The 115,343-nt window shown below is 40.4% G+C and carries 103 protein-coding genes (1 of these 103 running past the window's edge); 56 read left to right on the top strand and 47 right to left on the bottom strand.

The genetic code is table 11. From position 1 onward, the window contains the following. Positions 1-228, top strand: partial view of an aspartate-semialdehyde dehydrogenase gene (gene asd / locus PR800_RS12270; protein WP_166267184.1) — the end only. The gene continues 879 nt to the left of window position 1, outside the view; only the last 228 of its 1,107 coding nucleotides appear in the window; its start codon lies off the left edge, out of view; it ends in the stop codon at positions 226-228. A 70-nt stretch (positions 229-298) separates the two neighbouring features. Here the strand turns inward: asd and PR800_RS12265 are convergent, their stop codons facing one another. The 7 genes from PR800_RS12265 to dnaA all read right to left on the bottom strand — a co-directional run bounded on the left by PR800_RS12265 (position 299) and on the right by dnaA (position 11,750). Further along, positions 299-646, bottom strand: a complete 348-nt coding sequence (locus PR800_RS12265; RefSeq protein WP_102140057.1) for a DUF1622 domain-containing protein — start codon at positions 644-646, stop codon at positions 299-301. 74 nt (positions 647-720) lie between these two features. Then, positions 721-2,304, bottom strand: coding sequence for a phosphoethanolamine transferase (locus tag PR800_RS12260; RefSeq protein ID WP_272530928.1), 1,584 nt, complete (start codon positions 2,302-2,304; stop codon positions 721-723). A 212-nt stretch (positions 2,305-2,516) separates the two neighbouring features. Then, a complete protein-coding gene (locus PR800_RS12255; protein WP_272530927.1) occupies positions 2,517-5,414 on the bottom strand; it encodes an autotransporter domain-containing protein in 2,898 nt (965 codons plus the stop codon). A gap of 301 nt (positions 5,415-5,715) precedes the next feature. Further along, on the bottom strand, positions 5,716-8,130 hold the full coding sequence (gene gyrB, locus PR800_RS12250) for a DNA topoisomerase (ATP-hydrolyzing) subunit B (protein ID WP_102140054.1): 2,415 nt from the start codon (positions 8,128-8,130) through the stop codon (positions 5,716-5,718). Between the two features lie 18 nt (positions 8,131-8,148). Then, on the bottom strand, positions 8,149-9,243 hold the full coding sequence (gene recF / locus PR800_RS12245) for a DNA replication/repair protein RecF (RefSeq protein WP_272530926.1): 1,095 nt from the start codon (positions 9,241-9,243) through the stop codon (positions 8,149-8,151). A gap of 9 nt (positions 9,244-9,252) precedes the next feature. After that, positions 9,253-10,353: a DNA polymerase III subunit beta gene (gene dnaN / locus PR800_RS12240; RefSeq protein WP_102140052.1), complete on the bottom strand. Its 1,101-nt coding sequence runs from the start codon at positions 10,351-10,353 to the stop codon at positions 9,253-9,255. A 5-nt stretch (positions 10,354-10,358) separates the two neighbouring features. After that, on the bottom strand, positions 10,359-11,750 hold the full coding sequence (dnaA, locus tag PR800_RS12235; RefSeq protein WP_102140051.1) for a chromosomal replication initiator protein DnaA: 1,392 nt from the start codon (positions 11,748-11,750) through the stop codon (positions 10,359-10,361). 762 nt (positions 11,751-12,512) lie between these two features. Here dnaA and rpmH point away from each other — a divergent pair. The 5 genes from rpmH to mnmE all read left to right on the top strand — a co-directional run bounded on the left by rpmH (position 12,513) and on the right by mnmE (position 16,378). Then, on the top strand, positions 12,513-12,656 hold the full coding sequence (rpmH, locus tag PR800_RS12230; RefSeq protein WP_042846776.1) for a 50S ribosomal protein L34: 144 nt from the start codon (positions 12,513-12,515) through the stop codon (positions 12,654-12,656). 21 nt (positions 12,657-12,677) lie between these two features. Then, a complete protein-coding gene (rnpA, locus tag PR800_RS12225; protein WP_102140050.1) occupies positions 12,678-13,037 on the top strand; it encodes a ribonuclease P protein component in 360 nt (119 codons plus the stop codon). Next, a complete protein-coding gene (yidD, locus tag PR800_RS12220) occupies positions 13,001-13,261 on the top strand; it encodes a membrane protein insertion efficiency factor YidD (protein WP_102140049.1) in 261 nt (86 codons plus the stop codon). The genes rnpA and yidD overlap by 37 nt, the downstream gene beginning before the upstream one ends. 2 nt (positions 13,262-13,263) lie before the next feature. Beyond that, a complete protein-coding gene (yidC, locus tag PR800_RS12215) occupies positions 13,264-14,913 on the top strand; it encodes a membrane protein insertase YidC (RefSeq protein ID WP_004906225.1) in 1,650 nt (549 codons plus the stop codon). Positions 14,914-15,013: 100 nt separating this feature from the next. Next, positions 15,014-16,378, top strand: coding sequence for a tRNA uridine-5-carboxymethylaminomethyl(34) synthesis GTPase MnmE (mnmE, locus tag PR800_RS12210; RefSeq protein WP_102140048.1), 1,365 nt, complete (start codon positions 15,014-15,016; stop codon positions 16,376-16,378). Between the two features lie 71 nt (positions 16,379-16,449). Here mnmE and PR800_RS12205 read toward each other — a convergent pair whose 3' ends face one another. The 3 genes from PR800_RS12205 to fdhD all read right to left on the bottom strand — a co-directional run bounded on the left by PR800_RS12205 (position 16,450) and on the right by fdhD (position 18,799). Then, positions 16,450-17,349 (bottom strand): nucleotidyl transferase AbiEii/AbiGii toxin family protein, encoded by a 900-nt coding sequence (locus PR800_RS12205; RefSeq protein ID WP_272530924.1) that lies wholly within the window; start codon positions 17,347-17,349, stop codon positions 16,450-16,452. Between the two features lie 53 nt (positions 17,350-17,402). Beyond that, positions 17,403-17,807 carry a DUF6088 family protein gene (locus PR800_RS12200; protein ID WP_102140046.1) on the bottom strand — a complete coding sequence of 135 codons (405 nt, stop codon included), beginning with the start codon at positions 17,805-17,807 and terminating at the stop codon, positions 17,403-17,405. 161 nt (positions 17,808-17,968) lie between these two features. Then, complete coding sequence (fdhD, locus tag PR800_RS12195; protein ID WP_102140045.1) at positions 17,969-18,799, bottom strand: formate dehydrogenase accessory sulfurtransferase FdhD; 831 nt, start codon at positions 18,797-18,799, stop codon at positions 17,969-17,971. Between the two features lie 174 nt (positions 18,800-18,973). Between fdhD and fdnG the strand changes: the two genes are divergently transcribed. The 10 genes from fdnG to PR800_RS12145 all read left to right on the top strand — a co-directional run bounded on the left by fdnG (position 18,974) and on the right by PR800_RS12145 (position 33,133). Further along, positions 18,974-22,021 (top strand): formate dehydrogenase-N subunit alpha, encoded by a 3,048-nt coding sequence (gene fdnG / locus PR800_RS12190; protein ID WP_272530922.1) that lies wholly within the window; start codon positions 18,974-18,976, stop codon positions 22,019-22,021. Positions 22,022-22,032: 11 nt separating this feature from the next. Continuing rightward, the gene (fdxH, locus tag PR800_RS12185) at positions 22,033-22,977 is read left to right on the top strand and encodes a formate dehydrogenase subunit beta (protein ID WP_102140043.1); all 945 of its coding nucleotides are present in this window, start codon (positions 22,033-22,035) and stop codon (positions 22,975-22,977) included. Next, positions 22,974-23,633, top strand: coding sequence for a formate dehydrogenase cytochrome b556 subunit (fdoI, locus tag PR800_RS12180; protein ID WP_102140042.1), 660 nt, complete (start codon positions 22,974-22,976; stop codon positions 23,631-23,633). Before fdxH ends, fdoI begins: the two co-directional genes overlap by 4 nt. Positions 23,634-24,253: 620 nt before the next feature. Next, positions 24,254-25,504, top strand: coding sequence for a formyl-CoA transferase (gene frc, locus PR800_RS12175; protein ID WP_102140041.1), 1,251 nt, complete (start codon positions 24,254-24,256; stop codon positions 25,502-25,504). 66 nt (positions 25,505-25,570) lie between these two features. After that, on the top strand, positions 25,571-27,274 hold the full coding sequence (gene oxc, locus PR800_RS12170) for an oxalyl-CoA decarboxylase (RefSeq protein ID WP_239979462.1): 1,704 nt from the start codon (positions 25,571-25,573) through the stop codon (positions 27,272-27,274). Positions 27,275-27,379: 105 nt separating this feature from the next. Continuing rightward, positions 27,380-28,324 (top strand): transporter YfdV, encoded by a 945-nt coding sequence (yfdV, locus tag PR800_RS12165; RefSeq protein WP_004906833.1) that lies wholly within the window; start codon positions 27,380-27,382, stop codon positions 28,322-28,324. Positions 28,325-28,399: 75 nt separating this feature from the next. Then, complete coding sequence (frc, locus tag PR800_RS12160; protein ID WP_210843238.1) at positions 28,400-29,656, top strand: formyl-CoA transferase; 1,257 nt, start codon at positions 28,400-28,402, stop codon at positions 29,654-29,656. A 225-nt stretch (positions 29,657-29,881) separates the two neighbouring features. Beyond that, complete coding sequence (locus PR800_RS12155) at positions 29,882-31,615, top strand: nitrilase-related carbon-nitrogen hydrolase (RefSeq protein ID WP_272530919.1); 1,734 nt, start codon at positions 29,882-29,884, stop codon at positions 31,613-31,615. Positions 31,616-31,709: 94 nt separating this feature from the next. Beyond that, positions 31,710-32,423, top strand: coding sequence for a potassium channel family protein (locus tag PR800_RS12150; protein ID WP_204354432.1), 714 nt, complete (start codon positions 31,710-31,712; stop codon positions 32,421-32,423). Then, positions 32,420-33,133: a YoaK family protein gene (locus PR800_RS12145; RefSeq protein WP_272530918.1), complete on the top strand. Its 714-nt coding sequence runs from the start codon at positions 32,420-32,422 to the stop codon at positions 33,131-33,133. Before PR800_RS12150 ends, PR800_RS12145 begins: the two co-directional genes overlap by 4 nt. Before the next feature lie 44 nt (positions 33,134-33,177). On the opposite strand, the gene PR800_RS12140 is transcribed toward PR800_RS12145, so the two are convergent. The 4 genes from PR800_RS12140 to manD form a co-directional block, all read right to left on the bottom strand. Continuing rightward, a complete protein-coding gene (locus PR800_RS12140) occupies positions 33,178-34,665 on the bottom strand; it encodes a mannitol dehydrogenase family protein (protein WP_272530916.1) in 1,488 nt (495 codons plus the stop codon). Then, the gene (locus tag PR800_RS12135) at positions 34,646-36,055 is read right to left on the bottom strand and encodes an MFS transporter (RefSeq protein WP_102140034.1); all 1,410 of its coding nucleotides are present in this window, start codon (positions 36,053-36,055) and stop codon (positions 34,646-34,648) included. Before PR800_RS12135 ends, PR800_RS12140 begins: the two co-directional genes overlap by 20 nt. 62 nt (positions 36,056-36,117) lie before the next feature. After that, positions 36,118-37,140: a Zn-dependent oxidoreductase gene (locus PR800_RS12130; RefSeq protein WP_102140033.1), complete on the bottom strand. Its 1,023-nt coding sequence runs from the start codon at positions 37,138-37,140 to the stop codon at positions 36,118-36,120. Between the two features lie 24 nt (positions 37,141-37,164). Next, complete coding sequence (gene manD, locus PR800_RS12125; protein ID WP_102140032.1) at positions 37,165-38,379, bottom strand: D-mannonate dehydratase ManD; 1,215 nt, start codon at positions 38,377-38,379, stop codon at positions 37,165-37,167. Between the two features lie 282 nt (positions 38,380-38,661). Here manD and PR800_RS12120 point away from each other — a divergent pair, with 282 nt between their 5' ends. From PR800_RS12120 to PR800_RS12080, 9 genes are all read left to right on the top strand, one after another. Continuing rightward, the gene (locus tag PR800_RS12120) at positions 38,662-39,408 is read left to right on the top strand and encodes an FCD domain-containing protein (protein ID WP_004906196.1); all 747 of its coding nucleotides are present in this window, start codon (positions 38,662-38,664) and stop codon (positions 39,406-39,408) included. 17 nt (positions 39,409-39,425) lie between these two features. Then, the gene (uxuA, locus tag PR800_RS12115) at positions 39,426-40,619 is read left to right on the top strand and encodes a mannonate dehydratase (RefSeq protein ID WP_102140031.1); all 1,194 of its coding nucleotides are present in this window, start codon (positions 39,426-39,428) and stop codon (positions 40,617-40,619) included. A 604-nt stretch (positions 40,620-41,223) separates the two neighbouring features. Further along, the gene (fdhE, locus tag PR800_RS12110) at positions 41,224-42,159 is read left to right on the top strand and encodes a formate dehydrogenase accessory protein FdhE (protein ID WP_166267166.1); all 936 of its coding nucleotides are present in this window, start codon (positions 41,224-41,226) and stop codon (positions 42,157-42,159) included. A 22-nt stretch (positions 42,160-42,181) separates the two neighbouring features. Beyond that, positions 42,182-43,573, top strand: coding sequence for an L-seryl-tRNA(Sec) selenium transferase (selA, locus tag PR800_RS12105; protein ID WP_206276224.1), 1,392 nt, complete (start codon positions 42,182-42,184; stop codon positions 43,571-43,573). Next, positions 43,570-45,438, top strand: coding sequence for a selenocysteine-specific translation elongation factor (selB, locus tag PR800_RS12100; protein WP_272530915.1), 1,869 nt, complete (start codon positions 43,570-43,572; stop codon positions 45,436-45,438). Before selA ends, selB begins: the two co-directional genes overlap by 4 nt. Before the next feature lie 69 nt (positions 45,439-45,507). Then, positions 45,508-47,172 carry an LTA synthase family protein gene (locus PR800_RS12095; protein ID WP_272530913.1) on the top strand — a complete coding sequence of 555 codons (1,665 nt, stop codon included), beginning with the start codon at positions 45,508-45,510 and terminating at the stop codon, positions 47,170-47,172. Positions 47,173-47,404: 232 nt separating this feature from the next. After that, positions 47,405-48,406, top strand: coding sequence for an NAD-dependent epimerase (locus PR800_RS12090; protein ID WP_102140576.1), 1,002 nt, complete (start codon positions 47,405-47,407; stop codon positions 48,404-48,406). A 44-nt stretch (positions 48,407-48,450) separates the two neighbouring features. Beyond that, complete coding sequence (locus tag PR800_RS12085; RefSeq protein ID WP_102140573.1) at positions 48,451-49,617, top strand: nucleotide sugar dehydrogenase; 1,167 nt, start codon at positions 48,451-48,453, stop codon at positions 49,615-49,617. Positions 49,618-49,806: 189 nt separating this feature from the next. Then, positions 49,807-50,511 (top strand): lipopolysaccharide core heptose(II) kinase RfaY, encoded by a 705-nt coding sequence (locus PR800_RS12080; protein WP_102140572.1) that lies wholly within the window; start codon positions 49,807-49,809, stop codon positions 50,509-50,511. Between the two features lie 67 nt (positions 50,512-50,578). Here PR800_RS12080 and thiM read toward each other — a convergent pair whose 3' ends face one another. Both thiM and PR800_RS12070 read right to left on the bottom strand, forming a co-directional pair. Then, positions 50,579-51,349, bottom strand: a complete 771-nt coding sequence (gene thiM / locus PR800_RS12075) for a hydroxyethylthiazole kinase (protein ID WP_102140571.1) — start codon at positions 51,347-51,349, stop codon at positions 50,579-50,581. Positions 51,350-51,426: 77 nt separating this feature from the next. Next, entirely contained in the window at positions 51,427-52,521 is a 1,095-nt protein-coding gene (locus PR800_RS12070) for an ROK family protein (protein ID WP_229597494.1), read from the bottom strand. A 297-nt stretch (positions 52,522-52,818) separates the two neighbouring features. On the opposite strand from PR800_RS12070, the gene PR800_RS12065 reads away from it, so the two are divergent. The 3 genes from PR800_RS12065 to PR800_RS12055 all read left to right on the top strand — a co-directional run bounded on the left by PR800_RS12065 (position 52,819) and on the right by PR800_RS12055 (position 55,876). After that, positions 52,819-53,637, top strand: coding sequence for a purine-nucleoside phosphorylase (locus PR800_RS12065; protein WP_181489991.1), 819 nt, complete (start codon positions 52,819-52,821; stop codon positions 53,635-53,637). A 68-nt stretch (positions 53,638-53,705) separates the two neighbouring features. Continuing rightward, a complete protein-coding gene (locus PR800_RS12060; protein ID WP_181489990.1) occupies positions 53,706-54,623 on the top strand; it encodes a DMT family transporter in 918 nt (305 codons plus the stop codon). Then, positions 54,620-55,876: a nucleoside permease gene (locus PR800_RS12055; protein ID WP_102140567.1), complete on the top strand. Its 1,257-nt coding sequence runs from the start codon at positions 54,620-54,622 to the stop codon at positions 55,874-55,876. Before PR800_RS12060 ends, PR800_RS12055 begins: the two co-directional genes overlap by 4 nt. A gap of 75 nt (positions 55,877-55,951) precedes the next feature. Here the strand turns inward: PR800_RS12055 and PR800_RS12050 are convergent, their stop codons facing one another. The 5 genes from PR800_RS12050 to PR800_RS12030 all read right to left on the bottom strand — a co-directional run bounded on the left by PR800_RS12050 (position 55,952) and on the right by PR800_RS12030 (position 60,903). Further along, on the bottom strand, positions 55,952-56,575 hold the full coding sequence (locus PR800_RS12050; protein ID WP_272530910.1) for a GntR family transcriptional regulator: 624 nt from the start codon (positions 56,573-56,575) through the stop codon (positions 55,952-55,954). 161 nt (positions 56,576-56,736) lie between these two features. Further along, positions 56,737-57,528 carry a carbon-nitrogen hydrolase family protein gene (locus PR800_RS12045; RefSeq protein WP_181489989.1) on the bottom strand — a complete coding sequence of 264 codons (792 nt, stop codon included), beginning with the start codon at positions 57,526-57,528 and terminating at the stop codon, positions 56,737-56,739. 9 nt (positions 57,529-57,537) lie between these two features. Continuing rightward, positions 57,538-58,185: an RraA family protein gene (locus PR800_RS12040; RefSeq protein ID WP_102140564.1), complete on the bottom strand. Its 648-nt coding sequence runs from the start codon at positions 58,183-58,185 to the stop codon at positions 57,538-57,540. 44 nt (positions 58,186-58,229) lie between these two features. Beyond that, a complete protein-coding gene (locus PR800_RS12035) occupies positions 58,230-59,540 on the bottom strand; it encodes an MFS transporter (protein WP_166267150.1) in 1,311 nt (436 codons plus the stop codon). A gap of 499 nt (positions 59,541-60,039) precedes the next feature. After that, complete coding sequence (locus PR800_RS12030; RefSeq protein WP_166267148.1) at positions 60,040-60,903, bottom strand: YicC/YloC family endoribonuclease; 864 nt, start codon at positions 60,901-60,903, stop codon at positions 60,040-60,042. 123 nt (positions 60,904-61,026) lie between these two features. Here PR800_RS12030 and rph point away from each other — a divergent pair, with 123 nt between their 5' ends. Next, the gene (gene rph / locus PR800_RS12025; protein WP_181489986.1) at positions 61,027-61,740 is read left to right on the top strand and encodes a ribonuclease PH; all 714 of its coding nucleotides are present in this window, start codon (positions 61,027-61,029) and stop codon (positions 61,738-61,740) included. A gap of 112 nt (positions 61,741-61,852) precedes the next feature. Then, on the top strand, positions 61,853-62,497 hold the full coding sequence (gene pyrE / locus PR800_RS12020) for an orotate phosphoribosyltransferase (protein ID WP_166267144.1): 645 nt from the start codon (positions 61,853-61,855) through the stop codon (positions 62,495-62,497). 50 nt (positions 62,498-62,547) lie between these two features. Here the strand turns inward: pyrE and slmA are convergent, their stop codons facing one another. The 3 genes from slmA to coaBC form a co-directional block, all read right to left on the bottom strand. Then, positions 62,548-63,147 (bottom strand): nucleoid occlusion factor SlmA, encoded by a 600-nt coding sequence (gene slmA / locus PR800_RS12015; protein ID WP_004265112.1) that lies wholly within the window; start codon positions 63,145-63,147, stop codon positions 62,548-62,550. Between the two features lie 217 nt (positions 63,148-63,364). After that, positions 63,365-63,820: a dUTP diphosphatase gene (gene dut, locus PR800_RS12010; protein ID WP_166267142.1), complete on the bottom strand. Its 456-nt coding sequence runs from the start codon at positions 63,818-63,820 to the stop codon at positions 63,365-63,367. Beyond that, positions 63,807-65,018 (bottom strand): bifunctional phosphopantothenoylcysteine decarboxylase/phosphopantothenate--cysteine ligase CoaBC, encoded by a 1,212-nt coding sequence (coaBC, locus tag PR800_RS12005; RefSeq protein ID WP_181489985.1) that lies wholly within the window; start codon positions 65,016-65,018, stop codon positions 63,807-63,809. The genes dut and coaBC overlap by 14 nt, the downstream gene beginning before the upstream one ends. Before the next feature lie 159 nt (positions 65,019-65,177). Between coaBC and radC the strand changes: the two genes are divergently transcribed. The 11 genes from radC to mutM all read left to right on the top strand — a co-directional run bounded on the left by radC (position 65,178) and on the right by mutM (position 75,014). Beyond that, complete coding sequence (radC, locus tag PR800_RS12000; RefSeq protein ID WP_375547321.1) at positions 65,178-65,867, top strand: RadC family protein; 690 nt, start codon at positions 65,178-65,180, stop codon at positions 65,865-65,867. Positions 65,868-66,141: 274 nt separating this feature from the next. Beyond that, entirely contained in the window at positions 66,142-66,378 is a 237-nt protein-coding gene (gene rpmB, locus PR800_RS11995) for a 50S ribosomal protein L28 (protein WP_004265123.1), read from the top strand. A gap of 11 nt (positions 66,379-66,389) precedes the next feature. Continuing rightward, the gene (gene rpmG, locus PR800_RS11990; RefSeq protein ID WP_004265124.1) at positions 66,390-66,557 is read left to right on the top strand and encodes a 50S ribosomal protein L33; all 168 of its coding nucleotides are present in this window, start codon (positions 66,390-66,392) and stop codon (positions 66,555-66,557) included. Positions 66,558-66,755: 198 nt separating this feature from the next. Continuing rightward, on the top strand, positions 66,756-67,820 hold the full coding sequence (gene rfaQ, locus PR800_RS11985) for a lipopolysaccharide core heptosyltransferase RfaQ (protein WP_210848672.1): 1,065 nt from the start codon (positions 66,756-66,758) through the stop codon (positions 67,818-67,820). 1 nt (position 67,821) lies between these two features. Beyond that, entirely contained in the window at positions 67,822-68,943 is a 1,122-nt protein-coding gene (locus PR800_RS11980) for a glycosyltransferase family 4 protein (RefSeq protein WP_195697943.1), read from the top strand. After that, positions 68,940-69,737, top strand: coding sequence for a lipopolysaccharide core heptose(I) kinase RfaP (gene rfaP, locus PR800_RS11975; protein ID WP_272530906.1), 798 nt, complete (start codon positions 68,940-68,942; stop codon positions 69,735-69,737). The genes PR800_RS11980 and rfaP overlap by 4 nt, the downstream gene beginning before the upstream one ends. Positions 69,738-69,760: 23 nt before the next feature. Further along, positions 69,761-70,774 (top strand): lipopolysaccharide 3-alpha-galactosyltransferase, encoded by a 1,014-nt coding sequence (gene waaO, locus PR800_RS11970; RefSeq protein WP_239979114.1) that lies wholly within the window; start codon positions 69,761-69,763, stop codon positions 70,772-70,774. 14 nt (positions 70,775-70,788) lie between these two features. After that, entirely contained in the window at positions 70,789-72,027 is a 1,239-nt protein-coding gene (gene rfaL / locus PR800_RS11965; RefSeq protein WP_210843220.1) for an O-antigen ligase RfaL, read from the top strand. Then, complete coding sequence (locus PR800_RS11960) at positions 72,020-73,036, top strand: glycosyltransferase family 8 protein (RefSeq protein WP_272530903.1); 1,017 nt, start codon at positions 72,020-72,022, stop codon at positions 73,034-73,036. The genes rfaL and PR800_RS11960 overlap by 8 nt, the downstream gene beginning before the upstream one ends. Next, the gene (locus tag PR800_RS11955; RefSeq protein WP_272530901.1) at positions 73,008-74,183 is read left to right on the top strand and encodes a glycosyltransferase; all 1,176 of its coding nucleotides are present in this window, start codon (positions 73,008-73,010) and stop codon (positions 74,181-74,183) included. The genes PR800_RS11960 and PR800_RS11955 overlap by 29 nt, the downstream gene beginning before the upstream one ends. A 21-nt stretch (positions 74,184-74,204) precedes the next feature. Beyond that, the gene (gene mutM / locus PR800_RS11950; RefSeq protein ID WP_181489979.1) at positions 74,205-75,014 is read left to right on the top strand and encodes a bifunctional DNA-formamidopyrimidine glycosylase/DNA-(apurinic or apyrimidinic site) lyase; all 810 of its coding nucleotides are present in this window, start codon (positions 74,205-74,207) and stop codon (positions 75,012-75,014) included. Between the two features lie 10 nt (positions 75,015-75,024). Here mutM and coaD read toward each other — a convergent pair whose 3' ends face one another. Beyond that, positions 75,025-75,510, bottom strand: coding sequence for a pantetheine-phosphate adenylyltransferase (coaD, locus tag PR800_RS11945; protein ID WP_166267218.1), 486 nt, complete (start codon positions 75,508-75,510; stop codon positions 75,025-75,027). A 191-nt stretch (positions 75,511-75,701) separates the two neighbouring features. Here coaD and waaA point away from each other — a divergent pair, with 191 nt between their 5' ends. Both waaA and PR800_RS11935 read left to right on the top strand, forming a co-directional pair. Further along, complete coding sequence (gene waaA / locus PR800_RS11940; protein ID WP_166267124.1) at positions 75,702-76,982, top strand: lipid IV(A) 3-deoxy-D-manno-octulosonic acid transferase; 1,281 nt, start codon at positions 75,702-75,704, stop codon at positions 76,980-76,982. A 199-nt stretch (positions 76,983-77,181) separates the two neighbouring features. Next, positions 77,182-78,642, top strand: a complete 1,461-nt coding sequence (locus PR800_RS11935; protein ID WP_272530899.1) for a glycosyltransferase family 39 protein — start codon at positions 77,182-77,184, stop codon at positions 78,640-78,642. A 55-nt stretch (positions 78,643-78,697) separates the two neighbouring features. On the opposite strand, the gene PR800_RS11930 is transcribed toward PR800_RS11935, so the two are convergent. The 4 genes from PR800_RS11930 to rfaD all read right to left on the bottom strand — a co-directional run bounded on the left by PR800_RS11930 (position 78,698) and on the right by rfaD (position 82,623). Then, entirely contained in the window at positions 78,698-79,558 is an 861-nt protein-coding gene (locus PR800_RS11930; RefSeq protein WP_210843217.1) for a WlaTC/HtrL family glycosyltransferase, read from the bottom strand. A 94-nt stretch (positions 79,559-79,652) separates the two neighbouring features. Then, positions 79,653-80,615, bottom strand: a complete 963-nt coding sequence (gene rfaC / locus PR800_RS11925; protein ID WP_272530945.1) for a lipopolysaccharide heptosyltransferase RfaC — start codon at positions 80,613-80,615, stop codon at positions 79,653-79,655. Continuing rightward, a complete protein-coding gene (gene rfaF / locus PR800_RS11920) occupies positions 80,615-81,661 on the bottom strand; it encodes an ADP-heptose--LPS heptosyltransferase RfaF (protein WP_239979017.1) in 1,047 nt (348 codons plus the stop codon). Before rfaF ends, rfaC begins: the two co-directional genes overlap by 1 nt. 23 nt (positions 81,662-81,684) lie before the next feature. After that, complete coding sequence (gene rfaD / locus PR800_RS11915; RefSeq protein ID WP_166267118.1) at positions 81,685-82,623, bottom strand: ADP-glyceromanno-heptose 6-epimerase; 939 nt, start codon at positions 82,621-82,623, stop codon at positions 81,685-81,687. Positions 82,624-82,852: 229 nt separating this feature from the next. Between rfaD and PR800_RS11910 the strand changes: the two genes are divergently transcribed. Both PR800_RS11910 and tdh read left to right on the top strand, forming a co-directional pair. Further along, complete coding sequence (locus tag PR800_RS11910) at positions 82,853-84,049, top strand: glycine C-acetyltransferase (protein ID WP_272530897.1); 1,197 nt, start codon at positions 82,853-82,855, stop codon at positions 84,047-84,049. Positions 84,050-84,059: 10 nt separating this feature from the next. Further along, positions 84,060-85,085, top strand: a complete 1,026-nt coding sequence (tdh, locus tag PR800_RS11905; RefSeq protein WP_206276328.1) for an L-threonine 3-dehydrogenase — start codon at positions 84,060-84,062, stop codon at positions 85,083-85,085. 67 nt (positions 85,086-85,152) lie between these two features. Here tdh and PR800_RS11900 read toward each other — a convergent pair whose 3' ends face one another. Then, positions 85,153-86,211 (bottom strand): divergent polysaccharide deacetylase family protein, encoded by a 1,059-nt coding sequence (locus PR800_RS11900; protein WP_395351186.1) that lies wholly within the window; start codon positions 86,209-86,211, stop codon positions 85,153-85,155. Between the two features lie 48 nt (positions 86,212-86,259). Next, positions 86,260-87,549 (bottom strand): murein hydrolase activator EnvC, encoded by a 1,290-nt coding sequence (gene envC / locus PR800_RS11895; RefSeq protein WP_272530894.1) that lies wholly within the window; start codon positions 87,547-87,549, stop codon positions 86,260-86,262. Between the two features lie 433 nt (positions 87,550-87,982). On the opposite strand from envC, the gene PR800_RS11890 reads away from it, so the two are divergent. The 4 genes from PR800_RS11890 to cysE all read left to right on the top strand — a co-directional run bounded on the left by PR800_RS11890 (position 87,983) and on the right by cysE (position 91,074). Beyond that, the gene (locus tag PR800_RS11890; RefSeq protein WP_210848683.1) at positions 87,983-88,420 is read left to right on the top strand and encodes a rhodanese-like domain-containing protein; all 438 of its coding nucleotides are present in this window, start codon (positions 87,983-87,985) and stop codon (positions 88,418-88,420) included. A gap of 304 nt (positions 88,421-88,724) precedes the next feature. Next, the gene (gene secB / locus PR800_RS11885; protein WP_004906947.1) at positions 88,725-89,201 is read left to right on the top strand and encodes a protein-export chaperone SecB; all 477 of its coding nucleotides are present in this window, start codon (positions 88,725-88,727) and stop codon (positions 89,199-89,201) included. After that, positions 89,201-90,229 carry an NAD(P)H-dependent glycerol-3-phosphate dehydrogenase gene (gene gpsA / locus PR800_RS11880; RefSeq protein WP_272530893.1) on the top strand — a complete coding sequence of 343 codons (1,029 nt, stop codon included), beginning with the start codon at positions 89,201-89,203 and terminating at the stop codon, positions 90,227-90,229. The genes secB and gpsA overlap by 1 nt, the downstream gene beginning before the upstream one ends. 23 nt (positions 90,230-90,252) lie before the next feature. Continuing rightward, positions 90,253-91,074: a serine O-acetyltransferase gene (cysE, locus tag PR800_RS11875; RefSeq protein WP_094962928.1), complete on the top strand. Its 822-nt coding sequence runs from the start codon at positions 90,253-90,255 to the stop codon at positions 91,072-91,074. 31 nt (positions 91,075-91,105) lie between these two features. On the opposite strand, the gene PR800_RS11870 is transcribed toward cysE, so the two are convergent. The 14 genes from PR800_RS11870 to cpxR form a co-directional block, all read right to left on the bottom strand. After that, positions 91,106-91,285: a hypothetical protein gene (locus PR800_RS11870; protein WP_004265164.1), complete on the bottom strand. Its 180-nt coding sequence runs from the start codon at positions 91,283-91,285 to the stop codon at positions 91,106-91,108. Positions 91,286-91,395: 110 nt separating this feature from the next. Continuing rightward, positions 91,396-91,899 (bottom strand): tRNA (uridine(34)/cytosine(34)/5-carboxymethylaminomethyluridine(34)-2'-O)-methyltransferase TrmL, encoded by a 504-nt coding sequence (gene trmL / locus PR800_RS11865; RefSeq protein WP_096863620.1) that lies wholly within the window; start codon positions 91,897-91,899, stop codon positions 91,396-91,398. A 159-nt stretch (positions 91,900-92,058) separates the two neighbouring features. Further along, positions 92,059-93,084 carry a UDP-glucose 4-epimerase GalE gene (gene galE, locus PR800_RS11860; RefSeq protein ID WP_272530891.1) on the bottom strand — a complete coding sequence of 342 codons (1,026 nt, stop codon included), beginning with the start codon at positions 93,082-93,084 and terminating at the stop codon, positions 92,059-92,061. A 17-nt stretch (positions 93,085-93,101) separates the two neighbouring features. Further along, complete coding sequence (locus PR800_RS11855; protein WP_239979020.1) at positions 93,102-95,180, bottom strand: polysaccharide biosynthesis tyrosine autokinase; 2,079 nt, start codon at positions 95,178-95,180, stop codon at positions 93,102-93,104. A 35-nt stretch (positions 95,181-95,215) separates the two neighbouring features. After that, on the bottom strand, positions 95,216-95,644 hold the full coding sequence (locus PR800_RS11850; protein WP_181489970.1) for an arsenate reductase/protein-tyrosine-phosphatase family protein: 429 nt from the start codon (positions 95,642-95,644) through the stop codon (positions 95,216-95,218). A gap of 5 nt (positions 95,645-95,649) precedes the next feature. Beyond that, the gene (locus PR800_RS11845; RefSeq protein WP_272530889.1) at positions 95,650-96,804 is read right to left on the bottom strand and encodes a polysaccharide export protein; all 1,155 of its coding nucleotides are present in this window, start codon (positions 96,802-96,804) and stop codon (positions 95,650-95,652) included. Between the two features lie 296 nt (positions 96,805-97,100). Beyond that, positions 97,101-98,159, bottom strand: coding sequence for a DUF1972 domain-containing protein (locus PR800_RS11840; RefSeq protein ID WP_272530887.1), 1,059 nt, complete (start codon positions 98,157-98,159; stop codon positions 97,101-97,103). 1 nt (position 98,160) lies between these two features. After that, positions 98,161-99,249 carry a glycosyltransferase gene (locus PR800_RS11835; RefSeq protein ID WP_272530886.1) on the bottom strand — a complete coding sequence of 363 codons (1,089 nt, stop codon included), beginning with the start codon at positions 99,247-99,249 and terminating at the stop codon, positions 98,161-98,163. 696 nt (positions 99,250-99,945) lie between these two features. Then, on the bottom strand, positions 99,946-101,022 hold the full coding sequence (locus tag PR800_RS11830; protein WP_115168191.1) for a glycosyltransferase family 4 protein: 1,077 nt from the start codon (positions 101,020-101,022) through the stop codon (positions 99,946-99,948). Next, complete coding sequence (locus tag PR800_RS11825; RefSeq protein WP_272530885.1) at positions 101,019-101,861, bottom strand: glycosyltransferase family 2 protein; 843 nt, start codon at positions 101,859-101,861, stop codon at positions 101,019-101,021. The genes PR800_RS11830 and PR800_RS11825 overlap by 4 nt, the downstream gene beginning before the upstream one ends. A 19-nt stretch (positions 101,862-101,880) precedes the next feature. Then, entirely contained in the window at positions 101,881-103,125 is a 1,245-nt protein-coding gene (locus PR800_RS11820; protein WP_272530884.1) for an EpsG family protein, read from the bottom strand. Then, on the bottom strand, positions 103,122-104,666 hold the full coding sequence (locus PR800_RS11815) for a capsule assembly Wzi family protein (RefSeq protein WP_442959875.1): 1,545 nt from the start codon (positions 104,664-104,666) through the stop codon (positions 103,122-103,124). Before PR800_RS11815 ends, PR800_RS11820 begins: the two co-directional genes overlap by 4 nt. Positions 104,667-105,150: 484 nt before the next feature. Then, positions 105,151-106,521 (bottom strand): envelope stress sensor histidine kinase CpxA, encoded by a 1,371-nt coding sequence (cpxA, locus tag PR800_RS11810; protein WP_004906999.1) that lies wholly within the window; start codon positions 106,519-106,521, stop codon positions 105,151-105,153. Next, positions 106,518-107,216: an envelope stress response regulator transcription factor CpxR gene (gene cpxR, locus PR800_RS11805; protein WP_004265224.1), complete on the bottom strand. Its 699-nt coding sequence runs from the start codon at positions 107,214-107,216 to the stop codon at positions 106,518-106,520. The genes cpxA and cpxR overlap by 4 nt, the downstream gene beginning before the upstream one ends. Positions 107,217-107,366: 150 nt before the next feature. Here cpxR and PR800_RS11800 point away from each other — a divergent pair, with 150 nt between their 5' ends. Then, positions 107,367-107,951, top strand: coding sequence for a Spy/CpxP family protein refolding chaperone (locus PR800_RS11800; RefSeq protein WP_272530881.1), 585 nt, complete (start codon positions 107,367-107,369; stop codon positions 107,949-107,951). Positions 107,952-108,245: 294 nt separating this feature from the next. On the opposite strand, the gene PR800_RS11795 is transcribed toward PR800_RS11800, so the two are convergent. Both PR800_RS11795 and PR800_RS11790 read right to left on the bottom strand, forming a co-directional pair. Continuing rightward, positions 108,246-108,527 carry a type II toxin-antitoxin system YafQ family toxin gene (locus PR800_RS11795; RefSeq protein ID WP_210843139.1) on the bottom strand — a complete coding sequence of 94 codons (282 nt, stop codon included), beginning with the start codon at positions 108,525-108,527 and terminating at the stop codon, positions 108,246-108,248. After that, positions 108,508-108,792, bottom strand: coding sequence for a type II toxin-antitoxin system RelB/DinJ family antitoxin (locus tag PR800_RS11790; RefSeq protein ID WP_166267060.1), 285 nt, complete (start codon positions 108,790-108,792; stop codon positions 108,508-108,510). Before PR800_RS11790 ends, PR800_RS11795 begins: the two co-directional genes overlap by 20 nt. Positions 108,793-108,953: 161 nt before the next feature. Here PR800_RS11790 and PR800_RS11785 point away from each other — a divergent pair, with 161 nt between their 5' ends. From PR800_RS11785 to PR800_RS11760, 6 genes are all read left to right on the top strand, one after another. Beyond that, the gene (locus PR800_RS11785) at positions 108,954-109,535 is read left to right on the top strand and encodes a HutD/Ves family protein (protein WP_195697906.1); all 582 of its coding nucleotides are present in this window, start codon (positions 108,954-108,956) and stop codon (positions 109,533-109,535) included. A 222-nt stretch (positions 109,536-109,757) separates the two neighbouring features. Beyond that, positions 109,758-110,510 (top strand): M48 family metallopeptidase, encoded by a 753-nt coding sequence (locus PR800_RS11780; protein ID WP_166267056.1) that lies wholly within the window; start codon positions 109,758-109,760, stop codon positions 110,508-110,510. Positions 110,511-110,747: 237 nt separating this feature from the next. Continuing rightward, the gene (locus PR800_RS11775) at positions 110,748-111,389 is read left to right on the top strand and encodes a lysophospholipid acyltransferase family protein (protein WP_166267054.1); all 642 of its coding nucleotides are present in this window, start codon (positions 110,748-110,750) and stop codon (positions 111,387-111,389) included. Beyond that, complete coding sequence (locus tag PR800_RS11770) at positions 111,386-112,330, top strand: phosphatidate cytidylyltransferase (RefSeq protein ID WP_166267052.1); 945 nt, start codon at positions 111,386-111,388, stop codon at positions 112,328-112,330. Before PR800_RS11775 ends, PR800_RS11770 begins: the two co-directional genes overlap by 4 nt. 405 nt (positions 112,331-112,735) lie before the next feature. Beyond that, a complete protein-coding gene (gene pfkA, locus PR800_RS11765; RefSeq protein WP_047756829.1) occupies positions 112,736-113,713 on the top strand; it encodes a 6-phosphofructokinase in 978 nt (325 codons plus the stop codon). 616 nt (positions 113,714-114,329) lie between these two features. Further along, on the top strand, positions 114,330-115,343 hold the full coding sequence (locus PR800_RS11760) for a sulfate ABC transporter substrate-binding protein (RefSeq protein WP_239979357.1): 1,014 nt from the start codon (positions 114,330-114,332) through the stop codon (positions 115,341-115,343).

Genomic DNA, 115,343 nt, shown 5'->3' with positions numbered 1-115,343 from the left:
CAATTGCTTGCCTCACATAATGATTGGGTGAAAGTGGTTCCTAATGACCGCGAAATCACTATGCGTGAGTTAACTCCAGCGGCAGTCACTGGCACGCTTAGCACCCCTGTTGGCCGCTTGCGTAAACTGAATATGGGCCCTGAATACTTATCTGCCTTTACGGTTGGTGACCAATTACTGTGGGGAGCTGCTGAGCCTCTTCGTCGTATGTTACGGATTTTATTATAAGCGCGGCGCAGCGATAAGTCGTATTCGATAAACCTGCATAATTTAATATGCAGGTTTTTTTGTACCTAAATTAGTGACGAGCCGGTTCATTCTGCGGCGGCTGGTGTTCTAACTCTTTTGCCAAGAAGTAGTTCAAGAATGTTCGGATCACGGCAATAATACCGAGTTTAATGAGGCTATCTAAATCTGGGTCAACGGTTGTTGCTAAGATATCAGCGGCTAATTGGAACTCTAACGCAGTGGCTAGCCAATCACCAAAACAATAGCGAGCGGTACGTGCTTTTTGGGTTTTCATCCACACGATCAGGGTTTTGATTAACCCAATCACTACGCAGATAACTGAAATTGCTTCTAAAAGTAATTGAAGTACGTGAACACTCGAGACCAGTAATTCACGTAAAAAAACTAAATCGAACATTAAAACCTCGACTCGATAAGTAAATTGGATTCATATTTGTTAACTATGAGCAAATATTGCCAAAATATCGAGTTTTATTGTGGATCTATCGTCTCAGAAGGTAATTGGCTAATGGATAAAATATTTCGATTGCCATCAATGACCTGAATATTCTTATTGGGTTGATAACATTCACGTAAAGGTGATAAGCAAGCTTGTTGCGAACCTTGTTGTATATTAAGCCAATCACTGATTAGCCAATAATTATTCGCTGTAGAATAAGGTGACTGCAAGTTTACTGGTTTGATGTTTGGTTTACTGGCACTTTCGCTGTACCAAATCAGCAAAGGAATTTCATAGGCTTCTTTTCTTGGGTTGTTAACGCCATGGTGGTAGTGAATATTGTTATCGCTGTCTAGGCGTTGCAACGCATGGTCTGAATAGTACATCAAAGTCGCAGGTTTCCCTTCGAGTTGTTGTATCAGGTTTTCGATAAATTTATCGGTATATGCTACCGAACTGTCGTAGCAATCGTCATCTTCTTGGCCACTGAATGTTTTTAGTTCAGTTTCAGGGAAGCGGTTACAGGCAGGTTCATGGCTGCCATAAGTATGTAACACAATGAGTTTTTTCTTATCAGTGGGGTCATTGATAGCATTATTGAAGTCATCTTGCAGCTCTTCATCGTAGCCGACAAATTCGTTCCAAGCTTTCTTTTGTGACATAGAAGCAATAGCAGAAATAATACTGGTACGTTTATTAGTTTTTCCCTGGTTGCTGACCCAATAGGTTTTAAAGCCTGCATGATTGGCTAATGAAATGATATTGTCCGAATAGTGTGATTTATCCTGCATTTGCTCAAAGCGAATATTAGACAGTGAAATAGGGACTGACAAGATAGTCACCGGTGCAGGGGAATAGGCTTGTTGAAACGCCAATATTTGTGATTTTCGCTGATTTAAATTGGGTGTTGTTTCATATTGATAGCCGTAAAAACCCATATGGTCACGGCGCAATGATTCACCAATGACAAGAACATAGATTTCAGTTTCAGACGCGTTTTTCTGGTAGTTAAAAGCCACTTCTTGTGATGATATTTTTTTTATCCCTCGGTTTTCATATAAATTTTTGACTAAAGCTGCAGCATTATAGAAAGGGGTGCTTAAGAAGTATTTTTCCGTGATCAATAAAGCGCTATTGGGTTTGCTAAGTAATGATGCGTAATAGGCTGGAATGGCTAATAGGTAACCACAAATTAGTGCCATAATTATCGCTGTAATACGACGCTTCATATATTTTGCGCATTGATGGATACAGGCTAAATAAGCCGAAAAAACAAGTAAATAAAAAATAACATAACCAATGTTATAGGAAAGCATTCCAACTGTTTCGCTGCTATTGGTATTGATAAAAGTTTCTGCAATCGAAGAAGAAAAGCGGATATCGTGTTTTTGATAAAAGAAGAATGAAACAGATAAATTGAGAGCCCACAGAAGTGACACAAAAACAGTAAAAATTTTGCCAAGTAAAAACCGATAAATACCGGCACATAACAGTATGATAAGCACCCCTGAAATTATGATGGCAATGTCTGCAATAATGCTGATATCTCCACTAAAAAATACAGGGATGATAGATACCAATAATGCATAAATTGAAATAATAAGTTGGCGAATCATAGTGTTATTTTACGTATTTTTGACCTTAATCAGAGGTTATAGAAGTCATTAAAAAATAATAAGTTAACATCTGGTTAACTTAGGGTGTTATTCGTTTATAACATAAAAAAAGGTAAGATAATCAAAATAGTGGCGTAAAAAACTGTAAAATATCGTGATGTTTAGTCATGACTAGCCCCTCACAACTCGTGAGGGGGAGGTAAAATATTGAGTTAGAAACTTACCGCAATTTTGGCATCAATATTGTTATCGCTATAATTTTTTGATAAAAATTTATTATAATTAATTGATAGCTTAGTATTTTCTTTTATATTGATATCAGTACCGATTTTTAATGCGACGCCATGGCCTGATGCAGGAACACTATGTGTTGTAAATGAGCTTGCGGTATCAGTAAAATTCAATTTTATCCCTCTATTTAAATTCCCATATTGGTATTGATAATTAAGCTCACCGTGTAAACCGATATTTGATGTTTTACTCAATTTCCATTGGTTATCAAGGCGTAGCCCAAGGGTAGATAACGTCGTACTGATGCGCTGTTTACGTGCCTGTAGTGATGTGTTGTTGATGTTTTCATTAATAGCATGATTCATTGCGCTGATATAAGTGAGATTGGTGAATGGCTCAATATTTATCCCATTTGAGTTAATTGGATAGGCCAGCTCCATAAAAGCTTGATGTGTGTTGGTATAATAGCTCGCTGAGTGACTTGTGCCATCACTGATTGAGCGTTCGGTATGAATAAGATGTGAAGTGTGACCGAGCCCAGCACGAACCGCGATAGGTTGCCATAAAGCGCTACCATAAATGGCGGCATGGTAGTTGTTACTGTTACCGTGGTCTAGGTCGCTAGATAAGGTGCTTTGACTAAACCCTGCCGCGATACCCAATGTCATTTTTTCATTGATAAAACGTCGATTTGCCCCAAGCAATAGACCATAATTTGATGACTTATACCCAGTGGCATTGTTATCACCAGTCGTTTTATCCCAATCATAGAGCATTTTGACCCATACATTGCCTTTGCTTTCGCTACTCCATGATCCAGACAAGCGAGCTTGTTCAAGTACTGTTTCTTTAATCTGACGGCTATTATTTATTTGATTGGATAATAGGTCAGCGTATATTTGCCCGGTGACATTGCGAAATATCGCTTGAGCTTGTTGTTTTGTTTGGCTTTTTAACGTTTGGTTATAGAGAGTATGGTGCGTAGGAAGCGTTTCAATGGCGTTAGCCACAGCGGTTTGGTTTTGCGTTGCAGCGGCACTGGAAAATGCAGTGTTATTGCGCCCTACCTTAAGTGTAACCTCTTTGGGGGTGTAATTTAGTGTCGTTCCAATAAACTGGTAATTAGGCACAACAGCATCAAATTGGCCATCAATCCCCTTTTGAGCGCTTAATATCGTATATTGTGTATCAAATAACTGGTGGATATCTTGCTTAGAAAGCGGGTTATTTTGATTTTCAAGCGTGACACTGACGGTACCACCTTTTAATAAAGCCGAGCCTTGGCTGATGACCTTATCGTTTTTACCTGCTGAATTGATTTCAACCAAATAATGGCTGTTCGGTGCAAAATTCACGGAATCAATGATGTTAATTGTGCCAATTGAGTGACCGGGTGCAACAACTGCACCTTGGTTAGCGGTTAATTGTCGAATGCTCCCATTGCCCGTCAGTAAACCGTGGTGGTTAATATTCACCGAAGCACCGATTTTTCCGTCATCTAAGACTAACGTTCCTTTCTGGACATCAACTGCGGAATCTAAGTGTTTTTTAAGGGTAACCGTTCCGCCATTTATATGGGATTTTTGCGAGTATTTATTCTCACCTGTTAAGACTAAATGGCCTTGGTTTACTGTAAAGCCTGCGAAGGTATTGTTGCCAGATAATACTAATGTCCCTTGGCCTTGTTTCGTTAACTTTCCCGTACCTTGAATATTATTTTTCCATTCATCTAGCTTACCGAAATTAGCAATATCAAAGTCATTAACGTCTTGATTGACGATAAAGTTTTCATATAAATAGGAGGGGCCATGATGAGCCGCAGGTAAGTTAATTAACCCCCAATAGCTATTTGGATCATTTTCTTTGATATTCCAACCCGCAATTGATTGGCTTGGATACGCAGTGCTAGCTAAAATATTGTTCCACTGTGTTTTATTCAAGTATGGGAAGCGTAATCGAAGTAAATAACCCGCCGTTTTAGGTATATTTTTAGGCTCGATCATAGATATCTTTTGCGTTTCTTTTTTTCCATAGTAACCAATATGGTCATTGGTTATAGGGTTAGATACGGTTAGACAATTTTGACTGTTATTTGAACATGACGATGAAATATCTGTACGAATATTTTTAGCCGACTCAACAATGAATTTGCTGTTTTTTTCATCGGATAGCAGCTGTGATAATAAATAATAATTACCTACACGAGAAGCGATGGTATCGGTAGCGAAGTGTGCGCCAACAATCACGCGGCTTTCACCGTATTCAATCGCTCGGTTGAACGTTTCACTGCCTTTTTCGGGGAAAATCATCGCCAATACTGCTGCTTGCTTAAAACCATTCCACGTATGGCCGCTAGGGTAAGATGAGCCCTGTATATGTGAATAACCTGCAATATAATGACCTTCGTCATCCAATACTTGGTAAGGACGACCACGCTTAAAATGGTCTTTTAGAATAAAATCAATCGACCTAGTACGTTGTTTTTTTTCATCATAAGCACGAGTGCTTGTATCATGTAACGAACGGATTTCTTTATATTGTTTATGGTCTTTTATATTAATATCCTGTTCGCCAAACAGTATCGTTTGATAACTGTTAAATAAATAATCTGAGCTTTGGGATTTATCTGCGTGTGCTAAATTTTTTCTTTCACCTGTGATATTGATGTATTCATTGCTAATAAGCCTATCTTGCTCAGCAACTTCGCTGCCTTCTTTAGGGGTATTATTAATAACATTGTGTTTTATATCCTCAAGCCATGTATTTCTTGTATCGATAATGTTTTTCTCTAATTCTAAAATATGATTTTTTGCTATTAGAGTATTTGTGAATATGAATGGTAATAAAGTTATTGATACTGATATAAAGGTTTTTCTCATTGTAATCCCGCCGATGCTATTGGTGAAAATTTCATTTGGCGGAGTTTATTTATAATATATTTATTTTTTATGACAGTTTTAAAAATAAAAAATCGTTATTAATTAAAGTGATAAACTTTATTTTAAATTGTTTTATTTTTTATAATGTAGTTTTCTATTGACGGGTTTTATTTTTTTATTTTTTTACTACTGGTTTGATTAAATGATGAAAGTAAAATAATAACTATAAAAAAATAATTATAAAAAAATAACCCCAAACTTTCGTATGGGGTTATTAAATATTATTCAGTTAGCTGAATAATTAAATATCAATATTCGCTGCTTTTAGGGCATTTTCTTCGATAAATGCACGACGTGGCTCAACAGCATCACCCATTAATGTGGTGAATAGTAAGTCGGTTGCGATCGCATCTTTCACTGTTACACGCATCATACGGCGCGTCTCAGGGTTCATGGTGGTTTCCCAAAGTTGTTCTGGGTTCATTTCACCAAGACCTTTATAACGCTGTACGTATAGGCCGCGACGTGACTCACGCGTTAACCAAGTCAAAGCTTCTTCAAAGTTATCGATATCTTGACGACGCTCACCACGCTTGATGTAAGCACCTTCTTCAATTAAGCCACTGATTAAGTCACCTAAATGAGTAATGCGACGGTACTCACTGCCATGAACAAAGTCAAAATCGAGATTGTAGTCGGTATCAACACCATGGGTGCGAATACGGATAGTTGGCTCGAATAATTGACGCTCACGGTTTTCGTTAACGGTATAGCTGTAAGTGCTACCGAATTGCTCGTTATCTTCTAAGCGTTTAACCAGTGTTTTTGCCCACTCTTCTACTTTCTCGCTGGCTTTTAAGTCATCTTCAGTTAAGGTTGACTGATAAACCAAGCTGTTAAGTAGAGCTTGAGGGTACAGGCGCTCGAGGCGACGAATAATACGGTGTGCAGCATTATATTCGACAACCAGTTTTTCGAGTTCTTCGCCTTTCATGGCTGGGGCTTCGGCACTTAAATGCAGTTCCGCGCCATCAAGAGCGATAGAAATCAGGTAATCGTCCATTGCATCGTCATCTTTAATATATTGCTCTTGTTTACCACGTTTCACTTTATACAGTGGTGGTTGAGCGATAAAGATATGACCACGTTCAACGATTTCAGGCATTTGGCGGTAGAAGAAGGTCAATAGTAGTGTACGAATGTGCGAACCATCGACGTCCGCATCCGTCATGATAATGATGCTATGATAACGCAGTTTGTCTGGGTTATATTCATCACGACCAATACCACAGCCTAATGCGGTGATCAGGGTTGCCACTTCTTGTGAAGATAGCATTTTATCAAAACGCGCTTTTTCTACGTTTAGAATTTTACCTTTCAGTGGCAAAATTGCTTGGTTCTTACGGTTACGGCCCTGTTTTGCAGAGCCACCCGCGGAGTCCCCTTCCACAAGGTACAGTTCAGATAGCGCAGGGTCGCGTTCTTGGCAGTCAGCCAATTTACCCGGTAAGCCAGCTAAGTCTAACGCGCCTTTACGACGTGTCATTTCACGGGCTTTACGTGCTGCTTCGCGTGCGCGTGCTGCATCAATGATTTTACCGACAACGATTTTTGCATCGTTCGGGTTTTCCAGTAAATATTCAACTAATTTCTCATTCATGATTGTTTCAACCGCTGTTTTCACTTCGGAAGAGACCAATTTTTCTTTGGTTTGTGATGAGAATTTAGGATCTGGAACTTTTACTGAAATAACCGCAATCAGGCCTTCACGTGCATCGTCACCGGTTGCGTTGACTTTGCTTTTCTTCTGATAGCCTTCTTTTTCCATGTAGTTATTCAATGTACGCGTCATTGCTGCACGGAAACCAGCGAGGTGAGTCCCCCCATCGCGCTGAGGAATGTTATTGGTGAAGCAGTATACGTTTTCTTGGAAACCATCATTCCACTGCATTGAAACTTCAACGCCAATACCGTCTTTTTCAGTTGAAAAATAAAAGACAGAAGGGTGGATAGGGGTTTTGTTACGGCTTAAATACTCAACAAAGGCTTTAATGCCACCTTCATAATGGAAATGGTCTTCTTTGCCATCACGTTTATCAATGAGCTTGATAGAAACACCGGAGTTTAAGAATGATAACTCACGTAAGCGTTTTGCTAAGACGTCATATTCAAATTCAGTGACACCTTTAAAAGTGTCCATACTTGGCCAAAAACGAACGCGGGTTCCTGTTTGGTCGGTTTCGCCGACAACAGTCAGAGGCCCTTGAGGCTCACCATGTTTGTAGATTTGCTCATGAACTTTGCCATCGCGACGGATAACTAATTCTAATTTTTCAGATAAGGCGTTAACAACGGAAACCCCAACACCGTGCAAACCACCGGAGACTTTATAGGAGTTGTCATCAAATTTACCCCCTGCGTGCAGAACGGTCATGATAACCTCTGCGGCAGAGACGCCTTCTTCTTCGTGGATACCAGTAGGGATACCACGTCCATCATCCTGTACGGAGATAGAGTTATCGGCATGGATAGTGATCACGATATCATCACAAAAGCCTGCGAGGGCTTCGTCGATAGCGTTGTCGACAACCTCGAAAACCATGTGATGAAGACCTGTTCCATCGTCTGTATCACCGATATACATGCCTGGGCGCTTACGCACCGCATCTAGTCCTTTTAATACCTTGATACTTGAGGAGTCATATGTATTCGACATCAACGTTTCCTGCTCTTTCTATTCCTGAGGTTGAACTTCTATTTTGCCATGTTCTACACTAAACATCTTGCTATTTGCATCTATCATATCATTAACTTGCTCAGGTGTAATGGCACTGACAAACACTTGTGCTTGTGTAGCTTTGAGACGGGTTGCCAGTAATTGGCGACGGCCGGCATCAAGTTCAGAAGCAAAATCATCCAGTAGATACAGGCATTGTTGCCCGCTCTGACGGGTGAAAAACTCACCCTGCGCTAACCGTAATGCACACATAAGCAGCTTCAATTGACCCCGCGAAAGCATATCTTCAACAGGGGTTCCATTTGCTCGAATACGCAAATCCGCTTTATGTGGCCCTGAAGCGGTATAGGTTAGTGCTCTATCACGCTCAAATTGGCGCTCTAATTGTTCTGAATAATCAATTTCTTTATCCCAACCACGTTGGAAGGATACCGAGAGTGAAAATTCGGGTAAAAATTGTTGGCAAGTTTGCTCAATATTTTCAGCAATACCTGCAATATAGTCATGGCGCCATTGGCTTATTTGCTCGGAAAGCGGTGCCAGTTGTGTGTCCCAATGACGAATTTGCTCATAACGAGTGACTTGCCGTAAAGCGGCATTGCGTTGCTTTAATAACCGTTTTAAATCTGACCAAACTGAAAAAAACAGCGGGTCATTGTGAAAACAACCCCAATCAATAAAAGCACGTCGATATTTAGGGCCGCCATTTAGCAAGGTAAACCCTTCTGGGGTAATCAGTTGAATTGGCAATAATTTTGCTAGTTCTGCAATTTTATGGCCATCAGTGCCGTCTATTCGGACTTTACTGTCACCATCGCGGTTTTTGCTTAAACCTAATGAAAGGTCGTTTCGCTGTTCATCTAAATGGCTCAGTTTACCATGAAGAATAAATTGTTCTTGCTCATGGCGAATAACTCGGTTCGCTTGAATGCTGCGAAAGGCACGGCCATGACCGAGTGTATATATGGCTTCCAGTATACTGGTTTTACCGCTCCCATTGGGGCCAATTAAAAAATTGAACCCATTAGCAAGGGAGAGATCCGCGTTTTCAATATTTCGAAAATCACGGATCAATAAACGCGAAAGGATCATAAATACCGATTACAAACGCATTGGCATGACAACATACACCGCTGCTTTACTATCAGCGTCTTCAATCTGCACACTGGAAACAGCGTCGGTTAACAGAAGTTGCACGTTTTCACTTTTTAGCGCATTTAAGACATCTAAGATGTAGCTGACGTTAAAGCCAATTTCCATCTCAGTACCTTGGTAGCTTACATCAACAATTTCTTCGGCTTCTTCTTGTTCTGGGTTATTGGCCGTAATGCGCAATTGGTTTTCACTGAAATACAAGCGCACACCGCGGAATTTCTCATTCGATAAAATAGCCGCGCGAGAAAAAGCTTGTTTGAGTAAATCACAGCGAGCTTCTAAGGTTTTGTCTGGGTTTTTGGGTAATACGCGACGGTAATCAGGGAAACGGCCATCAACCAATTTAGAGGTAAAGATAAAATCCCCAACGTGAGCACGAATATTATTACTACCAATTTGCAGTTGTAGAGGGGTATCACCGCCATCTAACAAACGCATTAGCTCAATAACCCCTTTACGAGGCACTATCACTGAGTGAGAGGGTAGCGATTGACCAATATCCATCGAACAGACTGCAAGCCTGTGTCCATCGGTTGAAACGGTTCTGAGCATTTGGTCTTCGGTTTCAAATAGCATGCCGTTGAGGTAATAACGGACATCTTGGTGCGCCATTGAAAACTGAGTAGCTTCAATTAAACGTTTCAGTATTGATTGCGGAAGAGAAAATTCCACTTCGCTTTGCCAATCATCCAGGTTTGGAAAATCAGCAGCGGGTAAAGTGGATAATGAGAAGCGGCTACGCCCAGAGCGGACGAGCAGTCTGTCATCATTCAGCTCTACATGAATTTCAGAACCTTCAGGTAACCCACGCCAGATATCAAAAAACTTGCGTGCGGGCACGGTGGTTGCGCCAATTTCATGCTCCCCTGTTAGGGCAACATTGGCCATCATCTCCATTTCAAGGTCGGTTCCAGTGAGTTGGAGGGTGCCTTCTTTTACCTGTAATAAAAGGTTACCTAAAATAGGCAGAGTTGGACGCCCACCTAAAGGACCACTAACCTGTTGTAACGGTTTTAATAACTGCTCGCGTTCTATTGTAAATTTCATAGCAATTAAGATGATAATGTTCTGATTAAATTAGAAAAATCTTCTTTGATGTCATGGCTTTCTTCCCGTAATTGTTCAATTTTACGACAAGCATGTAACACCGTGGTATGGTCACGGCCGCCAAAGGCATCCCCGATTTCAGGTAAACTATGGTTAGTCAGCTCTTTTGCTAGTGCCATTGCCATTTGACGCGGACGTGCGACAGAACGAGAACGGCGCTTAGACAGTAAATCTGCTACCTTAATTTTATAATATTCAGCAACTGTTTTTTGAATATTATCAATAGTTACCAGCTTTTCTTGTAGTGCTAATAAGTCACGCAGTGCTTCTCTGACAAAATCGATAGTAATCGCCCGGCCAGTAAAGTTAGCGTTGGCAATTACGCGGTTTAACGCCCCTTCTAGCTCACGAACGTTCGAGCGAAGGCGTTTGGCGATGAAAAAGGCCACTTCACCCGGAAGCTGAATCTCATTTTCATCTGCTTTTTTCATTAAAATCGCGACTCGAGTTTCTAGCTCTGGTGGTTCGATTGCGACGGTTAGGCCCCAGCCAAAACGCGATTTTAAGCGATCTTCCACACCGTTAATTTCTTTTGGATAACGGTCGGAGGTCAAAATAATTTGTTGATTACCTTCAAGTAGCGCATTAAAAGTATGGAAAAACTCTTCTTGTGAGCGCTCTTTGTTAGCAAAAAACTGGATATCGTCAATAAGCAGTGCATCAACAGAACGATAATAACGTTTAAATTCTTCAATGGCATTGTTCTGTAAAGCTTTGACCATATCTTGAACAAAACGTTCTGAGTGCATATAAACCACGCGAGCGTTGGCTTTATGCTGCATAATACTATTGCCGACAGCATGTAATAAGTGGGTTTTACCTAAACCTGTCCCACCATAAAGAAATAATGGGTTGTAGGCACCACCTGGGTTTTCTGCCACCTGCCTCGCTGCAGCGCGAGCCAATTGGTTCGATTTACCTTCAACAAAGTTATCAAAAGTGTGCTTAGGGTTTACATTAGAACGATAAGCAACATCAGGCTGTACTTTGGCTGAATTGTCCCAACTCGGTTTCATTGGGGCTGACGGAACGGCAAATGCAGGTACTTGTTGAGCTGTACGTGCTTGTGCTGCTGCCGGTGCGACTGTAATCGGTTTATTGCCTACCTCAAAGTGTAGTGCAGGCGCGTCAGTTCCACAAAAGTCATTCAATAATTCATTGATATTATTGATGTACTTGTCTCTAACCCAGTCGAGAACGAAACGATTTGGGGCATAAAGTGCCAGTGTATTGTCGTTTAATTCAGCTTGAAGAGGGCGTATCCACATACTGAATTCTGTGGCAGGTAGTTCATCCTGCAATCGGGCAAGACATTGCTGCCAAAGCGAAAGTGACACGTTGGACTCCCCTAAACAAGGTCAATGGAACAAGAAGTACGGATGTAAACAAAGAATTTTCTCGGGCTTACGTTTAATCGCAATGACCCAAAAATGTTTTAGGTTAACTCTTACTTACTGCATATCGCTGATCGATGGATCAGAAATAGACCTGCGATCATACCGCAAAATTAGTCAGAGATCTCCATTCTTTTACACAGTTTTTATGCTTTTTATCCACAGGTAAATGTGATAAGGAACCTCTTATAAAGAAGAAATAGACTGGGCTACCTTAATTTACTGCCATTTTTCCACATGCTGGGGATAACTTTAGACGATTTACTGGAAATATTCTGTATGATCAAAAAATATTTTTAGATCTCTTGAAGATCCTTGCGCTTTGGGGCGGAGTCCGTATAATCTTCCTCCCTGTGTACAGTACAGATGTGATTTTTACACGAAACTGAGGTAAACTTGTTGGGTCATATCGCTCTATTTTAACGTTAATGTTAGGCGGGGCGGGGCAAAAAGCAGGTTTTCAGTCAGTATACGAATGTAATCATTCGTCGGCTGTCACAACATATGTCGGCAAACCGGTCAGCCAGGCTATAAATAAAAGTGGTTTGATTGCGTCATTTCATTGACGTGACCCCCTATGTTTTATTACAATCCTGCCTCTTTCTATATTGTTGCGATAGAGGCACAGGTGTAAAATCAGTTTTCACTGGTTGCCAACGCGTTTACTGAATCAGTAATAAATTTTAAAGTTAGGTAGAAATCGTTATGAAACGCACTTTTCAACCGTCCGTACTGAAACGCAACCGTTCACACGGTTTCCGCGCTCGTATGGCTACTAAAAATGGTCGTCAAGTTCTGGCTCGCCGTCGTGCGAAAGGCCGCTCTAGTCTGACCGTTTCATCTAAGTAATAAAGCTAGCCCTCTATTCAAGTGGTTACGCTCGCTTTTACCCGGGAGTTACGTTTGTTAACTCCCAGGCATTTCGATAATGTCTTTAAGCAGCCGCAGAGGGCGAGTTCCCCAGAGATAACAATCCTTGGTCGCCTAAACGAGCTGGGGCATCCCCGCATCGGTCTTACCATCGCTAAAAAAAATGTTAAACGAGCTCATGAGCGAAATCGTATTAAACGATTAGCGCGTGAATACTTTCGTTTACATCAACACGACTTGCCTCCAATGGATTTTGTGTTATTGGTAAGGAGAGGGGTCGCCAATCTTGACAATCAACAGATCACGGAAGCATTGGATAAGTTATGGCGTCGTCATCGTCGCTTGGCTCAAAAATCCTGATCATGCTGATCAGAGGCTACCAACTGGCAATTAGCCCGTTGTTAGGGCCTCGTTGTCGCTTCAATCCTACTTGTTCAAATTACGGAATTGAGGCATTGCGCAGGTTTGGTATGCTAAAAGGGAGTTGGTTAACGGCGAAACGCGTATTAAAATGCCACCCTTTACACGCTGGTGGAGATGATCCTGTCCCACCTAGAAAAACTGATGATAATAGAGAATTATAACGATGGATTCGCAACGCAATCTTCTACTCATCGCTTTGTTGTTCGTGTCGTTCTTAGTTTGGCAGGCCTGGGAGAGCGATAAAGTTGCTCAGGACGTTAAAACTGTTCAAACTTCGCAACAAGCGGATATGCCAAGCAGTGATGCTCAAGCCGTAACTGGCAGTGGGCAAGGTAAGCTCATCACAGTCAAGACTGATGTACTGGATATACGCATCAATACTCGTGGTGGTGATATCGATGAGGCTGACCTGTTAGCCTATCCTGCGACCCTTCATTCGGAAAGCCCTTTCCGTTTACTGGAAACTAATCCAGGCTTTGTCTACCAGGCACAGAGTGGTTTAATTGGTCTTCATGGTCCAGACAACCCAGCAAATAATAATGGCGAACGTCCGCTGTATAGCGCAGATTCTACAACTTTCACATTAGAGAAAGGCCAAGATGTCTTGCGCGTACCAATGACATTTACTGATAACAACGGTGTTGTGTATCAGAAAACGTACATTGTTAAGCGTGGCCAATATACTGTTGAAGTTGAATACAGTATTCAAAACCCAACCGCTCAACCACTGAGTCTCGCTTTCTTCGGTCAGTTAAAACAAACTATCGAGTTACCGAAAGAGCGTGATACAGGCAGCAGCAATTTTGCTCTGCATACCTACCGTGGTGCGGCGTATTCTTCTGATGAAAACAACTATAAAAAATATAGCTTTGGCGACATCGAAGATAAAAACCTCGACTTAACCACCAAAGGTGGCTGGGTGGCAATGTTGCAACAATATTTTGCAACGGCGTGGATCCCGGCAAGTGCAGAAAAGAGCACTTTCTATACCATCGACCTTGATAAAAAATCTGCCATCATTGGTTATAAGAGTGAACCAATGACTATCGCAGCTAACGGTGCAGGTACTTATTCATCAACATTATGGGTTGGTCCTGAAATTCAGTCTGAAATGGCCGCAGTTGCACCACATTTAGACTTAACCGTTGATTATGGTTGGTTATGGTTTATCTCTCAGCCACTGTTCAAACTGTTGAAATTCATTCACGGTTTCGTGGGTAACTGGGGTATTGCCATCATCGTTATCACCTTTATCGTTCGTGGTATTATGTACCCGCTGACTAAAGCACAGTACACCTCGATGGCGAAAATGCGTTTACTGCAACCTAAACTGGCTGCAATGCGTGAGCGTATTGGTGATGACAAACAACGCATGAGCCAAGAAATGATGGCGATGTATAAAGCAGAGAAAGTAAACCCACTGGGTGGTTGTTTACCGTTGCTTATCCAAATGCCTATCTTCCTTGCACTTTACTACATGTTGATGGGTTCTGTTGAACTGCGTCACGCACCATTCTTCGGTTGGATCCAAGACTTGTCTGCACAAGACCCGTACTATATCCTACCGGTATTGATGGGTGTGACCATGTTCGTTATTCAGAAAATGTCACCAACTGCAGTCACTGACCCAATGCAGCAGAAGATTATGACTTACATGCCAGTCGTGTTCACTATCTTCTTCCTGTGGTTCCCATCAGGTCTGGTTCTGTATTATATCGTGAGTAACTTAGTAACCATTATCCAGCAGCAGGTGATTTACCGTGGTCTGGAAAAACGTGGTCTACACAGTCGCGATAAGAAAGAAAAGAAATAAATTGAATTTTAGGTGAGCCTTCTGCTCAGCTATCGATATAATATTAAGGCGGCCATTTAATGACCGCCTTAATTTTTTATAGGAATGACAGAGAAACATCATGCAAATCAACGATACTATCGTCGCACAGGCAACACCTCCCGGTCGTGGTGGTGTCGGTATTTTACGTGTATCTGGCCCGAAAGCGGCACAAGTTGCTGAAATCGTGCTGGGAAAACTCCCTAAACCGCGCTATGCGGACTACTTGCCATTTCGTGATGTGGACGGTGCTGTTCTTGACCAAGGTATTGCACTTTACTTCCCTGGACCAAATTCATTTACGGGTGAGGATGTGCTTGAATTACAAGGACATGGCGGCCCAGTTATTCTTGATTTATTGCTAAGAAGAATATTAACGATTACTGGTATTCGCATTGCGAATCCGGGAGAGTTCTCTGAGCGTGCATTTTTAAACGATAAGCTGGATTTAGCCCAAGCAGAGGCGATTGCTGACTTGATTGATGCAAGTTCAGAGCAAGCGGCTCGTTCTGCAATGAACTCCCTACAGGGCGCATTTTCTTCCCATATTCACCAATTGGTGGAAGCACTCACTCACTTGCGAATCTATGTAGAAGCAGCGATTGATTTCCCTGATGAAGAAATTGACTTCCTGTCTGACGGTAAAATTGAAGCAAAACTCAATGAAGTCGTGGCAGATTTAGAACAAGTTCGTTCCCAAGCTCGCCAAGGCAGTTTATTACGTGAAGGAATGAAAGTGGTGATTGCCGGGCGCCCAAATGCAGGTAAATCGAGCTTGTTAAATGCATTGGCGGGTCGCGAAGCTGCGATTGTCACGGATATTGCGGGTACGACGCGTGATGTGTTGCGTGAACATATTCACATTGATGGTATGCCTTTGCATATCATTGATACCGCAGGCCTGCGTGAAGCCAGTGATGAAGTTGAGCGAATTGGTATTGAACGTGCGTGGAAAGAGATTGAACAAGCGGACCACGTGCTGTTTATGGTAGATAGCACCACAACCGATGCAACTGAACCACAAGAGATTTGGCCTGAATTTATGGCGCGTTTACCCGATGAACTTCCGGTCACCGTAATTCGTAACAAAGCGGATATGACGGGTGAACCCGTTGAGTTTATTGATAATACGCGTTATCCGTTAATTCGTTTGTCTGCACGCGAAGAAAAAGGCATCGATTTGCTGCGCGATCACCTAAAAGAAGCCATTGGCTTTAACAGCAATACAGAAGGTGGTTTCTTAGCACGTAGCCGCCATTTACAAGCACTAAATGCAGCCGCCGTTCACCTAGAACAGGGTTATGACCAGTTAGTGAATGCTCGCTCCGGTGAGTTATTAGCAGAAGAATTGCGTTTAGCTCAGCAGGAACTTAGTGAAATTACCGGTGAATTTACCTCTGATGATTTATTAGGCCGTATCTTCTCAAGTTTTTGTATTGGGAAGTGATGACTATTAGCTAGTAAGATAAAAGGTACAGTGGTTAGCCAATGGGTAATAAAAATTGGCTAACTTTTAGTTTATTTATTAAGTTCTTGTTCTATATAATCCAATACTTGATGAGCTAAGCTAGTAAAAGCAATAATTGCTTCATCCCATTGAGTAGGAACTTCTGCATAAACCATAGGACTTACATAGTTATTATAACGCTCTATGAATTTTGGGGTTTCTACTAATAATTTTAGCCCATAGCGAAGTTCTGTAATAGGCGAGTCAACCAGTTGTGTATGTTGATTTCCATATCTTGTAATATCTCCATCAAGTGCTTTTTTCAGTAATTGACTTAAGAATTCAATATTAGATGGTTGGGATAGCTGTATATGAAAAGTATCATAAACATGTCGAATAAGTGTCTCATCATCTTCACGTTGGCCATTTCTTGCGACACTCGCTGTTCTTCGTAGCATCGATAGTAACTTTTCAGCTTGAGTGTCAATAATTGCCGAGCAAATCATGTTATAAATTTCGATATCAGATTCTGTAACATTTGAATAAATAGATTGAATATTCCTAGATATGGGTTCACTAAGAAGGTCTGTCTCTATAAATTCTAATTTTATAAAAGGACGTAAACATGGTGCTTGCCTGTGATCTTGAGGATAACGGATATCAAAGGAAAAATAGCGGTATTCATCTTTAACAGAAGGCGCATTATCTAAAGAAAAAATAGAATTTTGGTTAATTATTTCTTCAATAATGTTTTTTATTTCTCTTCGGGCTGTTTTTCTTGCATTTCGAGATGCTAATTCAGAATATCTTTGGTTTGGAATTAGTTTTATATCAATGTCTTCAGACATTCGATAAGTTTTGATATCCGATTTGGCGAGAGCTGTTCCTCCTGAAAAGATAGCTTGGTGATATGTAAACTGAAAGTTAGATAGGAGTTTAAGTAATTGAACAACATAATAATCTTTTTTCAACTATCGCTGGGTTGCCGAGCCCTATGGCATCGGCAACATCAATAAATAAAGAGCTATCGAGTTTCATTGATACTTTGTTTCCCTACCTTAATTTTACGAGTAAATTTAGGATTTTTAGGGATGATTTTAATATTAGAAGGAATTTGTGTACTCTCACCAGACAAATTCATCAGAGATAGCTTATCAAAAGTATAATCAACATTGAGTTTTTTCATTACTTCGATAATAACGCCATCAGCACCACTTGGGTTATCTGGCATTAATTTACCAGTGATGCGATTCACTCTGGCTCTTACATAGACACCATAACCAATTCTCATTAATAAACCATTGTCTGTAAGTTTTTTGAGTATACGGCCTACTTGATCATAATCAGCTATTTTTGAAAAGTCAGAGCGTAGGAAAACAGAACGTTTAGAACGCTTTACTTTTTTTTGTATTCTGTCTTGTATTGTCATTATACCTCCTATGCGCGTTGATTATATTATAATCAAAAATACGACATTTCTCAATGGAGAAAATACGACAAAAATAATAAGTTAAAATGACAAATATTTATTATTTTTCAATTTGATATAATTTATATGATATTGCAATTATTAGATTTAATTTTTAAAAATTAGTTCCTGATACGAAAGCTATGCGTAAACACTGTCGCTTTCCCCTGACGACAGAATCCAACTAACGTTAAGTTGGCTTTCTCTGCTACCTCAATAGCGAGGGCGGTAGCCGCAGAAACGGCAAATAAGATTTCAGCACCGCAACTGGCGGCTTTTTGCACCATCTCGTAACTCGCGCGGCTGGAAACTAGTACTGCGCCTTGTTGCCATTGGTTGCGATGTTTCATACCCAAAAGTTTATCAAGTGCTACATGACGGCCGACATCTTCACATCCACCGACTAATTGCCCTTCTGGAGATATCCATGCGGCAGCGTGGGTACAACCCGTCAGTGCGCCAATTTCTTGCACTTTTTTCAATTCATGTAATGCATTATCGAGGTGCGATAAAGAAAAAGTTTGAGTAAAAGGCAGAGGGGCGATCGGTTTGAAAATTTCGTCAAGTTGCTCTGTACCACAAATGCCACAGCCCGTACGCCCAGCTAGATTACGGCGACGTTCTTTGAGTTCCATAAATCGGCGGCTAGATAATTCAACCTGTACTTCAATTCCGCGGTTGCAGCCTTCAACGATATCAATTCCACGAATTTCATCACCTGACTGTATTATTCCTTCCGAAAGGGCAAACCCGACAGCAAAATCCGCCAAATCTTTTGGCGTTGCCATCATCACCACGTGAGATATGCCATTAAAGACTAAAGCGACAGGATATTCTTCCGCAACGTAATCATTAACGGGCAAATCAAGGTTGCCTTTTTGTTGCACAGTTGTGTGGTTTAAGCCAATCATTTTGGTTAATTTGGAGTCATTTGTAGTATTTGTTTCATACATTAGATGAATTCCTAGCATTAATGATACATAATATTAATTATGGGTAAAAAGAATTTACACCATTTGCCAGGCAATGAACCTGGATACGTAAGGATAACGTTGAATAAGAAGAGTTTACCTGATTATCGCGATTGACGTTAGGTAAACATGAGCAATGTAAATGAGGAGATCCCCATGCAAGTCAGCAGAAGGCAGTTCTTTAAGATCTGCGCTGGCGGTATGGCAGGTACGACGGCAGCGGCCTTGGGTTTTGCACCCGCCACCGCGTTAGCGTCAACGCGCCAGTATAAATTACTGCGTGCGAAGGAAACCAGAAATACCTGTACCTACTGTTCTGTCGGCTGTGGGCTGTTGATGTACAGCCTCGGTGATGGCGCGAAAAATGCTAAAGAGAGCATTTTCCATATTGAAGGGGACCCGGATCATCCGGTAAACCGTGGTGCACTTTGTCCGAAAGGTGCTGGACTTATCGATTTTATCCACAGTGAAAGCCGCTTGAAATACCCTGAAGTGCGTGAGCCGGGTACGAATGAGTGGAAACGTATCACTTGGAACGACGCATTTGATCGTATCGCTAAGCTAATGAAAGAAGACCGCGATGCGAACTTTATTGAGAAAAATAAAGATGGTGTGACGGTTAACCGTTGGCTAACCACCGGTATGCTGTGCGCATCGGCTGGTAGTAACGAAAGCGGATTTGTAACGCAAAAATTCACCCGCGCTCTCGGCATGCTTGCCGTTGATAACCAAGCGCGTGTCTGACACGGACCAACGGTAGCAAGTCTTGCTCCAACATTTGGTCGCGGTGCGATGACCAACCACTGGGTTGACATTAAAAATGCAAACCTAGTTGTCGTTATGGGTGGTAATGCGGCAGAAGCGCATCCAGTCGGTTTCCGCTGGGCGATGGAAGCTAAAATCCATAATAAAGCCAAATTAATTGTTATTGACCCACGCTTTACCCGTACAGCGGCTGTGGCGGATTTTTACACGCCTATCCGTTCAGGGACTGATATCGCGTTTTTATCAGGTGTTATCAAATATTTACTGGATAATGAAAAAATTCAGCGTGAATACGTGGAAGCGTATACCAACGCCAGTTTAGTTATTCGTGAAGATTATGGGTTTGATGATGGCCTGTTTACAGGTTATGACGAAGAAAAACGTCAATACGATAAAACCACGTGGAACTATGAGATGGATGAAAACGGCCTTGCGCTGCGTGATCCAACTCTGAAACACCCTCGTTGTGTATTGAACCTATTAAAAGATCACGTCAGCCGTTATACACCTGAAGTGGTGAATAACATCTGTGGGACGCCAATCAAAGACTTCTTGCAAGTCTGTGAGTACCTTGCAGAAACCAGCGCTAAAGATAAAACAGCCTCGTTCTTATACGCATTAGGTTGGACTCAACATACCGTGGGTGCGCAAAATATCCGTACCATGGCGATGATCCAATTACTGCTGGGTAATATGGGGATGTTAGGTGGTGGTGTAAATGCCCTGCGTGGACACTCCAATATCCAAGGTTTAACTGACTTAGGATTGTTATCTCAAAGCTTGCCGGGTTATTTAACCTTACCATCAGACAAACAAACCACATTAGAAAGTTACTTAGCTGCAAACACGCCAAAAGCGACGGTTGAAGGCCAGGTAAACTATTGGGGTAACTACCCGAAATTCTTTGTTAGTTTGATGAAGACGTTCTATGGCGATAAAGCGCAGAAAGAAAATAATTGGGGCTTTGATTTATTACCGAAATGGGATCAAGGCTACGATGTGCTGCGTTATTTCGAGATGATGGATAAGGGTGAAGTGAATGGCTATATTTGCCAAGGCTTTAACCCATTAGCCTCATTCCCGAATAAAAATAAAGTTGTTAAGTCGCTGTCAAAACTGAAATTCTTGATTACCGTTGACCCATTGAATACGGAAACGTCGAATTTCTGGCAAAACCACGGTGAAATGAATGATGTGAACCCGGCAGAAATCCAAACTACTGTATTCCGTCTGCCATCTTGCTGTTTTGCTGAAGAAAATGGTTCGATTGTTAACTCAGCGCGTTGGCTACAGTGGCACTGGAAAGGCGCAGATGCCCCTGGTGAAGCGATTAGTGATGGTGAAATCCTGTCCGGTATTTTCCACCGTTTACGCCAACTGTATGCCTCTGAAGGTGGTGCGGTGCCTGAACAAGTTCTGAGTATGACTTGGAATTACTTCGACCGTGATAACCCAACGCCAGAAGAAGTTGCCCAAGAAAACAATGGCTATGCCTTAGTTGACTTGAAAGATGCTGATGGCAACGTTATTGCGAAAAAAGGCGAATTGCTGAGCTCGTTTGCTCAATTGCGTGATGATGGTACGACCGCAAGTGGTTGCTGGATTTTCGCTGGTAGCTGGACACCAAAAGGTAACCAAATGGCCAACCGTGATAACTCTGACCCAACGGGTCTGGGTAACACATTAGGTTGGGCATGGGCATGGCCTCTGAACCGTCGTGTTATTTATAACCGCGCATCGGCAGACCCAATGGGTAAACCGTGGGATCCAAAACGCCAAATCCTCGAGTGGAATGGCAGCAAATGGATAGGCATGGATATTCCTGACTATAGCAATGCTGCACCGGGTAGTGGTGTTGGTCCGTTTATCATGCAGCCAGAAGGGATGGGGCGTCTATTTGCATTGGATAAAATGGCCGAAGGCCCATTCCCAGAGCACTACGAGCCGATTGAAACGCCATTGGATACGAATCCATTGCATCCAAATGTGGTCTCAAACCCTGCTGCACGCGTATTTAAAGACGACTGGGCGCAAATGGGTAAAGCGACAGAATTCCCTTACGTGGGAACGACTTATCGCTTAACCGAGCATTTCCACTATTGGACAAAACACGCCTTATTAAATGCCATCATTCAGCCACAGCAGTTCATTGAAATTGGTGAACGTTTAGCGAATGAGAAAGGTATCAAGCAAGGCGATACGGTGAAAGTTAGTTCCAAACGTGGTTACATCAAAGCGAAAGCGGTGGTGACCAAACGTATTCATACGCTGAAAGTGGCTGGAAAAGATATCGATACTATCGGTATTCCAATTCACTGGGGCTTTGAAGGCTTGGCTGTGAAAGGCTTTATTGCCAACACATTAACCCCGTATGTGGGTGATGCGAATACTCAGACACCGGAATTTAAATCATTCCTTGTCAATGTGGAAAAGGTGTAAGGAGATAAATTATGTCAATGCAATCTCAGGACATTATTCGTCGCTCTGCCACCAATTCCCTGACTCCCGCGCCTCAGGTGCGGGACTATAAGGAAGAAGTTGCAAAGCTTATCGATGTGACGACCTGTATCGGCTGTAAAGCTTGTCAGGTCGCGTGTTCCGAATGGAACGACATCCGTGACAAAATCGGTACTAACGTTGGGGTATATGATAACCCAACAGATTTAACCGCTAAGTCATGGACGGTAATGCGCTTCTCTGAAGTGGAAGAGAACGATAAATTTGAATGGCTGATCCGTAAAGATGGCTGTATGCACTGTGCTGACCCGGGCTGTCTGAAGGCGTGTCCTTCAGAAGGCGCAATAGTTCAGTACAAAAACGGTATCGTTGATTTCCAATCAGAGCACTGTATTGGTTGTGGTTATTGTATCGCGGGTTGCCCATTTGATGTACCGCGTATCAACCCAGAAGATAACCGCGCATACAAATGTACGCTGTGTGTTGACCGCGTTGAAGTTGGTCAAGAACCTGCATGTGTGAAAACATGTCCAACAGGCGCTATCCATTTTGGTAGCAAAGAGGACATGATTAACATGGCTGGCGAGCGTGTTGATGAGCTGAAAACACGTGGTTATGCAAACGCAGGTTTATATGACCCTGAAGGTGTTGGTGGTACGCACGTGATGTACGTTCTGCACCATGCAGATAAACCTCAGCTGTATCACGGATTGCCGGAGAACCCGACAATCAGCCCAACAGTGACTTTCTGGAAAGGTATCTGGAAGCCGTTAGCAGCGGTTGGTTTTGCTGCAACATTTGCGGCGGCCATCTTCCACTATGTGGGTATTGGTCCGAACCGCGTCTCCAAAAAAGATGAAGAAGAGGCTTTAGAAGATTTGCATAATGCAATGTCATCTGACACTTCGAAATCAAAAGAAGGGGAGGATCAGAAATGATGCCAGATGATAACGACAAAATTATCCGCCATAAACCGATTGAAAGGATCAATCACTGGGCGGTTGTGATTTGCTTTTTGTTCACCGCAATCAGTGGGCTAGGGTTCTTTTTCCCTTCACTAAACTGGTTTATGAACATTTTAGGCACGCCACAGCTGTCGCGAATTTTGCATCCATTCGTGGGGACGGCGATGTTCTTGCTGTTCGTATTTATGTTTTTCCGTTATTTCCACCATAACTTCATTAATAAAGAAGATATCAAGTGGGCAAAAAATATCGGTAAAGTACTGAAAAACGAAGAAGCGGGCGATGTTGGCCAATATAACCTCGGTCAAAAAGGGGTGTATTGGGTGGTGACTATCTGCTTATTGGCGCTGGTGGTCACAGGAGTGATCATGTGGCGTCCTTATTTCGCCGATTACTTCCCAATCCCTGTTTATCGTGCGGCGATCCTTATTCACTCGCTCTCTGCAATTGCGCTGATTATCATGATTGTGGTTCACGCTTATGCGGCGATCTGGGTGAAAGGCTCAGTTCGTGCGATGGTTGAAGGTTGGGTTACCCGTGGCTGGGCAAGAAAGCACCACCCGCTGTGGTACCGCCAACTTCTTGAAAAAGAAAAGCAACAAAAGCAAGAGCAAGAAAAGAATACATAAAGGTATTTAGCAAACGGAATATGTTTGTTAAAAATCTAAAACCCACAAAGTCGACTTTGTGGGTTTTTTTTACTATAATAGTGCTTATTTTAAGCTGCTACTATTTTTATATTTAATTTCAATATAAAAAACATTTTTTAGAACTAATCGTTTTCAACATTGAACTGATTTTTGCATTTTAATTATTAGAAATGATTCAATAAAATCGCGGTTATTATTGAATTATTTCTAATAATGATTTTTTTTACATTTTGTTTTTCTATCTATTTGTTATTTATTTGTTTTTTTGGTTTTATTGTTTGTCTTTATTCGATGGGTTAACTAAAGTCTAATTAAGAGCATCTAAATAATACATAGATTATTTGGTTTTATCATTATTCATTTATTGAACAGTAATAAAATTAATTGCTGTATTTTATTTTATTTTAGGGCTATTGAGTTAAAAGTAAATTTAATTAGTTAATTACTGGACATCGATAGTGATATTTAATACAAATAGTTGATAATTATTGAATATAATTTAATGGAGTGAATTGTTATTGTATTTAAAATAATTCAAATTTTCTATTAAATATAATTCATTCCATTCCATATACGATGGCTAAATAAAGAGGTAATACATGGATCTTCCTTTACAAGGTATAAAAGTGCTCGATTTTACTGGAGTACAATCAGGACCATCTTGTACTCAAATGTTAGCATGGTTCGGTGCGGATGTTATTAAGATTGAGCGTCCGGGAGTTGGAGATGTCACGCGTAATCAATTAAGGGATATCCCTGATGTGGATGCGCTGTATTTCACGATGCTTAATAGTAATAAGCGTTCAGTGGAATTAAATACAAAGACACCTGAAGGCAAAGAGGTTATGGAGCGGCTGATTAAGCAGGCCGACGTCCTCGTTGAGAACTTCCACCCAGGTGCGATTGACCATATGGGTTTTACTTGGGAGCACATTCAAGAACTAAACCCTCGCCTGATTTTTGGCTCTATCAAAGGCTTTGATGAAGACTCGCCTTACGCAGATGTTAAAGCTTATGAAAACGTTGCTCAGGCAGCAGGTGGCGCCGCCTCTACTACAGGTTTTTGGGATGGCCCTCCATTAGTGAGTGCCGCTGCGTTAGGTGATAGTAATACGGGTATGCATTTGTTGATTGGCTTACTTGCCGCGCTATTACATCGCGAGAAAACAGGAAAAGGCCAGCGAGTGACTATGTCGATGCAAGATGCTGTTCTTAACTTGTGCCGTGTCAAACTTCGCGACCAGCAACGTTTAGAGAAAATTGGTTACCTTGAAGAATACCCGCAATATCCAAATGGTACGTTTGGTGATGCTGTTCCTCGTGGTGGTAATGCAGGCGGTGGTGGGCAGCCAGGTTGGATCTTAAAATGTAAAGGCTGGGAAACTGACCCAAATGCTTATATTTATTTTACTATCCAAGAACAGGACTGGGAGCAAACCTGTGTCGCTATTGGTAAGCCTGAATGGGCAACTGACCCTGCTTACAATACACCAAAGGCTCGTCAGCCTCATATCTTTGATATTTTTGCTGAAATTGAAAAATTCTTAGCGGATAAAGATAAACATGAAGCGGTCGAATATTTGAGTAAATACGGTGTACCTTGCGCCCCTGTACTCAGTATGCGTGAAATTGCACGAGACCAATCTCTGCGTAAGAGTGGAAGTATTGTTGAAGTTGAGCAGCCAAAACGCGGAACTTACTTGACGGTGGGTTGCCCGATGAAATTCTCTTCCTTTACACCGGATATCAAAAGTGCGCCATTACTGGGTGAGCACACCGAGCAAGTTCTAACTGAACTAGGTTATAGCGCAGATGAAATTGCAGCTATGCGTACAAACAAAGCGATCTAACTTTAAAAATTTGGGAGTGATAAATCGCTCCCTTTAATCTTTCAATCAGTTAATTATGAGGTAGACATGTCTGCTGATCAAACCCAAAACCTGACTGATGGTATGCATATCATTGTCGATGCACTTAAAAAAAATGGCATTGATACAATCTACGGTGTTGTTGGAATTCCAGTAACGGACATGGCAAGGCATGCGCAAGCTGAAGGCATTCGCTATATTGGATTTCGCCATGAACAATCCGCGGGTAATGCAGCTGCAATTAGTGGTTTTATTACCCAGAAACCGGGTATCTGTTTAACAGTTTCAGCGCCGGGTTTTTTAAATGGCATGGTGGCACTCGCGAATGCAACCACCAACGGTTTTCCAATGATCCAAATCAGTGGTTCGAGCGACAGAGCGATAATTGATTTGCAGCAGGGTGATTACGAAGAATTAGACCAAATGAACACGGCAAAACCTTTTGTAAAAGCGTCTTATCGTGTGAATAAACCTGAAGATCTTGGTATCGCACTCGCTCGAGCTATTCGCGCTTCGGTATCAGGCCGCCCGGGTGGGGTTTATCTGGACTTAACAACGGAAGTTTTATCTGCTGTGATGGATAAAGACGCTGCGGATAAAACCATTTTTACCGTTGAAGACCCTGCACCAAGACAAATTCCATCACCTGATTCAGTAAATAAAGCCCTTAAGTTGCTGGCATCGGCTAAGCGGCCATTAATTATTTTGGGTAAAGGCGCAGCTTATGCCCAAGCGGATGACAATATTCGCCAATTTATTGAAACAACCGGTATCCCTTATTTACCGATGTCAATGGCAAAAGGGCTGTTACCAGATACACACCCACAGTCAGCGGCATCTGCTCGCTCATATGCCTTATCCAGTGCGGATGTTGTGGTGTTAATGGGCGCACGCCTTAATTGGTTGCTTGACCATGGTAAAGGCAAGCACTGGTCGCCAGAAACGCAATTCATTCAGTTAGATATTGAACCTTCCGAAATTGATAGTAACCGGCCAATAACCGCCCCCGTTGTTGGTGATATTTATTCAAGTATTGAGTCTTTATTGGCAGGGCTTAAATCAACCCCTGTTAAATCCCCAGCGGAATGGCTCGCTAGTATTGATGAGCACAAGAAAATTAATGTCGAGAAAATGGCAGTTAAGTTAAACACTGACACTTCTCCGATGAATTACTTCAATGCGTTACGTGCAATCCGAGATGTGCTGGTCGATCACCAAGACGTTTATGTCGTCAATGAAGGCGCTAACACGCTTGATAATGGACGAAATATTATTGATATGTACCAACCGCGCAAACGCTTAGATTGTGGAACATGGGGCGTGATGGGCGTTGGAATGGGTTATGCAGTCGGTGCCGCTGTAACCAGTGGTAAGCCGGTTGTGGCGATTGAAGGCGATAGCGCATTCGGTTTTAGTGGTATGGAAATTGAAACGATTTGTCGCTACAAATTGCCTGTCACTATTTTGATTTTCAATAATGGCGGAATTTACCGTGGTGATGGCGTAAATCTCCATGGTGACCAAGACCCTTCTCCTACCGTTTTAATGGGCGGCGCTCGTTATGACAAAATGATTGAGGCTTTTGGTGGCATTGGCTATCAAGCAACAACGCCAGCAGAAGTACAGGAGGCTTTGAAGGCCGGTTTAACATCGGGTCATCCAACCTTGATAAATGTTGTTATTGACCCTGCAGTTGGAACGGAAAGCGGCCATATTGGTAATTTAAATCCGAAGTCTGTCGTAAAAAATTAACGCAGTATAACGTTAACTAACAAAGATAACCCTACGCGGCTCATTTTTAATGAGTGGCGTACGGGGTCTTATTGCCAAAAATAGGTGGGTCTTATGGCTGATTTTATGTATAAGATTTTTATGAGCGACCTATTACCTATCATTATTATTATGGTATTAGGTTATGTGAGTGGTAAACGAAATGTGTTTACCAGTGACCAAGCAAAAGCATTTAATAAGTTGGTATTAAATTACGCATTACCTGCTGCATTATTTGTTTCTATCGCTCGCGCAAATCGAGAAATGATATTTGCAGACGCTAAATTGACTATTATTTCATTTGTAGTCTTACTTGTTTGTTTCTTTTTCTCATTTTTTAGCTGTAAATATATTTTTAAACATAGTCGTGGCGAAGCCGCAGTATGTGCATTAATTGCAGGTTCTCCGACAATTGGTTTCTTAGGGTTCGCGGTTTTAGACCCTATTTATGGTGAAACCGTTTCAACGGGGTTAGTTGTTGCCATTATATCCATCATCGTTAATGCCATTACAATTCCGATTGGCTTATTCTTACTGAACCCGTCTGATGCGGAAGGTAAAAAGGGCGGTGGCGGTATGGATGCATTAATATCAGCCTTTAAAGAACCTGTCGTATGGGCTCCAGTACTTGCGACTGCACTGGTACTGGTTGGTGTGAAAATTCCAACGGTTTGGGACCCGACATTTGATTTAATCGCGAAAGCAAACTCAGGTGTTGCGGTATTTGCTGCCGGTCTGACATTAGCCGCGAATAAGTTCGAATTCGATGGTGAGATTGTCTATAACACGTTATTAAAGCTAGTGTTAATGCCAGGATTAATGTTGCTGGCAGGCATGATGTTTAATATGGGAACAGAGCAACTGCAAATGATGGTATTAGCCGGAGCGTTACCACCTGCTTTCTCTGGGATCATTATTGCAAGTCGCTTTAATCTGTATACCCGCACAGGAACAGCATCGCTGGCGGTGAGTGTACTTGGTTTTATCATTGCTGCTCCAGCGTGGATCTACATCTCTCGACTCGTTTCATAGAAAGAGTCAATGGGGCAAAATGAGTTGCCATGGCGTGAGAGATTACGTCATGGCAGTTTTGTAAAAAGGTGAATTATGACTTCTTCAAAACCGCTTGATGGGATACGCGTTCTTGATTTTACAGGGGTTCAGTCAGGCCCATCTTGTACACAAATGCTTGCCTGGTTCGGTGCCGATGTGATCAAAATTGAACGGCCAGGGGTTGGGGATGTGACGCGTAATCAATTGCGAGATATCCCTGATGTGGATGCACTGTATTTTACGATGTTAAATAGTAACAAACGCTCTTTAGAGCTTAATACCAAAACGCCAGAGGGAAAAGCCGTAATGGAGAAGCTAATACGTCAATCTGATGTATTAGTTGAAAATTTTCATCCGGGGGCTATCGACCATATGGGGTTTACGTGGGAGTACATCCAAGAGCTCAACCCACGGTTAATTTTTGGTTCGATTAAAGGGTTTAATGAGAACTCGCCGTATGCGAATGTGAAAGCCTATGAAAATGTTGCTCAATCTGCTGGTGGTTCAGCATCGACAACGGGTTTTCCTGATGGCCCTCCAACGGTAAGTGCTGCAGCATTGGGCGATAGTAATACGGGCATGCATTTATTGATTGGCATACTGACGGCACTGTTGCACCGAGAAAAAACAGGTAAAGGCCAACGTGTGACGATGTCGATGCAAGATGCGGTACTTAACCTATGCCGTGTGAAACTGCGTGACCAACAACGGCTAGAAAAGCTGGGTTTTCTTGAAGAGTATCCACAGTATCCGAATGGTACATTTGGTGATGCGGTTCCCCGCGGCGGTAATGCGAGTGGGGGAGGACAACCAGGAACGATGCTTAAGTGTAAAGGCAGTGATACCGACCCAAATGCTTATATTTATTTTATTAATCAAGACCATAATTGGGAAAATACCTGTGATGCCATTGGGCGTCCCGAGTGGAAAACTGACCCTGCTTTTGCCACTACACAGGCACGCGCAAGCCATATCCAAGATGTATGGGATGCAATCGAAGAGATCGCCAAAGACAAAGATAAACATGCGCTAACCGATTATTTTGATCAGTTTGATGTGCCATGTTCTGCCGTATTAAGTATGAAAGAAATTATGGATGACCCTTCTTTGCGTCGTAGTGGCTCGATTGTTGAGGTTCAACAACCAAAACGAGGCTCATATTTAACGGTGGGTTGCCCAATGAAGTTTTCAGCCTTTATTCCTGAAATTAAAAGTGCTCCATTGCTAGGGGAACATAATAACGAAGTATTAAAAGAGCTTGGTTATAGCGATGAACAAATTATGGAAATGACAAAAAGTAATGTTATTTAATTAATAACATTAAATCCGCTCTTAATATGATTTTCTAAAAAAAGAAAATAAATATTGGTGGCTATATTTAGATGTTCGATACATTCAAATATAGCCGCTACACTCAGGCTATTATGACCTAAATGACATGGAATTATAGATATATATTTCCTATTTAATATTTATTTTTATCAATAGCAAAAAATTATTTATTTACTAATAAATTCTTTGAATAAGGATTATTGTATGAGTATTGCTGAAATAAAAAAAAGCAGTAAAGTAGCAGCCGTTGATTTTATTCCTGCATGGGGAGATTTAAATGGAAATATTCAACGTTTAGTCGAAGCGACAGAAAAAGTGGCCGCTCAAGGGGTTAATTACGCTGTATTTCCAGAAACGGCGGTGAGTGGTTATTTATTTTCTGACTCTACGGAATTAGCGCCTTATTTAGATACCATCCCTGGCAAAACGACAGCGGCAATACTGCCTATATTGGCTCGTACAGGGATGTATATGAGTGTCGGTATCGCGGAGCGGGATAGCGAAACAGGGCTAGCCTATAATTCCGCTGTTTTGATGGGGCCAGAAGGCATTATTGGTAAATATCGTAAAATAGGCCTGAATTCTCAAGATCAAAAAGTGTTTGCACCAGGTAATACCGGTGTTAAAACCTTTGAAACACCGATTGGCCGTATCGCCCTATTGATTTGTTATGATGATACTTACTGGCAATATGTTCGATTAGCTGCATTAGAAGGGGCGCAAATCATTGGTTGGCATTCCGTATCCGACCGTATGATGCCGAATGCGACTCCTGCCGAAATGCTTGGCGATCACTCAACCGTTGCACATGTGCAGCATATGAGTGCTTTTAACGGTGTCTGGGTAATTTGTGCAACACGTAGTGGAATTGAAACCAATCCAATTACTAAAGGGCAGCTTTATTATAATGGTGGTTCGAGCATATGGGCGCCATCAGGACATAAAGTGGCTCAATCTCCAGTGCTTAGCCCGCTAGAGCTAGAACCCGGGCTAAATGGTATATATAGTGCGACAATTGATTTAGATGAAGCAGATACACAACGCGATGCATTACTGGCGAAGCGTCGCTCTGAATTATATTTCCCAACACTCACTTTTCATCGCAGCCCAACAGATATCAATGCCACGTCAACAATAACACAAACGACGCTTATTGCAGCGCAGTGGGAAAAATCGGTTTCTAAACTAGACTCAATTCAAGTGGGGGAAAACGAGCTTCTGGTGCTTCCTGAGTTTTCCGCACTACCTTATACCAACGATCCCAACATTGTTTTGTCTTATGCTGAAAAACAAGGTGGCATTTTCGAGCAAACATTGTGTAAAGCCGCTCAAAAAGGGAAAGGGTATATTGTTGGAAGCTACCCTGAAATTGAAACGGATAGATTGTTCCATACGGTAGTACTTGCAGGGCCGTTAGGAGATATATTAGCGCGCTATCGTGTGACACATCTTAATGAGCGGGATAGTGGCTGGGCAACAGCGGGTAGTTCTGTGAGTGTGACAGCAACGCCAATTGGCCGTATTGCGCTGGCAGCCGCACATGAATTAGACGTACCTGAGTTAGGGGGGTTATATAGTACGTTACGCGCTGATATTCTTGCTGCGCCAGCGGGTATGCCGAGTGATTTAAAAGTGGAGATTGATAGCCATCTTTTTTCGGTTGAAGAGCCACCGACAGGGCGTGCCGATTTTATTCCTTATGCTATCGCTACATTAAACCAGTTATGGGTGGTTTGTGGCGGGCGAAACGAACGTGATTCTACGTCAGCGGCTATTTATGGACCAGAGCCTGTCGTGCTTACTCCAACCTTAACAGCACAACGAGGGGCTGAAGATGTGCGTTTGCAAGCTCAGGTACCTGCTCCTTTTACGTGGATTAACCAAGAACGGTTGGTGAGTGGTCAGCAAGCTATTTGGTTTCCCCCGTTAACACAGTAATGTTTATATTTTCCCGTTGTTGTTAGAGAAATAGCAACGGGATCTTATCATGAATAAAAGCCCTATTAATGGCTTCAATAATTAGATTATTAATATGCTGACTTTTCGACAGTTTGGTAGTCAAAAAACGTGGATTAAAACACTTCATTTTTTAGGGATTGTGGCCTCGTTGGTTTTAATAGCGAGTATTTCTATTGAAACCTTTAATCATGACCCCTTTCTCAAGCGGTCAATTTACTTTGATATTCAATTTTGGATCTGTATTTATTTTACATGTGATTTTTTTATTTTTTTATTTATTTCAAAAAATAAAAAAAAGTTTGTCAAAAAATACGCGATTATCGTTTTGTTATCTGTTCCGTATTTAACCATATTGGATTACACATCGATAAAATTTACTGAGGAGCAAATTTATCTTATTCGGTTTATCCCCTTATTTCGTGGTGGTGCAGCGTTTGTCATGCTTATGATGATGGTTGTAAAACGAAATACGACAGCACTATTTTTATCTTATATGATTTTGTTATTTTCAACGGTTTATTTTATTAGCTTAATTTTTTACATTTTCGAAAGGGGTCTTAATGTTGATGTTAAAACGTATGGGGATGCCATTTGGTGGGCGGCAATGACTGTCACCACATTGGGTTCAAATATTATCCCTGTGACGAGTGCTGGCAAAGTCATTACCACTATTCTAGCGGCTACCGGTATGACGGTTTTTCCTATTTTTACGGTATACATCACCTCGATTATTAGTCGACTAAGTCAGTCAGAAAAAGAATCATCAAGACAGGTAAGTAAACTATGATTTCCTCTCCAAAAGTTCCTTTTATGCAGCTACCCACTATCGCATTTTTATTAGCTATTGCGTCAGGAATGCTCGATGGATATGCCTTTTTTACGACTAAATCATTCGCTACTTTTCAGTCAGGCAATATTATTATGTTAGGCTATGAGTTTGCTAAGCACGGCCTAACCGCAGTGTTGCCTTATATTATTTCTATTATTTCCTTTGGTGCGGGGGCAATGCTGTTGGCATGGATCCGCTACCGCTATAATACCGATGAAAAAACATGGACATTTACATTATTATCACTGGAAATTGTCCTTTTATTATTACTCATTGTTTATATTTTTTTCTTTAATGTTCACTCTAATGGGTTTCATGCTGTTTGGGCTCTTTCTTTTATTGCCGGAATGCAAGGTAATGCGTTTCATAAGATTAATGGCATGCTATATGGCAATATTGCGGTTACTTTGAATGTACAACTAGGCTTTAGTTCATTGGCAGAGTCCATCGCATTTAAAGGCCAAGAAAGAAAAAGTGCGTTATATAAAAGTTATTGTTACTTTTTGACGCTATTGGGTTTTGCTGGCGGGGCTTTCATGATGGTGTTATTGGCTGATTATGTAAAGGAATATGCTTTATTTGCCACATTAATCCCACTATGTTTGATATTTTTCTTTGGCCACCAGTTTTCGAAAGAAAATAAAGGAATGCCAATAGATTCTAACTAGTTTGGGTGAAAGAGGCGGGGAGAGCCCCGCCTGCTAAGATGTTGTTACAAGGCGTGTTGGTGGTTGAGTGCTTCAACCGTTTTCTTGGCACCGTTATCACGTAGTGAAAGGTAGAATGCTGTCACCTTTTCAGTAAACAACGAATTATTAACCAGTTCTTCGGTGAACAAACTGTTGAGAGAAAGCAGTGCGCGAACACGGCTTTCATCATCAGTACTATTTGCAACGAGCTCAGCTAATTTTACTGCCTGTGGGTCGCTGATTTGAATTTCTGCACCATGATCATCTTTTCCGCTGACATAACGCATCCATCCTGCAACCGCTAAGGCTAAATAATCAAATGATCGGCCGTTTTTAAGATGAATTTGGATAGAGTCGAGTAAACGTTGGGATAATTTCAACGTTCCATCCATCGCGATTTGCCAAGTACGATGTTTCAACCCCGTATTTTTGAAACGCTCAATCAGGGCATTGGCATAGGCGGGTAAATCCACATTTTTGATGGATAACGTTGGTGCCTGCTCATTGACCATCAGGTGATAAGCGGCTTTTTCATACGCGCTATCCTGCATGCATTCATTTATGTATTGGTAACCAGCTAAATAACCTAAATAAGCAAGGAAAGAGTGGCTACCATTTAACATGCGCAGCTTCATTTCTTCAAATGGAATGACATCTGTAACTAACTGAGCGCCTGCTTTCTCCCACTCAGGACGACCCGCGACAAAATTGTCTTCAATCACCCATTGGCGAAATGGTTCACAGGCAATGGCGACTTTGTCGACGATAGGGCCCAGTTGAGATTGAATTTTCTCTGCAGTGTCTGGTGTCATGGCAGGCACAATTCTATCCACCATGGTAGAGGGAAAAGTGACATTGGTTTCAATCCAATTTGCCAGTGCGATATCCTGTTTTGCAGCCATCGCTAAAATGACATTTTTCGTGATATGGCCATTTTCAGGCATATTATCACAGGACATGACTGTAAATGGTGCAATACCCAGTGCTTTACGGCGTTTTAAGGCTTCAACAATCAGGCCCGGCAATGATTTCGGGGCATTTGGTGAGGCTAAATCATGTGCGATTGCGGGGTTAGCAAAATCAATCGAGCCTGTCGCAGGTACATAGCAATAGCCTTTTTCAGTAACCGTCATGGAAACGATGGCAATGTTAGGGTCTAACATACGATTGATAACGGCATCAATTCCATGAATAGTCGGGTGTAATGCTTCTTTTACCACCCCCACCGTACGGGTTTGCCAGTTATCACCTTGCATTTCAACTACGTTATAAAGGCAATCTTGAGCGAGTAAATCCTCAATTTGTTGCTCACCACCGACTAAATTGATCTCACAAAAACCCCAGTCACTCTGCTGTTCTGTGGCTAAGATATCCGCAAAGATGGCTTGGTGGGCGCGATGGAACGCGCCGAAACCTAAGTGAAGCATTTTTACCTTTACCTGTTCCCTATCATAGCTTGGTACTTTGATAGTGGCGGGTAATTGGTTTAGGTTATTGGTTGACAGTTGCATATTTCACTTTACCTTTTTGTTGTTCAGCCTCTTCAACTGCATCCAACGTGCTGGTTAAATCACGATCTTTCACTTCAGGCATGATGATGGCACTGATTAATGAAATGGCGGAGTAAATGATGATCATGATAGCAATCGGCCACCAGCTTCCGGTGATACTACAGAAAATACCTGCGAGAACTGGGCCTAAACCAGAGGCAATTAAGCCGCCAATTTCTTTGGCCACAGCCATACCGGTGAAGCGGTTACGTGAGTTGAACATTTCAGCCATCGTAATATTTTCTAAGGCAAATAATCCGAGTACTGAACAGTTATGAACGATAATAATACAGATGGTAATCAAGCTAACGCTGTTTGCGCCGTCCACAATGACAGATAACATCGGATAGGCGAGCAACATGGCAGATAAGCTAAGAATAATATAAGGAATACGACGACCAAATTTATCGGATATCAGACCAATAACAGGAATAGTCAGGAAACCGACAACCGAGCTGATCATGATTGCATCAGTTGGAATGCTTTTATCAAACAATAGGCTTTGAACTAAATACCCCGCTAAGAAAGTTTGAATTAACCCAGAGTTACCTGCTTGACCGAAACGAATACCAGTCGCTAACCAAAATGCTTTAGACTTGAACATGGCAAAGAAACTTTCTTTCGGTGGTGCTTGTACTGCAGTTTTGGCTTCTTGTTCTTCCGTATTTTGCACTTTCTCAAATACAGGGCTTTCTTTCAGGTTCAGTCGTAACCATACTGCAAACAGCATTACCACGAAGCTTGCCAAGAATGGTACACGCCAGCCCCACGCCAGTAAGTCTGATTTGTCTAACCAGAAGAACATAACCGCCCAAATCGCAGTGGCGCTTAATGTGCCGCAGTTTGTTCCCAGACCCACTAATGAAGCCACAATACCACGACGGCCTTTTGGCGCATATTCTGCCAGCATGGTTCCTGCACCTGAAATTTCAGCGCCTGCTCCTAAGCCTTGAATTATTCGCAGAAGAACTAATAATAGCGGGGCGAGGATACCTACCTGTGCGTAGGTCGGTAATACCCCGATTAGTGTAGTACATACCCCCATCATGGTGATGGTGATAAAGAGTACTTTTTTACGACCAATTCTGTCGCCCATTTGACCAAAGAAAACCGCACCAACAATACGTGCGACATATCCGGCACCGTAAGTTCCCATCGCAAGAATTAATGCCATTGAAGCGGATTGTTCAGGGAAAAATATTTCATGGAAAACAAGTGCTGCGCCTAACGAGTAAAGCTGGAAATCCATAAACTCTAGAGCGGTTCCTAGCCAGCCTGAAACGGCAGCTTTGGTCAGATCGCCAGAGTTGCGTTCCACTTTCCCTGATGGGTCAATTGACTGAGTATTCATATTATTATCCTATTAATCACGTAGGGTAGTATCCAAAATCGGATTTAGTTTTTTTAATTAAATTAAAAGGTTAAAAGAATTTTACAGCAGGTCTTCTGGTCTTTTTCAAAGGTTAAGATTGCCTCTTGCGCTTCAGTGAATGGGAACTGATGTGTCAAGATTTTCGTTGGGTCAATTTTTTTAGATTCTATCCAGCTAATCACCTCTGGGAATTTTTTGGCATTCAAGCGTGAAGAAAACAATGAAATCTCTTTGCTGGTGATACTTTGCTGTGTAACGGCACTTGCTTCACTTGAAAAGCCCATAATCGAAACTCTTGCTGCGGGGGACGCAATCAAGATGGCTTCTTGTAAGATAGCGGGGTGGCAAGCTGCATCAAGTACTAACGTTGGGCGAAGCCCCAGTGCTTTGAGTTGCTCTGGTAATGGGGTTTGTGAGTTATCAATGACAATATCAGCACCACAATCTTTTGCTCTTGCTAATCGCTCAGCCACGCGGTCAACCATAATTAAGGTTTTGACTTGGTAAACCCCTTTGAGAACCTGCGCACAGGTTAAGCCAATTGTACCTGCACCATAGACTAATGCGACATCATCTTGAGTTGGATGAACATGCGAAGTCACGTTGGCGGCAATAGAGTATGGCTCAACGGTAACAGCACATTCATCGCTGATTGAATCAGGAATGGTATAAGCATTGGCTGCAGGGACATTGACATATTCAGTGAACCCACCATCAGTATGAACACCTAATACTTCTAGTGTTTCACACACATTTGGTTTACCAATTGAGCATGGGTAACAATGACCACAGCTAAGGACCGGGTCGATAGAGACACGTTCACCAACGCGTTTGCTATCTACGTCTGAACCCACTTTTTCAATGACACCAAAAAATTCATGGCCAATCACACGTGGATACTTTGCAAATGGGTTATGGCCACGGTAGATATGGCTGTCAGAACCACAAATACCGGCTAAGCGAACTTTTACTCGTACTTGGTTTTCAGCCGGTTCAGGAACTGAACGTTCTTCAATCAATAACGTATTGGGTTCTTTAATTACTACCGATTTTACAGCTTTCATATTTGACTCCGAATAAAATAAAAATTACCAGTTCCACAACGTGCCGTCTTCGAGACGAGCGACTGGAAGATAAGCTGGGTTGTATGGGTATTTCGCTGCCAGTTTTTCATCAAAATCGATACCTAAACCGGGCTTATCACTTGGGTGCATATAACCATCGTTGAACGTCCAGTTAGTCGTAAATACGGACAACATTTCTTCGGAGTAGCCCATAAACTCTTGAACACCGAAATTGGGTACCCATAGATCAAAGTGTAAGGCGGCAGCATGGCAAATTGGGGATAGGTCAGATGGACCATGAGAACCGGTTCTGACTTGGTAAAGTGAAGCGAAATCAGCAATCCGGCGCATACCTGTGATCCCGCCAGCATGCGTGATTGTGGTGCGGATATAATCGATGAGTTGCTCTTCAATCAATTGTTTACAATCCCAAATGCTATTAAAAACTTCACCTACAGCGATTGGGGTGACGGTATGTTGACGAATTAATCTAAAACAAGCTTGGTTTTCCGCTGGTGTTGGGTCTTCCATCCAAAATAATCGATAATCTTCAATACTTTTACCGAAGCGAGCCGCTTCAATAGGGGTCAAGCGATGGTGCATATCATGTAAAAGGTGCTCATTGAAGCCATATTTGTCCCGTACGGCTTCAAACAGTTTTGGCATAAAATCGAGGTATTTTTCGGTTGACCAAAATTGCTCTTCAGGGTGATGGCCTTTTGTCGCTGGTTCGTAAGCAAGATTTTTCCCTTTGCTTTGCCCATATGTGGTTGCCATTCCTGGGATGCCGCACTGCACACGGATCGCTTTAAAACCTTTTTCTTTATATTTTGCGTAGTTATCTAGTGTTTCGGCAATATCGGTACCCGTGGTGTGGCAATAAACCATCACGCCTTCACGAGAAGCGCCACCGAGTAATTGATAAACCGGAAGGTTGGCAACTTTGCCTTTAATATCCCAAAGTGCCATATCAATCGCAGAAATAGCGGACATCGTAACTGGGCCTCTGCGCCAATAGGCTCCCTTATAGAAGAACTGATAAATATCTTCGATTTTATGTGGATCACGGCCTATCAACTGAGGACAGAGGTGATCTTGAAGATAGGATGCCACTGAGAGCTCTCTCCCGTTAAGGGTGGCATCACCTAGCCCATATACGCCTTCATCGGTGGTAATTTTTAATGTGACAAAATTACGACCGGGGCTACATACAAAGACTTCTGCTTTTATGATTTTCATTTTGGCCTAAATCCCTATTACTTGTTAACCAACTGATCAACCAAATTACCCATAATTACGCAAACTGGTTTATCCATTGGTTAACCAAATTTTCTTTTTTTCACTCTATCAATCGATAAATTAAAAAACAATGGCTAAAAAGACGACAATAAGTGAATCTGATCACAAATTGGTTAACTAATTTTGCGGAAATAGTGGATAAATTGGTTGACCATTGAGGTGAGGGACGATAATCTACAATGGAAGAACTAAATTTAATTCGACAACGCGTTGTACATATATATGAAAACTCAATACCGCTCGTACCAATACCTAGGTCAGCAGTTAAAAGAGCTCATTGCATCTGGTGAATATCCGATAGGAAGTCGTTTAATGCCGGAGCGTGAGATCGCTAAAAAATATGATGTTAGTCGCTCATTGGTACGTGAAGCACTCATCATGTTGGAAATTGAAAAATTGGTTTCTATCAAGAAAGGTTCTGGTGTTTATGTCATCAACCACCCAGATCTGTTAATTGATGAAGTTAAAAGTTTAGACCATGGCCCTTTTGAAATACTGCAAGCTCGCCAAGTGATTGAAAGTGCGATAGCTGCATGTGCTGCTTTGTCAGCAACAAAAGCCGATATCCAAGAGATCCGCGCATTATTAGAAGATGAGCGAATCAAAGTCGCGAATAATGAAAGTGACGATGCTAATGATCATAAGTTTCATGTGTTGATTGCTCGCGCAAGCAAGAACGACATGATGGCGAAGATTATTGATGATATCTGGGCTGTGCGGTTACAAAGCCCTATGTGGGATAAACTACATGAGCATATCGACAATACGACTTACCGGAAGAAGTGGTTGATTGATCATGAAAATATTTTAAATGCACTACAAAAACGTGATCCTGAATTGGCTAAAAAAGAGATGTGGCAGCATTTAGAGAATGTCAAAAATACGCTAATGCAGCTTTCTGATTTTGATGACCCCAATTTTGATGGTTACCTATTTGAAACAATTCCTTATCAGACTATTTTTGAATAATCGAAGGAGAAGTACTCATGGAGCATACGTGGCGTTGGTACGGCCCTAATGACCCTGTTTCTTTAAGTGATGCTAGGCAAGCAGAGGCGACGGGGATCGTCTCTGCGCTCCACCATATTCCTAATGGTGAAGTTTGGAGTGTCGAGGAGATTTTAAAGCGTAAGGCTATCATTGAAGATGCTGGGTTAGTTTGGTCTGTCGTGGAAAGTATTCCTGTTCATGAAGATATTAAAACTCAACAAGGTAATTTTGATCTCTATATTCAAAATTACCAACAAAGTATTCGTAATTTAGCATCCTGTGGTATTAAAACTATTTGCTATAATTTTATGCCAATTCTAGATTGGACGCGTACTGACCTTGCTTATACCCTACCGGATGGCTCCAAAGCGTTACGGTTTGATAATATTGCTTTTGCTGCGTTTGAAATTCATATTTTAAAACGTGAAAATGCGACGGCGAGTTATTCAGAACAAGAAGTTAAAGAAGCGGCAGAGTATTATGCCAATATGTCATCTGATGATATCGAAAACCTGATTAAAACCATCATTGCAGGGTTACCAGGTGCGGAAGAAGGTTATACATTAGACCAATTCCGTGAGCGCTTGGCGCTGTATAATGATATTGATGAAAATCAGTTACGTGAGAACTTAGGTTATTTCTTGCAGAAAATCGTCCCTGTCTGTGAAGAAGAAAATGTGGTTTTAGCTATTCACCCTGATGACCCTCCACGACCAATTTTAGGTTTGCCTCGTATTGTTTCTACCATTGAAGATATGCGGTTTATTAAGCAAAGCTGCGATAGTATTCATAATGGGTTTACTATGTGCACAGGTTCTTATGGCGTAAGAGCCGATAACGACCTAGTAAAAATGATTAATGAATTTGGTGATCGTATTCATTTCACACACTTACGTTCAACGGTGAGAGAAAACAACCCAAATACCTTCCATGAAGGCAATCATATTGCAGGTGATGTCGATATGTTTGAAGTGGTTAAAGCCATTTTAGCGGTTGAACAAAAACGCCATGCTGCGGGGCTTGCACCGATTCCAATGAGACCAGACCATGGTCACCAAATTTTAGATGATTTGAAAAAAGTGACCAATCCAGGCTATTCCGCCATAGGTCGCTTGAAAGGTTTAGCGGAAGTTAGAGGTTTAGAGCTCGCAATTAAACGTATGTATTACCCTGAATTACTGAAAGTCTAAAGACTATCTCGTTATTAACGATATCTGCTTTTCATTTGGTATTTTGATTGTACCAAAGGGACTGTTATACCCCTAAAGAAGCAAAACTGTTATTTCATTATTACGCGACTAAATAGTATTTGGTCGCGTATTTTATTGACTATAAATGCTTTTTATATTTATCTTTATCTAAAAGACACAGTAGATATGGCATTAAATATATTTATGTTTTTATTTCTTTCTTATTGAACAATGACAATAAAAAACACCTTGAGATAAGGGGGCAATACCTATTCCTGTTGTAAATAAAAGGCTGTTTGCATCATAAGCTTGCAGTCATAATCACTTCAAACGTCAACTTCACTATTTTTATCCTAGTGATAACAATTTATTTATATCAAATAAAACAATCATCATCCTGATTTACATTTACCTTGATCTACTACGGGTTAATGGAATGGATAATTCAGGGGCTAGAGTAGCCTCAAGGTGACTTTTGTTTTATCCTGAACGTTAGAGAACCGCTTTCGCGGATATAAATATGATGAGCAAAAACGCTTTCGAGAAAATAAATAGCCTTTTCTCGGGAATTGTCGTTATAAAAAAATAGAAAAGAGAGAACGCAATGGGTATTCGTATCGTTCCTAAAGAAGAGTTAGGACAAGAAAGATTGAAAGAAAAGGGAATTGGTTTTATTCCACCAGTTCTGTTTCCTAACTTAAAAAGCTTATATCAGCGCCGTGCTGAGCGGCTCAAAGAACTTGGTGCGGGAGAACATCCTTTTGCAGATTATCTGAATTTTGCTGCTGAAGTGGCAACTGCCCAAAATAATGCACAGCATGATAATCCATTAGAAATGGATATGGCATCTATCCTTGAGCGCTCAACAAATACCAATAATTCGCCATTAGATGCAAAAACATTTCCGCGTACAACGCATTGGCACAAACTATTGACGGCAATTATTGCCGAATTAATGCCAGTTGTGCCTGAGTCTGTACGTCCTGCATTAGAAAACCTGAATAAAGCCTCTGAAACCGAACTTGAAGCCATGGCAACTGCGTTGCTAAATGAAGAGTTTGAAAAAGTGCCTGCGGATAAATCGATGTTTATTTGGGCTGCATTATCGGTGTATTGGGCGCAAATGGCTGCAAATATCCCTGGTAAGGCACGTGCGGAACATGGCGATCATCGTCATTTCTGCCCTGTATGTAATAGCATGCCAGTGTCGAGTATTGTGCAAATTGGCACCTCACAAGGTTTACGTTATTTACACTGTAATTTATGTGAAACCGAATGGCATATGGTGCGCGTAAAATGCAGTAACTGTGAGCAAACAGGTAAATTAAATTATTGGTCATTAGATGATGAAAATGCAGCAGTTAAAGCTGAAAGCTGTGGTGATTGTGGTAGCTATCTGAAAATTCTTTATCAAGAAAAAGAAGCCAAAGTTGAAGCTGTTGCTGATGATTTAGCATCAATTATTTTAGATGCTCGCATGGAAGAAGAAGGCTTTGCGCGTAGTAGTATTAATCCGTTCTTGTTCCCTGGTGAAAAATAAGCGGTAAAAGAGAATTGTGACTATGGCTGAATCAGACTTGGCTTTATATCGTCAACTTCCTGCTATTGATAAATTATTGCAGCTCGATGAAGTGCAGATATTGGTTGAACAATCAGGGGCTCATTGGGTCACTGCATGTTTACGTGAGATGCAAGAGCAAGCTCGAACCTGTATTGCACAGGCAGGGAAATTACCTGCTTGGCAGGAAGATTGGGTCAAAGAGTTAGCTCAACGCCATCAAGCTTTAGGGCAAAGCGCGCTAAAAAACGTGTTTAACTTGACCGGTACGGTGCTACATACCAATTTAGGTCGTGCGGTAATGTCAACCACAGCGGTAAATGCAGTTAGCCAAGTGATGAGTTCGTCTGTCACATTAGAATATTCTCTAGATGGTGCGATGCGTGGGCACCGTGACCGTGCGATTGCTGATTTGCTGTGTGAGCTCACTGGCGCCGAAGATGCCTGTATTGTTAATAATAATGCGGCAGCCGTTTTATTATTGCTAGCAACGGTTGCAAATGGTCGACAAGTTATTGTTTCTCGTGGTGAATTAGTTGAGATTGGAGGTGCTTTCCGTGTGCCTGACGTGATGGCGCAGGCTGGCTGCCAATTAGTTGAAGTGGGGACAACGAATCGGACTCACTTACGTGACTATGAGAATGCGATTAATGATCAAACTGCACTATTAATGAAAGTGCATACCAGCAATTACAGCATTGAAGGATTTACGGCTGAAGTTGAAGGTGAAGAACTCGCAGAGTTAGGTCGAAAGTACCAATTACCTACAGCAATTGATTTAGGTAGTGGCTCGATGATTGATATGACGGCTTATGGACTACCCGCAGAACCGATGCCACAAAATTACCTTTCTCAAGGAATTGATTTAGTTTCAATTTCTGGAGATAAACTTCTTGGTGGCCCACAAGCAGGGATCATTTTAGGGAAGAAAAAATGGATTGATGCAATTCAAAAACATCCATTAAAACGTGCTTTACGGGTTGATAAAATGGTTTTAGCTGCGCTTGAAGCGACACTAAAGCTGTATCTAACTCCCGAGAAACTCACAACAGATTTACCCACATTGCGTTGGTTGACCCGAGACCCGGAGACGATCCGTGGTAGTGCAGAAAGCATTGTTGTTGCTCTACAAGCCTTTTACGGTGATAAATTTATTGTTGAAGTGGAGCCTTGCCTCTCACAAATAGGGAGCGGCTCACTTCCCATCGACCGGCTTCCTAGCTTTGCGGTAACATTTACACCGCTAAATGGAAAAGGTAGCACATTAGAGCAACTCGCTACGCAGTGGCGCCAGTTACCTCAACCTGTGATTGGGCGTATGAAAGAAGGTAAATTGTGGCTTGACCTGCGCTGTCTTGATGATGAACACGCATTATTACAGGCCTTACTTTCATGATTTTTGCGACAGCTGGCCATGTTGACCATGGTAAAACTTCTTTAATTCAAGCCATTACTGGCGTAAATACCGCGCACCTTCCTGAGGAAAAAAAGCGCGGTATGACCATTGACCTAGGGTATGCCTACTGGCCACAGCCAGATGGAAGCTCTATTGGTTTTATCGACGTTCCAGGACACGAAAAGTTTTTAGCCAATATGTTGGCTGGGATTGGTGGCATAAACCATGCACTTTTGGTTGTTGCCTGTGATGATGGAGTAATGGCGCAAACCCTTGAACACCTTTCTATTTTAAGGCTAGCGGGTTGTGAAAATGTCAGTGTCATATTGACGAAGGCGGACAGAGTCGATCATCTGCGAATTGAACAAGTGATTGAGCAAGTCACCTCAGAGCTGTCTCAGCAAGGTTGGCCTGACGCAAAATTATTTATTACTTCTATCGAAGATGGCCGTGGTATTGATGCGCTGCGGTTATACCTACAACAGCTTCATCAGCAAAGTGGTTCACATCCCAATATCCAACGTCGTTTTCGTTTAGCCATTGACCGCGTGTTTTTGGTAAAAGGCGCAGGGGTTGTGGTGACTGGCACCGCGTTAGCGGGAAAAATTCAGGTTGGCGAGTCACTTTGGGTGACTGGAGCGGATAAGCAAGTTCGTGTCAGAGGTATTCATCGGCAAAACCAAATATCTGAATTTGCTGTTGCAGGTGATCGCGTAGCCTTAAACTTGGCGGGCGACATTGATAAAGAAAATATTACCCGAGGCGATTGGTTACTTGCAGAGCAACCTGCGTTTATTGCAACACGGGTTATTGTCGAATTGGAATGCGATACATTAATTAAGCACTGGCAGCCTGTGCATCTCTATCATGGTGCAAGTCATATCACTGGGCGAGTGTCATTATTAGTGGAGCAAGGGGAAACCCCCGTGCTTGCTGAGTTAATTTTAGATACCCCATTATGGTTAGTAGAGAATGACCGGTTAATCATCCGTGATATTAGTGCTCGGCAAACGTTAGGTGGGGCTCGCGTGATACGTTTGGTTTCCCCACGCCGAGGTAAAAGGCTCCCAGAGTTTTTGGATTGGTTATCTAGGCTTTGCCGAGAACAAGACGAACTGGCTCACTTTAAGTTACAGCTTCCCCAAGGTGAACTTAATTTACGGGATTACAGTTGGGCTCGGCAACTCACCCATGATGCATTAGATAATTTATTGGCACAAATGGATGTGGCGCGTGTGGGCAACTATGTTTTATCCACATTTAAAGCGCAAATAGCGAAAGACCGTATCGTTCAAGCACTTGAACAATTTAATGAAATACACAGTGACCAAATCGGTGTGGGCAAAGCACGTTTGAAACGTATGGCTTTGCCTTCAATGAGTGAGGCGTTAACATTTAAATTCATTAATGACCTAATTGATGAAAACGTTATTAAGCAAACTCGAGGTTGGTTACATATGCCTCAACATGGGCTGGTATTTGATGCGCAACAGCAGCTAATTTGGCAGCAAATACACCCATTATTTTCACGTAATGAGGCGTGGTGGGTTCGTGATTTAGCATTAGAAAGTGGCCATGAAGAAGATACGATACGTCGAGTTCTAAAAAAGGCGGCGCAAATGGGATTAATTACAGCGATAGTTCGTGACCGCTATTATAGCCATGAGCAAATTAACTATTTTGCTTCACTGATTCATCGTTATTGCTTAGAAAATGAGGTCATTTTTGCCGCTGATTTTCGTAACGAACTAGGGATTGGCCGGAAACTCGCCATTCAAATTCTTGAGTTTTTTGATAAAAGCGGTTTTACTCGTCGTAAAGGCGATGGGCACCATTTACGAGACAAAGGTATTTTCGTTGAATAAATTGAGTGTTTGGATCCGTTATAGTAGTGCCTCATAGCAACCTCCAATATTAAACTTGTGGTAAAACTGATGAAGAAAACGTTATTTGCAGGCTTTTATCTGGCATTGATCTTTATTGGCTCCCTTTTCTTAGTTTTTGAAAAAGGCAGCGTAATGTATCCTGCACTCATATCGGTCAGTGTATATGCCGTTTTATTCGGTATTTTAATGGTGTTAACAGCTCGCTGGTTATTTTCTGCGGTGATCACCAGTACATTATTTATCACCATAAAATTCCTGAATCAGTTAAAAGTTCATTATTACAAAGAACAACTCTTCTTTAGTGATATCAACATCATGACGGACACTTCCAATATGGGGACTTTAGGCCACTATTGGTTAGCGGGTGTCGCCTTGGTTGGGTTGCTTATATTATTAGTCATTAATGGGGTTATTAGCTGGCGGTTGCTCAAACCGAGTCAATCAAAAATTACTCGCGTCATTGGTGTTGTTCTTATTGTTGCAGGTTACTTCGGTATTAACTTAACAAGCTCACATTATTATGACAGATGGTCTCAGACGTTGCCAAAAGGCCGTGGGACAGTGACCAATATTATTATGTCGGCACAGAATGCGAGTTACCAATCCCCTGAATTTGCAGGTTCAGCCGATTATTTTGTGGAAAAAGCAGCGGCAGTTTCCTTAGAAAATAATGCGGTATCAGAAAAACCAGACATTGTTTTATTATTGCAAGAATCTACCGTTGACCCACATATTTATGATTTACCTGAAGGAACCAAGCTTCCTGATTTATTCATGTTCCAGCAAGATAGTGGCGTGAGTGCGCATAGTCAGATGCGGGTGCAAACTTTTGGCGGTGGGACTTGGTTATCTGAATTCTCAGCGCTAACTGGCTTAAATAGCGATGATTTCGGTGCGCAAAAAAGCGGTGTATTTTATTTTATCGTTGACCACCTTAAAAATAGCCTATTCAAAGAAATGAAGGCTAATGGCTATTATACAGTGGTACTTACCCCCTTTAATAAAGGTGCTTACCACTCAGGCCATGCTTATGAAACGCTTGGGGTTGATAGAATTATTCAACCACAAGAACTCGGCTATCCAGGTAAACTACAAGATAACTTATGGACGATCAGCACCGATGACATGCTGAAATACGTGAAAGAAATCTTATCTAAAGAAACAGATAAACCCGTATTTATTTTCTCTCTTACAATGTATGAGCATGGCCCTTACAAAGAGAGTCACAGTGATGACTATGGCATAAAAGACAAAATTAAAAACCCCGATGCTGCAGGCGAATTTAGCCATTATATGGACAAAATCGTAACCTCAGATACATCAATACGTGATTTTGCTGAATTTATTGAAAAACGTGAGCGCCCGTTGATGTTTTTATACTTTGGTGACCATCAGCCAGGCATTAGTTTAAATCAGTATAATTCTTCATTTTCATCACCTGCTTATCTAACACAATTTACTTTGCGAGATAATTTGAAATCAGGGGCTGCGATAAAAACGGGCCAGTTAACGGATATTTCCTTCTTAGGCGGAATTTTATTAGAAAGGGCAAATCTAAAAATCTCCCCATTTTATGAGGCCAACATCAAAATGCGTCACTTATGTGACGGCAAGTTGAATGATTGTGAAGATCAAAAGCTACTTGATAGCTACCGCAACTATGTTTATGGAACTTTAGACGCAGCCAATGCGAATAAAGGTGATATTCAGTAAAATGTTATTATCAGCCGTAGATATTTATGATATTTACGGCTGATCCCCTCTTTTTTGCTATTCCCTACCTTAAATCTTAATATTTTCTTAAAAACTATTATTTTTTTACGCTTTCTAGTTTTAATAATAAAACCATTCGTTGTTTTTTTTGTCTTAATTTTAGTTAATTTTTCTGTGAAATTAGGTGCTCATTTAGAGCTTTAGAATAGTTTAACGCTAGAAGACAATGAATATGAAATATTTGGTCACGGGAAGTGCAGGTTTTATTGGTTTTAAGCTTTGCCAACGTTTATTAGAGAATGGGCATGAGGTTGTCGGAATCGATAACTTAAATGCGTATTATGATCAGGGGCTTAAGCAATCCCGCTTACATTTACTGGAACAGTTTCCTTTATTTCGCTTTATTCATCTTGACCTTACTGATCGTGAAACTGTTCGGGTATTATGTACCCAAGAGCAATTTGACCGAGTCATTCACCTAGCGGCACAAGCGGGAGTCCGTTACTCATTGGAAAACCCATTTGCTTATGCAGATAGTAATTTAACTGGGCACCTCGCTATTCTAGAAGGCTGTCGCCAAGCAAAAGTAAAACATTTGGTCTACGCCTCTTCAAGTTCGGTGTACGGCGTAACCGATAAGACGCCATTTACCACTGACATGGCAACCGATCACCCGATTTCCCTCTATGCGGCGACAAAGAAAGCCAATGAATTAATGGCGCACTCCTATTCACATTTATACCAGCTACCGACCACAGGACTGCGCTTTTTTACAGTGTATGGCCCTTGGGGCCGCCCAGATATGGCTCTATTTAAATTCACCAAAGCTATTTTGGCGGGCGAGCCTATTGATGTCTATAATAACGGCAATCTCAGTCGTGATTTCACTTTTGTTGATGATATTGTCGAAGGTGTGATCCGTATTTCAGATATAATTCCACAAGCAAACCCGAATAATCATTCGGCATCACCGGCAGAAAGCAGCGCGCCATATCGAATCTATAATATCGGTAATGGGCAGCCCGTTAAGTTGATTGAATTTATTTCTGCATTAGAAAAGGCACTGGGTAAAGAAGCGATTAAAAACTTTTTACCTATGCAAGCGGGTGATGTGTACACCACTTGGGCAGATACGGAAGACTTGTTTAATGTGACGGGTTATCGCCCACAAGTTTCTATTGAACAGGGTGTTCAGGCATTTGTTGATTGGTACCGTTCTTATTATCATCAATAATATCAATAAGCTGTAACATCTTTAGCAGGATTTGAGAGGCAAGTTTGAAAATAGCAATCGCAGGAACCGGCTACGTTGGCCTATCTAACGCCATGTTGCTGTCACAACACCACGAAGTGGTTGCGGTGGACATCATCCCTGAAAAAGTGGCGATGTTAAATAACCATCAATCACCCATTGTTGATGCAGAAATTGAGCAGTTTTTAACGGAAAAGACCCTCAATTTTCGCGCAACAGAAGATAAAACTGAGGCCTATACAGGGGCTCAATATGTGATTGTGGCGACACCAACCGACTATGACCCAAAAACCAATTACTTTAATACTCAATCGGTTGAGTCCGTTATTCATGATGTGAATACAATCAACCCTGAAGCGACGATTATCGTGAAATCCACTATCCCTGTGGGCTTTACCGCACGGTTACGTGAAGAATTTGGCTATACCAACGTGATTTTCTCTCCTGAGTTTTTACGTGAAGGCCGTGCCTTGTGGGATAACTTACATCCTTCCCGTATTGTGGTGGGAGAGCGTTCAGAGCGCGCGAAAATTTTTGCAGATTTGCTGCTGGAAGGTGCGATTAAAAAAGACGTTCCCGTGTTATTTACCGATGGCACCGAAGCCGAAGCGATAAAACTGTTTGCCAACACTTACTTAGCGATGCGTGTGGCGTACTTTAATGAGCTCGACACCTATGCAGAAAGCCGCGGTTTAAATGCACGCCAAATTATTGAAGGGGTCTCTTTAGACCCACGTATTGGCAGCCATTATAACAACCCCTCATTCGGTTACGGTGGTTATTGTTTACCGAAAGATACCAAACAGTTGCTGGCAAACTACGATGATGTGCCGAATAACTTGATTAACGCCATTGTGGAATCGAACCGTACCCGCAAAGACTTTATTTCCGATGCAATTATTGCTAAAGCACCGCGTAAAGTCGGTGTTTATCGCCTAGTGATGAAAGCAGGGTCAGACAACTTCCGCGCTTCAGCAGTGCAAGGCATCATGAAACGTATTAAAGCTAAGGGAATTGAAGTTGTCGTTTATGAACCCGTAATGAAAGAAACCGAATTTTTCCGTTCTAAAGTAGTCAATGACTTAGCGGAATTTAAAGCTCAATGCGATATCATCTTAGCAAATAGAATGGTACCTGAGATCGAAGATGTAGCCGATAAAGTCTATACTCGCGATTTATTTGGTAACGATTAAAACACGTTTATGGGGTAGGTTGGCATCGTGCTAACCTACCTCTGTATATTAAGACCTAATAACCTTATCTATTTTGTGCCATAGTGCACAAGTTACCTATTTTTAAACGCTACTCTGCAACAATCGCTAAGAAATGTTGTTTGCCATTTGCTAGCATCCGTCAATTGATTAAAAATTGGCTATTTTGTTATGCAGAAAATCATAAAAAAACAAAGAGACGGTTTTATCACCTTTCAAAAAGAAGGTGAGATAGATTTTTGGCAAATTGTTAATGATTATATTGATGGGAAGATCACGGGTAAGAATTTAAGTAGCGGAAATATCGATAGAAGCGTTGCTCGCATTCAAGTTAATGGGCAAAATTTTATTATTAAATGTGAGAAAGAACGTGATAAGCGTTTTGAAAAACGGTTGATGCGTATTATTTCAGGCCCTTTTTATTCACAGTTATTAATGCGGTTAGTCTCTGCTCAAAACAAAGGCTGTGTGGTAACCAATGACATCTATTTCGTTGCTGAAAAAATGGTCGGTCGTGAGTCAGTAGAAACATGGATTATTGCTGAGTATGTAGAAGGAACTGTTTTATCTGAAATTGATGATATCAAGCCTTACTATACAGAGATGAAAGCCATTATAAACCAATTACATAGATATGGTTTATCTTCTAATGATATCCATGCAGGGAATTTTGTTATAACCAATGAAGGGCTTAAGGTTATTGATTTATCAGACTATGGTAATTTTGCTATTTGCAAAGCGAATGATTTAATTGCATTACAGCGTTTTTACGATATCGAACCCGATAGTAAAAATTTTGCTTATCGATTTATTCGTTTCAGAGATAACTTCCGTCATTGGTCAAGAAAAGTAAGAGGGAAGAAAACTCGGCTCTAGTGTGTTATGCCAAGTTTTCATTACAATAAAGTTATCGAAACAGCAAAAGCTATCGATCACAACAAAACTATTGATAAAGCGCATCTAAAAATTCAGGGATAAAACTGCCCGTCCCATGGCAACGCTGGGTTGCGGCTTCTCCGGCTTGTTTCATGATAGCGCAAGCCGCGGCAACATTCTGCAGCCTATCACCCGGTAGAGTGCAACATGCAGCAACCACCGCGGAAAGAGCGCATCCCGTACCGACCACTCGAGTCATTAAAATATGGCCGCCAGTAACCGCGAAGGTGCGTGTTCCATCAGTGATGTAATCCACTTCCCCGCTTATCGCAACAATTGTCTTAGCTTGTCTCGCTAATAATTGTGCTGCGGGAAGGGCGTCATCAGTGGAGTTAAGGGAATCAACGCCTCTGCCGCCAGCACTGCTTCCTGCCAATGCCATAATTTCAGAGGCATTACCGCGAATAGCAGCAGGCTTGAGAGCCAGCAATTCATGGCAAAAATGGGTGCGAAAGCTGAGTGCACCTGCGGCAACAGGGTCAAGTACCCAAGGTTTTTTCGCCTGCTCCGCACTGTTAACCGCACATTTCATCGCATATCGGCGCTCAGTGGTTAATGTGCCGACATTAATTAGTAAGCCATGGGCGATAGCGGCAAACTGCTCCGCTTCTTCAGGTTCAATGACCATGGCTGGGGAGCAGCCGAGTGCTAACAGGACATTGGCAGTGAAGGTCTGAACAACGTCGTTTGTCATGCAATGAACCAGAGGGGATTGAGATGCAAGTTGCTGTAGTACCAGTGATTTCGTCGTGTTGCTGATGTGTTCAAATTCTAACATGATCCCCTCATTGATAGTGATAGAGTATAGATTCGTTGATTTATTCTACACTCTATCCGCTTTAATGAAAGAATGGCTTAATCTGCGAGGTATTTCTCCATGACCATTCCACCGGCTCCTTGAGCAACAATTTCGTATGAATCATTGGCGGGATAAATACGTGTCTTAATATGAGGAAAAATAGAGAGTTTTTCCTCAATAGACTTTTTGGTCATCTCAAAAAAGTGATTTTTAGGGGTTAGAGTTCCACCGCATACCACCACATCTGCTTGGGTAGTTAAGATAGCATTCGCGATAGCGATACCATAATAATAGGCCGCTTCGCCAAGTGCTTCGAGACACAAGGCATCGTTCAATGTAAGTGCTTGGAAAATAGTATGGTAACTAATTTCAGACTCATTATTAACTAATTCATTGATTATTGAGCTCTTACCCAATCTAAGTTGCTGGATCACGCGTGACTTAATCGCAGACAGTGAACTATATTGCTTTAAACAGCCAAATGACCCACATTCGCAGCGTTGGCCATTTATATCAATTGTCGTATGGCCAAAGGCTTGAGCAGTACTAATGGGAGCCGGAGCGTATTGGTTGTTGATGATGGTACAACTGCGAATATCAGTATCACAGGTTGTGAATAAAAACCGTTGGCTATCAGAAGTATAGCGTAAACGATACTCAGCAAAAGCGGCAAAACTAATCCCGCTCCCGAGTAATACAAAACAAGGGACTTTATTGGAAATATAGTCGTGAAGTTCTTTTATTCGTGAGTGATATTGATGATATGGCAGTTTATCACGTTCTAAAATATGGTCGATGGCGATTCCTATACCCAACAAACTTTTTACGTTAAGTCCATGTTCAGCTAATAAAACGTCTAATTTATTAAGCAGATGGTCCACCATGTTTTCTGCGGTTTCTAGGTGCTCATATTTCACTTTTACTATCCCTAAAATATCTAACTTTAGGTTTTGTAAAACAATCGTTGAGTATATATCACTCATTTCAATGCCAATCAGGTAACCATCCGCAGCATTAATGCTGTAGAGGATAGGTTTACGACCTCCTGTCGACTCCCCGAGTTCAGAGGTCGAAATTAAGTGGTTTTTTCCCAGTTCATCAAGTAACCGAGCGCAAGTTGCAGGTTTCATGCTGGCAAGTGATGTCAGCATTTCTGCCCTAATGGGGCCGTGGTTTAAAATTAACCGGTAAAGAGTTTTTAGTTTTTGTGTTTTTGAATTTTTTGAGGTGCGAAATTCATTTAATAGTGTATGTAACAAGCGCCTCACTCCTTTTCATTCCGATTCTTGCGCTAAAGATTAGCAAATATACGCATAAGATTCTGCTTCTTGTGACACATCATAGCTAAAATCTTTTTCTTAAAATGAGATTAAGATCGCTGTTCTGTTTTTAAATTGCTTTATGATCGATTTTAACAATTTTTAGCCGATGTCAATTTGGAGACAACCATGCATCATACAAAAGATATTCTAGAAAGCTTGAGCTTTATTCAGTCTCGCACAGGTATTAAACCAACAGTGGGTATTATTTTAGGCTCAGGACTAGGCCCGTTCGCGGATACATTAGAAAATGCCGTCCATATTCCTTATAGTGAAATTCCACATTTTGCCAAATCTGAAGCCGTAGGGCATGCCAATGAATTGGTGATCGGCACTATCGCAGGTAAAAATGTGGTTGCCATGAAAGGCCGTTTTCACTACTACGAAGGCTTTTCCCTTGACCAAGTCACTTTCCCTGTGCGTTTGATGAAAGCATTGGGTGTCGAAAAATTGATTATCACCAACGCCTGCGGTGCAGTAAATACTGACTTCAACCCGGGTGACCTGATGATTATTACCGATCATATTAATTTAACGGCAAATAATCCATTGATGGGGCCAAACAACCCTGAATTAGGTGTTCGTTTCTTAGATGTTAGTGAGGTGTATAATAAAGAATTACGCCAAACAATCAAAGATGTAGCGGCTGAACAAGGTGTCTCTGTTCGTGAAGGTGTTTATGCATGGTGGACTGGCCCAACGTATGAAACCCCTGCTGAAATTCGTATGATCAGAACCTTAGGCGCAGACGCTGTCGGTATGTCTACTGTGCCAGAAGCGCTAGTTGCCCACCATTCACAAATTAAAACTGTCGGTATTTCCTGTTTAACCAATATGGCTTGCGGTATTTTAGAGCAGCCACTTAGCCATGACGAAGTTATTGAAACAGCAGAAAAAGTTAAAGCGACTTTCTTGAAACTAGTGACTGGCGTGATTGCTCGTTTCTAGTTTTATAAGTTCTTTTTCTCAAAATAATATAAAGATGTCCATAACGCTAAAGTAAGGTGAATATTGAGATGAAATTTAAAGGTCTGATTTTAGTTTCTTTAGGCGCTTGTAGTTATGGCATTCTTTCAACGCTTGTGGTGTTGGCTTATCGTGCAGGGTATTCCTTGAATGATGTCATCGGTAGCCAGACAGTATTAGGTGCGATTTTACTGTGGTTTTTTGTTGTTACGGGTGCATTGGTAAAAAAAGCGCGCCTAGTATGGCCAACACGCAGGCAAGGCCTATTAATGTTACTCACTGGGACGACAACAGGGTTAACCGGGCTTTTGTATTATGCATCATTGCAGTATTTGTCTCCGGCACTTGGTGTTGTCTTATTTTTGCAATTTACATGGATGGGGGTTGCAATTAACGCATTTATTAGTCGCCAAATACCTCCCGTGATGACCATGGTATCTGTTGTGGTGATATTAATCGGAACAGTATTAGCGACAGGTTTGTTAAATAGTTCTGGGATCGTATTTCACTGGCTTGGTGTGTTATTAGGATTATGTGCAGCGTTATCAAATGCTATTCGTGTTTATGTCAGTGGTGCATTAGCGGTTAAAACAGATCCTATGATGCGTTCTGCAATCATGGTAACAGGAGGCGCAATTTTGACATCAATTGTCGTTCCGCCAACATTCTTACTGAGTGCATCAACGTTTCAATCTCTATTTTTCTCATATGGATTACCTCTGGCTTTCTTTGGTTCTTTCTTTGGCATGTGGATGTTTGCTAAAGGAACCCCGCTGATCGGTACCAGCTTAGCGACCATTGTTAGCTCAATGCAGCTGCCCGTCACGATTTTATTATCCGTGACAGTATTGCAGTTACCCCTTGAATTAATTCAGTTTGTTGGTGTTGCTGTCATCCTCATGGGTGTTGCCATTGCTGAGTTGAAAATAAAAACAAATAAATATAACTCCAAACGGAGCTTTGTATGAACATTAAATCCCGCTTGAAAATCATGCTTTTCCTGCAATATTTTGTTTGGGGAAGTTGGTTAGTCACACTCGGTTCCTACATGATGAAAACATTGAGTTTTTCAGGTGCAGAAGTCGGTATGGTGTATAGCTCAAAGGGTATTGCTGCCATTCTAATGCCCGGGCTTATCGGAATCATTGCAGATAAATATATTCCAGCAAATCGTTTATATATGATTTGCCATTTAATTGGGGCTGCTGCATTGTTTTATGCCGCAACAGTCACGAGTTCAACCGTTATGTTCTGGGTGATGTTAATTAATGCAATGGCCTTTATGCCAACGATTGCACTTTCAAATAGCATCAGCTACTCATCATTAAGCCAATATCAGCTCGACTCAGTGAGTAACTTCCCACCTATCCGGGTATTTGGTACGGTTGGCTTTATTGTTGCAATGTGGAGTATTAGCTTATTGAAATTTGAGCTAAGTAGTATGCAACTTTATATTGCAGGTGGTAGCTCATTACTTTTAGCGCTTTATTCATTAACTTTGCCAAAAATTGATGTGAATAAAAAAGCGATTTCAAGTAGTTGGATCAGTAAGCTCGGTTTAGACGCTTTAGTGTTATTCAAAAAGCCCATTATGGCAGTGTTTTTCTTATTCGCTATGTTACTTGGCGCAGTCTTACAAATTACTAATACGTTTGGTAACCCATTCTTGCATGACTTCGGTCTGAACCCGTTATACCAAGATAGCTTGGTGGTTCAGTATCCATCGATACTGTTATCGATTTCTCAGATGGCAGAAGTGTGTTTTATTTTAGCAATTCCATTTTTCTTGAAACGCTATGGCATTAAAACTGTCATGTTATTAAGCATGTTCGCATGGACACTACGATTTGGCTTCTTTGCATTTGGTGACCCGTCTGCCATCGGGCTGATGTTCTTGATCATGTCGATGATTGTTTATGGCTGCGCATTTGATTTCTTTAATATTTCAGGTTCCATCTTTATTGAAAGAGAAGTGGATACGCGTATGCGCGCGAGTGCCCAGGGCTTATTTATGACGATGGTTAACGGTGTTGGTGCCTATTTCGGTGCGATACTTAGTGGGTTGGTTGTCGACTATTATACGGTGGATGGTATTAAAGATTGGCAAATGATTTGGTTAGTTTTTGCTTCTTATACCGTAGTCTTAGCAATAATTTTCCAATTTACGTTCCATTATCACCACGATAAAGACGCAGCATTGAAAGAAGCCAAATCTAGCTAAGATAAGTCGTTAGAAATAACATTCAATTTAAGGGAAAACCATCAATTTGGTTTTCTCTTTTTTTGGGTTTTAACGCTAAACATAATTACGTTTTCCGCGCAAAATATGCTCAGTTAGCGTTTCTTCCGCAAGGGTAAATTCTTTTGCTTTGAGTTGTTCAATTAATTGCTGATGTTGGCGTGTAGACTCATAATAATATTCATTGCGATAAATAGGGTCAGGCTGAAAATAGACTCGCTGGCGAATATTATCCGCTAAATCTAAGAAAACCGAGTTATCCAGTAATTCCAAGAAGAAACGGTGGAATCGTTCATCTTCTTTTATCCAACCTTGATAGTCATTTCCTTTCAATAATTCATCTTGCCGTTCAATAATAGCCTTTAAGATAGAAAAATGTTCATCAGTTAAATATTCACGAACTAATTTAATTGCATGGGACTCAATTGCTAAGCGTAAATCATAATTATCTCTGGTCTCTTTTAACGATAGTTTCTGAATAAAAACACCTTTACGAGGGATAATTTTGACTAAGCCTTCATTCTGTAATTGATATAAGGCTTCGCGAATTGGAGTACGACTCATACCGAGTTCCTCAACTAAGCTATTTTCAGAGGTATAACTTTCCTCTCCAAATTGCTTTCTGAGAATTTTATGTTTAATTGCAGTATAGGCTTGTTGGCTTAGTGGTTTATCTTTCATCAGGATCTTGTGTTAACAATAGAAATTTTAGTGAGTATAGAAAGGAATAGATTGGTATACAAGTAATACACTAGTTTTATATTATTTAGGATGCTGTTAAATTTTGGTGGGTAATTGAACTTAACTTGTTGAATAAACCGGCATCCTTGCCAGTTTCTAGACTAATACAACTCAGGACGTCGGTTTTGCATACAAGGTAATTTTTCTCGTGTCTCTGCGGTATGCTGTGTTGATATTTCAGCAAAAAATAGTGTCTCATCGTAGCCAGCAGATGCGATAGTTACGCCAAGTGCATCACAAACAAGGCTGCGACCAATAAAAATATTACCCGTTTGGTCGCATGCGCAAACAGGGATCGTGTTCTCCAAAGCGCGTGCTTTAACTAATGTTTGGTAATGCTCTTCTTTTAGTGGCCCGCTTACCCATGCTGTGGGAACGAGTATAAGGTCAGCGCCAGCTAAGGTTAGTTTTCGAGCAACTTCAGGGAAACGCAGTTCATAACAGACTAAAACGCCAATTTTGCCAAATTCAGTTTCCACAGGTTTTAATTCATTATTACTTTGAATGATATTAAGGGATTCCTGATATGAAAAGGCATCGTATAGGTGGGTTTTTTGGTAGTGATAGATAAGCTCACCTTGGCGGTTCAACATAATTGTCGTGTTGAATGCTCTTTTCGGCTCATTCGGGGCACTTTCATAAATTCCACAAGTCACATAAATACCGCATTGTTGAGCAGTTTTTGCCAACTGAGAGACAAAAGGGCCATCAACAGCTTCTGCGACATCAGCATAGCTAATACCACTATCTGCTGGAACAAAAGCCATAAACATTTCCGGCAATAGAACGAGGTCGGCACCACCTTGAGCGGCTTTTTGTATAGCTTCGCATGCTTTTTTTAAATTTTGAGCTTTATCTGGACTACTGGCTAGCTGAGCAATTGCAATCTTCATAGAGTCTCCTTATTCAAAAAATTTCGCAGCACCTGAAATTGCCGCTAATGTTTCACCAGCATCAATGCGCTTTTTAACATCAATTTCAGCATGTTGAGCATTAAGGGCTCGTTGGCGATACTCTTGCAGAGTCACTTCATCAGCGACTAAAATGCCATCGCCATCTGCAATGATTAAATTACCAGGATGGATCGTTACGCCGTCTATACTAATCGGCACATTAATTGCGCCTTCAATACCTAAAATTCGCGTTGTTAACGGACTCACTTTACGTGCATAAATAGGAACGCCAATCTCACGTAATGCTTTGATATCGGTGACACAACCATCAATAACCGCGCCGGCAATTTTCTTTGCCCGTGCCATATAAGAAACCATCTCGCCCCAACAAGCGCGATCATAATCCCCTGACATATCGATACAGACAACGTCGCCTTCTTGCACGATGTCGAACACCTTATGTACAGCAGATGAGTCCATATGTGGAATACGTACTGTTACAGCATTACCAATAAATTGGCATTGTTCAATTTGTGGGCGTAATGTTTTGAGAAAACCGAAGTCAGTCATATGTCCGATAGTTGACGGGCAAACATCACGGCAACTTTCGATAATTTCAGGGCTAAAACAGGCAACACGAGGATTTAATGTAAACATAGGGACACCTTTATTTATTGAATATAATGTGCTTTGGGTGAAAATTAGTCAGGGTTAACAGCAGCTGCTAAAGGTTTATCTGGCTGAATAAAAAACCAGCAAATAATCGCTAAACTGATAGGTATCACATTGAAAAGTAAAGCGACGGTCCAACCAAAATGCTGTGCAAGCCAGCCACATAGAATGGGGGAAATAACACCACCGAGATTGCCCCATAAATTCATCCATCCACTGACAGAGCCTGCATATTGGCGGCCCTTATCCGCAGCGATTGCCCAAGAGGTCACAACTGGCAATCCTAGAGAACCGAGTGCGAGGGTGAGCCATGCAACACTTGCAATGGCACTTTCAGTTTGAGCCGCACCGCAAATACCCACGATAAATAGAATAAAACCGGTAATGGCGATATATCCCCTCGCGACTAACTGTGAGTATCCTTTGTTGAGTAACCAATCAGAAATTGAACCTGCAGTGAGTACTGCGATACAAATTGCTAACCAAGGAAAGCTGGCAGCAATACCCATTTCGGTTAATGAGAAGCCACGAGCCTCTTGTAAGTAGGTGGGGAGCCAAATCATAAATAAGGTGGTCATATAGGCGACAAAAAAGTATTGGAAACCAACCGCCCAGAACGGACGTTCTTTCATAAATTTTCGCCAAGGGGCTTTAACATCAGCACCGCCTTGCTCACTAATTGTTCGGCCTCCTTGGATAAACGCAATTTCACTTTGAGAAATTTTAGGATGTTGTTCAGGTTTATTTCTGGCAAAGAAATACCAAACCATACCGATAAGAATACCAATCACACCGAAGATATAGAAAACGGCATGCCACCCGAATGAAATCATAATAAATACGGTAAGGGTAGGGGCAATCACAGGCCCAAAATAGGAACCAGCAAGTAAGAAACTAGCTGCCCGTGCCTTTTCATTTTGGCGAAACCACCATGTATTAAAGACGGCATTTGCAGGGTAGAGCGGCGCTTCTCCAACACCAAATAGGAAGCGTACGATGCATAACCAAATATAGGTAGGGGCAACGACCGTTAATATTGTGAATGCGGACCAAATGTAAAGGCTAATAGTTGCGATAAGCCTGCTACCAAACCGTTCTGCAAGTATGCCGCTTGGAATTTGGGCAAGCGCATAGCCAAGTGAAAATAGCGCACCCAAAAAGCCAAATTGAACTTTGCTCATTCCTAAATCGGTCATCATATGTTCGGCAACAATGGAAATATTTGCGCGGTCCATATATGCAATCAAACCGATAATAAAAAATATTGCTGCTAATCCCCAACGTAAACGCCCTGGTGAGTCTTTTGTTGCTGGTGTTACAACAGAATCATTATGTGACATAGAGTTACCTTTTTATTGGTTTGTCGAGGTAATCAACCTTATTGTATTTATATTGAATTCAACTTGTATACAAGATGGATGTTAATAAGCAGTTATTGTGGTGTCAAAGATCTGTTTTGTTATCTGTGATTGAACTCAAAACATTTGATTGATTTATGAGCGAGATCTTATTTTTGGAAAAAACAGGGAGGAAATTAAATTTACGATTAAAAATCAAGTTTTTATGTGATTTTTGTAGGGGTTGATTTAATCGATATTATTCATTATTTGGAAAAGTATAATTAATACTGTGGCAGTAGTTCATTTTTCTCCTAATACTGCTTGGATAAAAAAATTTTAATATCTTCGAAGGGTTATTGTGGAATATAAGCCCAAAGTTCATGAAAATTGGTACCTATTTCGAGTTAGTTTGAAGATCTTTTCAAAGAGAAAAGCCAAACGATCAATAAGATTACTTCATCGGTTGGCTTCTTTATAGATTAAAACCGTTACAGAGTGATTATTCGATGTTCTGAATTTGTTCTCTCATTTGTTCGATTAATACTTTGAGTTCAACTGCTGAAGTTGTGACTTCGCTATTAATTGATTTTGACGCTAATGTATTTGCTTCACGGTTAAATTCTTGCATCATAAAGTCAAGACGGCGGCCAGTTGCCTCTTTTTTCTTCAAGATATTACGTGTTTCTTTAACGTGTGCTTCTAAGCGATCTAATTCTTCTGCAACATCAACACGTTGCGCTAATAAAATAAGCTCTTGCTCTAAGCGGTTGTTATCCACTTGGATTTCAGCCTCTTCTAACTTGTTTTGTAAGCGTTCACGTTGCCATTGTAGAATTTCTGGCATGTGTTGACGTACTTTGGCGACTTCAACTAAGACGCCATCAAGGCGCTGTTCGATGAGCGCATGCAATGAAGCACCCTCAGCTTCACGGCTTTGAATGAAAGCATCAATCGCTTCATCTAAACCCGCCATTAATTGTTCGCTGATGACATCTAAATCTTGTTCGCCAGCTGACATCACTCCAGGCCAACGCAAAATTTCTAATGGGTTGATTTCACCTTCATGGCTGTAATTTTTAACCCAATTCGCTGCACTGATTAACTGGCGTGCTAATTGCTCATTTAGGATTAATTCACCACGATTTGCACCGTCTAACTCAAAGCGTAGACTACACTCCACCTTTCCACGTGTTAAGCGAGAACGCAGGCGCTCACGAATGACGGGCTCAAGGCTTCTAAATTGCTCAGGTAAGCGAATATACGTTTCTAAATAACGTTGGTTTACGGAACGCAGCTCCCAGGCCGCATTCCCCCATTCACCCTTGATATCCCGACGGGCAAAAGCGGTCATACTACGGATCATAATTCGTTCCCATTATCGTAAAAATTTAGGGGATTATAACGCTATGCAGGATGACAGGATAGGCATTATCGCTTGAACAACGTATAATGCGTCCCAATTTGAGTTGATAATGGAGATAACACCATGCGCCCAGCAGATAGACAAGCAGACCAAATGCGCCCGATTACCATCACGCGCAACTATACTAAGCATGCAGAAGGCTCTGTTCTTATTGAGTTTGGCGACACGAAGGTGTTATGTAATGCAACTGTTGAAGAAGGCGTTCCTCGCTTTTTAAAAGGGCAGGGGCAAGGTTGGGTTACCGCGGAATACGGCATGTTACCGCGCGCAACAAACTCACGTAATCAACGTGAAGCTGCGCGAGGCAAACAGACGGGTCGTACGATGGAAATCCAACGGTTAATCGCACGTTCTTTGCGTGCCGCGGTTGATCTTAAAAAATTAGGTGAGTACACAATTACTTTAGACTGTGATGTTATCCAAGCGGATGGCGGCACGCGTACAGCAGCGATTTCTGGTGCATGCGTAGCGCTAGTTGACGCACTGAATAACATGGTTGAGCAAGGTAAAATTGCAAAAAGCCCACTAAAATCAATGGTCGCTGCCGTCTCTGTTGGAATTGTCAATCAAGACGCTCTATGTGACCTTGAATATGTTGAAGATTCTGCGGCTGAAACTGATATGAATGTTGTCATGATGGATGATGGCCGAATGATTGAAGTGCAGGGCACAGCAGAAGGCGAACCATTTAGTCATGAAGAGCTATTGGCTCTATTGGCGTTAGCTAAAACAGGTTTAAATACCATTTTTGAAGCTCAGCGAGAAGCGCTGAAGTAAGTTAATCATTAATTAGGCGGCTGAAAAGTCGCCTTTTTTATGCCTGCTGGTTCATAAATCAATTAGCCAGCCTTGAATATAGATAAATAATCATCAACGAGGAGAATGACCAATGAAAGCCTATCAGCGCGATTTTATCGAACTTGCCATGAAAAAACAGGTACTTAAATTTGGTGAGTTTACGCTGAAATCAGGTCGTAAAAGCCCTTATTTTTTCAATGCGGGGTTATTTAATACAGGGCGTGATCTGGCACTTGTCGGTCGTTTTTATGCACAAGCATTACAAGATAGTGCCATCGAGTGTGATGTCATATTTGGTCCAGCGTATAAAGGGATCCCAATCGCAACGACGACAGCAGTAGCGCTTTCTGAGCACCATGACATTGATATGCCATATTGTTTCAATCGCAAAGAAGCTAAAGACCATGGCGAGGGTGGTATGTTAGTCGGGAGTCCTTTGCAAGGGCGTGTTGTAGTCGTTGATGATGTCATTACTGCAGGAACGGCAATCCGTGAGTCAATGGAAATTATTAAACAACAACAAGCTACGTTGAACGGTGTTCTGCTATGCCTTGACCGCCAAGAAAAAGGGAAAGGTGAAATTTCAGCAGTACAAGAGGTTGAGCGTGACTATGGCTGTAAAGTTTACTCAATTATTACCATGAGCGATTTAATCACTTACCTCTCTGAGCAGGAAGGTATGCAGGAACATTTAGCGGCTATGAAGGCTTACCGTGAACAATACGGAATTGAATAAAAAAAAGCCCTCGCCCAATGATGGGCGGGGTGAGTAGTATAAATAATCGGTTATTGTAACTGAGCTAGAATTAAAGGCCAGCGTGATTCAAATTCGACGGTTGGCCGATAACGAAACTCAGAACGCACAAAACGAGAGAGCATTCCTTCACAAAAGGCTAGTAGCTGAGAAGCAAGTAGTGACTCATCATGAATAAACCCATGGCCATCACGTATTTTTTTCTCTTTTAGCACTTGCCGTAATTGTGATTCTATACGTTCAAATAATTGATTAATACGATCTTGCAGCCTATCTTGCTCAAACATCAGAGCATGGCCGGTCATTATACGCGTTAGCCCAGGGTTTTTCTCGGAAAAACCCAGTATTAGGGCAAGTATTAGTTTAATTCTAATTATCGTATCTTTTTCATCACTTAATATCAGATTAATGCGCGAAACCAACGAGTCTTCAATAAACCCAATGAGGCTATCGAACATTTTCATTTTACTCGGAAAATGACGATACAGCGCAGCCTCTGAAACACCAACCGTAGCAGCAAGTTTTGCTGTTGTGATACGTTGGCTACCATCACTACTTTCTAACATTAACGCAAGAGCCTGTAAAATCTCATCACGCCTGTTACGTTTTTGTGTTGTCGCTTTTTCTGCCATGTCTAATAAGACCCCTGCTAAAACAGCAAAACAAACTATCCAAAATTTTGCTCTTAGTAAAGAGACTTACGAAGCAAAATGGATTTAAACAATATTTAAAATGTAAGTAATGTTGAGCAAGCTTCCTGAAAGAAAATATGCGGTTGATTGTTTTTATTCATAAAGATAGAACCTAATTCAGGTTCTATCTAGCATATTCGTTATCAGGATATTCTATTTATTGACGGCCAGAGTGGCCGAAACCGCCAGCCCCACGCTCTGTTGCGTCAAAGTCATTAACAATATTAAATTCAGCTTGAACAACTGGGACAAATACCATTTGCGCCATACGTTCACCAGGTTCAACGGTAAAAGCTTTGTCACTGCGGTTCCATACAGACACCATGAGTTGGCCTTGGTAATCCGAATCAATGAGACCAACTAAGTTACCAAGTACAACACCATGTTTATGACCTAAACCGGAGCGAGGTAAGATGACAGCAGCAAGACTTTCATCAGCAATGTGAATAGCTAAACCTGTTGGAATAAGCTCTGTTTGACCTGGTGCCAAATCAATTGGTGCATCAATGCATGCACGTAAATCTAAACCAGCAGAACCCGTGGTGGCATAGGCTGGTAGAGGAAATTCATTACCGATACGGCTATCAAGGATTTTTAGGTCAATTTTTTTCATAACGTTGAAGTATCTCGTCAAGTAAATAGTGGCTTAATTCATTTTTATTACAGTGAGGCAAACGGGTATCACCGTTGGCATCAAAAAGATGTAACGCATTGTTATCGCTATTAAATCCGTTATCTGCTAGTGATACATCATTGGCACAAATAAGGTCGAGTTGTTTTTGTTGTCGTTTTTGGCGTGCATATTCTTCCACATTTTGGGTTTCAGCTGCAAACCCAACAACATATGGCCTATTGTGTTTTAGATTTCCAACACTCGCGACGATGTCTGGGTTTTTGATAAGTGTAATCGAAACTTCATCACCTTGTTTTTTTATTTTATTTTCAGCAATGTTTTTTGCTCGATAATCTGCAACTGCTGCGCAACCAATAAAAATATTTTGCGTTGAAATCGTTTTATGGACTTGTTCATACATTTCTAAGCCACTAATGACATCAACCCGGTTAACCCCTTCAGGTGTTCCAATATTTACAGGACCCGCAATTAAAGTGACTTCTGCTCCACGTTGGCTAGCAGCCTTAGCAATGGCAAAACCCATCTTTCCCGAACTATGGTTACTGATAAAACGAACGGGGTCGAGTGCTTCCCGTGTTGGGCCCGCAGTGATCATTAATTTGATGCCTTGTAAGTCGAGTTTAGGGGTAAAAAACTCACTGGTTAGACGAACAATTTCTAGTGGGTCAATCATGCGACCTGGGCCAATATCACCACAAGCTTGGCTACCTGCGTCTGGCCCCCAAATCATACATTGGCGTTGTTGCAATTTGATTAAATTTTCTTGCGTTGCTTTTGCTCTGTACATTTGCTGGTTCATTGCCGGCACAAGTGCAACTGGTGCTGCGGAAGCAAGACAAACCGTTGTGAGCAAATCATTTGCCATTCCTGCACTGAGGCGAGCAATTAAATCCGCAGTAGCAGGCGCGAGAATAATAATATCCGCCCACTTAGCGAGCTCAATGTGGCCCATTGCGGCCTCTGCGGCTGGGTCGAGTAGGTCATCAGAAACAGGGTGCCCTGAAACGGCTTGTAAGGTTAAAGGCGTAATAAAGGCTTTTGCACCGTCAGTCATGACAATGCGCACAACTGCCCCTTTATCGCGCAAACGGCGGGTGAGTTCAGGGATCTTATAAGCGGCAATGCCCCCACTGATACCAATAACTATCTGCTTACCTAATAGTGATAGTTGATTCATTATTTTTATCCAATACGGTCAACATGGGTGGCATATTACCACAGAGAAGCTAGAGGTGGCGCGCTCGATTTTTCGTCACAGTACTATTTTTGCGAAGCGCTACGCAAACCCATATGCGAGGGGTTGTGAATGTTTTCTAGGCTAGATAAAAAAGGTGAAATGGATTTAGGGACAAAGAATATGATGAGTGAACATCTAGACTTACCACCAAGAGAAAAGCTACTTGCATACGGTGCGGCTGCGTTATCTGATGCTGAGCTACTTGCTATTTTTTTGCGTACAGGGAGCCAAGGTGAACCTGTCTTGCAACTTGCGAAGCGTTTAATACAGGAGTTTGGTTCGGTCTATTTGCTTTTACAAGCAGACTACGAAAAACTAAAACAATGTAAAGGAATGGGGAGCTGTAAATTTACCCAATTGCAGGCTGTCAGTGAGTTGGCTCGCCGTTTTTTCTCTGAACAGTTTTTACATGAAGATGTGATGACTGGGCCTGAGCAATTGAAAGCAAAGTTGCTGGATTTATTCGCAGGGCAAGAGCGCGAAGTCTTTGTCGTGATATTTTTAAATAATAAAAATCAGATTATTTGTCATGAGGAATTGTTTAAAGGTACTTTGAACAAAGTTGAAGTTCACCCCAGAGAAATCATTCGCTTTGCCATAAAAATGAATGCAAACGGGATTATACTTGCCCATAATCATCCATCTGGTAACCCAGAACCCAGCACCGCAGATAGGCAGGTGACAGAACGGATCCAGCGTGCTTGCGTTATTATGGGGATTAAACTACTTGACCATTTTGTCGTCGGACACAAGCAATGTGTGTCATTTGTAGAGCGAGGATGGTTATAAAATTATTTTTTTGTCTAAAAAATGACAACTTTCTTTGCGTTGGGCTTGAGTGAAAACGATGTAAAGCGTATACTACGCCACCTTTAAGGATCTTGGGTTTGGCGAGAAGGGCCTATCTCAGTAAATTTTTACGTTTTAGTAAAGTAAATCTTTATTTAGGTATCAACGGTTTTTTCAGTCAATGAAAGTTTGCTGAGATGGGCTCCTAAGCCTGACGAGGCGGCCATACCCAGAACAAAAAAGCTCGAGCTGATTAGATTTTTGGAGAATAGACATGTCACGAGTCTGCCAAGTTACTGGCAAGCGTCCAATGAGCGGCAACAACCGTTCACACGCATTAAACGCGACCAAACGTCGTTTTTTGCCAAACCTGCACTCTCACCGTTTCTGGGTTGAGTCTGAGAAACGTTTCGTAACACTGCGTGTATCTGCTAAAGGTATGCGTGTTATCGATAAAAAGGGTATTGATGCTGTTCTTGCTGAACTGCGTACCCGTGGTGAGAAGTACTAAGGAGCTAAAAAATGGCTAAAGGTATTCGCGAGAAAATCAAGCTAGTCTCTTCTGAAGGTACAGGTCATTTCTATACCACTACGAAGAACAAGCGCACAATGCCAGAAAAACTGGAACTGAAAAAATTCGATCCAGTTGTTCGTAAGCATGTGATCTACAAAGAAGCAAAAATCAAATAATTTTGCTTTCTGCGTTAAAAACTCAGCTTCGGCTGAGTTTTTTTTTATCTAAAATTTGGGTTGTCGCTGATATGTGCATTCGAAGCTATGACCATGATTATGAAAGTAGTAACATAGTAAGTATTCATTGAATTAATAATGATATTTGTTGTCGAATGACTATCGTCTTTTACATATAGACTTGACTAAGAGTGCCTGGTGAAAAAACAGTTTAAAAAAATTCTTGTGATCAAGATGAGGTTTCATGGGGACATGTTGCTGACAACACCGGTTATCAGCTCATTAAAACACCGATATCCTGATGCTGAAATTGATGTTTTACTTTATCAGGATACTATCCCCATTCTCTCTGAAAATGCTGAAATTAACGCGTTATACGGCATATCTGGGAAAAAAAGTGGTGGGCTGAGTAAAGCATGTAATTTTATTAAGTTGCTGCTAAAGCTGCGTAAAAATAAATATGATTTAGTTGTTAATCTAGCAGACCAATGGATGGTGAGTGTATTGGTTCGGGCTATTCCTGCTAGCACAAAAATTTCCCATCAGTTTGCCCATCGAGATTCTAAATATTGGCGTAACAGTTTTACGCATTTGACAGAGCCTGAGGGCGAGCATGTTGTTCTAAATAACTTATCAGTGCTCAAGCCGTTAGAAATAAAAGAACTAAAAACACATCTAACGATGGCTTATTCAGAGCAGGATTGGAAAAATATTGATGAAAGGCTGTTAAGACTGGGTGTTCATAGCAGTTATGTCGTTATTCAACCAACAGCACGCCAAACTTTTAAGTGCTGGGATAATGAAAAATTTTCAGCCGTCATCGATGCATTGCAATCTCGTGGCTATCAAGTAGTTTTAACTTCGGGGCCGAGTAAAGAAGATTTAGAATGTATCAATGAGATTGCAAATGGCTGCCAAACAAAGCCTGTTACTGAACTTGCAGGGAAAACTTCATTTCCTGAGCTAGGCGCATTGATTGCTCATGCCGCTTTATTTATTGGTGTTGATTCTGCACCAATGCACATTGCAGCAGCCGTCAATACACCCATTGTGTGCCTTTTCGGTGCGACAAATCATGTTTTTTGGCGGCCTTGGAGCGATAATAGCGTGCAATTTTGGGCGGGAGACTATGAACCCATGCCGCCGCGAAATGAACTTGATCGCAGTAAAAAATATTTATCTATTGTCCCTGCATCCGATGTAATTAAAGCAACAGAGAAAATGTTGCCGATGAATATTCGCTCTATGATGACAAGGTATTAACATGAATTTGGCATTTTGCTTATATAAATACTTTCCGTTTGGTGGGTTACAACGGGATTTTCTACGTATTGCAACCGAATGCCAATCACGTGGGCATCACGTACGTGTCTATACCCAATCATGGGAAGGTGATAAGCCGGATGGTTTTGAAATTATTATCGTGCCGGTGACATCGAAGACGAATCACGGACGCAATGCACAATATTATGACTGGGTGTTGGCACATTTAAAGCAGCATCCTGTTGAGCGGGTAATTGGCTTCAATAAAATGCCAGGCCTGGATGTGTATTATGCAGCAGATGTCTGCTATGCCCAGAAAGTCGCTGAAGAAAAAGGTTTTTTTTATAAGCTGACACCTCGCTATAAACATTATGCCGAATTTGAAAAAGCCGTTTTTGCTGTGGGGAAACCGACACAGTTATTAATGTTAACGCCACATCAAATTAGTCATTTTAAAAAGCATTATGAAACCGAAAATGAGCGTTTCCATATGCTGCCTCCCGGTATCGCCCAAGATAGAAAGTATGATAAGCAAATTGTAGATGCGAAAAGAGTTTATCGTGAAAAAAATCAAATACCTGAGTCTGCATTTTTAGTATTACAGGTGGGTTCTGACTTCAAACGCAAAGGTGTTGACCGTACGATAAAAGCCATTGCGGCATTGCCCGATGAGATTAAGAAAAACACGTTATTGATGGTAGTTGGCCAAGATAAACCGGCGAAATACCAGCAATTAGCGAAAACGTTAGGCATCGGTTCGCAAGTTTCTTTCTTTAGCGGCCGTAATGATATTGCAGAATTAATGGCTGCAGCCGATATATTAATGCACCCGGCTTATCAAGAAGCGGCAGGTATTGTGTTATTAGAAGCGATTACTGCAGGTTTACCGATTATTGTCACAGAAGTGTGTGGATATGCTTCATTTATTAGCCAAGCTCAATGCGGTATTGTGATAAGCGAACCCTTTGAACAAACGGTTTTAAATTTGGCATTAGTCGATAGCTTAAAGAATTCGGTTCAATTAGCGCAATGGGCAAGTAATGCGCGACATTTTGCGGATACAGAAGATTTGTATAGTTTACCAGAAAAAGCCGCAGATATTATTTTAGGGGGAAACAAATGATTGACTTAAAAACCCCTTTTAATGAATTGTGGAAAAACAAAGATCCTTTTATCGAGACAGATAAGTTACAAGGTGAAGTTTTTCGTGCGTTAGAGACGCGTAAAACGCTGCGTTTTGAACTTGAAGGGCGCAGCTATTTTATAAAAATTCATTATGGGACTACACTGAAAGAAGTCCTTAAAAACTTATTATCTTTTCGGTTACCTGTATTAGGGGCGGATAGAGAGTGGAATGCTATTCATCGACTTACTCAAGTGGGAGTTGATACTATGAATGGCCGAGCTTTTGGGCAAAAAGGGATTAACCCTCTTCGTCGCCACTCCTTTATTATTACTGAAGATTTAACCCCGACGGTGAGTTTAGAAGATTATTGTGCGAATTGGCTAGATAACCCGCCAACGTTTAGTACTAAACAAATGATTATTCGTCGAGTCGCGCAGATGGTGCGTAAAATGCACGCGACCGGTATTAACCATCGTGATTGTTATATTTGCCATTTTTTACTGCATTTGCCATTTGCGGGAAATGAAGAACAGCTAAAAATATCGGTTATTGATTTGCACAGAGCACAACTCAGAAATTCTGTTCCAACTCGCTGGCGAAATAAAGACTTAATTGGTTTATATTATTCATCATTAAATATTGGGCTCACTCAGCGTGATATTTTTCGTTTTATGAAGATCTATTTTGGCTTATCGCTACGAGATATCTTGCAACAGGAAGCGCTATTGATCGCTAAAGCGGAAAGTAAAGCAGCACAAATTAAAGAACGTACAATTAGAAAGTCATTGTGAGTCAAGAGAGAAGAGAGATATAAATGTTCTTCAATAAAGAAAATGCGGTTACACAGCAAATTGATTTATCGTCACCTGATGCGATTGTTAATAATGATAGCTTACATATTTCCTATGGTATTGACCGTAATTTTTTATATGGTTGTGGGATCTCGATGGCTTCTTTATTAAAAACAAATCCTGATATCTCTTTTTCATTTCATGTATTTACTGACTACTTTGATAACGAGCAAAGTCAATTATTTAAACAGCTTGCAGAGCAATATAAGACGAGTATTAGAGTTTACTTGGTTGACTGTGAACAGCTTAAATCGCTGCCGAGTACCAAAAATTGGTCATATGCAACGTATTTCAGGTTTATTATTGCGGATTACTTTTCAAATCAGCTAGATAGAATGATCTATATGGATGCAGATATTATGTGCCAAGGGACGCTGCAGCCATTGTTAAATATTCAATTTAAAGATGATGAAATCGCTGCTGTTGTGCCTGAAAGGGATCGCAATTGGTGGCAAAAAAGAGCTGATGCTTTAGGTGTCCCGGGTATTGCTTCGGGGTATTTTAATGCAGGGTTTTTAGTTTTAAATTTAGTGAATTGGTCAAAATTTGATATCTCAACGAAAGCAATGGATTTACTTTCCCAAGATACTGTGAAAGCAAAATTATCCTATTTAGACCAAGACATTTTAAATATGCTATTAACAGGGAAAGTTATTTACCTTGATGGCAAGTACAACACTCAATACAGCATCAATTATGAGCTGCAAAAAGGTAAAAAAGAGAACCCAATAACGTCTGAAACTGTATTGATTCATTATATTGGCCCAACTAAGCCTTGGCATGAGTGGGCAAATTACTCAACAGCTCAGCCCTTTATTAATGCAAAAAATGCATCACCTTGGAAAGACATTCCGTTACTGAAGGCTAAAAGCAGTAATCATTTGCGCTATTGTGCTAAGCATATGTTTAACCAGGGAAACATTCTCTCTGGTATAAAAAATAATCTTCAGTATTTTTTGGTTAAATTAAGTAAATAATAATTGGGCAAGTTATGTCTTTTTTAGATAGAAATGAAAGTATTCTCTCAAAGTATAACAAAGCTTTGGTGCTAATCTTTGTTGTTCTTTTTTTTGTGGAAAATGTAACCAGATATAAACATATTCTGTTCTATTTGATGATAGCCACATCTTTGGTTTATCTGTCTTTAGATACAAAAAAAGTGCTAAAAAGATTAAATAATAAACTTTTATATTTAGTTGTTGCTTTTTCTGTTTTTCTTTATGTATCAACATCTTATTCAGATATGTTAAGTGTATCTATTAAAACTATTAACAATAATTTATTGAATTATGGAATACTAAGTTTATCACTTTTATTGCCAATTATTTTATATAGAGAAAGCCTAAAAGAGATTTCAAAACTATTATTAACGAGTTTTACTGCATCGTTAGCCTTAGTTTTACTTGTTGAGTTATGCCGCTACTATATAGCCTATCAGCAGGGTATTTTACCGTTTACTACTTATGATTTTAGGCATGTTTCGGATGCGTTAGTTTTTTTCTTTCCAATACTTCCTATTCTTTGGTATTTATTACCCAAATCTAAACTTATTTATTTTTATCTTTTAAGTATTGTATTTCTGTTTGTTTTACTCGGAACGCTTGCTCGAGGGGCATGGGTTGCAGTTGCAGTCGCTGGGTTATTATTTTTATGTTTTAAACGTCCTTGGAAACTAATTGGAGTTGTATTATGCCTTTCGGTAATTTCACTTATTTCAATTAAACTAATTTATCCTGATACAAGTAAAAAACTGTTTTATAAACTAGAACAAATGGATAGCTCAAATAGATATCAAAATGGTACGCAGGGAAGTGCGATTGAGCTTATTTTGGAGAATCCAATTATTGGCTATGGGGTTGGTGATAAAATATATCATAAGAAATACAATAGCGTAGTTAAACATCACCCTAAATGGGTCGCTAGATATTCTATTGGGCCCCATAATATTTGGCTTTATATTTGGTTTGGTACGGGTATTGCAGGGTTAGCGATATTTAGTGCGGTATTTTTGTCAATGTGCTATTCCTCAATGCAAGGGATTAAAAATAGGTCTGATGCACCGGAAATTTACTTTGCCTTCATTGCATTGCTGTTAAGTCTTATTGGCTTTTATCTGGTTCGTGGAATGTTTGAACAAGTGGACCTCAAACCCTTAGGAGTTCTTTTGGGGTTTTTAATCGCCATGATGGGGCATAGTTCAACTAAGCAGAAGAGAGTTTGCCATGAATAACCTGATAACAAATAAATATCTGTTAAATGAGGGGGCTAATGCGAGTAATGCCTCATTACCATGTCTTGATATTATTTATGGTTCGGATGAAAACTATCAGTTTGGTGCAGGTGTTTCAGCGGTCTCTTTACTTATTAATAACCCAAATACGTTCTTCAGATTTCATTATTTTTTAGATAAAGTCAGCCCTAGCTTTTTAGAGAAGTTGAAGGCTATTTCTCATCAGTTTTCAACTGAATTTCATGTTTATGAGTTGGATAATCAATTATTAAAAACATTACCGGCTTCTGATGTTTGGTCCTCAGCGATGTACTTTCGGTTAGTTGCTTTAGATTATCTTTCGAAAGATTATGATGTTGCCTTATATTTAGATGCGGATGTTATCTGTAATGGTCAATTAGATTTGGCAGCTAATTTAATTGAAGACAAAGTTTGTGGTGTTATTGCTGATGACATCGGTGTAAGAACAAAAAGTGAAACGCGACTACACACACCACAGTTAGCTGAGACCTATTTTAACTCGGGTGTTATGTTTGTGAATTTAAAGAAGTGGCACGAAAAACGAGTTACTCAGCAATGTTTTGAGTTATTGTCTGCAGAAAATGCGAAACAACGGTTTAAATACCCTGATCAAGATGTACTAAACCTTATTTTAAGAAATGACCTGATACTGCTTAATAAAAAGTTTAATACAGTTTATACCTTAAAAAATGAGCTGTATGACCGAACACATCAAAAATACCAAACCATTATTACACCTGAAACGGTTTTAATTCATTACACTGGTGTGAGTAAGCCTTGGCACACATGGGCGAACTATCCTTCTTCTCAGCCTTTCTATAAAGCATTAGCGCAATCACCTTGGACAAAGGATGATTTAAAACATGCCACTAAATTTGTTGAAAGGAAAAAAGAATATAAGCACCTATTAAAGCGAGGTGCGTATTTATCAGGTATTTTGTCAGGTATTCATTACTTGTTTGAAAAATACACAAAAAAAAGAAAATAATATGATGATTAATAAAATTGTCTTAACAGTTTCTCCTATATTTTCTATACCGCCTAAAAGTGCGGCAGCAATTGAATCGTGGATGTACAATGTCGCTAAACGATTAGACATTGAAAACCGAATCGTTTGTATACAAAATGATGGATATAGTGCTCATTCTGTTGTTAATGAGCATTGTGAAATTGAGCGCATTAAGTTTGGGAAAGTGTATACAAGGCTATTTAAGAAATGGACAAGATTAGACCCATATTCTTATGCAGATAGAATTGTCAAAATTAAACACCAATTTTCGCCAAATCCGAATGAAAGCGTTATTTTTGTTCACAATCATATTAAATCCTTCAAAAAAATAATTAAGAAAGAAGGGCATAATAACGTTGTGTTACACATGCATAATTTGTACGAGCCTAAAGATGTTCCTGAAGACATAAAAATCATTGTACCAAGCCACTTTATGAAAAATTGGTACAGGGAACGTTTACCAAATGCATTTATTGAAGTGGTGCGTAACGGGTTCGATGGTGAAATTTATGCTCAATCACCTGAGGTCAAGCGTGAGGATTTTGGGCTAACAGTAGAGGATAGGACTGTTTTATTTGTCGGGAGAGCCGCCAAAGGCAAAGGACTGCTTGAATTAATGCAAGCATGTCAAATTTTCTTTGAAGAAGATCCTAGCTATAAACTTGTCATTGTGGGAGACCTAAATACGGCATCAAAAGGTGAGTTGGCGCAATATCAAAACGAAGTAAAAAATTTTGCAAAAATTTTGGGTGAGCAGTGTATTTGTTTAGGTGAGGTTCATCCTGAAAAAATTCGACACTATTATGCTCTCGGGGATATTATTGTTGTTCCCTCTATTGAGCCAGAATCATTTTGTATGGTTGCACTTGAAGCGATGGCTTCGGGTCGCCCTGTGATAGCAAGCCAGCGAGGGGCAATGGTGGAATTTATTTCCCATAATGAAACGGGGTTTATTTTCAGGGAGCCACTTTCGCCTTTAAGTATGGCAGAGGATATTACTAGTGCGTTAAATCACCCAAATAGTCAAGAAATAGCCTATCATGCTAAAAAACATGCTTATGATAATTTTACTTGGGAAATTGTTAAAGATGAGCTTATGAAGGTGATTGCAAAATGGTATCCCTAAGCAAGGAATGTGAGTTTATATATGCCAGAACTACCAGAAGTTGAAACCAGCCGCCGTGGAATAGAACCACATTTAGTCGGAAATACAATATCTTACGCAGTTGTACGCAATAGTCGATTACGTTGGCCGGTTAGTGAACAGATTAAAAGTTTATCAGACGAAATAGTTCTGAGTGTGCAACGTCGCGCTAAGTATTTGCTGATTGAATTGCAAAAAGGTTGGGTTATTGTTCATCTGGGCATGTCTGGTAGTGTGCGTATTTTGACCGAAGAATTACCTGAGGAAAAACATGACCACGTGGATTTAGTCATGCGAGATGGCAAAGTGCTGCGCTATACAGACCCTCGTCGGTTTGGCGCTTGGCTCTGGTGTGATGATTTAGAAAATAGTTCTGTGCTTGCACACTTAGGCCCCGAGCCATTATCAGACGCATTTAACCCGCAGTATCTTTATGAATTAGCGCAAAAGAAAAAAGTGGCTGTTAAGCCGTGGTTAATGGATAACAAAGTGGTTGTTGGTGTAGGTAATATTTATGCCAATGAAGCATTATTTGCGACGAAAATATCACCTGAAAAAATCACTAATACATTAACATTGGTTGAAATTACCGAGCTCGTGCAACAGATCAAAAAGGTGTTACAACGCTCCATTGAGCAAGGCGGCACGACACTAAAAGATTTTTTACAGTCGGATGGTAAGCCCGGTTACTTTGCCCAAGAGTTGTTTGTCTATGGGAAAAAGGGGGAACCCTGTTCAATGTGTGGTACGCCAATAGAAAGCATTAAACAGGGGCAACGTAGCACCTTCTTTTGCCCACAGTGTCAAAAATAGTGCGCTTTTACTATTTTTTATTGAGTTTCTTTAGCATTGCCTCAGCAACCACTGGGGGTAGGAAAGATGAAATATCACCATCGTGAAGTGCAACATCTTTGATCAAAGAAGAAGAAACAAAGGATAAACTTTGCGATGGTAATAAAAATACGGTTTCCAAGTCAGGAACAAAATGGCGGTTCATATTCGCTAATTGCCACTCATACTCGAAATCAGCTACAGAACGAACCCCTCGAATAAGAATATTGGCACCATTTTTTTGCGCAAAACTAGCCATCAATTCAGAAAACCCAACAACTTCAACATTATCAAGGTGAGAAGTGACTTCTTTAGCTAGGGCAACGCGCTCATCAAGGGAAAACATCGGGTTTTTTCGTTGACTATTCGCAATAGCCAGCAAAACATGGTCAAACATTGCTGCTGCTCGGGTAACAATATCAACATGTCCTGATGTCACAGGGTCAAACGTACCAGGGTAAATAGCCTTATGTTTCATGGCGATAGTATCTCGTTGTTTGTATTTTCTATTCGAAAAAACAGCATGAATAAGCGCTAACATTATCGGCTATCTAGCATGGTTGCAACTGTAGATGAGATTTTACCGCTATTTTTAGGTGCATATTCTGCACACTTTTATTTGCGCTTTATGGTAAGATAGCGCCAATTTTGGTAAGTGAATCAGATCGAATGTTATTGCTGCGTCTATATCAGGTACTTCTTTATCTTATCCAACCATTTATATGGGTTCGCCTATTGCTGCGCAGCCGTAAAGCGCCTGCGTATCGTAAACGTTGGGGCGAACGTTATGGCTTTTGTGCAGGAAAAGTAAAACCTCAAGGCATTTTATTACATTCAGTTTCTGTCGGGGAAACCCTCGCAGCCGTTCCATTAGTCCGTGCACTTCGCCATCACTATCCGTCTTTGCCAATTACAGTGACCACGATGACGCCAACTGGCTCAGAACGTGTTCTTTCTGCGTTTGGTGATGATGTCGACCACGTCTATTTACCTTATGACCTCCCTGGTTCAATGCGCCGTTTCCTGAAACAAGTCGACCCAAAACTTGTGATCATTATGGAAACTGAGTTATGGCCAAACATGATTAATCAATTGCATAAACGTAAAATTCCATTGGTTATTGCAAATGCGAGACTTTCTGAGCGCTCTGCTGCGGGGTATCAAAAGCTCGGTAGCTTTGTGAAACGTATGCTACGTAATGTCACGATGGTTGCAGCACAACATCAGGAAGATGGTGAACGCTTCGTTCAATTAGGGTTACGGCGGATGCAATTGAGTGTAACGGGGAGCTTGAAGTTTGATATCTCAGTGACGCCTGAATTAGCTGTAAGGGCAATAACTTTGCGCCGCCAATGGGCAGCACATCGCCCTGTCTGGATAGCGACCAGTACTCATGAGGGTGAAGAAGCCATTGTATTAGAAACCCATCAAAAATTGCTATCCCGTTTTCCTGATTTGCTTTTAATTTTAGTTCCTCGCCATCCAGAACGTTTTGCAAAAGCAGAAGAGTTGACCCAAAAAGCTGGCTTAACGTTTATTCGTCGTAGCGCTAATACAATCCCTACAGCAGATATCCAAGTGGTGATCGGTGATACGATGGGTGAATTGATGCTGTTATATGGAATTGCAGATATTGCCTTTGTTGGGGGAAGCTTGGTCGAAACTGGGGGGCATAACCCACTCGAAGCAGCAGCCCATGCGCTACCCGTGTTAATGGGGCCTCACACATTCAATTTTAAAGATATTTGCGGAAAACTGACTCAAGCCGATGGATTGATTACGGTAACAGACAGTGAATCGATGGCCCAAGCCGTGACGAGTTTGCTTTCTGATGAAGATTACCGGTTATATTATGGACGTCATGCCGCCGAAGTTCTTCATGAGAACCAAGGTGCCCTCCAAAGATTATTAAAATTATTGCAACCCTATTTGCCTCCGCGAGAGCAATAATGCCAAGTAATGTCTTTTTTTGAATATTAACTTGAACATTACAACAATAGATTGTGAATATTTTCTGGCACATCCTAGTATTGCATTTAAACTATAGTAGACTTCCCTGCTTATTATAGAGTCATTCGATTTGGTTTATTGCTATTAGGGTAGTATCCAAATGGAATGTTGGAACTTTTGTTTATTTTTCTAAGACTATATGCCAGCCACTAATCAATCAATTTCAAATAAATATGTTTATGTATGGGTCATAAGCTATGCCATAGCTTGGATCTTAGCGAGTTTTTATTTCGACCCAACCGTACCTTATGACACAGTAGAAGCGGTAAATTGGGGGATGAACGGGGAGTGGGGATCACCTAAAAACCCATGGTTTGTTGGCGTCATGATGTGGCCTGCAATTTACCTTGATATTTCCTATAGTTTTTATTGGTATTTTAGCCACTTTGTGGGTATTGCATTCGGTTTACTTGGCGTGTGGAAGCTGGCTTTTCGTTTAACTGGGCGCCGCGACCTCGCTTGGTTTGCAATGCTAATGTTGAATTTATCAGGTGTCATTAATTTCGATATCATTCCTTATAATGATAACTATATTTTAGTGACATTATGGCCTTGGGTTATTTATTTCTTTTTACGTGCCGTTGATGATAACCCTGCATGGTGGTTACCGTTTGCTTTATTTGCTGGCCTTGCAACAATGGGGAAATACTCAACTTTGGCGCTAGTTGGGTCTGTTTTCTTGTTAACTATATTTGTGAAACACGTTCGCCAAAGTTATCGCCACCCTGTTTTTTACCTTGCGATTGCGTTGTGGTTTGCTTTGGTATTACCAAATTTCTTTTGGTTGATGGCAACGGACTTTTCGGCTTTCAAATGGGTAGATTCACAAATCGACCCTGGGTTTAATCTTCATACCACACAAGCGGCGCTGAGCGTGTTTTATCCGTTAGTGATTGCAGCGATTATCATTTATTGCAGCGGTGGAAAGTTAGGGTGGCCGAAAGCGGCAGCGAATCGTATGGCTAACTTTATTCTTCTTTTTCCTCTGATTGTGATCTACGGTTGGTTCTCTTTTCACGATGGCGGCCGAATAACTGAATGGCTGCAGCCATTTATGGCGATTAGTGCACCGTTATTTGTCGGCTCTATAACAGTGATGCCTAAACAGCCATTGAAAAAATCGCTAATTGGTTTGGCTATCTTTGGTGGCGTGGTTATTGCGGGGTACCTTATTGTTCAAGCAGCTAATATTCGCGGAGCAGGGCAAAAATTTATTGGCGTGAAAACCTTGATAGCAGACGGTGAGCAGCGTTGGTATCAGCGCTATGGTATGCCAGTTAAATATGTTGGCGGGGAAGATAACCAATATCAATGGTTTATTATTTATGGCAAGGATAGGCCACATGTCATTCAGCCTTGGTCGATGGAAAAGCATATGCCACCGAATATCTATAACCGTGAGATTACGGAAGCTGAAATTCGCCAACATGGGGCGTTATTGCTGGGTAAGAAATATGATGATTGCGCCCATGAAAACTTCGCTAAGGTACGTAAGTTCTGGCCACAATTTACGATAGAAAAAGAAGATGTGATTTATCGTTCTGAACCGGATGCCGCACCTGAAACCATGTGCTTTGGGTTTATTGCACCAGAGAAGTAATTTCTAGTTGAGAATAGCGCCTTTTTAAAGGCCTATTCTTACATATTAGACATATTTACCGAATTAATTTTAACGATATAGCCAAACGTATAAAACGGTTGTATTTTGAACCATGGTTGAATAATCTAAATACATCACGCCATTTCATATACCCTAAGTAATTTAATTGGAAAATGTCTGGGTATTTACTAGCGCAGGTTAAGAATATACCTTGGTCATCATCAACAATGCCTGAGGATAAAAATTCTTTTTGAGTTTCAAATACAATTTTATAAAACTCTGGCCATTTTTCTTTACTGGCCACTAATACACCACCAATTATATGTGGATTATTATTTAGAACTGTTTCTAATATTGCATTTTTATCTGTTAGAGCTAGTGTATTTTGTATAGAAAACAAATGGATCTTATTAGGATTAAAAGAATGGTGCCACTCAGTTATACCATAAATACTTCCATTGTTTCGTATATATCCAAAGTCTACCCATGCCGCGAATTCACTATCAACAAGGTCTAGATCAATCGCTTTTTTGACAAAAAAAGGTTTTAGGTTATTAATCAAAACATACTGTGGCGACCAGTACTCAGGCGCACGTAGTAATTTAGGCTTAATTAGTTTTTTAAATTCATCGCTATTTTGAATTTGTGCAATTTTTTTTAGAATAAACTTAAATTTTTTATCAAGATTAATTGTGATTATATGAGTTACTTTACCTTTTCTCATGGAGAGAATTTCTTCTTGTAAATCTGAAGTTGTAAAGATAATCATATCGTTATCAAGTTTTGCTAACCTATTAAAATACTTAAAGTAAGTTTCATTTGTACATTCTAGTGAATTTGGACGACCATTTTTTCTATTCCAATTTCCTCTACCGATGTCAAAAAATGCCGTTATGATTGTAATTGAATTATTCATTATAATTAATGTCTGGTATTGGGTAGACGAAAAAGGTTGCCTACGTAAATGATGTGGTAAAAGATTAAAAAGTTTGAGTAGCTAAGATACCTTTCTATAGAAAATGTTTCAACTGTTCATAAGTGTATGTAGCACTTATATCCTCGATATGGTTACTCGGAGATTTAATCGTATGCTGCCCTTGCCCATATCCCCCAATCAAGCCGGGGTCAGTGGGGCCAAACAGGGTAAAATTAGGTTTATCAAGTGCCGCGGTTAAATGGCTAAGCCCAGTATCGACAGAAACGACAGCTTTAGCATTAGCAATTTGCTGTGCAACTTCGGCTAAAGTGAGCTTGGGTAAAACTTCTACAAAATCAAAGTCTTTTGCTAATCGTTCTGCACGTTGCTGCTCATGAGGTGCACCCCAGGGCAACTTGATTTTGATACCACTCCCAGCCATTAGCCCGATGAGTTCTCGCCAATTTTTTTCAGGCCAGTGTTTATCATCACGGGTGGTTGAATGCAGAAAAATGACATAAGGGCTTTGAGGCTCTTCTTGTGACTGCAAAAAGTGTTGAGCAATCGCATAATCCCCTTGCTGCGTTGGGCAGGTATAACCAAGGCTTTTGGCAAATAATTGGCGAATACGTTCAACGGCATGTTGTTGCTTGCTGATTGCGTAACGGTGGTCATAAAAGAAGCTGGCTAATGGTTCGCGGATGCTATGGCGGTCATAGCCATGTTTATCACCATGAGCCAAGCGGGTGACAAGAAAAGCGCTCTTTAATAACCCTTGCGCGTCAATAATCGCGTCATAATGTGTTGCTTGTAATTTCTTGCGAAATTCCGCATGTTCGGCCCTGATCGGTGCAGAAAACCAATTTTTTCGCCAGCGGCGAATGGCCACAGGGATCACTTGGTTAACGCCACTGTGCCATGTTGGGATTTGCGCGAAGCCTTCTTCAACGACCCAATCGAATTGGATATTGGGTATGGCTTGTTGTGCGTCGGTCAGTGCAGGTAATGAGTGTAAAACATCCCCCATTGAAGATGTTTTGACTAATAATACTCTCATCATTCAATACCTATATTTAACCGAGCTAACGCATCGATAACTAATTGAGGTTGGATATCAATCAAACTTTGGTGATAACCACTTTCACCATCACCTTTACGCACTTTGTGATACCCCGTAATTAGGCGGATCACTTCTGCTTTATCTGATAATGGCGGGGTGAAATCAGGGCTACTTGGGCCATATAAAGCGACAAGCGGTTTACCGAGTGCAGCTGCAACATGCATCAAACCCGAATCATTACTGACAACGGCATGGCAGGCATCGATTAGATTAACAGCTTGTTCTAACGATGTTTTCCCTGAAAAATTATGGCAATGCAATTTAGCATCATCGGTCAGCTCTAAACGAATAGCTTCACCAGCTTCGTGGTCTTTTTGCGAACCAAATAGCAGCACCTGATAGCCTTTTTGGCTAATCAGTGTTTGAGCAAGAGAAGCGTAGTGGTAGTGAGGCCAGCGTTTGGCAGGCCCGAACTCTGCCCCTGGGCAAAAACCAATAATAGGGCGCGAGCCATCAACCCCAAAGGTTTGCAGAGTTTCAGTGACTTCTTGCGGTTCAGTGACCAGTTTAGGTGGTAAAATGGGTGTCGGAATATCGGAAGCTGATTGAATAGCTTGCTTATCATAAGCAAGAGCAACATATCGTTGCACCATTAAAGGAAACGCTTCTTTATTCAATGGGCGAATATCATTGAGTAGGCCATAGCGCATCTCTCCACGCCACCCCGTTCTTTTGGGGATCTTTGCAAAAAAAGGCACAAGTGCAGATTTTAAGGAGTTTGGTAATACAATAGCTTGATCATAGCCATTTGCCTGCAAACTTTTGCCTAATCGACGACGTTCACCAATTTCCAGTGCACCATGCCCAAGCGGCATAGGAATAGCTTCGTTAACTTCAGGCATTTTGGCGAGTAAAGGACGGCACCATTGTGGCGCCATCACATCAATCTGTGCATGGGGATGTAAAGCCTTGATCGTGCGATAAAGGCTTTGTGACATCATCATATCCCCTACCCATGAAGGGCCGATCACCAATATTTTCATAAATGATTTTTCAGAAATAAGCGTTACGCGTCTTTATTGAGCAAGTGCATATATTCGGTGACACCTTCAGCAACCGTTTTAAATGGCGCAGTGTAGCCAGCGGCACGTAATTTGGTCAGGTCAGCTTGTGTGAAGCTTTGGTAGCGACCTTTTAATTTCTCAGGGAATTCAATGTATTCGATGGCCACATTTTTGTCTTTGTGGAATTCAGTGACTGCATCAGCAACAGCTTGGAAAGATTCTGCACGTCCTGTACCACAGTTAAAAATACCTGAAACATTATTTTCCCAGAACCATAAATTTACCGCAGCCACATCGCCTACATAAATAAAATCACGGCGGAAAGTATCGCTACCTTCGAACAGTTTTGGGTTCTGCCCTTCATTAATTTGTTTATTTAAGTGATACGCAACGCTCGCCATGCTGCCTTTATGGTCTTCATTTGGTCCATAGACGTTGAAATAGCGGAAACCACAGACTTGTGAATCGGCTTCTGGCAGAATTTCACGTACATATTGGTCAAATTGGAATTTTGAATAACCATAAACATTTAATGGTTTTTCGAATTGACGTTCTTCAATAAAGTTATCGCTACGACCGCCATAAGTTGCTGCAGAAGAGGCGTATAAGAATGGAATTTCGCGCTCTAAGCAATAATGTAATAACTCTTTAGAAAACTGGTAGTTATTGTCCATCATATACTTGCCATCCCACTCTGTGGTTGATGAACAAGCACCTTCGTGGAATACCGCGTCAATTTCACCGAAATCATCACCCGCGATGATACTAACAATGAAATCTTCTTTATCTGCGTAATCCGCAATATCAAGGTCAACAAGGTTGGCAAATTTAGTGCCATCTTTCAGGTTATCGACCACTAGGATATCTGTGCGGCCGATTGCATTTAGGGCTTTAATAATATTGCTGCCAATAAAACCAGCTCCACCAGTGACTATGATCATTGGGTATACCTCAAATGGGTTAAGAAAATAGGATCGTCATTGGTGACTATAATAACATCTCTTGGCGCAGACGGTAGCATTGATAGAAGAGAATTGAACTGGCACTAAAATGAGAACAAGGTAAATATCGTGATCTTGGCTACAAACTTGACTTATTTATGCTGTGAATATCGCCACACATAGAGACTATTATTAAACTCTATTAATAGAAACTATTCAGGAAGAAATCATGTCAGAAAGATTTTATCAGCAGATTCAAGAGCAATTGGTACAAATTGAAGCCGATGGATTATTTAAAAACGAGCGTATTATTACGACTTCACAAGATGCTGACATTGAAATTGTAGGTGGCCAGCGAGTTATTAATTTCTGTGCTAATAATTATCTTGGTCTTGCAAACCACCCCACGCTCATCGAAGCGGCTAAACAAGGAATGGATAGCCATGGTTTTGGTATGGCATCGGTGCGCTTTATTTGTGGAACGCAAGATAACCACAAAGTTTTAGAGTGCAAACTGGCGGATTTTCTGGGCATGGAAGATGCCATTCTCTATTCGTCCTGTTTTGATGCAAATGGCGGTCTGTTTGAAACCTTATTAGGAGCAGAAGATGCCATTATTTCAGATGCATTAAATCATGCATCAATTATTGATGGGGTTCGCTTAAGCAAGGCAAAACGCTACCGTTACAGCAATAATAATATGGTGGAATTAAAAGCGCGCTTAGAAGAAGCCAAAGCCGCAGGGGCTCGCCATATTTTAATCGCAACAGATGGTGTGTTCTCGATGGATGGTGTGATCGCGGATTTGAAATCCATTTGTGACCTTGCGGACGAATACCAAGCTTTGGTGATGGTGGATGATTCACATGCTGTTGGTTTTGTTGGGGAAAATGGTCGAGGTAGCCATGAGTACTGCGATGTGATGGGCCGTATCGATATTATCACGGGGACATTGGGTAAAGCCTTGGGTGGTGCATCCGGTGGTTATACGGCAGCGAAAAAAGAGGTGGTTGAATGGCTGCGTCAGCGTTCTCGTCCTTATTTGTTTTCGAACTCACTCGCTCCTGCGATTGTTGCCGCATCTATCAAAGTGATTGATATGATGAAAGAAGGTCATTCATTACGTGAAAAATTATGGCGTAATGCCGTGTTATTTAGAGAAAAAATGACAGCGGCAGGTTTCACCCTCGCAGGTGATGACCATGCCATCATCCCTGTGATGTTAGGTGACGCCAAACTTGCCCAAATTTTTGCAAAAGAGCTACTTGATGAAGGTATCTATGTCACGGGCTTTTTCTACCCTGTAGTGCCGCAAGGTCAGGCACGTATTCGTACTCAGATGTCCGCAGCACATAGTGAGGAGGATATTTTACACGCTGTTGAAGCATTCACCTGCATTGGTAGAAAACTAAAAATAATCAAATAAAAGGTCTTTTATGAAAGCACTGTCCAAACTGAAAGCTGAACCAGGTATATGGATGACAGATGTTCCGAAACCGGAACTCGGGCACAATGATGTGATGATTAAAATTCGTAAAACTGCGATTTGCGGTACGGATGTACATATCTATAACTGGGATGAATGGTCGCAGAAAACCATTCCTGTCCCAATGGTTGTCGGTCATGAATATATAGGGGAAATTGTTGCGATTGGGCAGGAAGTCAAAGGCTTTAAAATTGGTGACCGAGTGTCAGGGGAAGGGCATATTACTTGCGGCCACTGCAGAAACTGCCGTGGTGGCCGTACCCATCTTTGCCGCAATACGATTGGGGTGGGCGTTAACCGAGAAGGGTGTTTTGCAGAATACCTAGTGATCCCCGCATTCAATGCTTTTAAAATTCCCGACAATATCCCTGATGAAATCGCGGCTATTTTTGACCCATTTGGTAACGCAGTTCATACGGCACTTTCCTTTGATTTAGTGGGGGAAGATGTGCTGGTTTCAGGGGCTGGCCCTATTGGTATCATGGCAGCCGCGGTGTGCCGACATGTAGGTGCACGCCATGTTGTTATCACTGATGTGAATGACTATCGGCTTGAATTGGCGAAAAAAATGGGTGTTTCTCGTGCAGTGAATGTTAGTCGTGAAAATTTAAAAGATGTGATGAACGAACTGGGAATGAAAGAGGGTTTTGACGTAGCATTAGAAGTTTCTGGTGCCCCGGCAGCTTTCCAAACCATGTTAGACACCATGAACCACGGTGGCAGAATTGCCCTATTAGGTATTCCCCCATCCTCGATGGCAACAGATTGGAGCCAAGTGATCTTCAAAGGGCTATTTATTAAGGGGATCTACGGCCGAGAAATGTTCGAAACATGGTATAAAATGGTGACACTCATTCAATCTGGTTTGGATTTATCACCGATAATTACCCATCAATTCTCGATTGATGAGTTCCAAAAAGGCTTTGATATCATGCGTTCAGGCCAATCTGGTAAAGTGATTTTAAACTGGGATTAAATTGATTATCTCAATTCCCCTTTTTGGCTTTTTTGAACCAAGAAGGGGAATCGAAAATGAGCTACTGCTATTGTTTGAAAAGCGGGCGCTTTTGGGCTTTATCGCCCTGCACCAACAAAGGTTGTAAAGCCTTATCGTTATAAATCCCCTCGACAACAAACATAATAAAATCAATTCCCTGTAGCTTCGAAGAGGGTAATGTAAACTCACAGATACCGAGCTCTTGCGGAATAATCATATTTTCTGGTTGGCTGGCTGTTTCCGGTTGCTCAACTGCTGCATCTTCGGTTAGAGGGGTTTTGATCTCATCTTGTATTGCTTGCTCGGTTTTAGGCTGCGCTGAGGTCTTTTTCGCTTCTTCAGATAACATTCTTAATGATGTTGGCTGTTTCGTTGTAGGTTGAGGGCTCAGCAGGGCACTAACACCCACTAATTCAACATCAGCAGGAAGTTGGGCAAGGTATTTTTGTAACGCACGAACGGTAGATGGATGTGGGTGGCCGATTGCAACTGCACTGCCGTGCTTACGTGCATAGGCAACGGCTTTATTCAATTGAGTACGCGTTTCTTCTTCCGATTGGTGGTTATCAATAAAAATATGGCGACGTAACGTGGGAACACCGTATTCTTTGGCGGCATTACCTGCTTGGGTATTGCCAATAGTCACACTATCAAGGAAAAATAAGTTTGACTTTGACAGGCTCTGCATCACATTACGCATTCCTGCTAAGTTAGATGTCATCTCACTTCCCATGTGGTTATTCATCCCTTTTGCATAAGGAACTCGGCTTATCGCATTTTTAATAATGCGGTCAATTTCCTCTGCATTCATTGAGGGTGCTAATGTGTCTTTCTCTAATGGCTGTTTGCTCAATGGTTTCATTGGCATATGGATGAGAATATCACGGCCTTGCTGATGGGCTTTTTCTGCGACTTCACGGCCATGAGGAGAGCTCGGTAAAATTGCAATAGTCACCGCGGGGGATAAGGCTAAAATTTGGTTATCTTCTTTAACGCGATAACCAAAATCATCAATCACAATCGCTAGCTTTGCCGCACTCACCGGTAGACACATCATCAATAATGAGAAAACAATGAGTGGTCGAACGGGTAAGTGCTTCAGCATAACGTTATCCTAATTAATTGAATTTAAAATTTATCGCCCTAACTATATTTATCGGCCTAACCATGGACGTGGGTTTACGGTTTTACCTTGTCTGCGGATTTCAAAATAGAGTGCTGGGCGTTCTTGGCCGCCACTGCTCCCCACTAAGGCGATTGGTTGCCCTGCTCTAACCTCTTGGCCGACATTCACTAAGGCGCTCTGGTTATAGCCATAGAGGCTCATATCCCCTTTACCGTGTTCAACGACGACAACTAGCCCATAGCCTTGTAACCAGTCGGCTAATAGTACGCGTCCATCAGCGATAGCTTTGACTTGGGTTCCTTCGTTAGCGGCGATAACCATGCCTTTCCAACGTAATTCACTGGAAATGACATCGCCATAGTTATGGAGCAATGAGCCGCGAACAGGCCAAATAGCTTGCCCTGCAGGGCGCCCTAAACCACCAGTACGAGACATCAGTGAGCGTTCACTCTCTGACGGCTTATAGGTTGAACCTTTCTGTTTGGCTTGCCGTTCTTTTTCTGCCACTTGGACACGAATGCGGGCCGCTTCTTTAGCTTCTCGTTCTGCTCTGGCTTTGGCCTCACGTTCGGCTTTGGCAATTTTATCGCGTAATCTTGCTTCGTTCTGTTTTAGGACAGCAAGATTTTTTTGGTCTTCTTTTAATGTACTTTCAAGGACATTCAAGGTTTTTTGCCGCGAAAAGCGTGCGTTATCCAACTTACGCTTTTCTTGTTGTTGGCGAGCCAGCGTCGTTTTTTGTTCGGCTTGTTTTTTTTGTTCGAGTTGTTTTTGTTCTTGCAGCTCTTTAGTGGTTTCTTCTAAAGCGACAATGTTTTTTTCACGCGCCTGATTTAAATAGCTGTAATAGGCCAAAATACGCTCTTCTCGTTGGCCTTCTTCACCTTTGAACATCAGGGTGAGTCCTTGGTGTTTACCTAACCGGAAAGCTGCGTCTAGTTGGTCAGCTAATAATTTTTCCTGTTGTTGTTTTTTGGTTTGTAGTTGCTTGATATTGCTATTTAAGGAAACAATTTCTTTGTCTAATTGTTTTAATTGGTTTTGCGTTTCATGCAGGCTACGACCCGCTGCAGAAATACTTTGTTCTTGTTGTTTGAGTTGCTCAAGTAGTGCTGAGCGCTTGGCTTGTTGCTCTTTTACACTTTTCTCTTTTTCAGCAATACTTTTGAGTAAATCATGTAACTGGCCTTTATTTTCAGTGATCTGGTTGGCAAACACAGTTTGTGTTGGGGCGAGAACAAGCAGCCCTAACCCAAAGAGAGCGCTAATAGCCTGACGAATAAATGAAATTTTCATTCGATGATGTGTATTGGCCATCGTGATAAATCACCTCAATTAAATGCAATATCTGATTATTTCATCTGCAAGTGATGGTTTCCAGCACTGTCTAACAAATAGTATTGAAAACATTTATAAATTCGGATTTTTGCCCTGAATCAGAACTATACTAAGTCAAATAACACAGTTTTATTATCACTGATTTATTTTGTATAGCCAGTTTTCAATACTTTTTTCTTATTCATTGCCTATTTGAAGCACAGCTTAGACCTGTTTAGCACGTTTATGTTAAAATATTTGCGTGCCGCCTCGAAACAGAAACGTGGTTTTTCAGTGAACAGTGTTAATTTTGCGTGCCTTAGCGCAAAAAAAACAAGCGAGTTTGCGGGAATTGGCTGTAATTAGCTCAACACAAAGGTATACTCAGAACCCTTTGATATTTGATTTTAACTAACGGGAGTGATTGCCCCCCATGATCCAAGAAATCATGCAATTTGTAAGCCGGAACATGTTATTGAGTCTGGTTTGGATAGCGCTATTAGTGGCTGTGGTTGTTATGACCTTTAAAGGCCTTTTCTCTAAAACGAAAGTGATTGTTCGTTCACAAGCGATTACACTGATTAATAAAGAAGAGGCGGTTGTTGTCGATTTACGTTCTCGCGAGGATTTCCGTAAAGGGCACATTATTGATTCTATTAACTTAACACCGTCTGAAATTAAAGAGAATAATTTAGGTGAATTAGAAAAACACAAACAGAAACCAGTGATTATCGTTTCTGCAAGTGGTATGGAATCAGGTAAACCAGCTGAACAGCTGGCACAACACGGTTTTGAAAAAGTCTTTGTCCTAAAAGAAGGGATCTCTGGCTGGGCAGGTGAAAACCTCCCTTTAGCTCGTGGTAAGAAGTAATTATCTGGTATCTAGTTGCTCCCAAGTTATATATGTAGCAAGTAATTTGGGGAGCACAATGCAGAAAATTTTTCTGTAACACAATACAGCGAAAACCCATTTGGGTAGCGCAATGCAGCGAACATTCCAGTAGCTCAGAATAACAGGGTTTCCCTTAAATTATTTGGGCTACAGGTAGGCAGCAAGTGAAGATATCCAAGGAGCATACATCAGTATGTGACTTGGGTAGCGCAACGCAGCGAACACCCCTGTAGCTCAAAGAATAACAGGGAAAATTCATATGGAAGTTAAAGGTACATAAACTATGTCAGAACAAAACAACTCAGAAATGGTCTTTCAAATTCAACGCATTTATGCAAAAGACGTTTCATTTGAAGCACCTAACGCACCACACATCTTTCAACACGAGTGGCAGCCAGAAATCAAATTGGATTTAGATACTTCTTCAACCCAGCTATCTGAAGGTGTTTATGAAGTTGTTTTACGCGTCACCACGACGGCAACTTTAGGTGAAGAAACGGCTTTCTTGTGTGAAGTGCAGCAGGCGGGTGTTTTCTCTATCGAAGGCATTGAAGGTACTCAAATGGCGCATTGCTTAGGTGCATACTGCCCGAACATCCTGTTCCCATATGCACGTGAAGCGATCACAAGCTTAGTGGGTCGTGGTACATTCCCACAATTGAACTTAGCGCCAGTTAACTTTGATGCACTGTTCATGAACTATTTACAGCAGCAACAAGGTGAACAAGCGCAGAACTCAGAAGCTCAACAGGACGCTTAATGAATACTGCTTCAATGACAGTGATCGGTGCCGGCTCGTACGGCACCGCTTTAGCCATTACGCTTGCACGTAATGCACATCAGGTTGTGTTATGGGGCCATGACCCAAAACACATTCATCAATTAGAACAAGATCGCTGCAATCAGGCGTTTTTGCCTGGCGTTTCTTTCCCTGATAGTTTATCTCTTGAAACGGACTTAAAACGTGCCGTTGAAGCGAGCCCCAATATCTTGATTGTCGTACCTAGCCATGTTTTTGGTGATGTACTAAAACAAATCCAACCTTACTTACGCGCAGACTCCCGCATTATTTGGGCGACTAAAGGTTTAGAACGGGATACAGGTCGTTTGTTGCAAGAAGTGGCACGTGAGGTATTAGGTAATGAAATTCCTCTGGCTGTGTTGTCTGGCCCAACGTTTGCAAAAGAGTTAGCTGCGGGTTTACCGACAGCAATTTCTGTAGCGGCAAGCGATAGCCAATTTGGTGATGATTTACAAAAATTATTCCATTGTGGCAAAAGTTTCCGTGTCTATAAAAACCCCGATATGGTAGGGGTGCAGCTGGGCGGAGCAGTAAAAAATGTCATCGCAATTGGCGCAGGGATCTCCGATGGTATGGGGTTTGGTGCAAATGCGCGTACTGCATTGATTACCCGTGGTTTAGCAGAAATGAGCCGTTTAGGTGCAGCTTTAGGAGCAGACCCTGCAACTTTTATGGGGATGGCGGGTTTAGGTGACCTTGTGTTAACGTGTACCGATAACCAATCCCGTAACCGCCGTTTTGGCATGATGCTAGGCGATGGCGTTAGCGTTGAAGATGCAGAAAAAGAGATTGGCCAAGTGGTTGAAGGCTATCGTAATACTAAGGAAGTCCGCGCACTGGCTGAGCGGGCTGGTGTTGAAATGCCAATTACTGAGCAAATTTATCAAATCCTCTATCGTCATAAAAATGTGTTAGAGGCAGCGCAAGCCCTATTGGGGCGTGCGACGAAAGATGAAATTGCCGATATGCCAAAGCTGCATGATTAATAAAAATAGATAGGGGAGTGATTATGTCGCGTGAAGAACTGGATAGAATTTGGGGTTTCATTAAAGATGAAGCGAAGTCTCTTGCGGACTGCGAACCACTTCTCGCCAGTTTTTTTAACGCGACATTGTTAAAGCATGACAATTTAGGCAGTGCGCTCAGCTATATGCTAGCGAATAAACTGAGCTCTCCTATCATGCCTGCGCTTGAAGTCCGCGAAATTGTGGAAGCCGCTTATCGCAATGACGAAAGTATGATTTTTTCTGCGGCAATGGACTTAGCAGCCGTTCGCTTACGTGACCCTGCCGTTGATAAATATTCCACGCCACTATTGTATTTGAAAGGTTTCCACGCCTTGCAAGCCTATCGCATCGGTAATTGGTTGTGGAAAGAAGGCCGCCAAGCGTTAGCGGTTTATTTACAAAATCAAATTTCCGTTTCCTTTGGTGTCGATATCCACCCAGCTGCCCGTATTGGTTGTGGCATCATGCTTGACCACGCAACCGGTATTGTGATTGGGGAAACCGCAATTGTCGAAAATGATGTCTCAATTTTGCAATCCGTCACACTAGGCGGTACAGGCAAAACCTGTGGCGATCGCCATCCTAAAGTAAGAGAGGGGGTGATGATTGGTGCAGGGGCAAAAATTTTAGGTAATATTGAAATTGGCCGCGGTGCAAAAATTGGCGCAGGTTCTGTTGTACTTCACCCCGTTCCACCGCATACCACAGTGGCAGGCGTTCCAGCACGTATTGTCGGCAAACCAACCAGTGACAAACCGTCCTTAGAAATGGACCAAAACTTTAATGGCACTATTTGGGGTTTTGAAAATGGGGATGGGATTTGAGAGAGTTAATTATTTCTGCAACTCGTTATGCCTATTTTTCAAAGATCTTTCTTTTGAATATGTTACCTGCTTTAAACTGAGCAATAGATTTTTTTAGGTGTTCAGCATTGGCTGGAGAATATAATAAGTAGGCGGTTTCTGTCAGTTTACTATCACTATTTACAGTTTCAGTAGTCGTATTTTTAATTTGCTTTTTAAGACTAATTTTCACCTAATCTCCTCCTTCATTATTTAATGAGAAAATAAAAGCTTATTTTCATAAATCGAGCTGTAATAGGATTCAAAGAATCGGAGTCCATACTATACAGCTCGAATATGGCATTAATCTTTCAATAACGCCCCTGCATACCCCAACTGCCTCCATGCTTCAAACACCACGACTGCCACAGAGTTGGATAAATTCATACTGCGGCTGTCTGCCAACATAGGAATACGAATTTTTTGCTCCATTGGCATATTATCTAGCACATAAGGCGGTAACCCACGGGTTTCAGGACCAAACATTAAATAGTCATTTTCTTGGTAGCTGACATTGCTGTGACTTGGCTTACCTTTAGTGGTTAAGGCAAACACGCGAGCCCCACTTTCAGATTGGTTATTATCAGGGTTCAGCCCTTCACTTTTTAAAAAAGCAAAATAATCATGATGGTGTTTGATATCGGCAAATTCGCTATAGTCCAACCCTGCACGACGTAAGCGTTTATCATCCCATGTAAACCCAAGCGGGTGAATAAGATGTAAATCAAAGCCAGTATTGGCACAGAGGCGAATGATATTGCCAGTATTTGGCGGTATTTCTGGTTCGAATAAAACAATGTGTGGCATAACGTTAAGCTGATATTTGTGATAATAAATGATGGGAAGAGTTTACGCGCAAATGGCTTTGTTTTCATGTGGAACTTTTATATGTGTCATAAAATTTATTTGCACCCTGAAAACAAAAAACGAGCCATAGAGGCTCGTTTGTGAAATAACTCGTTGAGGTTAGCTGTTATAACCATTAGGGTTCATGGACTGCCAACGCCAGCTATCATTGACCATATCTTGGATAGAATACTGCGCTTTCCAGTTTAAATCTTTCAATGCTTTCTCTGGGCTAGACCAACATTCCGCAATATCACCGGGACGCCTTGCTACAATCTCATATTTAATTGGCTTACCTGCTGCTTTTTCGAACGCAGTAATAATTTCTAGCACACTTGTGCCAGTTCCTGTTCCAAGATTGTAGACATGTAATCCCGCTTGCTGGCTAACTTTATTCAGGGCGGCAATATGGCCATCCGCTAAATCCATTACGTGAATATAGTCACGTACGCCAGTACCATCCGGTGTTGGGTAATCATTACCAAATACCATGACTTGTGGGCGGCGTCCTACAGCGACTTGGGAAACAAACGGTGCCAAGTTATTTGGAATACCTTGCGGGTCTTCACCCATGGTTCCCGATGGGTGTGCACCAACAGGGTTAAAATAACGCAGTAAGGTCAGTGACCAGTCATCTTCCGCAATATATAAATCCGAAAGGATACGTTCAACCATATACTTACTGGTTCCGTATGGGTTGGTAGTCCCACCGACTTTGGATTTTTCTGTTAACGGTACTTCTTCAGGGTCACCATATACGGTCGCTGATGAGCTAAAAATCAGGCTCTTAACACCTGCTTTTTTCATGCTTTCGACTAATACCAACGTGCCATTGACATTAACATCATAGTATTCAATTGGTTTTTCAACCGACTCACCAACGGCTTTTAACCCAGCAAAGTGGATCACTGACTGGATTTGATGATTAGCAAAAATAGACGCTAGAACTTGCCCATCACGGACATCACCTTGATAAAAGGTGGGTTTAACACCAGTGATAGCTTCAATACGGTTAAGTACTTCAAGGTTGGCATTATGCAAGTTATCTAGAATAACCGGTTGCATCCCTTGCTGGATCATCTGCACACAGGTGTGGCTACCAATGTAGCCAAGGCCACCAGTGACGAGAACTTGTTGATTATGCATCGCAATATTCCTGAGTTTTAATATTCGTAATGGTAGTTATAGTCGTCAGACCTTGCATCGATTCCATTTAGGATCACACCCGTAATTTCGATATCATTTTGCTTAAAGCGTTTTAGCGATAAATCAACATCTTTCACGGTATTCACACCATAGAAAGCAATTAACAATGAAGTACCGACATATTTACCAATAATTGCGGAGTCAGTAATGGCTAAGATTGGTGCGGTATCGATCACCACAATATCGTATTGGTTTTTGACTTTATCTAATAACTGCTTAAAGCGCTCACCCATTAATAACTCAGAGGAGTGAGTGACGTTTTTACCACGGCAAATCACATCAAGGTTTTCAATCACGTTAGCATGAATAGTGGGTGATTCTAAACTTTGCTGTGATAAGTATTCAGATAAGCCTGCTTTATTGTTTAACCCAAAGGCTTTGTGTAAACGGCCTTTACGTAAGTCGGTATCGATTAATAATACTTTCTTACCTGCATTAGCCAGCACCACCGCCATATTGGAGGTAACAAAACTTTTTCCCACCCCTGGAGACGCACTGGTGACCATAACGAGGTTGTTACCTTGGTTCATCACTGAGAAGTACACACTGGTACGCAGTGAGCGGATGGCTTCCACAGCGGTATCCGCTGGGTTTTCTATCGCTAATGGGCTCTTATTGCCGGCTTCAATGAGTTTTTTCTCATAATTAGAGAAAGGGATAGTGGCATACACATTGACACCCAATGCATCGATATCTTCCGTGCTTTTAATTTTATTATTAAAGAACTCGCGGGCAATTACATACGCACAGCCGATAATAAAGCCAAGGATAGTGGCAAGAACAACAATCAGCGATTTTTTCGGTGCCACAGCATTTGGTTGGGACTCTGCGGAGTCAATAATACGCACATCGGCCGTAATACCGGAGTTCAACACGCTGAGTTCCTGCTGTTTTGCCACTAATTGGGTGTAGATGGCCTGCTCTGCTTCAACATCGCGGGTTAAACGGACGATTTCTTGTTGGGTATTCGGTAGTTTTTGGATATTTTTACTGATTTTTTCTTTTTCACGTAACAGTTGCTGGCGTTTATCTAACAGGGACTGATAAGCGGGGTGGTTACGAGTATATAACTGCTGAATTTCCACTTCTTTAAAGGTTAGCTCATTAAGCTTTTCTTCGACCTGCAAAGCAGTATCTAAAGCAGCTTTGGCTTCTAAAGAAAGGTCAATGGATTCATTCTTTTTACGAAAGGCATTTAACTGATTTTCGTAGTTACCTAATTTATTTTTAATTGTAGGTAAATAGTCATCTAAGAATACGAGTGTATTGTTTGTGACCTCTTTCTTACGTTCGGTATTTTGGTCTACATAGTTTTGGATAACACTGTTGAGGATGTTAACATTCTCAACTTTATCCGCACCTTTAATGGCTAAGCTGATAATACCAGTGCCTTTACCGACTTCAGCGATGGTTAGAGTGTTGCGTAAGTCTTCAATGGTGGAGTAACGGGCATTTTTGATTAATGCAAATTCTTCACCAGTTTCAGCCGTGAAACTGGAAATCAATAAGTTAATTTCACTTTGTTTAAGGACTTCACCGACTTTACCTTGCAAAACTTGGCCATCCACATTTAGGGAATAATTGTTATCCCCTAAATAAGTCAGGGTAAATGGCTGGCCAATTAAGTTTTCAGGTACTTGAAATAGGTCAACATGAACGGGAGCCACTTCACCCAGTAACTTACTGACAAAGCCTTCAGGGGCTGTTTGCGTGTCTAAGTTCAGGTCTGCAACGGTTTTACCCAACACCATGCGGGACTTGATGACTTCAATTTCAGAGTCTACTTGGTTATTGCTGTTACCAAATGGCATGACATCACTCATTTGGTCGAGTAATGAGACTTGGCCTAATTTATCATACTGTAAGGTCGCATTGGCTTGGTAAATTGGTGTTGCTAATAGGCTATATGCTATTGCAATAGCGGCAAAAAACACAGTAAAAAACCCAATTTTAATGGTGTTGGATTTCAAAACTTTAAACAGAGCGAGCAGATCGATTTCATCTGAGGCAGGGGAGCTATTCTTTGTTGTGTTCATAATAGGTTAAATGTTAAGTCGTCCAATAAATAAAATTAAATTTTGCCTTGCCAAGTCATCGAGGCTTTTTCCATCAACTGGTAAACATGTTCAAACATTTCATCACTGCGTTTGTGCGGATCAGGGATTTCGGTTTTATTGATCCATTGCCCAAATAACATCACTTTGCCGCGAGTTTCAGGAAACTGTTGGTGGATTTTAGCAATATGTTCGTTTTCCATCACTAGGATTAAGTCTGCTTTATTACATAATTCGCTAGTTAAGCGACGTGATTGATGGTTTTCAAGGGAAAGGCTATGTTGCTCGGCAATCCGAATAGCACTGTCATAAGCTGGCATGTCATTTTTGGCGATAATACCCGCGGAATGAACCGTTTTTTCGGGAAAATAGCGTTGCAATAAACGCTCCCCCGTAGGAGAGCGGCAGATATTTCCCATACAAACAACGAGAATATTATTAAACATATCGATTACCAGTCGTGAATACGCTTGGTACCTTCGGTTAATTGATTATATGAAGCGATAGTTGGTAATAACTGAGTGATTAGACGGTTCCAACGTACCACAGGTGCTGCGGTAACATACACTAAGTCATAAGGCTGTAGTTTAAATTCAGTACCCATTACAAGCGATGTCGCATCTGATAGGTCTAGCTGATATACCGCGGCCATTTTTTTCGGTAACAGGGCTTCAAGTTCTTTGTCTTCCGCTGGTTGGTTTTTAATTGGGCGAATAACAAATACGCCTGTTGCATTAGCGGTTGTTTGGTCTATCCCGCTCGCTTTGCTTAGGGCTTCAGTAATACTCATACCTGCGCGGTCAATAGTTAAGGTCGTTGGTTGACCGACTTCACCCATTACAAACACTTTCTGGCTATCATTACGTGGTACATACAGCACATCACCCGGCAGCATCAGGTAGTTTTGGGTTAAATCGCCGTACTGTACTAAATCTTGTAATGAGACTTTGATTTCTTTGCCATTACGGGTAAGCACCACATTATCCCAATCGGCTTTTTCGGTTAAGCCGCCGGCATTATTAAAGGCTTCTAAGATAGTCAGTGGGACGTTAGTGATAGGCAGCGTACCCGGTTTGGCAACTTCGCCAGAGACATACATTTTTTGCGAGCGGAAGGCTGCGATACTGACATCCACTTGTGGGGATTCGATATAGGTGGCTAAGCGGTTGCTGATCAGGGTACGGATTTCGGTGACGGTTTTACCGATCACTTTGACTTTACCAATATATGGGTAGTAGATGGTGCCGTCAGAGTGAACCCAGTTACCCGAGTCTTGTGCACTACGGTAAGAACCCGCAGGGATAGTCAGTTCAGGGTGATCCCAAACTGTAATGGTTAATACATCGCCTGCACCCACGCGATATTCATAGTGAGTCAGTTGCTTTTCTAACTGCGCATTCGGTTTAGCAATGGTTGGAGCGGTGTACATATCATCCAATAATTTTGGTGAGATTGGATAGATATCAACCAATTTAGTAATGTCACGGTCACCCGTATCAACCACATTTTTGCCTGAGGTTGATACATAGGCGCCGGGGGTGACGGTGCAGCCTGTAAGTAAAATGCTGGCGGTTAGTAATGTAAGTGAGAGATGCTTACTAAGCACAAGTCCATCCTATGATAAAAAATGTTTAGATAAAATATAAGTAGTGGGAGTTATCATCATCACACTTATACGTTTTTAATATAATTTCTAAGGAAGCTTATAGAGAGCAATCTTTGGAAAAGAAGATATTAACGTTGCATTGTAGGTTAATTATATTGGACACTCTCTTTGTAAAGATTTTTTACGACTAAGTTACTGATTCTTATACTATACGATTAGTTAAAGTGTCTGGCTATAGTTCGATAAAAATGATATTTAATAGTCTATTTATAGTTTCATAACAAGTTTACATATTATTAATAAAGGCTTTCATATTGTGTGGCTATTTTACTCCAAGTATATTTTTCAATAGCAATTTCTTTCATTTTTTCAGAGTTAGATACAAGCATATTATCATCTGTATCTTCAATTAATTTTAAAAGTGAGTTATCGTTTGAAAAATATAAAGCTTTATTGTCAGTTGAATACCTATTGAAGTCACAGTCAAATGCTAAAATGGGTCTGCCAATATGCATAGCTTCAACTAACGAAGGGTTTGTTCCCCCTGCGGAATGTCCATGTATATATGCTTTACAATTTATTCTATAATTATAAAGGGTTGATATGTCATAAATGGGGTCTATTAGTTCTATATTCTCATATTGTGAATATTCTTTATATAAGCACTGGCCATAAACAGAATTTTTCCAATTCCCTATGAATTTAATTTTTCTTTTACTGGCAGAAAAGGACTCTAAAATGAGTGAGATATTATTTTCTGGCTCTATTCTACAAATGGAAAGATAATAATCTCCAGTTGGGCTAGTATTCTCAATATGGTTGGATATAATAGCATGATCCCCCCCATATGCTATTACCTCAGATGACAAATTATAGCTTTGATTAACATAATCAGCGATTGCTTGATTATCAGATATAATTATATCCGAGTATTTTACTGCAAAATACTCAGAACGTTTTAGAAACCATTTAGCCACAGCCCCCCATTTATCGCGTTTCCACTCTAAACCATCGATATTAGTTATGACTTTTGCTTTTGAAAAGAATTTATAAAAAGGCAAGAATAAACAACCCGATACACCTAATATCAAGGTCACGTCATTTTTATAGAACAAAGTTTTTATTAATGAAATAATGTCATAAAAAATGCTTTGAATACCATTTGCATTTAAAGGTATATATATTAAATCAGCATTGTTATAGGCATTTATTTTATTTTTGAAAAACTGCGATGAGCAAAAAACTTTATATTTAATATCACCTGATGAGTTCTTGGTCAAATTTTCAATTAAAGACTCAAAGCCACCATAACAAGCCGGTAATCCAACAGTTCCTACAATTGAAATAACTTTCACACTATATTCCTAAAAAATTATTAATAGATTTTGTATATTCTTGAAAACTAAATTCATTAGACTTATTTAAAGCTGACTGTGATTTTTTATACCATTCGTTATAATTGCAAGATAAATCATTTATTATTTTTGAAATTTTGTCTACATGATTTGAATGAATATAATATCCGAAATCAGGATTAACAATTTCTAAAGGCCCTCCGGCAGGGGGAACGATAGGAACACACCCATACGACATACCTTCAAGGATTGATAATCCAAATGTTTCAGTCCAATCCTCAGGAATTGATAAGTTTAGAATAATGAATGATTTTTCATACAGTGATTTAATAAAGTTTGGTCTATGAAAAAAAGAGATGTTTTGATGATGATACTTAGTTACAAATTCATGAAAATCAGTTTCATGGCAATTTAGAGCTGCAATGAAATTAATTTGTGGACAATGTTCAGCAATTTTTATGAAATTATATATACCCTTGTATGCTTTAAGTGAGCCTGAAAAAAAGACATTTTTATCATTATGTTTAGCATGAAAATCAAGACTAGGATTTAAATTAAAGTCATTTCTTAATGGATTAGGAATGACAATACAATTTTTTTGAATGTCAATGGCGTCTTTTGTGTAGTTAGAAACATATATTATTTCATCCGAAAATTTACGAACACCAAAAAGTAGTAGCTTATTTAATAATTTTGGTTTGATGTGTGTTTCATGAATGTAATAAATTGTTCGATTGGCAAACAAAAACGCAGCTAAACCTGCAGAAAAAGGTAATACGGTATTAATAACTACAGTGCATTTATTTTTTTTAAATCGATGAATTAATATATTAACTGAAAGTTTCAAAAATACATCAATTTGAGATAATGTAAAGAAAAAAAAAGTTATTAATTTAATATTAGAGTATTTATAAAATAATCTAATGTAACTGGTCTCGCTAATATTTGATAAAAATCCACTATGTTTACTTGTCAATAATGTAATGCTTTCACCTGATTTTTTTATTGCATTTATCATGTTTTTCAGTACTAAAGGGCTTCCACTGTAGTCATTAAATAAATGCACAAAGAAAAAAGATTGTTTTTTCATCAGTTCCTTCTTTTAATTATTTTTGCTGAAATCCCAGCAATAACCACATTATCAGGAAAAGTTGAATTGACTGCAGCTTTTGCTGCAATAACACAGCCATTTCTAATAATTGTAGCATTAGTATAGTTACTTTAGCGCCTACCCAGCAATCTGAATCAATATTAATATCTCTATGATTCACGCCTTGATTTCGTATCAGTATGTCTAAATCTGCAAAATTATGGTTTTCGGGGTGAATACTAAAATATGATCTAATGATTTTGTCATCATCAATAATTACCCTCCTATTCCTTCAATATGAGCAAATCATCTATTCCTACTTTGTTTTCAATTTTATTCCCTTTTCTAAACTATTGATTGAATCTTACACACAACTTTGAATGTGAACCTGTAGATCTATCATTACCTAAAAGAATGAATATTAAATATTTGGATTAAATTAAAAAATCGCTTTTACTTTGCATAAGGAAAATGAATGCGAATATCAATTTTTTATCCTATCTAGAATACAGAATAATAGATGATGTACTAATTGCTTTATTGGAATTGTATTATATAACTAACGTGTGATTTTAATAACAAAAAATAAATAGATAAGCAGCAAATTATTTTTAAATTCAAGTGTAAGTGACAGTATTAAACTATAATATTTTTCAATATTATTGATCTGATATATTGTATGTGATCATAAATATATTAATTATTACTAGTGTGTTTATTAATTTCAGATAGTGTTTGTTCAAATGTAATTTTGGAACTAAAACGCTCAATATAAGCATTTCTGCTGTTATGGGATATTGTTTGATATAACATCTCATCATGTAATAATAAATTTATTGCGTTTGAAAAACTTTCTGGAGTATCTTCGCATAAAATACCTGTTACCATATGTTCAATTAGTTCAGGTACCCCTCCAACTTTTGTTGATATGACAGGAATGCCTGCTGACATCGATTCTAAAATTACGAGTGGAGTTGCATCTCCGTCACTATTTGAGGGGGTGGTTAATAGCATTACGTCAATTTTTGAAAAGAAATCAGCAGCATTACAATGCCCTAAAAATGTTACGTCTATTTTACTTCTATTGGCATGTTCTTCCAGTTTGTTTTTTTCAGGTCCTTCACCTGCAATAATCAAAGATGCCTTATTGATTTTTTTCATGCTATCAATAGCTAGTTTTACATTTTTATCAGGGAGTAATCGACATATCCTTCCCACTGTAAAATCATTGTTTTTTTTCTTTTCAATCACCATTTCAGGAACGCCATTATATATAACTTGAGATTTTTTATATTTAGGGAAAAAATATAATAAATTACTCTTTGCTTGCTCATTAATGGCAATAAATAATTTTAATTTTTTAAATGAAAGCTTAAATAATGTTTTTAATAAGAAATTTTTCAACCCATGTTGGTCATTAATATATCGCAAGTGACTCTCATTACTGTGACCAATGCAAACTATATTCTTTTTTAATAAGGTAAAAGCATAAAGAGCCGATTCGGGGAGTCCATTTAAAAAAATAATATCTACATTATATTTAAAAGAGTAGTAATTAATTAACAAATTATTGTAAAGCTTATTGGCTTGAGAGGTGGATGGTTTAACTTTAAAAATGAAATTAACATTATTGTTAATTTCATTTATTAATCTTTCATTACAAGCTCCAACTATAATAATATAGTTTTTATTTATATAGTTGATGAGGTTTTTTACATAAACTTCACCTCCACCGTATATTGAGCTTGGTGCAATGATCAGTATTTTTTTCATTTATTTGCTATTTTCCATGCCAATCCACCAACAAAGTATCCCAAAAGGAAAATGAATTTAAAAGACGCTTTTTTCCATTTCCCTAGAATTAAATTTTTAAAAATATCAACGAATATTAAAAGGCTACTCTTAATAAATCTAACCAACCCATTGTTTTTCAATCTAAAAGCAGCAAAGCCTCCTCCGTATAAATATGCTCTTGTTACATCTAAAGTATCATTTTCTTTAGCTGGATGAAAAACGGTTGGTGAAGGTAGATAGTATCCTTCACCACCAGATGTTAAAAATCTGTAAAGAAAATCATTTTCTTCTGCAGCTCCCCAAATGAATCCCGAACCTACACCTAAGCGTTCATCAAAAAGCATATTTGAGGCTTCTTTACTGAAAAAAAGAGTAAAAGAGCACCCTAGTAATTTATCTTTGCTAAATGAACATTCATTTTTAGGGGAGAAAATTAGAGAAAAACTTGAATTAATATCTCGAGTGTTGACACTTAGAGCTAGTGGTTTATTTGAGTTATGTGTAAAAAAAAATGCTACTTTTTCTAATACATCTATATCATAGGTACAATCATCGTCAGGGAATGCTATAATATTACCTGAGGCATGCTGAATGCCAACATTTCTGGCCCTAGATAAACCAGGAACTGATTGCACAATATGCAAAATCTTACTATCTTGAATTGATGAATCAGACAGTATTTTTTTTAATCTATCGTCCTTATTTTGGTCAATAATAATAAGTTCATAGTTTTGGTAAGTTTGTAAACTTAGGGATTCTAAAAATAGAGCGACTTCATCTGTTCTTCCTAGAGTACAGAGAATAAGTGAAAATTTCATAAAGTGACTCGCTATAATACTATTCATAATTAAGACGTTTCCAGTCTCGTTTGTTATTAGATATATCTTGAGTTAAAAAATCGACATATTCAAATGGTGTACTGTAAAAATAATTTCCATCAGAAAATAAAGCCATCTCATTTTTATTGTTAACAAATGAATATATCTTCAATATAAAAATTAATGGTATGATAACAAATGCAAATACAATAGCTGTATTTTTTAATTTCGTGAATGTTGTATATAAAATAGGGCCAACCAAAAATGTAATTATCATGTGGTTAATCCTTAGGGATATACCAGACATTAAAAATTCTAGGATACATGTGATTACAAACCATGCTACTAGCATGTACATGTATTTTATATCTATTTTATTAATGATAAATAAAAATAATGAAATGGGAAATATAATTATAAACTCTTTATAGATTGATAAAATGGTTTCAATATTAACACCATCACCATTTATATAAGCATCAATTTTAATTTGAGGATATTGGACTAAAATTGGCAAAATAAATGACGCAAAAAATATTGCTGTTAGGAGTGATGCTGCAAGTAAAATCAATAGTTTTTTTAAGTTTATTCTATATATATAGTTGAAGGCAAAATATAATAGAATTGATGATAGATGAAATGTCATTGAAATAATAATGTAATGTACTTTTTGTTTGTTATTTTTTGAAAATAATGCAAATAGAAGAAAAATTGAAGAATAAGACTGCCTCAATAAATTTGCTTCAGCGGTATATCCTAAAAAAAGGAAACAAGTTAGTAGTAGTAGTGATTTGTATTTAATATTAACAACTTTCGAGTATTTGTATATAAATAAAACATACAATGTATTTATTATAATAAGGTGGAACAGTAAAAAAACACGGGGGGGGGCATATGGTGCCACAATAGAAAGTAAAAAACTTAAAAAAGGTAAACCTATTTCTACTCCAAAGCCAAATTCGAAAAGAGCATAGAGATTACCTTTAGAAAGAGCAATGAAATTTTTATAGTAGTCAGCTAGGTCATCGTTAGGTGTTTCAAATATTCCCCTGGATGCTCCTAAATATGAAATTAATATAATAAAAATAAGAATGAAAAATACTGAGAAACTCTTTATTTTAACACTTTCAATTTCTAGCAATGTAAGAAGAGGAAAACATAAAATTAAAGATAGATATGGAGAAAAAGGTAATAAACATAGTATAGCGATACTTAACACTGTTATGAAAGTAAAAGTATCAACTTTCTTCAGGTTGTTATTCATTTTATATATTCAATATGGCTAAATTTTTTGGTATATAGCGAGTATAAATTACTAAGCTCATTCATTTCATCATACATATAAATATGATTTAGTACTGAATGAAATTTAATATTTGAATTTATTGAATTGCCATATATTAGTGTTGATGAGTCAAAAGCACAAACTGAACTGCCTTTTTCCATATTGTATACAATATCTTCGGCAGCTATATTTAAATCGAGTTTTTTTACCTCAATATAGGAAGAATAGCTATTTAATTTATCAATTGTCTTTCTTTGATTATCTAGTGATTCCCTAGGATGAAATTTAATAAATAGTGTTTCATTTTTAGGCATTGTATTTATGAATTTTATTATGGATTGAATATATAAATCAAAAGAAATTGAAGGGTAATCATCAAAAACGGGACGAGATAAAAATAAATATTTTAAGTTAGGACACTCGATTTTTTTATATGATATTTTTATAAGGTGATTTGGCTGTTTTTTTACAGGTAATATAGAATACCAGCCATCAGCATTTAATTGATATCCATAGTTAATACTTAGGCATTTTAGGAGTGATTTTCGTATAAAAAACTTTAACCTACTATAAACATCTAGTTTTCTTCCTCTACGGTCAGTATAAAAGCAACTTCCTTCCTCATAAAAATTTATTTTTATTTTTAGTTTTTTAGCTGCCTTCATATAGAGTGCTTCTTTTTCATGCACAGGGTAGTGTATAAAGATTTCACTAATTTGATATCTAGTATAAATACTAAGAATTTTTTTATAACTTGATTGTAATGATCTGTATTTTAATAAAAAATTAAATCTTTTAAAAATCCAATTGATAGGCTCAGTTTTAATTACAGGTATATTAGTTGCTACAGTATTTTTGGGGTCATACTGTTTGAATTGTGCCGCTGTTAACTGATATTGCCACGAACCAATCCAAGAAAGCCATGGAGTTTCAAAAGGGCTTTGGTCAGCACGCTGAATTAAGAAACCGGTCATAGGGCGTGCGGCATCAGTACGAATTAAACTGCCGTCGTGACCGGGGCCCCACCATTGTGGGATTTCACCAAAAGTTACCCATTGGTTCCAAATTTTTACACCACCATATGAGCCGTTGAGGTTGTAGTCAGAACCATTTTCAACGCGTAAAGCCCGTTCGCCATTAGCCGTTAGGTTTAAGTCTACATCGTCAGTGCTGTAGTTGCCTGAAACGGTATAGCGAATGTCACTATATTCACTTTGGGCAAAGCCTTGTGGCATGGAGTTATGGCTAGATGCAAAGTGAGTTTCTAGCTGAACGCTGTTTTTCTTACGGTCGAGGTTCTTTTTAATGCGCTGAATAATGGCTTCTTGCTCACTATTCGTAATATTTGCATTATTTAAAGAACGGGTGATCTCTTCTTGGGACAGCGGCCAAGTGGATAAACTAATTTGGATAATGTTGCGTTCAGAAAGCCAAGCAAGGTCACTGCGTAAGTTGTTATCTGGTAGAACTAATCCCCCTGCAACGCTTTGTGCACTTATAGCACCGAGGACAGCAAGCATTGCTAGCTTGGTGAGCTTGAAATTTTTCATTGATAAATCCATTTGAAGTTGAGTTCGCCTAATATTGAATAGATAAATAAAATCTATAAATAGAATTAAAATATGATTATTAGCAGCCTATTATTATAAGTACCAAAATAGCTATTAGGTTGGGCTTCTGTGCCTTCTATAAAATAGAAATCATCACACTTTAACTATGTAAAGCAGAATATCAGATAAATATGCAAGGTATAGGACTTGTTAACATATTAAGATATAAAGCAATATGTATGTTTTTGGTGTTATATGTTAATAATTTTTTTTTATCTTATTGATTATTTTTATATTGAATGGAGAATACGCTATAAATGGAGTTATATATTAGTATTTTGTTTGGGAATTATGGGTTTTAGATGCAATATAAGAACATTCTAGGCGCTAGATTTATTTTGTGGGTGAATATCAAAGGCCTTCTCTTTTAAAAGAAGGCCTAGGTTTAGGGGGGCTAACGTCCGTGCTCAGGTAACCAGATTTGTAACCTTAAACCACCCAATGGGCTATCATCCGCTTTAACCCAACCTTTATGTTGTGTTATTGCGGTTTCAACAATTGCAAGGCCTAAACCAGTTCCACCTGTTTCTCGGTCTCGAGCTTCATCTGTGCGGTAGAACGGGCGGAAAATGTGCTCGCGGTCAGCAGGGCTAACACCCGGGCCATCATCATCGACAGTGATTAAAATACCGTTATTTTCTTCTTTGAAATCAACAGCAATGTGCGTATGTGAATAACGTAATGCGTTACGCACAATATTTTCAAATGCACTACCGACAGCGGAAGGGTTGCAATATAACGGCCAAGGCCCAGGGTGAGAAGTGACCTCGAGGGTTTTGTTCATCTGTTCGGCTTCAAAGCTAGCGTCATCTAAGATATCGCCCCAAAGTTCATCGGCTTTGATATTTTCACGCAAGATCTCGTTTTTGTGCTGGCTACGGGATAACACCAGTAAATCGTTAATCATGCTATCTAGGCGATGGGTCTCGGTTTCGATGCGTTCTAGCTCTTTACTTTCACCATGGCGACGGCGTAATAAGGCTGTTGCCAGTTGCAAACGTGTCAGTGGAGTCCGTAGTTCATGAGAAATATCAGAGATTAAGCGTTGCTGGGCGCTAACCATACCATCAAGGGCACTGATCATCTGGTTAAAGCTATTTCCCGCAGACAAGAACTCTTGTGGGCCGGCTTCTAGCTCTGGGTGTGGCCGTAAATTTCCTTTCGCTACATCGTCTGCCGCCATTTTTAACTTACGAGCGGGGCGGGCAAGGCTCCAAGATAACCATAATAATAACGGAGCACTGATCAGCATTGTGGCGATCAGTAATAAGAAAGGCCTATCAAACAATAAGTTAATAAAGTCAGATTGTGGGCTGCTTGCTGGGCGAACTAAATACAGCTGGTAGTGGTCTTCCCCATCACGAATGGAGAATGGCCCGAGAATTTCGGCTCGTCCATATTTTTTCTTTTTCGGGTGATCCGCGTTATCGGACTGCCCAATAAAGTTACGTATCACCTGCATTTCACTTGGCATTGCGCCAATCACACGGCCTTCACTGGTGACGATAATCAAGCGTTGGCCGGGAGGCGCCCATTTTTTGATGGCGTTAGAAATACGCCGCCACCAAAGTAGGTCGTTCATCGGAGCTTGTGCGAGTTCGGCTTCAATATGCTGTTCAAGCATCTCCCCTTGGCGTTGTTCACTTTCCATAAGGACGGTGATTTGCCGAGAGTCGAGCTTGGGCACCATCAGCACTAGCATTAATACTAGTGCGAGGGTAAACCAGAAGATCGCAAAGATCCTTGCGGTTAAGCTGTTGATCATGTGGCAGAAACCATTAAGTATCCGCGGCCACGTAAGGTTTTAAACCACGGCTGGCCATCAGTGCGTTCTGGAAGTTTGCGACGTAAGTTTGAAATATGCATATCAATAGCACGGTCAAACGGTGTTAAGCGCTTACCAAGTACTTCTTGGCTAAGGTGTTCACGAGAAACCACTTGGCCTAGGTGCTGTGCGAGCAGATATAACAACGTAAATTCGGTGCCTGTTAAGTCCAAAATTTCATCATCAAAGCTGGCTTCTTGGCGACCTGGGTTAAGTTGCAGTTTATCAACTTGTAAAACAGGGGTATTGCTATTGTCGCCTTGAGTTTGCTCGCTCCAGTTAGAACGGCGTAATAAAGCGCGAATACGCGCGACCAGTTCACGGTCATTGAACGGTTTAGGTAGATAGTCGTCTGCACCTAATTCTAGGCCCAGAACCTTATCTAACTCACTACCGCGAGCCGTTAACATGATAACGGGGGTCTGATGGATTTGGCGCAGTTCTTTTAATGTCTCAATACCATTTTTTTTCGGCATCATGACATCAAGCAGTAACAGGTCAATGGATGAGTCAATTTGTTGTAATGCCTGTTCACCATCATAGGCGATGACAACATTGAAACCTTCCATTTCCAGCAGTTCTTTTAATAGCGACGTGAGTTCACGGTCGTCATCAACTAATAGGATTTTATGCATTTTTTAAGTCCTCCAACTGCCAAAATACGATAACAATCTGTACGATTCCATGACTTTACGTTCTTTTACATGCTCTGACGCTAGTTTGCAGCCACAGGTGTATATTTGTTCACATTGAATCACGAGCACAGTTCGGAGACAAGGTGTCAAATGCTGAGAACAACGCATAGCAAAGTACATAATACAGTACATAAAACCGCAATGTTAGTTTTAGCTTCTGCGTTTGTGTTCGGGCCAACGGTTGCTTTTGCAGAAGAACCAAAAAGTGCTGCAAATGAAAGTTCAACACCTTTGATGTTACAGATGCAGTCTGAGCCAACAGCGCCAACGGGCCATGCGGTTGTACCTTTCCAACATCATGAGTTATCTAGCAGTGAAGAACGTGCCAGTACCTTTATGTTTAATGGTATCACGTTAAATGAAAAACAGCGTCAGCAATTACGCGATTTAATGGCAACACAGCGCCATTATCATGTTGATAACACTGCTTTAGTTAAAGAACGTGAAGCACTGCACAAATTAATTATAGCGGATAGCTTTGATGACAAAGCGGTTCGTGAAGAGCTTGAAAAACGAATGCAAAAAGAACTGGAACAACGTGTTGAAATGGCTCGAATTCACCATGAATTGTACCAGTTATTAACGCCAGAACAGAAAACAGAGCTTGAACATATTCACCAACAAGAAATGCAGCAATACAAAATGTCGGAATTTCAAGCGATGCAGTTTCAGTAAGTTTAGTTGTTAGTACCCGTAGTAATGCAAGTTAGTTAGTTTCATATCCTGAGTTCCATAGTAAGTAGTGAAGTAGCAATAAGTGAAGTTTTTCCTTGCCATAGACACCATCCCTGTCTTTTATAGCCCCTTTTAGGGGCTTTTTTTTATCTCAAAAACAAATAAATTTTTTAAAAACATAGGGTTATGACTTATTAAAAGGCTCTGAAAGTTCATCAAAGTTCGCCGAGGTGGACGGAAAGTGGACGGTCACCCACTTCAATTTAATTATTTTAGGTTGGAAAATGTGATGAATTAGCCAAATAATTCAGAATACGAGCCACAGCGAACTAATATGATTTCATTGGTTTGGTAGTCTATATCCCAAATTAATAAAAAATCGGGTTGTATGTGGCATTCATAGCAAGGTTTCCAGTTTCCTTTTAAGGGATGAGGCAAATATTCTGCTGGAACAGAGCCAGTAATGCACAGATGGTTATCGATTAACTCTTTTAATAGCTGAGTATTTCTTTTTTTGTCAGATAACGACTTTTTTAAGTCTTTTTTGAATTGGGATTTAACGCGAATTTTTAGCATCGGACTTGCTCACTTGGCTAAATAAGTCATCAGCAGAGTCAAATATTTCGTCTGTAGTTGGTGCATTAATAGCTTCTAATGTAATTGAGTTTGGTGTTTTTAACTCAATCGGAAAAGCTTGTCTCAATGATATTTGCTTGACGAAAATACGAATAGCATCAGACATGCTAATCCCTAATTCAGATAGCACTGCTTCAGCATTTTCCCTGACTTTAGGTTCAATTCTCGCTCTGACAATATCTGTTTTGTGTTGAGTATTGGCCATTACTGTTATCCTCTTCTTATGATGAACAATTAAATCGTAGCACATGCGGGCTACAATTTAAAATTGATTTTTTAATAGACGTTTTTTTGTTGAAAGTCTGCTATTTTCATCTCTCATTCTTACTATAAAAACAATGTATCCACCAAAGTAGGGCTCTCTTTATGACTCAGATATTAACGACACAAGATTATCGCAATATGCCTTGGAAAAATGGCCAAGGGTCGACGCTTGAACTGGCTCGCAGTCATGGTGAAGGTTTAGATGATTTTGATTGGCGAGTGTCGATTGCCGATGTTAAAACCGCGGGAGCATTTTCGTTTTTCCAGAATCGGCAACGTATTATTGGCGTACTGGAAGGAGGAGGGCTTATTTTACATGTGGATAAGAACCCAGCAGTGACATTACAGCAAAAAGAATTTTTTGCTTTTAATGGGGACAGCGAAGTTTATGCAGAACTTATCCAAGGTGCAATTCGTGATTTTAATGTCATCTATAACCCTGAAAAATATCAAGCGCGCTTACAATGGGTGAATACTGAGCTTATTAACTCTTGGGTGAGCGGAGCTAGCGAGATCTTAATTTTTAATATTGCTCCCAGTCTAGGGATGAAAATTAATTCAGATTCCTTTTATTTAAAACCATTTGAGACTTTACTAGTCAAAGAAAATCGAGAAGTTCTTCAATTTACTATTGAGCAAAATATAGAAAATGATTTTTGCATTATTGAGTTATTTATTAAATAGTTAAGTTCGTTTTTACTCTGAATTTTAATTGGTATTTGTATGACACTTATATGGCGCTTATTGTTGGAATAATATTCTGCCCATTTTGCAATTTTAGCCAAAACGTTATCAAATTCATATATTACATAATTATGGCTTTATTCCTATTGTTATTTTTCGCAAAATTCATAGTCTTTAGCGTTGTTAAAAAATAATACTTATATACTACAGGAAAAATGTTCTATGAAGATGAAAGCGCTTGTGGCAGTTGCTGTTTCTGCTGTCATTTTAACGGGTTGTAAAAATTTAGACCAAGGGATGTTGACTAACTCAGGCATGCAATTATTCCAAGCGGCAACATTGAGTGATGCAGACGTTAAGAAATTCAGTGATGAATCATGTAAAGAAATGGATGCGCAAAACAAAATTGCACCAGCGTCTAGCAAATATGCAAAACGTTTAGATAAAATCGCAAAAGCATTGGGCAACGAAGTTGATGGTACCCCAGTAAACTATAAAGTTTATATGACTAGCGATGTAAACGCATGGGCGATGGCGAATGGTTGTGTTCGCGTATACAGCGGCCTGATGGATGTGATGAATGACAATGAAGTTGAAGGTGTTTTAGGCCATGAAATGGGCCACGTTGCATTAGGTCATACACGTAAAGCTATGCAAGTTGCTTATGCAACGGTTGCTGCACGTACTGCTGCATCATCAGCTGGTGGCGTAGTAGAACAACTGAGCGCATCACAAGTTGCTGCTCTGGGTGAAAAACTGATTAACTCACAGTTTTCTCAGCACCAAGAAAGTGAAGCAGATAACTTCTCTTACGATTTACTGAAAAAACGCGGTGTTAAAACTGACGGTTTAGTGACTGGTTTTGAAAAATTAGCAAAAATGGGTAGCAGTGAAACAAGTATGTTTGATTCTCACCCACCATCAAGCGAGCGTGCACAAAACATCCGTGACCGTATTGCTGCTGACAAAAAATAATATTTAATTATTGATGTTAGTTGGATGTCGTTCTGGTGTAGTAATGTGATGATATATTGCTACACCAATCATTTGTTTCCTGCTGTTTATCTCAATATTACTTTTCTTATATTACAAATCAGAACTTATCCCGTTGTACTCCTGTAACTGACTCTCTATCTTGTTAATTAAACGATATTCAGGTCTTTTCGTAATTTTGCAAATTTTCGTTTGATAAAACGTTAGCAAGGAAAAAAGATGGAAAAAGTGCAGAGAATTTCTCTTTTAGCTAAGGGAATGGGCATGCTGTTATCGGGAACCTGCCGTTTATTAACCGGTGTTCGCACACGCTGGGTGGGATGCCAACCGTCAATGAACTCGCGTATTTATTATGCCAATCATTCCAGCCATCTTGATGGTTTGGTTATTTGGTCTGGGTTACCACCTTTAATGCGCCATTTTGTTCACCCTGTTGCCGCTAAGGATTATTGGATTAAGACGCCATTTCGGCGTTACTTAGTTAATAAGGTTTTTCGGGCGGTATTGGTCGACAGAAAAGGTGATAAGCCTGCACAGAATAATATATTAGCTCCCTTAGAATCAGTATTAGAGTCAAAGCATTCATTGATCTTTTTTCCTGAAGGCACCCGCGGTGATGGGGAAACTTTAAGCCAATTTAAAAGTGGGCTCTATTATCTCGCGAAAAAATACCCTGATGTTGAAGTTGTTCCAGTGTATTTGGAAAATTTAAATCGTGTATTACCGAAGGGGTCAAAGCTTGTTGTGCCTGTGATTTGTTCAGCTATCGTTGGTAAGCCTTTAGTACCTATCATGGAAAATGAAAATAAAATCGCCTTTTTGCAGCGAGCAAAAGAAGCACTTGAGGAGCTAATGCCATGAGTATTGGGGACAGGGAGTTAGTATTACTATTGTCAGGTGTGTTTGGGATACTGGTATTTGCCAGTGTTATTGGTGGTATCCTTGCATACCGTTATTCAGGTGAAAAAAGTAACCCAACCATTGATAATTTAAATGCTCGTATCCGCGCATGGTGGGTCATGTGCATTATTTGTGTGCTTGCTGTGGTACTTGGCAACATAGGTGTGGTGATCTTATTTGCGCTGATATCGTTCTTTGCACTCAGAGAGTTTATTACCTTAACGCCAACACGACGAAGTGACCATGAAGCTTTATTTTGGTGCTTTTTTGTTTTTATTCCATTGCAATATGTCTTGGTAGGTATTGAATGGTATGGGTTATTTTCAATTTTCGTGCCTGTTTTTGTATTCCTTTTCTTGCCCACCCGTATTGCTTTAGCTGGAGATACCTTTCATTTTCTTGAACGCACTGCAAAAATTCAGTGGGGGATGTTGGTGGCTGTTTTCTGTTTAAGCCATGTTCCTGCGTTATTGATGCTGAATATTCAAGGCTATGAAGGCGAAAATGTAAAACTATTACTTTTCTTGATTATTGTGACGCAAATTTCAGATGTGTTGCAGTATGTTTTTGGCAAGTTAATGGGTAAGCGGCCTATTGTGCCTAAGTTGAGCCCAAATAAGACAATTGAAGGTTTTATTGGCGGAATATTATCTTCAGTATTAATTGGTATTTGCCTCTACTGGGTAACCCCGTTTAGCTGGTGGGTTGCAGGGCTGATGTCATTAGCGATTACCATTATGGGGTTTGTGGGAGGATTATGTATGTCAGCAATTAAGCGTGATAGTGGTATTAAAGATTTTGGGGCTATTATTGAAGGGCATGGTGGGATGCTGGATCGCATTGACTCATTGTGTTTTGCTGCGCCTATTTTTTTCCATTTAACGCGTTATTACTATACATAGCCCTATTTTATTTTCGTTTTTGTTCGTTCACCCAAAGAGCACCAAATGGTGCTTTTCTTTTGTTTTATAGGTACAGCATCGAAGGAATTTAAGTGTTATCATCAATACTTAATTTTTATTTCAAACTAAGATTCAACTAGGGTAATTCGCTTCAGTTTGTACTCTAGAGCTTTTTTTACATTGAAAGATTTACCTATTGGGGTGATCGGCTAGAATTATGTAAACTGGATCACAATAAAACATAAAAGCTTGATGGAAAGCAGATGCATAATTCACTCTTTGCCGTATTATGCTGCTAGGTGAATCAATTCAGCACTGGTAAGTCAGTGTAATTAGCGTTAAAAAGATTAACAGCGTAACGGTTTTATCGGTTTGCAATTTTATGTTCATTAATCAGAGGTCATCATGGTCAAGCAGATTAAAAGAATTGGGGTTTTAACGAGTGGTGGTGACGCGCCAGGCATGAATGCAGCGATCCGCGGTGTGGTTCGTGCGGCATTGGGTGAAGGTTTAGAAGTCATGGGTATTTTTGACGGGTACCTTGGCCTATATGAAAACCGCATGAAACAATTAGACCGGTATAGCGTGTCGGATATGATCAACCGCGGTGGCACCTTTTTAGGCTCAGCTCGCTTCCCACAATTCCGTGATGAAAAAGTACGTGCAATAGCCTTTGAAAATCTGAAGAAAAATCATATTGATGCACTAGTCGTTATTGGTGGTGATGGTTCCTATTTGGGTGCGAAAGCACTGACCGAAGCAGGCTTCCCGTGCATTGGTCTACCAGGTACAATCGATAATGACGTTGCAGGAACCGATTACACCATTGGTTATTTTACTGCACTTGAAACCGTTGTTGAAGCAATTGACCGCTTGCGTGATACCTCTACATCTCATAAACGTATCTCTATTGTTGAAGTGATGGGACGTTACTGTGGTGATTTAACATTATCTGCGGCGATCGCGGGCGGGTGCGAATTCCTTGTATTGCCTGAGCAAGAAATGGCGTTCGATCGCGAAGAATTGTTATCTGAAATCAAACGCGGTATTGAAAAAGGCAAACGCCATGCAATCGTTGCTATCACTGAACACGTTTGTGACGTGGGTGAGTTAGCCAAATATATTGAGCAAGAAACCCATCACGAAACACGTGCAACGGTTCTAGGCCATATCCAGCGTGGCGGATCTCCAGTTGCTTATGACCGCATTTTAGCATCACGCATGGGGGCTTATTCCATCCAACTTCTACTGGAAGGTTACGGTGGGCGCTGCGTAGGTATTCAAAATGAGAAGTTAGTCCATCATGATATTATTGATGCGGTTATGAATATGAAGCGTGTCTTTAAGAAGGATTGGTTTGATACGGCTAAGAAGCTTTACTAAAATCTTCGTCATATTTCAAGCTGTAGGGGTGTTGGCTACGCACACTAACCCTAGTCACATACTTATGTATGCTCCTAGGGATTAGCTTTGCTTGCCGCCTACCTACAACTTGAACTCTTTAGAAGATGGATATTTGTCATATTTCGGACTGTAGCGTTGTTGGCGACGCTCGCTAACCTTAGTCACATACTGGTGTATGCTCCTAGGGATTAGCTTTGCTTGCCGCCTACCTACAACTTGAACTCTTTAGAAGATGGATATTTGTCATATTTCGCACTGTAGCGTTGTTGGCGACGCTCGCTAATCCTAGTTATATACTGGTGTATGCCCCTAGGGATTAGCTTTGCTTGCCGCCTACCTACAACTTGAACTCTTTAGAAGATGGATATTTGTCATATTTCAAGCTGTAGGGGGTGTTGGCTACGCACGCTAACCCTAGTCACATACTTATGTATGATCCCCGAGCTATTCTCGTTTGCCGCCTAGTCACAACTTAAATCTCCCTCTTACCTGTTCACATATTCCCCGTAAGCATAAGTTTTTCTTTTTAATTATTTCCCGTAATTGGTGCTATCTGTCAGCCTCTCCTTATCATAAATTTAATGAGGAAAGGCAGATGGCACGTTCATGGCAGGTAACAAAATCACAATTCACCACAGCATTGTTATTGCTGTTAGCGACAGGGGCATGGGCGAAAAATATTCAATTACTGAATGTGTCTTATGATCCGACTCGTGAGTTTTATCAACAATATAATCAGGAATTTAGTGATTATTGGAAAAAGAAAACGGGGGATACTGTCACTATTCGGCAATCTCATGGGGGTTCTGGTAAGCAAGCCATATCAGTAGTGAATGGGTTAGAAGCTGATGTTGTGACGTTGGCTTTAGCCTATGATGTTGATGCTATTGCACAAAGTGGCCGTATAGATAAAAACTGGATAGAAAAACTCCCCGATAACTCAGCACCTTATACATCGACTATCGTCTTTCTAGTCCGTAAAGATAACCCGAAAAATATTAAGGACTGGGATGACTTAGTCCGCAAAGACGTCTCTGTGGTGACACCGAATCCAAAAACCTCAGGCGGAGCACGTTGGAATTATTTAGCGGCATGGGGATATGCGTTAGATAAAAACCAGCAAGATCCTGAAAAAGCAAAGCAATTTGTTAAACAACTTTATCAAAATGTGGAAGTACTCGATTCAGGGGCTCGTGGTGCGACCAATAGTTTTGTTGAACGCGGCATAGGTGATGTATTAATTGCTTGGGAAAATGAAGCGTTGTTAGCTATCAATGAGTTGGGGGAAAGCGGGCAGTTTGAAATAGTGACGCCAAGTATTTCGATTCTTGCTGAGCCAACCGTCGCTGTTGTTGATAAAACTGTCGATAAACGTGACCGCAGGGCTGTTGCAGAAGCTTACCTAGAGCATCTTTATTCTGCGGAAGGGCAGGAAATTGCAGCGAGAAACTATTATCGTCCACGAAATGTGGAAGTGGCTAAAAAATATCAGCAGCAGTTCCCTGAGCTTAAGTTGCTGACGGTAGACGCCAGTTTCGGTGGTTGGCAATTAGCACAAGCAACGCATTTTGCGAATGGGGGGGTGTTCGACGAAATCATTCGACGCTAA

Source organism: Providencia sp. PROV205 (assembly GCF_028479505.1).
Classification (GTDB): Bacteria; Pseudomonadota; Gammaproteobacteria; order Enterobacterales; family Enterobacteriaceae; genus Providencia; species Providencia huaxiensis.
This window is presented reverse-complemented; position numbering and strand designations above follow the sequence as displayed.

Bases quoted from the DNA above. Each gene is read 5' to 3' on its own strand.
- PR800_RS11790 (WP_166267060.1), bottom strand. From the start codon at position 108,792: ATGGCCAATACTCAACACAAAACAGATATTGTCAGAGCGAGAATTGAA.
- dnaN (WP_102140052.1), bottom strand. From the start codon at position 10,353: ATGAAATTTACAATAGAACGCGAGCAGTTATTAAAACCGTTACAACAG.
- fdoI (WP_102140042.1), top strand. From the start codon at position 22,974: ATGATGCCAGATGATAACGACAAAATTATCCGCCATAAACCGATTGAA.
- PR800_RS11835 (WP_272530886.1), bottom strand. From the start codon at position 99,249: ATGAAAAAACAATCTTTTTTCTTTGTGCATTTATTTAATGACTACAGT.
- PR800_RS12055 (WP_102140567.1), top strand. From the start codon at position 54,620: ATGAACATTAAATCCCGCTTGAAAATCATGCTTTTCCTGCAATATTTT.
- PR800_RS11780 (WP_166267056.1), top strand. From the start codon at position 109,758: ATGAAGATGAAAGCGCTTGTGGCAGTTGCTGTTTCTGCTGTCATTTTA.
- mnmE (WP_102140048.1), top strand. From the start codon at position 15,014: ATGCAAATCAACGATACTATCGTCGCACAGGCAACACCTCCCGGTCGT.
- PR800_RS11820 (WP_272530884.1), bottom strand. From the start codon at position 103,125: ATGAATAACAACCTGAAGAAAGTTGATACTTTTACTTTCATAACAGTG.
- fdhE (WP_166267166.1), top strand. From the start codon at position 41,224: ATGGGTATTCGTATCGTTCCTAAAGAAGAGTTAGGACAAGAAAGATTG.
- cysE (WP_094962928.1), top strand. From the start codon at position 90,253: ATGTCGCGTGAAGAACTGGATAGAATTTGGGGTTTCATTAAAGATGAA.
- PR800_RS12070 (WP_229597494.1), bottom strand. From the start codon at position 52,521: ATGCTGACATCACTTGCCAGCATGAAACCTGCAACTTGCGCTCGGTTA.
- PR800_RS12265 (WP_102140057.1), bottom strand. From the start codon at position 646: ATGTTCGATTTAGTTTTTTTACGTGAATTACTGGTCTCGAGTGTTCAC.
- PR800_RS11855 (WP_239979020.1), bottom strand. From the start codon at position 95,180: ATGAACACAACAAAGAATAGCTCCCCTGCCTCAGATGAAATCGATCTG.
- PR800_RS12120 (WP_004906196.1), top strand. From the start codon at position 38,662: ATGAAAACTCAATACCGCTCGTACCAATACCTAGGTCAGCAGTTAAAA.
- thiM (WP_102140571.1), bottom strand. From the start codon at position 51,349: ATGTTAGAATTTGAACACATCAGCAACACGACGAAATCACTGGTACTA.
- PR800_RS11830 (WP_115168191.1), bottom strand. From the start codon at position 101,022: ATGAAAAAAATACTGATCATTGCACCAAGCTCAATATACGGTGGAGGT.
- PR800_RS12060 (WP_181489990.1), top strand. From the start codon at position 53,706: ATGAAATTTAAAGGTCTGATTTTAGTTTCTTTAGGCGCTTGTAGTTAT.
- mutM (WP_181489979.1), top strand. From the start codon at position 74,205: ATGCCAGAACTACCAGAAGTTGAAACCAGCCGCCGTGGAATAGAACCA.
- radC (WP_375547321.1), top strand. From the start codon at position 65,178: ATGGATTTAGGGACAAAGAATATGATGAGTGAACATCTAGACTTACCA.
- PR800_RS11775 (WP_166267054.1), top strand. From the start codon at position 110,748: ATGGAAAAAGTGCAGAGAATTTCTCTTTTAGCTAAGGGAATGGGCATG.
- PR800_RS11910 (WP_272530897.1), top strand. From the start codon at position 82,853: ATGTCAGAAAGATTTTATCAGCAGATTCAAGAGCAATTGGTACAAATT.
- rpmH (WP_042846776.1), top strand. From the start codon at position 12,513: ATGAAACGCACTTTTCAACCGTCCGTACTGAAACGCAACCGTTCACAC.
- PR800_RS12030 (WP_166267148.1), bottom strand. From the start codon at position 60,903: ATGATCCGTAGTATGACCGCTTTTGCCCGTCGGGATATCAAGGGTGAA.
- rph (WP_181489986.1), top strand. From the start codon at position 61,027: ATGCGCCCAGCAGATAGACAAGCAGACCAAATGCGCCCGATTACCATC.
- PR800_RS12080 (WP_102140572.1), top strand. From the start codon at position 49,807: ATGCAGAAAATCATAAAAAAACAAAGAGACGGTTTTATCACCTTTCAA.
- rpmG (WP_004265124.1), top strand. From the start codon at position 66,390: ATGGCTAAAGGTATTCGCGAGAAAATCAAGCTAGTCTCTTCTGAAGGT.
- PR800_RS12145 (WP_272530918.1), top strand. From the start codon at position 32,420: ATGATTTCCTCTCCAAAAGTTCCTTTTATGCAGCTACCCACTATCGCA.
- PR800_RS11930 (WP_210843217.1), bottom strand. From the start codon at position 79,558: ATGAATAATTCAATTACAATCATAACGGCATTTTTTGACATCGGTAGA.
- rfaL (WP_210843220.1), top strand. From the start codon at position 70,789: ATGTCTTTTTTAGATAGAAATGAAAGTATTCTCTCAAAGTATAACAAA.
- selA (WP_206276224.1), top strand. From the start codon at position 42,182: ATGGCTGAATCAGACTTGGCTTTATATCGTCAACTTCCTGCTATTGAT.
- cpxA (WP_004906999.1), bottom strand. From the start codon at position 106,521: ATGATCAACAGCTTAACCGCAAGGATCTTTGCGATCTTCTGGTTTACC.
- coaD (WP_166267218.1), bottom strand. From the start codon at position 75,510: ATGAAACATAAGGCTATTTACCCTGGTACGTTTGACCCTGTGACATCA.
- PR800_RS12200 (WP_102140046.1), bottom strand. From the start codon at position 17,807: ATGACAATACAAGACAGAATACAAAAAAAAGTAAAGCGTTCTAAACGT.
- PR800_RS11800 (WP_272530881.1), top strand. From the start codon at position 107,367: ATGCTGAGAACAACGCATAGCAAAGTACATAATACAGTACATAAAACC.
- dut (WP_166267142.1), bottom strand. From the start codon at position 63,820: ATGAAAAAAATTGACCTAAAAATCCTTGATAGCCGTATCGGTAATGAA.
- selB (WP_272530915.1), top strand. From the start codon at position 43,570: ATGATTTTTGCGACAGCTGGCCATGTTGACCATGGTAAAACTTCTTTA.
- PR800_RS12045 (WP_181489989.1), bottom strand. From the start codon at position 57,528: ATGAAGATTGCAATTGCTCAGCTAGCCAGTAGTCCAGATAAAGCTCAA.
- frc (WP_210843238.1), top strand. From the start codon at position 28,400: ATGACTTCTTCAAAACCGCTTGATGGGATACGCGTTCTTGATTTTACA.
- PR800_RS11960 (WP_272530903.1), top strand. From the start codon at position 72,020: ATGAATAACCTGATAACAAATAAATATCTGTTAAATGAGGGGGCTAAT.
- PR800_RS11785 (WP_195697906.1), top strand. From the start codon at position 108,954: ATGACTCAGATATTAACGACACAAGATTATCGCAATATGCCTTGGAAA.
- PR800_RS11770 (WP_166267052.1), top strand. From the start codon at position 111,386: ATGAGTATTGGGGACAGGGAGTTAGTATTACTATTGTCAGGTGTGTTT.
- coaBC (WP_181489985.1), bottom strand. From the start codon at position 65,018: ATGAATCAACTATCACTATTAGGTAAGCAGATAGTTATTGGTATCAGT.
- PR800_RS11980 (WP_195697943.1), top strand. From the start codon at position 67,822: ATGAATTTGGCATTTTGCTTATATAAATACTTTCCGTTTGGTGGGTTA.
- tdh (WP_206276328.1), top strand. From the start codon at position 84,060: ATGAAAGCACTGTCCAAACTGAAAGCTGAACCAGGTATATGGATGACA.
- waaA (WP_166267124.1), top strand. From the start codon at position 75,702: ATGTTATTGCTGCGTCTATATCAGGTACTTCTTTATCTTATCCAACCA.
- cpxR (WP_004265224.1), bottom strand. From the start codon at position 107,216: ATGCATAAAATCCTATTAGTTGATGACGACCGTGAACTCACGTCGCTA.
- PR800_RS11760 (WP_239979357.1), top strand. From the start codon at position 114,330: ATGGCACGTTCATGGCAGGTAACAAAATCACAATTCACCACAGCATTG.
- PR800_RS12130 (WP_102140033.1), bottom strand. From the start codon at position 37,140: ATGAAAGCTGTAAAATCGGTAGTAATTAAAGAACCCAATACGTTATTG.
- pfkA (WP_047756829.1), top strand. From the start codon at position 112,736: ATGGTCAAGCAGATTAAAAGAATTGGGGTTTTAACGAGTGGTGGTGAC.
- fdhD (WP_102140045.1), bottom strand. From the start codon at position 18,799: ATGTATGAAACAAATACTACAAATGACTCCAAATTAACCAAAATGATT.
- PR800_RS12155 (WP_272530919.1), top strand. From the start codon at position 29,882: ATGAGTATTGCTGAAATAAAAAAAAGCAGTAAAGTAGCAGCCGTTGAT.
- rpmB (WP_004265123.1), top strand. From the start codon at position 66,142: ATGTCACGAGTCTGCCAAGTTACTGGCAAGCGTCCAATGAGCGGCAAC.
- PR800_RS11815 (WP_442959875.1), bottom strand. From the start codon at position 104,666: ATGCTTGCTGTCCTCGGTGCTATAAGTGCACAAAGCGTTGCAGGGGGA.
- gyrB (WP_102140054.1), bottom strand. From the start codon at position 8,130: ATGTCGAATACATATGACTCCTCAAGTATCAAGGTATTAAAAGGACTA.
- PR800_RS11850 (WP_181489970.1), bottom strand. From the start codon at position 95,644: ATGTTTAATAATATTCTCGTTGTTTGTATGGGAAATATCTGCCGCTCT.
- yidD (WP_102140049.1), top strand. From the start codon at position 13,001: ATGGCGTCGTCATCGTCGCTTGGCTCAAAAATCCTGATCATGCTGATC.
- PR800_RS12095 (WP_272530913.1), top strand. From the start codon at position 45,508: ATGAAGAAAACGTTATTTGCAGGCTTTTATCTGGCATTGATCTTTATT.
- PR800_RS11900 (WP_395351186.1), bottom strand. From the start codon at position 86,211: ATGCTGAAGCACTTACCCGTTCGACCACTCATTGTTTTCTCATTATTG.
- PR800_RS12090 (WP_102140576.1), top strand. From the start codon at position 47,405: ATGAAATATTTGGTCACGGGAAGTGCAGGTTTTATTGGTTTTAAGCTT.
- rfaC (WP_272530945.1), bottom strand. From the start codon at position 80,615: ATGAGAGTATTATTAGTCAAAACATCTTCAATGGGGGATGTTTTACAC.
- pyrE (WP_166267144.1), top strand. From the start codon at position 61,853: ATGAAAGCCTATCAGCGCGATTTTATCGAACTTGCCATGAAAAAACAG.
- trmL (WP_096863620.1), bottom strand. From the start codon at position 91,899: ATGCCACACATTGTTTTATTCGAACCAGAAATACCGCCAAATACTGGC.
- envC (WP_272530894.1), bottom strand. From the start codon at position 87,549: ATGGCCAATACACATCATCGAATGAAAATTTCATTTATTCGTCAGGCT.
- PR800_RS12150 (WP_204354432.1), top strand. From the start codon at position 31,710: ATGCTGACTTTTCGACAGTTTGGTAGTCAAAAAACGTGGATTAAAACA.
- fdxH (WP_102140043.1), top strand. From the start codon at position 22,033: ATGTCAATGCAATCTCAGGACATTATTCGTCGCTCTGCCACCAATTCC.
- PR800_RS11935 (WP_272530899.1), top strand. From the start codon at position 77,182: ATGCCAGCCACTAATCAATCAATTTCAAATAAATATGTTTATGTATGG.
- PR800_RS12260 (WP_272530928.1), bottom strand. From the start codon at position 2,304: ATGATTCGCCAACTTATTATTTCAATTTATGCATTATTGGTATCTATC.
- gpsA (WP_272530893.1), top strand. From the start codon at position 89,201: ATGAATACTGCTTCAATGACAGTGATCGGTGCCGGCTCGTACGGCACC.
- oxc (WP_239979462.1), top strand. From the start codon at position 25,571: ATGTCTGCTGATCAAACCCAAAACCTGACTGATGGTATGCATATCATT.
- waaO (WP_239979114.1), top strand. From the start codon at position 69,761: ATGTTCTTCAATAAAGAAAATGCGGTTACACAGCAAATTGATTTATCG.
- secB (WP_004906947.1), top strand. From the start codon at position 88,725: ATGTCAGAACAAAACAACTCAGAAATGGTCTTTCAAATTCAACGCATT.
- rfaF (WP_239979017.1), bottom strand. From the start codon at position 81,661: ATGAAAATATTGGTGATCGGCCCTTCATGGGTAGGGGATATGATGATG.
- yfdV (WP_004906833.1), top strand. From the start codon at position 27,380: ATGTATAAGATTTTTATGAGCGACCTATTACCTATCATTATTATTATG.
- PR800_RS12035 (WP_166267150.1), bottom strand. From the start codon at position 59,540: ATGTCACATAATGATTCTGTTGTAACACCAGCAACAAAAGACTCACCA.
- rfaD (WP_166267118.1), bottom strand. From the start codon at position 82,623: ATGATCATAGTCACTGGTGGAGCTGGTTTTATTGGCAGCAATATTATT.
- galE (WP_272530891.1), bottom strand. From the start codon at position 93,084: ATGCATAATCAACAAGTTCTCGTCACTGGTGGCCTTGGCTACATTGGT.
- PR800_RS12050 (WP_272530910.1), bottom strand. From the start codon at position 56,575: ATGAAAGATAAACCACTAAGCCAACAAGCCTATACTGCAATTAAACAT.
- PR800_RS12040 (WP_102140564.1), bottom strand. From the start codon at position 58,185: ATGTTTACATTAAATCCTCGTGTTGCCTGTTTTAGCCCTGAAATTATC.
- PR800_RS11825 (WP_272530885.1), bottom strand. From the start codon at position 101,861: ATGAAATTTTCACTTATTCTCTGTACTCTAGGAAGAACAGATGAAGTC.
- PR800_RS11795 (WP_210843139.1), bottom strand. From the start codon at position 108,527: ATGCTAAAAATTCGCGTTAAATCCCAATTCAAAAAAGACTTAAAAAAG.
- recF (WP_272530926.1), bottom strand. From the start codon at position 9,243: ATGATCCTTTCGCGTTTATTGATCCGTGATTTTCGAAATATTGAAAAC.
- yidC (WP_004906225.1), top strand. From the start codon at position 13,264: ATGGATTCGCAACGCAATCTTCTACTCATCGCTTTGTTGTTCGTGTCG.
- PR800_RS12140 (WP_272530916.1), bottom strand. From the start codon at position 34,665: ATGCAACTGTCAACCAATAACCTAAACCAATTACCCGCCACTATCAAA.
- PR800_RS11890 (WP_210848683.1), top strand. From the start codon at position 87,983: ATGATCCAAGAAATCATGCAATTTGTAAGCCGGAACATGTTATTGAGT.
- slmA (WP_004265112.1), bottom strand. From the start codon at position 63,147: ATGGCAGAAAAAGCGACAACACAAAAACGTAACAGGCGTGATGAGATT.
- PR800_RS12135 (WP_102140034.1), bottom strand. From the start codon at position 36,055: ATGAATACTCAGTCAATTGACCCATCAGGGAAAGTGGAACGCAACTCT.
- uxuA (WP_102140031.1), top strand. From the start codon at position 39,426: ATGGAGCATACGTGGCGTTGGTACGGCCCTAATGACCCTGTTTCTTTA.
- frc (WP_102140041.1), top strand. From the start codon at position 24,254: ATGGATCTTCCTTTACAAGGTATAAAAGTGCTCGATTTTACTGGAGTA.
- rfaP (WP_272530906.1), top strand. From the start codon at position 68,940: ATGATTGACTTAAAAACCCCTTTTAATGAATTGTGGAAAAACAAAGAT.
- manD (WP_102140032.1), bottom strand. From the start codon at position 38,379: ATGAAAATCATAAAAGCAGAAGTCTTTGTATGTAGCCCCGGTCGTAAT.
- PR800_RS12065 (WP_181489991.1), top strand. From the start codon at position 52,819: ATGCATCATACAAAAGATATTCTAGAAAGCTTGAGCTTTATTCAGTCT.
- PR800_RS12255 (WP_272530927.1), bottom strand. From the start codon at position 5,414: ATGAGAAAAACCTTTATATCAGTATCAATAACTTTATTACCATTCATA.